The sequence below is a fragment of the Orrella sp. 11846 genome (assembly GCF_048820935.1).
Classification (GTDB): Bacteria; Pseudomonadota; Gammaproteobacteria; order Burkholderiales; family Burkholderiaceae_B; genus Algicoccus.
On record NZ_JBMERD010000003.1, the window covers coordinates 1 to 115,343 of the forward strand.

Here is a 115,343-nt window from a genome sequence, read left to right on the forward strand (position 1 = left end):
ACAAAAGGCCCGCAATGCGAGCCTGGTGTTTGTGATTTGTTGTGGTTAATGAGTAGATTTAGAAGTTTCTTACTTGAACTGAATCTGAATTCCCAGTCGTTCATAACCTCCTTGCGGGTAGGTGGCGCGTTGACTGCGGATTTCTGAACAGACTTCAATCGCTTGCGTGCGTTCCAGCAACACTTGTACAAACGTTCTGAGCTCTAGACGAGCCAGAGGTGCGCCCGGACAAACGTGAATCCCTAAACCATAGAGTAAGTTCAAAGAGGGATCTCGGTCGATCTTGAATTCATCGGGTTGAGGAAATACTTCAGGATCTCGATTGGCGGCCTGCCATGATAGTGTGATGCGATCCCCAGGATTCATTTCATAGCCACCTAGAGTGACCGTTTCTGCAGGTGTGCGCTTACCTGCAAGAAGTGGTGCTTCTATACGCAGCATCTCGTCAACGGCGGCGTCAATATCCATCGCTCCGGTACGTAATGCCGTCTGGATGTCCTGACGGTTTGCGAGAAAATAAAAGATGATCCCAATACAGGCCGCAATGGTTTGTAACTCACCTACTGTCCAGTTTCGGAGAATACTGATGACAGCTTTATCCGAAATAGGTTGGCCATCGACGGTTTCTTGCAATAAACGAGCTGTGAGGTTGTTTTGTATATCTTGGGTCGGTTGCTGACGAATTTGATTCAATAGATTCTGAATTTCGTCTTCAAACTCTTGTGCAATACGTGCGTTTTGTTGAGGATCCGCAGCTAGTGCGGCTTCATTTTTACGATTAATCCAATCTTTGATCCAGGCTTGAATTTCTGTAGGCCACCCTAGAAAGGCACACTGCATTTGTAAGGCCCAAGGATGAGCCAGATCTTCCATAATTTCGACTGAAGATTTCTTGGCTAAGGCATCAATAAGCGTTTCAGAGATATCGCGACAAACGGGCTCAAATGAAGCCATGATGGATGGCGTGAAGTAACGATCAATGATTTCACGATAAGCCGTGTGCTCGGGTGGATCCATACTGTTTGGGACCGAGACGTGACGGGAGACACGACTACTGTAGGTTGTATGATTCAACAGAATATCTGTGACATCTTGATGACGAAAGACGCTGTAGCCTAAATGGTCGCTGTGAGCGACAGGACATTGCGCACGCATGGCGTCATAAGTTTCGACGGGATTTTCTAATGCTTGACGGGAACGTGGGTTCCAGTTGTTTTTGAGTGACATAGACTACAACCCTGTGAACAATCAGTGTCATTCAAGGTAGCATGCGATCACGAAATTGTGGGGTTTTCCCTATCCGATGGAGTGTATTTGCTTGATATAAAACAAAGAGCTTTGAGCGGATTGGGTCGAGTTAGGGCGAACTGCGTGAGATTTGAAAGTAATCGCTCACTAAAAAGGCAAGCAGCTTGACGATGCTTGCCTTGCTATTCAGCCTGAAACTGAGTGTTCCGAGTGGTTCAACCTGTGTATGGTTTGTGTTAACTACTATGCGTTTAAGGTGCTCTATTGTCGACCAATGCCACAATGCCCCGGATCAGACGATACAAAACCCAAATTAAAGCGGCAGCTAATGTGACCCAACCGATCAATACAAAAATAAAGATGTAACTTAGCACAACCCAGAGAAGACCCCAGAAGAATGTACTCAACATCCAATCAAAGTGCGCGGCATAAATTGTGCCGGCGGCATCACTGCGTTTAATGTAGATAAGGATGATGGCAGCAATCGGTGCGAACGCCAAGAGTCCCGATGTAATAAAACCTAAGCCAAGCAGAATATAAGCAATCCAGCAAAACGTTTTGAGTTTGTTGTTTGCATCAGCCGCTAAGGCTGTATTGTTGAATGTCTCAGGGCTACGCGGATTGTTGTTGTCAAATTGGTCGCTCATCATGGATTCCTTACTGAGATACAAAACTCAAAGACCTTAATTAACATGAATTGCTTCGAGTTGTTTGTATCTGTTACAAAATGACAAGGTAGTTTAGTCTACTCGGAGCAGGCTGTGCTGCGCGACGCATTGAGTAGCATCAATTTTTGAAAGCGATGCGGTGTGGTGAGAGATGAGTCCGACACACTTTGCCGGACTCTATTTTATCAGGAAAGGTGTTTGCTCAAGATTTTTGTCAGCTCGAACATGGAGACCTGATCTTTTTCAAATAAAGGCTTGAGCTTGTCGTCGGCATTGATGTTGCGACGATTTGAAGGGTCTTGTAGATCGTGTTTTTTAATGTATTCCCAGATTTTTTTGGTGGCTTCAGTGCGTGGTAAAGGATCTTTTCCGATGACGGCGCCCAAGATTTCGCTGGGTGTCAACGGCTTCATGAATGCGGCATTGGGTTTGCGGGTTTTAGGCTCAGTTGCCATTGTTTGCTTCCTTAAAAGGTTTGAGTGAGAGTCGATCTGTGCGTGAAACGCTGCTTCAAAACACGTGTGACTAGATATTTGGGTATCGAATTATGCCAGTACAATTCGGATTGCGGCGCACAAACCAGATAAAAGTGACTAACTGGCGACTTACGTGTTGCTGGCGAAGAGTCACAATGATGCGTTATTGATATGTCTAATCAGTCTGAAACATGCCGTATGTTGTGATTTGTTCGCGATGCTTAGGTATTGCGCAGCGTGTTGTGCGAATGCGGGTTAAGCTTTCGGCCAAGCGCAGACTCTAGGTGGGTGCTGCGAGTACTGATATTTATTCAAGGAGTACTTTGGTTTATGACGAACCCGACAACGTTGACCATGATTCGTCCAGATGATTGGCATCTTCACTTACGAGATGGAGAAGGTTTAAAAGCGGTTGTCAAAGACACCGCCCGTCAGTTTTCCAGAGCCATTGTGATGCCGAACTTGGCCCAACCCGTGACCACCGTCTCCATGGCACTCGCCTACCGTGATCGGATTCTGCAAGCGTTGCAGATGGATGGCAAGTCAGTGGTCGAATTCACGCCTTTGATGACACTGTATCTGACGGATAATACGACCGCTCAGGATGTTCGTGATGCCGTGAACTGTGAGCATGTGTATGCGTTTAAGCTGTATCCAGCCGGTGCAACGACCAACTCAGACAGTGGCGTGACCGATTTGTTCGGACGCTGTGCCCCAGCACTTGAGGCAATGGAAAAACTGGGTATGCCCTTGTTGGTACATGGCGAAGTGACAGATCCCGATGTGGATGTATTCGATCGCGAGGCTGTTTTTATTGATCGCGTGATGTTGAAGTTGCGTCAGCAGTTCCCAGAACTGAAAGTGGTGTTTGAACACCTGACCACTAAAAACGGAGTGGATTATGTACGCGAGGCACCGGGTCCTATTGCAGGTACTCTGACACCACAACATTTGCTATATAACCGCAACGCTATATTTCAAGGGGGGTTGCAGCCCCACTGGTTTTGTTTGCCTGTTCTGAAGCGTGAAGTTCATCGTCAAGCGCTCCTAGATGCAGCTACAAGCGATAGTCCGCGATTTTTCTTGGGCACGGACAGTGCGCCTCACGCCCAGCATCTGAAAGAAGCCAGTTGCGGATGTGCTGGTTGTTACAGTGCGTTGCATGCCTTAGAACTGTACGCAACAGCCTTTGAGCAAGCCGGACGCTTAGATCGACTGGAGGCTTTTGCGTCGTTGCGAGGCCCAGCGTTTTATGGTTTGCCGGTGAACACCACTAAAGTGACACTGACGCGTTCAAGTTATACCGTGCCGCAGACGGTTCCTTTTGGGGATGACAGTCTGATCCCGTTAGCGGCGGGCACGACGTTGAACTGGACGTTTTCTGAAGGCTAGTGGAGCAATATCATTGATAGAGCTAGATGGGCTTGTAGCTAAGCCCTGTCTAACCCTGTCAATCTGTTTGATCCTACTCGACGTCCTGCCTAGACTCTAAAAGCTCCCAGCGTGCATACAAGGCATCCAGTGCTGCTTGCGACTCTTCAATGTCTTTTTGAAGTTTGGGTAAAGCTTGTGGATCCCCCTGGTAAAGGCTGGGGTCAGCAAGTTGCTCGACAAGCTTTGCATGACTTTCTTCTTGAGCTTGAATTTGTTCGGGTAGTTCGGCGAGCTCTTTGACTTCCCAGGGTGCAAGGCGAGATGGGCGACGGGTGGTGTCTCGTGCGGCACTTGTAGAAGCCTCGTTTTTAGATGCTTTGGTGCTTGCTTTGTCTTCTTGCGACTCAGTTGCACTAACGACAGGTTCTGCGGCTGGCTTTTGTTCTAGCCAGTCGGTATAACCACCCACATAGGTTTTCCAGTGCGCATCGCCTTCGTAGGCAATGGTTTGAGTCACTACGTTGTCAAGAAAGACTCGATCGTGACTAACCAGTAGCACAGTTGCTGGGAATTCTTGCAGCAAGCTTTCTAAAAGCTCTAGCGTTTCAATATCCAAATCGTTGGTAGGCTCATCCAGAACGAGGATGTTGGCGGGCTGTGCAAATAAACGCGCCAGTAATAGTCGGGCTCGCTCGCCACCTGACAAGGTTCGTACCGGAGATTGTGTCCTGGCAGGTTCAAACAAAAAGTCACCTAGATAGCCGATCACATGCTTTTTCTGCTGCCCGATTTCGATCCATTGGTTACCAGGGCTGATGGCGTCCATGAGGGTGTCGTCTTCATTTAAATCGGCACGCATCTGATCAAAGTAAGCAATCTCAAGGTTTGTGCCGTGGCGCACTGTCCCGGAATCCGGTTTGAGTTGCCCAAGGATGAGTTGCAAGAGCGTCGTTTTACCTGCACCGTTGGGCCCGATTAGGCCGATTTTGTCACCCCGGATGATAGTGGCTGAGAAGTCTTTGATAATAGGGCGACCATCAAAGGCTAAATTGACATCTTCGAGTTCGGCCACAAGTTTGCCGGATTTTCTGGCTTGCTCCAGCGTAAAACGGACTTGCCCTTGGTGCTCTCGGCGCTGTGCGCGTTCACGACGCAATTGTTCTAAACGTCGTACGCGACCTTCATTTCGGGTGCGGCGTGCTTCAATCCCTTTGCGGATCCAAACTTCCTCTTGCGCTAAGAGCTTGTCAAAACGCTGGTTTTCTAATGCTTCCGCATGAAGCCATTCTTGCTTGTGGGTTTGCCATTGGCTAAAACTGCCGGGAAATGAATGTAAGAGCCCACGATCAAGCTCCACAATGCGGGTGGTGACTTGATCTAGAAAGGCTCGGTCGTGCGTAATGATGATGACACTATGGCGCCAGTTCTTCAGAATATTTTCGAGCCAAGCAATACCGTCTAGATCAAGGTGGTTAGTCGGCTCGTCTAACAACAATAAGCCGGGTTCTTGAATTAAAGCACCTGCCAGTGCAACGCGTTTGCGCATACCACCTGAAAGGGTGTCGCAAGGAGCTTGTGGGTCTAAGCCTAAACGGTGTGCCCATTGATTGGCAGCGGTTTCAATTTCCCAGGATTCACGTGCAATGCCACGTTGTGCGAATTGAACCAGACTCTCAAACACAGTCTCACCGGGCAGCTCTGGTTCTTGTTCGACAGTTGCCACAAAGAGACCATCGGTGACATGAATTTTTCCACCATCGGGCTGTAAGCGACCGTCCAAGAGTTTGAGTAAGGATGATTTTCCTGCGCCATTTCGACCAATCAATCCGATTCGCTCACCTTCTTCGATGATGAGGTTTGCCTGATCAAGTAAAGGGTGATGTCCAAATGAAAGGTGAATATCTTGCAGAGAAATAATGGTGGCCATGCTGTTTTGTCATTCAAAGTAAGGTGGCGGTCTTAAAAAAACCGAAAATCTCAGTGGCTCATTGTTGACCCACAAACCACCATTGTCGCAGTAACTGTCTCTCTTTGCAGGGAATGATCGTTAAAACGGCAGGTTTGTGCGCTTAGGCTTACAATATGCCCCGCGAGGCAGGTCGGGCAATCGCGTAACATTTCGATGTTCCGAGGAAGGTCCGGACTCCATAGAGCACAGTAGCGGCTAACAGCCGTCCGGCGACGCTCTGTCTAACAGAGAAGAGCTGAGGAATAGGGCCACAGAGACGAGTCTGTTGCGAGGGTGCCTCTTCGGATGCACACCGTCATGGTTTGACCATGGTGTCGGTCTTTACGAAGATCAGCGTAGCAGGGTGAAACGCGGTAACCTCTACTGGGAGCAACACCAAATAGGCATGTGTTCGTTTGCCTGGCAAACGTCAAGGGCGGCTCGTCCGAGCATGCGGGTAGGTGGCTAGAGCGGCACAGCAATGTGCCGTCGAGAGGAATGATTGCCGACAGCGTTGCTGTCTACAGAATCCGGCCTACAGACTTGTTTCGCATTCTTTTGCTCTTGACTGCGCCTCAATTTCCCTTTTTGACTTCCCCTTTTCTTTGACTTTGAAGTGGTCTGTCTATTCTGTTTGGACGGGTTATGCCTGCACAACGGCTTGATCGTTTCGATGTTTGATATGTCAAAGTCGATTTCTGGCTGAAATCGAAAGTCTGTCAAAGACTCACGGCGTGTCAAGAATGTCCGATTTAAGAACACACATTCAGAGTGTCCCGCAATCTACTGATTTATAAGTTATTTTGTATCCTAGCTAGTGTAAAACTCGCTTCTAAGTCATTGTCTTTATTGAATAAAACAGCATTTTCCACTTGACCGCACTATCCAAGTTGCCTTAGAGTGGAGAAAAGTGTCAGATTGTGTCTTTTTGTGGAGAAGATGTGTTCCAAGGAAGTAGTGCGCTCACGCTAGATGCCAAAGGTCGGATTAATTTTCCGGCAAAGCATCGTGACGTCTTGCAAGACAAGGCGGGGGCACGCTTGACTCTGACACGTCATCCCGATGGTTGTTTGCTGGTGTACCCGCGTCCTCAATGGGAAATTAAGCGGAAACAAATTGCTGAATTTCCCATGAGTGCACGTGCGTTACAGCGCTTAATGTTGGGAAATGCGCAGGATGTTGAGATTGACGGCGCAGGTCGTGTGTTGATTGCGCCGGAGTTACGTCAGGCTGCGGGTTTGACACGAGAAGTGATGTTGCTGGGAATGGGGGAACACTTTGAGCTTTGGGATGCCGCTGAACTGGCAAGACGCGAAGCTCAGGACCTGGAAGCAGGTTTGTCGGCTGTTCTTGATCAGTTTTCATTTTAAGGCGCGGCACAACTATGCATAAGACCGTGCTTTTAAATGAGTGTGTTGAGGCGTTGGCACCAGAGGCACAGCAACCTGTTCAAGGCGTGTTTGTCGATGGCACGTTTGGTCGTGGTGGTCACAGCCGAGCATTGTTGGCGAGATTGTCTGAGACCGCAAAGCTCGTTGTGATTGACCGTGATCCGCAAGCCATTGAAGCTGCGCAGGCACTTGCACAGTCAGACCCACGAGTAATGTGCATTCATGGTCGCTTTGGGGATCTTGAGACACTGTTGCCAGCGCACGGCATTGAACAGGTGCATGGTTTTTTGCTGGACTTAGGGGTTTCATCACCCCAATTGGACCAGGCTGAGCGTGGGTTTTCTTTTATGCGGGATGGTCCGCTCGATATGCGCATGGATTCGTCCAAAGGTGAAACCGCAGCGCAATGGCTTGCCGAGGCGAGTCAACAGGAAATGCAGGAGGTTTTTAAAGATTATGGCGAAGAACGGTTTGCTGTTCAGGTTGCAAAAGCGATTATTGCGCGCCGCGGGCAACGGCCCATCGAACGTACGCTCGAGCTTGCCGATCTTGTCGCCAGCGCAGTCCGTACACGTGAGAAGGGGCTGCATCCGGCGACGCGGACATTTCAAGCTATACGGATTTACATCAATCGGGAGCTCGAAGAGCTTGATCGCGCCCTCGAGGCAGCGATAAAGGTTTTAGCGCCCGAAGGAGTGCTGGCTGTGATCAGTTTTCATTCGCTGGAAGACCGTAAGGTTAAGCAGTTTATGCAACGAGCTAAACGACCCGATCAGGCGTTTGCTGGTTTGCCCCTGCGCGCCAGCGAGTTGCCTCAGCCATTGCTGACCGATGTTAAACGGATTTTGCCTCATGCTGAGGAAGTCAAAGTCAATCCGCGCTCCCGTTCAGCGGTACTGCGTATTGCAAAAAGGACTCAGACAGATTGGGTGGATTCACCATTTTGGGGGATTCGCTAATGGGTCGTGCGATTTTTGTGATGGGAATGCTGTTAATGCTGTCCGCGATTTCACTGGTCACTGCGCGGTATCAGTCTCGGCATCTCTATATTCAAAATGAGCAGTTGGACTCACAGGCTAGTGCGCTGGATGTGCAATGGCGTCAGTATCAATTGGAGCGCGCGGAACTGTCTCGTAATGCCCGAGTCGATCAGATTGCTCGAGAAACTTTGCGCATGGTACCAATTGTGCCCTCCAAGACACTCTATCTGACTTTGTCAGCAGAGTCGGCAGCGACGCAACAGTCGGGAGGTGTGCAATGAAACGACACGCCTTCTTTGAAAGCCCTGTGACACGCATTCCCTTGCAGCTTTGGCGAGGGCGATTGGTTTTTGCGGTCATTATGGTGGGCTTTTTGATCTTGCTGGGGCGTGCCGTTTATTTGCAAGGTTTTAATCAAGATTTTTTACAGCAGCAAGGTGGCAAGCGTTATGAGCGCACACTGACGTTGCAGCCTACACGCGGAAAAATTCTGGATCGCCAGGGCGTAGTGATGGCGGCGAGTATTCCGGTCAAAGGCATTACGGCAAACCCAAGATTGGCTGCAAATATTGATGAGACAAATTTAAAGAAGCTGGCCGATCTTTTGGAGATGTCTCCCAAAGATCTGTCTGAGCGTTTGTCGCATGATCGCAGTTTTTTATATTTGCGCCGTCAAGTGCCTTTAGATCGAGCACAAGAAATTGCCGATTTGCGATTGCCGGGGATTTACCAGGAGAATGAAACCAAACGGTTTTATCCTGAGGGGGAGCCCATGGCGCATATTGTGGGTTTCACCGATTTGGATGAGCGCGGGCAAGAAGGTATTGAACTTGCGTTTGAGGAATATCTGTCGGGGACACCAGGTAGTCGTCAAGTTCTACGTGATCGGCTAGGTCGAATTGTCGAAGATGTGCGTGATGTCCATCTGGCCACAGACGGCCATGATTTGCAGCTGTCCATCGATACTCGTATTCAGTACCAAGTGCAAAGAGCCTTGGTGAAAGCAGTTAAAGAAAACAAGGCCACAAGTGCCTCAGCAGTTGTGGTGGATGTGCAAACGGGTGAGCTACTGGCACTTGCGAACTATCCGACCTTTGATCCGAATGATCGATCAACATTTCAGGCTTCTCGGATGCGGAATCGTTTGCTCTCAGATACGTTTGAGCCTGGATCGATTCTGAAGCCCTTTACGGTGTCATTGGCGCTCGAGTACGGACGCATTACACCAACCACACGAATTAATACAGAGAATGGTCAATACCGCTATCGAGGTAATACGATCCGTGATGTGAGCCGTAATGCCTTCTTAGATCCTAAGGGTGTGCTCACGAAATCAAGCAACATTGGCATGATTAAAATCTCTGAAACGTTAAGTGCCCAAGAGATGTGGACACGTTTTACAGAGTTGGGTTTTGGGCAACCGCCTGCCATTGGCATGTCGGGTGCGGCTCCAGGCCGTTTGCGCCCTTGGGAGCGCTGGCGCCCCATTGAAAAAGCAACCATGGCATACGGCTATGGATTGTCGACGTCCTTGCTGCAAATTGCGCATGCGTATACGGTTTTTGCGCGTGATGGGGATATGGTGAACCTGACGTTAGTGAAACGTCAAAATCAGCCAACAACAAGACCCGTGATTTCACCTGAAATGGCGCGACTTGTTCGTGACATGCTGGAGTCTGCAGCAGGGCCTGATGGTGCCAAGCTTGCCAGTGTTCAAGGATACCGAATTGCTGGTAAGAGCGGTACCGCCAGAAAAATTGTGAATGGCCAATATAGCCAGTCTCAGTATCGAAGCTCGTTTGTCGGCTTTGCCCCGGCGTCCAATCCGCGAGTTGTGGTGGCTGTGACCGTTGATGAGCCTACCGCGGGCCACTACTATGGTGGCCGTGTGGCTGCCCCTGTATTTGCTGAAATCACAGGACGCACATTGCGTTTACTTGGTGTGGAGCCTGATGCGCCTTTTGAGTCCGAAGTGGTGGCTCAGGGGGATGCATCATGACCCTGTCACGTTTAGAGCTACAGACTTTAATTGAGCGTTTGCGCCAACAAGTGCCCGCAGGTTCTGCCTTGTGCCTAGATTCCAGAGAGATTCAGGCGGGTGACGTGTTTGTGGCTTGCCCAGGACTTACGGTCGATGGTCGTGATTATATCGCGCACGCTGTGGCGCGTGGCGCAGCTGCTGTGATTCATGAAGAGGGTTTAACGCCCGAACAAGCTGATGTGCTTGATGTCGTGGCTGCTTATTCCGTTCAAGGACTTCAGTCAGTCTTAGGCGCATTGGCTGATGCTTGGTGGGATCATCCTTCGTCTGCTTTGAATGTGATTGCAATCACAGGCACCAATGGTAAAACCACCACGGCTTGGTGGATTGCCTCGGCATTGCGGTTGCTAGGGCATCCTTGCGGGTTGATTGGGACGTTGGGACTATTTGGTGCGCATGGAGAGCGTTTGTCACAAGCGTCACTGACCACGCCCAATGTGATTGAAATGCATCGCGTTTTAGCTCGCATGCGAGATGAAGGCGCCACGCATGTGGCATTAGAAGCCTCTTCGATTGGACTGGATCAAGGCCGGCTTGATCAGATCCGCATTCACACAGCGGTATTGACCAATCTCACGCGCGATCATCTCGATTATCACGGTGATATGCAGCAGTACTGGCAAGCAAAAGCTCGTTTGTTTAAGCGTGAAGAACTGAGCCACACGGTGATCAATGCGGATGATCAGACAGCACAGTCGTTTAAGGCGCTGACCTCAGCGGCCGTGAGTTTGTACGGTTTATCAGAGACATCTGATCGAGAGCTGGCGTGGCGTGCACAAGCAGTGCAGGCACAAGATCAGGGTTTGCAGTTTCAGATATGTACCCCTTCGAACTGCTCAGAACTGATTGAAACCACGTTTGCAGGTCTCTATAACGTCAGTAACTATCTGGCTGTGGCTGCGACTTTGGCTGGATTAGGTGTGCCCACAGCCGAAGTTTTATCAGTGTTGAGTGATTTGCCTGCCGTGCCCGGTCGTATGGAGCCGGTGATTTGGGATGAGTTCAGTGCGTCTGATCGCCCGCGAGTCTTTGTTGATTATGCCCATACGCCTGATGCGTTGGAACGGGTGTTGAATGCGGCGCGTGACATGGCACAAATGCGCGGTGGCCAGGTCTGGTGCGTGGTCGGTTGTGGTGGCCAGCGAGATCAAGGTAAGCGGGTGCTGATGGGTCAGGTGCTGGATCAGCATGCTGATCGTTTTGTGGTGACGAGTGACAATCCACGTAACGAAGATCCACAGGCGATTTTGAATGACATTTGGGCCGGAATTACGCAAACTGACAATGGTTGGCAAGAAATTGACCGCGAATTGGCGATTTTGAATGCGATTTGGGCGGTAAAGTCTGAAGATGTCGTGGTCATCGCTGGTAAAGGCCACGAAACCTGGCAAGAAAGTCAGGGGGAACGTCGTTATTTTGAAGATAAGCAGTGGGTGCGTTTGGCTCTGTTGTTCTATCGTCAGACTGCAGGCGAGGTTCCAGCCGTTACGTTAGATTCTCGCGAGATTCGTGAGGGTGGATTTTTTGTGGCCGTGGCAGGTACTCGCACAGATGGCCATGCTCATTTGGCGTCGGTTGCTCAGCAAGGTGGTGTCGCGGCTTTGGTGTCGCGTGCCGATTTGTCGATTGTGTTACCCCAGATTGTGGTGGATGACACCGTACACGCATTGCAATGTTTAGCACAAGCGTGGCGGACTCGTTTTGAGTTGCCTGTCATTGCAGTGACTGGCAGTAACGGTAAAACCACCACCAAAGAAATGTTGACGCAGATTCTGAGCCATTGGGCGGGCGAGCAAGCCGTCTTATCCACACAAGGCAATCTGAATAATGAATTGGGTGTGCCTTTAACCTTGTTGCGCTTGCGATCTAATCACCAGGTCGCAGTGGTTGAGTTGGGCATGAATCATCCAGGTGAAATCGCACAGCTGGCTGCCATGGCACAGCCCACAGTCGGTTTAGTACTCAATGCACAAAGAGAACACCAAGAGTTTATGTTGACGGTGGATGCCGTCGCTCAAGAAAACGCGCAAGTGTTCCAGGCGCTTGATCATAATGCAACGGCTGTGTTCCAAGATCAGCCTCCGTACACCGCGTTGTGGCAGGAACTCGCTGCACACGTCAAACAGCGCTGGAGCTTTGGGCTCGATGCGCAGGCCGATGTCTATGCAACAGATATCGAAATGGTGTCCACAGGATCACAGTTTGTGTTGTGCACAGCTTCAGGGCAATGGCCAGTGAACTTGCCAGTTCCTGGGCAGCACAATATCTACAACAGCTTAGCAAGCGCGGCTTGTGCGTTTGCAGTGGGTGTCACACCTGAAATCGTGGTGAATGCTTTGTCGTCATTTCAGGCTGCACAAGGTCGTTTGCAATTGCATCGTCTTCCAAACGAAAGGGTGTTGATTGATGACACCTATAACGCCAATCCAGACTCGGTGCGGGCAGCGATTGATGTGTTGAGCCAGCAGGGACGCCCCCAAGTTTTGATATTGGGTGATATGGGTGAGGTTGGCGAAGAAGGGCCTGCCATGCATCAAGAAATTGGTTTGTATGCCCGTGAACGTGGCTTAGACGCGGTTTGGACGGTTGGTGCTGCGAGCGCACTGGCATCTGAAGCGTTTGGTCAGGGTGGTCAGCATTTTGAAGGACATGAGCCAGTGAATGCCAGCATGAAACAGTTAGGATTGGCCAGTTTTTTAGTGAAAGGCTCACGGTTTATGCGTATGGAATGCATCGTGAATAATTATTTGACAGACGCTACAGCGGTTGTGTCTCAACAAGAAATGCAACAAGAAATGCAACAAGAAACGCAACCAAAACAAGGAGATCATCATGCTGGTTGAGCTCTTTGCCTGGCTGGCAGAACATCATCACCGAGGTTTTGCGGTCTTTGAATACATCACGTTGCGGGCTTTGTTGGCGAGTGCCACGGCGTTGCTGATTGGCTTGGCGTTGGGTCCCTTTGTGATTCGTCGCTTGGCGCAGTTGAAGATCGGACAGGCTGTACGTCAATATGGCCCACAAACGCATCTCCAAAAAACCGGCACGCCAACTATGGGCGGCGTACTGATTTTGATTGGGATTGGGATCAGCACTTTGTTGTGGGCAGACTTGAGTAATCGGTTTGTTTGGATTGTTTTACTCGTGACATTGGGATTTGGCTGGATAGGCTGGCGTGATGATTACCGTAAAGTGGTATACCGCGATCCGGAAGGTATGCCTGCACGTTGGAAGTTTTTCTGGCAAGCCTTGATTGGCTTGGTGGCTGCCGTTTATCTGGCGTTTGCGATTTCAGCACCAGCCAATGCAGATCTCTGGCCGTTGTTCCGTGACTGGGTGAGTAGTGGCTTCACCATGCCGTTACCCACACGCACTGACTTGATTGTGCCGTTTTTCAAATCAATCAGTTATCCGCTGGGTGTGTTTGGTTTTGTGGCACTTACTTGGTTTGTCATTGTGGGGACGAGTAATGCGGTCAACCTGACAGACGGATTGGATGGTTTGGCCATTATGCCCACTGTGATGGTGGGTGCGGCGCTCGGTATTTTTGCGTATGTGGTTGGACGCGTGGACTACTCGAAATATTTGCTGTTCCCCTATATCCCGGGAGCCGGTGAATTACTGGTGCTGTGTGCTGCACTGGCGGGTGCTGGTCTGGCCTTTCTCTGGTTTAACGCGTACCCCGCACAGGTTTTTATGGGCGATGTCGGTGCGTTGGCTTTGGGTGGCATGTTAGGGACGATTGCCGTCATCGTACGTCAAGAAATTGTGCTCTTCATTATGGGTGGAGTGTTTGTGGTGGAAACCCTGTCGGTCATGATCCAAGTGAGTTATTTCAAATACACCAAACGTCGGTATGGCGAAGGTCGAAGGATTTTGCGCATGGCGCCATTGCACCACCATTTTGAAGTCGGTGGTTGGAAAGAAACACAAGTGGTTGTTCGGTTCTGGATCATCAGCATCATGCTGGTGCTCGTGGGTCTGGCTTCATTAAAGATACGTTAACTGGAAAGGATGTTTGAATCGTGAGTGAGCGTCGGATTGCGCTTCTGATTGGGTTGGGACAGACGGGTGCTGCTAGTGCCCGCTGGCTTGTGCGCCAAAATTATTGGGTGCGCTTGCTAGATACGCGTTCCTCGCCTACAGGCTTGTCCGAGCTTCTGGAAGAGTTGGGCGCAGCCGTTCAGACTGTTCACTTGGGCGATCAGCCCGTGCCAGACACCTTGTTTGAAGGCGTGGATGTGGTCGTGCCTAGCCCCGGGATGTCGATTGTGAGTGCACCGATGGTCGAGTGGCTCGCGCGTGCGAAACAAGCAGGTGCCGAAGTTGCTGGTGAAGTTGAATTGTTTGCACAAGCTTTACAAGGCTTGGCGCAAGCACAGAACTACCACCCCAAACTGATTGGCGTCACAGGGACCAATGGCAAAACGACGGTAACCGCCTTGACGCGTCAGATGATTGCACAGTCAGGACAAACCGTGTGCGCAGCTGGCAATATCAGCCCTTCGGTGCTCGAAGCTTTGATGCATGCACTAGATACAAATAGTTTGCCAAATTATTGGGTCCTGGAACTCTCGAGTTTTCAGATGATGACGATCCGCTCATTGAAGCTAGAGGCCGGCGTTGTCCTTAATATCAGTCCAGACCATTTGGATTGGCATGGTGGATTACCAGGGTATGTCGAGGCAAAGTCGCGTTTGCTCAGCATGTCGGCCCAAAAGATTATTAATCGCGAGGACCCAGAGGTGGTCCCGATGGTGGCGAGTCTAGACGCCACCGACGTATGCAGTTTTGGGGCAGATGAGCCTGTGCTGTCGGGTGATCTGGGTTTAATGGCTGATCAAGGGTTGGTATGGCTTGCAGCTAGCGAAGATGATGCCCAGTTCGGGGCAGATGAGCCAGTTCGCCGTCGTGGCAAAGTCGTTGAAGCGACCTCGCGCCAGCCGGGACGTTTGCAACGATTGATGCCAGCTCAAGCTTTGCAGTTGGTTGGTCAGCACAATGTCATGAATGTTTTAGCAGCTGCTTTGCTCGCGCAGGCTGTGGGGATTGACCGTTCGCCGGTCTTACATGCGGCAGGTGCGTACGCTGGTGAGCCGCATCGTATGCAGTTTGTGCGCACGATTCAGGGTGTCGATTTTATTGATGACAGCAAAGGCACCAATGTGGGTGCCACTGTGGCGGGTCTCGAAGGGTTGACGCAATCTGCTGTGTTGATTGCGGGTGGCGTGACCAAGGGGCAAGATTTTACGGCTCTGGCACAGGTGGTGGCGGACAAGGCGATACCAGTTGTTTTAATTGGTCAGGATGTGCAGCAACTGCAGGATGCGTTGCATCAAAAGAATGTTCAAACCATGCATGCTTCGTCCATGCAGGATGCGGTAGAAAAAGCGTTTAGTTGGGCACAAGCCGGACAGGCTGTGGTGCTTTCGCCAGCCTGCTCAAGCTTTGATATGTTTAGAGATTACGTACATCGAGCCATGGTGTATGTCGATGCGGTGCAAGAGTTCGCGTTGGATCAAGGGGAGGTCGCATGACAGACAGTGTGCGTTATCCCCGTAGTGTGAACGAAGTGACTCCTGGTCGCACAGCAATTCGCAATTTTGATAAGCCGCTGCTGTTTGTGGTGGTGACTCTGGCTGCATTTGGCATGCTCATGGTGTATTCCGCATCGATTGCCTTGGCTGATGGGCCCAATTTTGGTGGGGTGGGTCAGTACTATTTTGTGGGTCGCCATCTTATGTACATGGGTGTTGGCATTTTGTTGGCATTGCTTGTGTGGTTGACACCACTTGAGGTGATGCAACGAATGACCATTCCCTTATTCATTCTGACGACCATTTTGTTGGTGCTGGTTTTTATGCCCGTCATTGGTCGGGAAGTGAAGGGCGCTAATCGATGGCTGAGCCTGGGTGTGATTAATTTTCAGCCTTCTGAGCTCGCCAAACTGGCGGTCGTCATGTACGCCGCAGATTATGCCGTGCGCAAAAAAGACAAAATGAAAAGCTTTGTGCACGGTTTCTTGCCGATTGCGATTTCAGTCGGAGCCGTCGGTTTGCTTGTGCTGCTTGAGCCAGATCTGGGTGCTCTGACGGTGTTGATGGCCATTACCGTGGGTGTTTTGTTTTTAGGTGGCATTAATGGCTGGTTGTTTAGTGGCCTTATGCTGCTGTTGCCGAGCTTGTTTTTCTTGGCCGTCTGGCTGGCACCCTGGCGTCGTGCACGTCTGTTTGCTTATATGGATCCGTGGGATCCAAGCAATATGTATGGCAGTGCTTATCAATTGTCGCATTCGCTGATTGCGGTTGGACGCGGTGAATGGTTAGGTGTGGGGCTAGGTTCGAGTATTGAGAAACTCCATTACCTGCCAGAGGCGCACACGGATTTTATTATTTCAGTGATTGGTGAAGAACTCGGGTTTGTCGGCATCGCGCTTGTGGTGATTTTGTTTGCTTTGATGATTCAGCGCATGTTTGAAATTGGCCGTCAGGCGATTTCGATGGACCGTCTTTATAGTGGTCTGGTCGCACAAGGCGTGGGCATTTGGTTTGGCGTACAAATCTTTATCAACGTCGGTGTTTGCCTGGGTCTTCTACCCACCAAAGGCTTAACCATGCCGCTAATTAGTTACGGTGGATCCGGTCTGGTGATGAATCTCATTGCCATTGCGTTAGTCATGCGTGTGGATTATGAAACACGCGTGTTGATGCGAGGAGGTCGCGTATGAGTCAGTCGCATACACCTCGCATCTGGATCATGGCTGGTGGCACCGGTGGACATATCGTGCCAGGGCTGGCGGTTGCGCAAATTTTGAAAGAAGAGGGCAGCCAAGTGAGCTGGCTGGGTAATCCACAGCGCATGGAAGGTCAGCTGGTTGCACCCACTGGTATTCCCATGATTGCCGTCCAGTTTGCAGCGGTTCGTGGCAAAGGTTTGTGGCGCAAGCTTGTCACGCCTTTTGCACTTGCGGCTTGGACTTTGCGTGTCTGGATTCGTATGCTGCGCCAACGACCTGATGTGGTTCTGGGTATGGGTGGTTATGTGTCTGTGCCAGGTGGTTTAGCCGCTTGGCTGGCTCGAGTGCCCATAGTACTCCATGAACAAAATGCGGTGGCGGGCATGAGCAATCGACTCTTAGCACGTCTAGCCGCAACGGTATTAAGTGGTTTTCCGGATACGTTAAAAAATGCCACTTGGGTGGGCAATCCAGTGCGTCAGTCGATGCTTGAGCTACCAGCACCTGCGCGGCGTTATGGACAACGGACTGGCCCCTTGCGTGTGTTGGTGGTTGGTGGCAGTTTGGGTGCGGCTGCACTGAACACTGTGGTGCCGCAAGCGATCGCACAACTAAACCCAGAGAATCGTCCGATTGTGACGCATCAGTCCGGTGCATCGCATCTGGATGTGCTTAAAGCTAATTATGAAGCGGTCGGTGTCCAAGCAGAATGCGTGGCGTTTATTGATGACATGGCGCAAGCGATGGGAGAGGCCGATCTGATGATTTGCCGAGCGGGTGCCATGACGGTTGCCGAAGTGGCTGCTGCAGGTGTGGCTGCACTTTTTGTGCCGTTCCCTTTTGCGGTGGATGATCATCAGACCGCCAATGCACAGCATCTTGTGGATCATGAAGGGGCTTTGTTGCGAGATCAGAAGCAGCTGACACCCGAATGGTTGGCGCAATGGTTGAGTGAACAGACCCGAGACAATCTGACGAATATGGCACAACAGGCGCAACAACTCGCCAAACCAGAGGCTGGCAAAGAGATTGCTCAGCAATGTTTAAAACTCTGGCGGAGAAAACAATGAAACATCGGATTCAACTTATTCATTTTGTCGGAATCGGTGGCTCTGGTATGAGTGGTATCGCCGAGGTTCTGTTGAATCTGGGCTATCAGGTCTCGGGCTCTGACTTGCAGTCCAATGCGACGACACAACGCTTGGCCGACATGGGTGCCAAGGTGTTTCAAGGGCATGATGCGAGCCAAGTTGAAGGTGCACATGTGGTGGTGACATCGACTGCAGTTGCTGGCAGCAACCCTGAGGTGTTGGCTGCACGACGTCTTGGTATTCCAGTGGTGCCGCGCGTGGTGATGTTGGCCGAACTGATGCGTTTGAAACGTGGCATTGCCGTGGCGGGAACGCATGGCAAAACCACCACAACTAGCTTGGTGGCGAGCGTCTTAGCTGCTGGAGAACTGGATCCTACCTTTGTGATTGGTGGGCGCTTGAATTCCGCAGGCGCCAATGCAGGCCTAGGGCAAGGCGACTATTTGGTGGCTGAAGCCGATGAATCGGATGCGTCGTTTTTGAAGTTGTCGCCAGTGATGGCCATCGTGACGAACATCGATGCCGATCATATGGAGACCTATGGGCATGATGTGGCACGCCTTAAACAAGCGTTTGTAGAGTTTGTTCAATGTCTGCCTTTTTATGGAAGCGCATTTGTTTGCGTCGATGATGCCAATGTGCGTGAAATCATTCCTTTTGTGTCACGCCCCTTAGTGACTTACGGTTTAAGTGAGCAGGCGCAAATACGAGCGACGAATGTACGCGCTGAAGTGACGCATATGTGTTTTACGGTCGAACGTTTACTGCACGGTGTGGCGTATAAGCCGCTCGAGGTTTGTTTGAATCTGCCTGGTGAGCACAACGTACAAAATGCGTTGGCTGCCATCGCGGTGGCCACGGAATTGGGTGTGAATGACGAGCAGATTGTCAGTGCCCTGAAATCATTTGGTGGTGTGGGCCGCCGTTTTACGGTTCATGAGCCTTTGCCATGCCCACAAGGTGGAACATTGACGGTGGTGGATGACTATGGGCATCACCCGGTTGAGTTGAAAGCAACGATTGATGCCGCTCGGGGTGCCTGGCCAAATCAGCGTATCGTGCTCGTGTTTCAACCACATCGATATACTCGCACACGAGATTGTTTTGAGGATTTTGTGCGTGTGATGGGGATGGCCGATGCTGTGATTCTGACCGAAGTGTTTGCAGCGGGTGAGCCACCACTGGTTGCGGCTGATGGTCGTGCTTTGGCACGAGGTTTGCGTGTGGCAGGTCGAGTCGAGCCCGTGTTTGTGGAGGCGCTTGAAGAGTTGCCCGAGGCGATTGCCACAATGGCCAAAGATCAGGATGTGTTTTTAGTGATGGGGGCTGGCTCAATTAGCCGGTTGCCAGCCATGCTCAAGGAGGCGTTTCAATGAAGAGCTTGGGTAAAGTTGGTGTGCTTTATGGCGGTACCTCTGCCGAGCGTGAGGTCTCCTTGATGTCGGGTCAAGGTGTCTATGAAGCTTTGACTTCGCTGGGTGTGGATGCGCATCTGTTTGATACAGGTCGACAGTCCTTATCGGATTTGATTGCACAGCAGTTTGATCGGGTGTTCATTGCGCTGCATGGTCGTCATGGTGAAGATGGTTCGATTCAGGGTGCATTGGAGTTGATGGGGATTCCCTATACCGGCAGTGGTCATCAAGCCAGTAGCGTCGCCATGGACAAAATCATGACAAAACGCTTATGGGTGCAGACAGGTCTGCGTACACCCGGATTTCGGGTGATTCGTAATCGGGATGATCTGCAAGGACTGACGCCACAACTGGGCCTGCCGTTGATTCTCAAAGCCCCCAATGAAGGTTCGACATTGGGTTTGTATCGTGTTGAACGCGAGGAAGATCTTGAGGCAGCTTACGACGAAGCGCTTCAGTTTGATTCTGTCTTGTTAGCAGAGCAATTCATTCAGGGTCGGGAATTGACAGTGGCTGTGTTGGGCGGTGGTTCAGATGTGCAGGTTTTACCAGTGATTGAAATTGTGGCGCCGGATGCGAACTATGACTACGAACATAAGTATTTTTCCGATGAAACTGAATACTTGTGTCCTGCGCCGCTGGAGGCTGCATGTACCGAAGCGGTTCAGTTGCTCGCAAAGCAGGCGTATCTCGATGTGGGATGCAGTGGTTGGGGACGAGTGGACATCATGCTGGATTCAGACAACCAGCCTTGGCTCTTAGAGGTCAATACCTCACCAGGTATGACGTCTCACTCACTGGTGCCGATGGCAGCCAAAGCCGTCGGGATTTCGTATGCGCAGTTATGTTTAAGTTTGCTTCAGAATGCATCGTGCAAGATCGGTACGAGTGGTTCGGTTGCAGACGTTTCAGATGCTCAGGAGTGATGCGTGTGGAAAGAAGCGCGTTTGATCAATGCCTTAGCCAACATTTTAATGGTGGGGGTTGTCCTTGCCTGTCTGGCTGTGGTGGTCTTATGGGTCGCGCGGCTGCCTGCATTCAGTATTACGCGCATCGAGTTGGAACCGACCACAGACAATGCGTTGGCGCAGGTCTCACCGGAAGTGGTGCGAAGTGTGATGTCGGGTCGACTCGAGGGCAATTTTTTTACGCTCGACCTCGAAGAGGCTCGTTCGGTGTTCGAGTCGGCATCTTGGGTGCGGCAGGCTGGCGTGCGTCGGATTTGGCCCGACACTTTGAGAGTGTCGATCGAGGAACAGGTACCGCTCGCGCTTTGGAACGAAAACGAACTGATCAATACGTGGGGGGAAGTTTTTACGGCCAACCGCGCAGTGATCGAAGACGAGGACGATTTGCCCAAATTCTTTGGACCCGATGGAACCGAATCGCTGGTGATTCAGCGTTACGCGGAGCTCGATCAGTGGTTAGAGAAAATCGGACTGAAAGTACGGACCTTAAGTCTGTCGGGGCGTTACGCCTTACAGGCCGGTCTGTCCAATGGGATGACGTTAGAAATGGGTCGAGACCCTGGTGCCGAAGCACCCGATCCACAGGTTGGGGTACCCGGCTCAATCCCGTTTGGAGAGCGGATTCAGCGGTTTGTGGCCGCGTGGCCACAGGCCGAAGAACAGTTGAAGGGACGTACGATTACGCACGTCGATTTGCGGTATCCGAATGGATTCGCACTGAGCCTGGCCGAGTTGCCAGAATCGATCAATTCAAAAAAGAAACGTTAATGCCATGACTCGTGACGTTAAAGACCTGATTGTTGCGCTCGACATTGGAACCAGTAAGGTGGTTGCGGTCGTTGCTGAAGTGCAGTCAGAGGGACGATTTGAAGTGTTGGGCCTCGGACAGCATGAGTCACGCGGGATGCGTAAAGGTGTGGTTGTCAATATTGAAAGCACCGTGAGCGCCATTCAGCGTGCCCTTGAAGAAGCCGAATTAATGGCCGATTGCAAGATCCGTGAGGTGTATACCGGGATTGCCGGCAACCATATCCGCAGTTTTAACTCGAGCGGTATGGTCGCCGTCAAAGACAAGGAAGTCACGCCTGCGGACGTCGCACGGGCGATTGAAACGGCCAAGGCCGTGAATATTCCGACGGATCAACAGGTGCTGCATGTGTTGACCCAGGAATTTATCGTGGATGGACAAGAAAACATCCGTGAGCCAATCGGGATGAGCGCATTGCGCCTCGAAGTCAAAGTGCACATTGTGACTGGTGCTGTGAGCGCAGCCCAGAACATCGTGAAGTGCGTGCGTCGTTGCGGACTGGAGGTTCAGGATCTGATTTTGCAGCCATTGGCTTCGAGCTTGGCTTGCTTAACAGATGATGAGCGTGAACTCGGTGTTGTGCTGATTGATATCGGTGGTGGAACGACTGATGTGGCCATCCATACAGGGGGTGCCATCCGTCATACGGAGGTGTTGCCAATCGCCGGTGATCAGATCACTGGTGACATTGCCTCGATGCTGCGCACACCGACGCCGGATGCGGAAGATATTAAGTTGCGCTATGGCGTGGCCAAAGAGTCTTTGGCGAGTCCAGATGAAATGGTGGAGGTGCCAGGCCTGGGCGATCGTGGTCCACGCCCTGTGAGTCGTCAGACATTGGGTGCTGTGATTGAGCCCCGGGTTGAAGAGTTATTTAGTCTGGTTCAGCAAATTGTGCGTGAGTCGGGCTACGAAGAATTGATTGCGTCGGGCATCGTGTTGACCGGTGGGACAGCCTCAATGCCGGGCATTGTGGAGCTTGCTGAAGATGTGTTTGGCAAGCCTGTGCGGGTGTCAGTTCCAGAGTACGAAGGTAGTTTGGCTGATGTCATGCACAACACCCGATTTGCAACCGTGATGGGACTTTTGGGTGAAGCTCGTATGCAGAGGCTGCGTGGTCGCAAGGTTTCGGAGCAAAGAGGTAGTTTTAAAAGCATTCTCGCGAGAATGAAAGAGTGGTTCATGTACTGAAAATCAGTCCGATCAGTACGTGGCATGACATTGTTGATTTGCGCAAATTGAGTAGATCAGCAAAAGGTAGGAAGGGGACTGTTTTATATAAATCGACTTGAGGGAGTCAGTTATGAAGTTTGAAATGTTAGATACAGCAAAAGGCGGAACCATCATCAAGGTGGTGGGTGTAGGTGGTGCAGGTGGCAATGCCATTGGACACATGATTCGACATGGCGTGCAGGGAGTGGATTTCATCTCTGCGAACACCGATGCGCAGGCCTTGTCATCTTCACAAGCCCCTGTGCAAATTCGATTGGGTCGTTCAGGCCTAGGTGCTGGTTCAAAACCTGAGCAAGGCCGTTCAGCTGCTGAGACAGCACGTGAAGAGATCCGTGCTGCATTGGAAGGTGCACATATGGTCTTTATCACCGCAGGTATGGGTGGTGGAACCGGAACGGGTGCAAGTCCGATCGTGGCCGAAGTGGCTAAAGAACTGGGTATTCTGACCGTGGGTGTGGTGACCAAGCCGTTTGAGTTTGAAGGTCAACGTCGCATGAAACTGTCAGAAGATGGCATCGATGAGTTGTCTAAGCACGTGCATTCTTTGATCGTGGTGCTCAATGAAAATCTCTACGATCTGATGGACGAAGATGCTACACAAGAAGACTGCTTTAAAGCGGCTGACGATGTGTTGTACAACGCCTGCGCAGGGATTGCAGAAATCATTAACGTGGAAGGTAACATCAACGTTGACTTTGAAGACGTTAAAACTATCATGGGTGAGCAGGGCAAAGCCATGATGGGCACTGCTCAAGCGAGCGGTGAAAATCGTGCCATTGAAGCCGCTGAACAAGCGATTTCTTGCCCATTGCTTGAAGGCATTGATCTACAAGGTGCACGTGGCGTGTTGGTGAACATCACGGCAAGCCCTGGTTTGAAGATGCGTGAAACCAAAGCCATCATGGATCACATTCGTGGGTTTGCAGCACCCGATGCAACCGTGATTTTTGGGACGGCTTATGATGAAAGCATGGGTGATGAGTTGCGCGTGACCGTGGTTGCAACTGGTTTGGGTCAGAGCAAACCAAAGCTGGTAGTTTCAACTGAAACAGAACCTGTGGCCAGAACCGGAACCGACAATGAGCCTTACAGCTTTGGAAATCCAGAGTCCAACGTGCCATCCGTCTTGCGTAAGCGTGGCGATGGTTCAGCGGCGGCTCATGTGCGTGTTTTAGAAAACTCGGGTGTCGATCGGTATGACATTCCAGCTTTCTTGCGTCGTCAGGCGGATTGAACGTTTTAACGTTTGAGTTGTCCTAAACGGAATCAAGCCAGTGATCCCTCGGCTGGCTTGGTTCGATCTCGCACGACTATTTAATGTCGTGGATGAGATTGGTTGGTTCGAGGAACTGTGTTAGATCAAAGTTAGTTATAAAAATAAAGGTGTAATGCATTTAAACGCGTTACAATCCCAAAATTCACATATTTCTAGGTTGTTGCGTATGTTTTGGCAACGAACAATTAAAAACATCGTCCGCACGACGGGTATTGGCTTGCATTCAGGGCGCCGTGTCGAATTGACATTGCGTCCGGCTGCCGCAAACACAGGTATTGTGTTTCATCGCGTGGATCAGGAGCCCGTGGTGAACTTGCCGGCCACAGCCGATGCGGTGCATGACACTCGTTTGGCCTCAGTGCTGCAGGTGGGGCAGACGCGTGTTTCGACCGTTGAGCACTTGATGTCGGCCCTAGCAGGATTGGGGATTGATAATCTGCACATTGATTTGACTGCAGAAGAAGTGCCGATCATGGACGGTAGTGCGGCAACCTTTGTATATCTGTTGCGCTCAGCGGGTTTGGAAGAGCTGGATGCACCGAAACAGTTTTTGCGCGTTCTAAAGCCTGTTGAGGTTCGTGAAGGCGAAGGAGCGCAAGAGAAATGGGCACGTCTTGAGCCCTATGATGGGTTTTCTGTTGGGTTTGCGATTGATTTCTCACATCCGGCCATCGATGCCACTTGCGATTACGCAGAAGTGGACTTTGCACATGACTCCTATAGTAAAGACATTGCCCGTGCCCGAACCTTTGGGTTTGTGAATGAGGTCGAGACTTTACGCTCCATGGGCTTGGCTCGAGGCGGCAGTCTAGAAAACGCGATTGTTCTGGATGAGTACCGTGTACTCAATCAAGACGGTTTGCGTTATGACGATGAATTCGTCAAACACAAGATTCTGGACGCGATTGGCGATTTGTATTTGATCGGAAAACCTTTACTAGCGCGCTATCGTGCGTTGAAATCAGGTCATGCGATTAACAATCAATTGGCACGTAAGCTACTTGAGCAGCAAGATTGCTGGGAGCTTGTGACATTTGATTCTGTTGAAAAAGCACCTGTGGCCTATCGAAACGAGTGGCAGCTGATCTGACGTAAAGCGAACGATGGTTATTACTATTTTTGAGTACTGCTTCGTAAACATCAGCTCATAGTCGTTAGTAAAAATTAAAATATCTCATCGCCCGGCTTAGTCCGGGCGATGTCTTTTGATGAGTGCTTGGATCGCATCACTTAGACGACCCGGCTCTAATTGCGTCTGTAACGCCTCAAAATGGCTCAGATCATCAGCATCTAAGGGTCGAGCTTGTCGCTCCATCGTTTCTTGATGGGCAAACTTGGGTTCGGTACCCATGCGAATTTCAATTTTTTTGATGTTCCAACCACCTCGCAGCATGGCTTGACAGAGCGTTGAGGTCATCTGGCGCAGTTTGGCCGCGGGCGCTGCGTGATAGATCAAGAGTGTTAGCGTATTGTCTTCATAAGCTGTGACAGCGACTTGTTGGGCTAGTGTGGCTGGTAAGCATTTTTTGAGATGCTTTTCTAGGGCCAGCAGACGATGCGCAGCCATGATCAGATCGGAAGATTGTTCGTTGGCAGTAAGCCATTGCATGGGATGGCGATCTGGTTGTGAAAAACGGTTCATGACGGAGCAGATAGTTTGTAGTGGATTGAGTCGATGTGATGTGGATTAAATTCGCCGCCTACAACAGCATAGATTTTAAAAATTAAGCTAAAATTTTCTTTGTTTAGTTTTGGGTTTGATTAAAACTGAATGAAATTAAATCAATCCCGATTCATGTCAGTTGTTTGTAGAGTAGGAACGTCATTGGATGCATTTAATATAAGCCACTTCAGTGTAGCAGTTAGACATTTTTTTCAGATCTGCATGAGAAGCCTGTTTGGCTTCAGCTTAGGACTGTGTGCGATAAACATGAGTGTGGCTGCGCCCGTCTCTATTCAATTAAAAGCAGATGCCCATCTGGCAGCGGCTGTGGGGATGTTCAATCAGCCACATCCAGAGATTATTCGATTGAATCCAGGTTGTGGCGCGCAATGTATAGGGCCTGAGCGGTTATTTATGTGGCCGGTTCAAGGTGAATATCGGATCAGTTCTAAATTTGGAAAGCGCCATCACCCATTGCGCAAAAAGGTTGCTTGGCATCGAGGGGTGGATATTGCTGCGCCCAAAGGCACACCAATTCTGAGTCCTTCACAGGGAGAGGTTCGATTTGCAGGCTGGAAAAAAGGCTATGGCAGAACCGTTGATATTGATCACGGTCAGGGTTGGATGAGTCGTTACGCTCATGCCAGTCACATCTTAGTTCGCAAGGGAGAACAGGTGTCACCCGGTCAATTGATTGCCAAAGTGGGGCAGTCAGGGGCAGCAACAGGGGATCATTTGCATTTTGAGATCTGGAAAAATGGTCAACCGTTGAATCCGATGTCATTTTATCCTGATGCAGCGGCCTTACCTGATCGTCGGTTCTAGTCTGTTGCGTTACACTGTAGCGTTAAATGGCGTTTTAAACATCTCGCCCGGATCAGAACAGAATGATATCTCTTCTTAAAAAAATCGTAGGAAGCCGAAACGATCGGTTACTAAAACAGTTTGGAAAACAACTCAAGCAGATTAATGCGCTTGAGCCCTCAATGCAGGCACTGACGGATGAAGAATTACAAGCCCGTTCAGCGCAGTTGCGTGAACGCTCCAAAGAGGGTGAGTCGCTTGATGCGCTCATGCCAGAAGCGTTTGCGCTTGTGCGTGAAGCCAGTGTGCGCGTGTTGGGTATGCGGCATTTTGATGTGCAGATGATTGGCGGTATGGTCTTGCACTCAGGTCGCATTGCGGAAATGCGTACAGGTGAAGGTAAAACGTTGATGGCGACATTACCGGTTTACTTGAATGCACTCCCAGGGCGTGGTGTTCACGTTGTCACCGTGAACGATTACTTGGCCACGCGTGATGCGACATGGATGGGGCAGCTTTATAACTTTCTCGGCATGAGTGTTGGGATTGTGGTGCCACAGCAAGACAATGAAGAAAAGCGTGCCGCCTATCAAGCCGACATCACATACGGAACGAATAATGAATTCGGCTTTGATTATCTTCGTGACAACATGGAGTATCAAACAGATGGTCGTCGTCAGCGCAAATTGGTGTATGCCATTGTGGACGAGGTCGACTCCATCCTAATTGATGAGGCTCGTACGCCGCTCATTATCTCAGGACAAGCCGAAGACAACACGCCAATTTACTTGGCGATGAACGAAGTGCCTCCTCATTTGGTGCAAATGTCGGGCGAGCCCAAACCGCATGAGCCTGAACCCGAAGGCGACTTTTGGGTGGATGAGAAAAGCTTGCAAGTGCACTTGTCGGAAGCAGGGCATGAAAATGCCGAGCGCCTTCTGGCACAAAAAGGTTTACTGCCCGAAGGTGAATCACTGTATGACCCACGTCATATCAGCTTGTTGCATCACTTGATGGTGGCTTTGCGCGCACACAACCTGTTTAAGCGCGATCAGCACTATGTGATTCAGAATAACGAAATTGTGATCGTGGATGAGTTCACAGGGCGCCTGATGAGCGGTCGTCGCTGGTCTGATGGTTTGCATCAGGCGGTGGAAGCGAAAGAAGGTGTTGAGATCCAACTGGAAAACCAGACGCTGGCCTCGATCACGTTCCAGAACTATTTCCGTATGTACGAAAAACTGTCTGGCATGACTGGAACAGCGGATACGGAAGCATATGAGTTCCAACAGATTTATGGTTTGGAAACCGTCATTATTCCGACCAACAAGCCCATGATCAGAAAAGATCTGCATGATCAGATTTATAAGACCGATCAAGAGAAGTACGCCGCGATTGTGCGTGACATTCGTGCTTGTCAGGAAAAACAACAGCCAGTTCTCGTCGGAACCACCAGTGTGGAAAGCTCTGAACTGCTCTCGAATGCACTGAAAGCAGAAGGACTTCAACATGCTGTTTTGAACGCCAAGCAACACGCGTTTGAAGCGGAAATCGTGGCTCAGGCTGGTAAGCCTGGTGCGATTACGATTGCGACCAACATGGCTGGACGAGGCACTGACATTGTGCTAGGCGGCAACGTGCAAAAGCAAGTTGAAATGCTTGAGAAGGATGCGTCGCTCAGTGATGAAGAGCGTGCTGCGCGTATTCAGAAACTTCACGATGAGTGGGATGGCTTACACAAGCAAGTTCTGGATTCTGGCGGACTGCATATTATCGGAACCGAGCGCCATGAATCTCGCCGAATCGATAACCAGCTGCGAGGTCGTGCTGGACGTCAGGGTGACCCAGGTTCTTCGCGATTCTATCTCTCGCTCGAAGACCCCTTGATGCGTATTTTTGCGGGTGACCGAGTACGTGCCATCATGGAGCGACTTAAGCTCCCAGAAGGTGAGCCAATTGAAGCCGGGATGGTGAACCGTTCGATCGAATCCGCACAACGTAAGGTCGAAGGCCGAAACTTCGATATTCGTAAGCAATTGCTGGACTACGACAACGTGGCCAACGATCAACGTGGTGTGATTTATGCACAACGTAATCAGGTTCTAGAAGCCGATCACATTGAAGAACGTGTTGTCGAGCTGCGTGAAGGTGCTTTGACAGATCTGGTGCATGAATACGTACCACCCGGTTCCATTGATGAGCAATGGGATCTGGATGGTCTGCAAGCCGTTCTGGAGTCAGACTGGCAGCTTCAAGTGAACTTCGATGCGTTAAAGACCGCAAAGACCATTGAAGAAGAGGAAGTGTTAGAGCTTGTGCTCGAGGCGGGCAAGGCGGCTTATGACTCTAAAGTCGAGCAGGTGGGTGAAGAAACCTGGCGTCCGTTTGAGCGTTCCGTCTTTTTGCAGGTTGTGGACACGCAGTGGCGTGAACATCTGGCTGCGCTGGATCATTTGCGTCAAGGTATTCATTTGCGTGGTTATGCACAAAAGGATCCTAAGCAAGAGTACAAGCGTGAAGCGATTGAGTTGTTCTCGTTTATGTTGCAACGTATTCGCGATGACGTCACAAAACTGTTGCTGACAGTTCGTGTTCAAAGTCCCGAAGCCGTTCAGGAAGCTGAACGTGAAAACGAAAAGCCCCACACTCAGAATGTGCAGTTCTCTCATGCAAGTTTTGATGAAGCGTTGGGTGATCAGCCGCTTCAACCGGATACGCAAGAAGGTGCGGATTTACTGGCCGATGCGCAAGCGGGTAAGGTCAAGATCAGTCGTAATGCAGCCTGCCCATGTGGTAGTGGTAAGAAATACAAGCATTGCCACGGGAAACTGGCTTAATCGATTGATTTGATTAAGTAAGACCTAAAAAGAATCGCCGCAGAGGGTTATCCTTTCTGCGGCGATTCTTTTGTCTGTTTTATCTTTTTTAGCAGGTTCTATTTGAATGACGATCGAACTTGCCAAACTCCATCCCGTAAGTTTGGTTGGTTAAACAGTATGGAGAGTATCGATGGCAAGGGCACTTTGTATCTTATTTGATCCCTGCACGCATAAATGACTGAACAAACTGTCTTTGGAACAACAGGAAACCGATCAAGAGCGGTGCAGCAGTTAACAGAGTGGCGGCTGTGATGATGGACCAGTCAATTCCCTGATCGCTTGATGAGAAAACTTGCAGACCGACGGTTAAGGGGCGTGATTCGACTGAATTACTGACCACCAAAGGCCACAAGAAGTTATTCCAGTGGTGACTGATAGAAACCAGCGCAAATGCTAGATAGGTTGGCTTAGCCAGTGGAATAAACACGTGTCTTAGGATTTGTAAGGTGGATGCACCTTCCATCTGTGCAGCTTCTACTAATTCACCGGGAATCGTTTTAAAGGTCTGACGCAACAGAAAAATCGCAAAAGCTGACGCAAAATAAGGCAAACCAATCCCAAAGAGCGTATCCACAAAGCCCAAAGAGGAAACAGTCTGGTAGTTACGCACAATGAGGATCTCAGGCATCACCATCAATTGCACAAGCACTAGAGAAAACAGAATGTTGCGCCCAGCAAACTCGTACCGTGCAAACGCATAGGCCGCTAACGTACACAGAACAAGTTGCAGTCCCAGAATAATTGCGACCAGCAAAATGGTGTTCAAGTAATAGATGGGAAATGGTGCGGCATTCCAAGCGGCATAAAAGTTTTCTAGTGTCAGCGGGGCATCCAACACAAAACGTGTAGAGAATTCGCCCGGATGAAAAGCGGCCCAGAGCGCGTACAGCAAGGGCAGAATCCAAATCAATGCCAAGAGCCAGGCTGCGATCGTTTCTAGCAGGCTGCGTTGATCTAGGCGGATGTGACGGGTTGTTTTTGCAGAGGAGTGGTTCATGACTGTAATTACCGGTAATGGGTGCGTTTGTCGAGCAAGAAGAATTGCAACAAGCCGACAACGGCCAAAATGCAAAGTAAAACGACAGTTAAGGCCGAGGCATAGCCGCTGTCCCAGTATTTAAATCCAACCTCGTAGAGATAAAAGAGCAACAGTGAAGATGCGTTGTTGGGTCCACCGTTGGTCATGACAAAGATGTGATCAACCATTCGAAATGCATTGATCAATGCATTGACCAGCACAAAGACGGTGGTTGGCATCAGTAAAGGCCACTGAATGCGTCTGAAGAAATACCATTTGCTAGCGCCTTCAATTTGAGCGGCTTCGCGATAGCTGGGGCTCAGTGTTTGTAAGGCTGCCAGATAAAAGATCATAAAGAACCCAGCTTCTTTCCAGATGGCCACAATCGTGATCGACATCAATGCCAAGCTTGGGTCACCCAAAAAGTTCTGGCTGGAAAACCCCAGCGCCTGAAGAACTTGGTTGATCAGACCGTAATCAGGTGTATAGAAAAAGATCCAGATGTTGGCAACCGCAATCATGGGCATCACGGTTGGCAGGAAATAAGACATGCGCAAAAAAGAACGGCCTGTGATTTTGTCATTGATCCAGATTGCCATGGCAATTGAAATCGCCATCGAAGCCGGAATCGTAATCACCGCAAACCAAAAGTTGTTGACTAAAGATTTCCAGAAAATCGGATCTTCAATCATCACTTGATAGTTTTCTAGGCCGACAAAGACCGCTGGCCGAGACCCTTTTGGGGTCGACATAAAGCTGTCTATCAAGCTGGCAATCGCAGGGAAGTGCGTAAAACCAACGAGTAAGACAAAGGCCGGCAAAAGCAGCAAATAAGCTTGGATCTGTTTGTTTGTGACGTTCATGCGCATAGACGGGCACCAAACCAGATGGCCGGTGCCCGTGGGTCAGAGTCGTTTAACGGTAACTGCGAAGAATGCGGTTGGCTTCGCCTTGCGCATCTTTGAGCGCTTGCTCAGCAGTTTTGGTGCCAGTCAAACCTGCTTGAATGGCGTCGTTGAGCACTTTGGTGACGCGCTGGTTTTCATGTGTGGAGAACTCCGCCACTGCGTATTCCAACTGATCACGTGCAACCAATGCCGCTGGGAAGTCTGCCGCATATTTTTTCAGCACATCCGTTTCATAGGCAGCTGGTGAGACTGCAGCGTAACCCGTATCCATACTCCACTGCGCGGCTCTTTCTGGCTGAGTTAGCCATTTGGCAAACTCGAAAGCACCTTGCTGTTCCGCTTCAGTGGCGTCTTTAAAGATATAAAAGTTACCACCACCAGTGGGTGAGCCTGGACGGATATTGGCAGGAATCATACCCACACCAAAATCAAACGGTGCGTTGTTACGGATGTTCGTCAGGTTTCCTGTGGTTGTCCAGATAATGGCAGCCTTGCCTTCCATAAAGTCTTTAGGTGTGGTGCCCCACTGAACGACACCAGGAGGATGAATTTTTAAGGTCTGAGACAGATCCATCCAGTATTGCAGGGCTTCAATCACTTTGACATTGTCAAACGTGACTTCATTACCGTCGCTATTGGCGAGCAATACATCATTAGGTGTGGTGAAACACTGGAATAACCAGTATGGGAAGCCGCTCGAGGGCACTTGGATACCCCACTGGGTGACGTTGCCGTTGGCATCGCGTTGTGTCAGTTTTTCACCCATGCTGACGAGCTCAGCCCAATTTGCAGGGGCTTTGTCTGGATCAAGCCCAGCCTTTTTGAATGCTTCTTTATTCCAGTACATCACGACAGTTGAGCGCTGGAAAGGCACGCCCCAGGTTTTACCTTCAACTTGGCCGTTGGCCATAAAGGATGGGAAAAAACCGTTTAGCCACTGTTTGTCGGCATCTGATTTGATGAAACCATCAATTGGCATCACCGCATCTTCATCGATGAGTGTGAAGGTGTCGGTCGATAATAGAATTGCGGAGGTGGGCGGTTTGCCTGCTTTATGCGCAGTCAATGCTTTGACCAGCGTTTCTTGGTAAGTGCCGGCGTAGACGGGTGTGATTTTGTAGTCTGGGTTCTCTTTGTTAAACCCTTCCGCAAAACCGTCAATGGTCTTTGTGATGGGGCCACCAACGGCGACGGGGAAATAAAAGGTCACTTCCGTTTGTGCAAGTGCAGGTGAGGACAGACAAATGCCTCCCATTGCAATCGAAAGTGCGCTAACCAGTTTTTTCATTACTTGTCTCCTTAAGCGTTTAAAGACGTATGCCATTGGCGTCGAACCAGTGTTGATCCGAAGATTGCCAACCAAGATTGAGCGCTGAGTTCACTTGCAGGGGTGATTTCCCTGGTGCGCGAACGGTGAGCGCTTGATCACCGATCTGTGTATGTAAGAGCAAATCGGCTCCGATAAATTCGGTGTTTTGCACAGTACAAGCGGTCTGACCTTCCAGATGAATATCTTCAGGTCGGATGCCTAAGTGTTTTGCGTTGGGAGGGCCGTCGACCACAACATCAGAACCTGCGATCCGACCGTTTTCGATGGACAGCACATTCATTTTGCTGCTACCGATAAATTGCGCAGCAAATAATGAGGCAGGTTGTTGATAAATTGTGGCGGGCGTGGCTTTTTGTTCAATCCGACCGTCTTTCAGTAGAACAACTTGATCGGCCATGGTCATGGCCTCGGTCTGATCGTGCGTGACATAGACGACGGATAGGCCGAGATTTTGTTGAATTGCACGCAACTCCTCGCGCATGGTTTGCCTTAGTTTGGCATCCAAGTTCGAGAGAGGTTCGTCCATTAAACATAGCCGTGCATTGGCAACAAGTGCTCTAGCCAGTGCGACACGTTGTTGCTGACCGCCCGACAGTTGCCCTGGCTTACGGTCACGTAAATGCGATAGGCCTAACATGTCCAGATTGCGTTTAAGTCTGGTTTCGATTTCAGCTGCGGGTGTTTTGCGAATACGCAAACCAAATGCCACATTTTCTGCGACAGACAGATGCGGAAACAGTGCGTAGTTCTGAAAAACCATGGAGACACCGCGCCCGGATGATGGCGTGTGTGTTACGTCTTCTTCAAAAATATCGATACGACCTTCTGAGGGCGTCTCAAGCCCTGCAATTAACCTTAATGTCGTTGTCTTGCCGCATCCTGAAGGTCCCAAGAGGACCGAGAAGTCGCCTTCTTCTAATGTCAGATCCATCGGATGTAATCCGATTGTTTGACCCCAGACTTTTGTAACTTTTGTGAACCTAACCGCAGTATTTGAAGATTCTTGGCTCATTTTTCAAGAAGACCTCTTGTTTGGTTAAACAACGCGTTTAGGCTAAAGAGTTTCGGTGGAGCGTTGTATACGAATTGCATTTTTGAAATTGTCGTTTGTATTGTTGTTTGTGCGTTTTTGTGAATATTAGACTAAATCACCGTCTCTTGCAGGCAAGTGCCTAGGGTGCGGGAGGTCGCTGGCATTTGGCAACACTAAAAATTTACGAGTTGCCACTGCTGTTCCTCTGTTTTTCTCTTTCTTTTTCTAAGCAGAAAGTTTAAGTAGCTGCTCACGTATAACGTCGGGAATCGAGGTGGGCCGACCTGTTTCGGGTGATGCGCAAACAATCACAAATTCACCTCGTGCAGCAGCTGTTACATCGGAATCTTGTGTAAACACCCCAAGATCCCAGGTGATGCTGGAGTTCCCCATGCGCGCAATTCTGACGCCAACATCGATATAGCCTGGAAAAGCCACCTCTCTAAAATACCGACAGCTGGACGCGACAACAAGTGTACGAACTTGCTCAGTGACGGTTCGTCGTAACTGGTGGTGTGTTAAGAAGCCTTCTACAGCAGTGTCAAAAAATGAGTAGTAACTGGCATTATTGACGTGTCCATTGGTGTCGTTATCAGCGTAACGTAATGTAATACGCTCAAAGTAGGGATATAAATCGCGCCCTGGTGCGACGTTGTCTTGAGTGCTCATGGTGTGTTTGTATTCCTTGGTTCTGAATGTGGTTCGCCTAAAACCAAATGGACTGGCTGATGATCAGATGCTTGTGTTTGTGTGTCTACGCGGATTGACTGTACCCGTGAACGCAGAGATTGGCTAATAAAGAAAAAATCACAGCACACAGGCTCAGGTCCGTAGGTGTGATCGTACAAATGAAATGTCGGATCGTGCGGCTGATCTGGATGGCATAAGGGCCATGCATCAAACCATGGGTTGATACAGTTCTGCTGAATGATTTGTTGATATTCGGCGCTCTCGGCTGTGAAGTTGAAATCACCGCAAAGAAAGGCGTCCAGTGTTTCTGGTTTGGCTTGATAGGGTGTTTGCGCCCTGCCTTCAGGCGTCGGGTGTGTCGCACGCAAACTAGCTGTGTCATGGCATTCAAAGAGTGCTTTGGCTTGCGCAAGTCGTTGTGGTTGGCTGTAGTATTCCAAATGCGTGGTCATGATACGCAAAGGGCCCCATGGGGCTTGTACGGTGCAGGTCAAACACATGCGCTCCATGCCGGGCAGGGGGCTGTTGGTATCCACGGGAGACGGCAAATTGATGCGCTGGGTGCGTAAAATGGGCAAACGACTGGCAATCAGATTGCCAAACTGTTGGCGTGTTACTTGTCCACTTGGTTGCTCATCAATGGCTGCGCCAAATGCGATGTGGTAGTTAGGTAGCAATGATTGAAAGAGAGCGACCTGATCTGCTGGGGTGTCTTCAGTTAACCCCGGAAAATTTACAGAAATCTCTTGGAGGCACAGAATATCAAAGTCGCAAAGTGCGTATGCCCCGTCGATAATTCGTTGTGCATCAATTTTTCCATCGATGCCTTTGCACCACTGGACATTCCAAGTGACAATGTTGAGCGATTTCATTGTGTTGTAACCTCGTCAGGTTTTATTTGGATTGATTGCGATGCTGTAGCAGCGTTTGTGCCATTTCAACAAATCCATCACCTGAGTATTGTGAGCAGATGAATTTGGGTGGTGTGGCAATTCGGTGCAACTGATCGCGTACGTTGGCAACACCTACAGAAATCGGAAAGAATCCAAACATCGGCGCATCATTGGCTGAATCTCCAATAAAAAGCGCAGTCTCATCTATGCGATCGACTAGCTCGGGCCAATATTGCTCGAGTAAGGTTTTTGTCATGCTGAGCTTGTCGTAGTCACCAAACCAGCCGTTCACATGAATTGAGCTCACTTTGGCTTGTGCGCCGACCTCTTCAAAGAGGTTCACAATGCGGTCAATATCGGCTTCGCCCAAAGGTTCCACGTCTTCGCAGAAATCCACGGCCAGATCGGCAATTCGATAAGGTTGGTCACTGGCCAATGCGCAGCCGGGCACTTCGCGAAGAATGGTTTGCGCCAGTTGATCGAGCTTGCGTCGATTATCTTGTTGGGTTTGTGGGTCTGTCCAGAAATGCTGGTGCATGCGACGTTGTGCACGGTCGTAGCGCATAAAAAATGCACCGTTTTCTCCGACAATAGCTGAGACTGGCCACATTCTGGCAATGTGGTCACACCAACCTGCTGGACGACCGGTAATCGGGATGACCTCAATGCCGGCCTGCTGGAGTGACTCCATCGCCGCATAAGCACGTGCAGTCAGCGCCCCATGCGTGGTCACTGTGTCGTCAATATCGCAGAGAACCAGTTGAATCTGTGCGGCTTTTTCTGGCGCTAGAGAAGACAGGGACTGCATAGATGGATCTCCTTAGTACATCATAGTGTGGTCGAATTGAGGATTGGCCTGCGTGATGCAATGGTGAAATGAAACGGAAGTGTTCTATTCTGCCATTGGATGGTCTCAGAGATGGGTAAGCACCTCGTGTCCGTGCAGAATAGAATGCGATAAGCCCAGTGCAGGCATCAGAACCAGTTGTCCGTAAGCGCTTGCAAGCTTTAAATGTTGTGCTTGGGTCGTTTCGCAAATAGTGGATTCAGCCATCGCAGCGAGTGCACACCGTCCAAGCATCCAGCCACCAGCCACAAACCCTGTGAGCATCAAAAGTGGTACTGAGGTGAAATACACCGCTGAACGGTCTGCTTCTTGGCGAGATAGGATGAAGTCTAGACAGCTTTGTAGCGTGTCTGTCGCTTGCTGTAGTTGGAGTCCTAATGTTTGCAGCATCGACTGTTGAGAATCCGCAAGGGCCTTACACACGGTAAGCATGTCTGCTAATAAGCCCTGCATTGCTTGACCTTGGTCGCGCAGCAATTTGCGACTCACAAAATCATTGGCCTGAATCGCCGTGGTACCTTCGTAAATCGGGGTGATGCGGGCATCTCGCCACAGTTGGCCAATCCCAGTTTCTTCGATGTAGCCCATGCCGCCATGAACTTGCATGGCCATGGAAGTGATCTCAACCGCTTGCTCGGTGCACCAACCTTTAACAACGGGAATTAGTAGGTCTGCGCGCACTTGGGCGCGTTGAGCCGCTTGCGCATCTGCTTGAGTGCTTAGATCAAGTTCAGTGGCGGCTTCTAGTGCGAGTGCACGCATGGCTTGCACGGTGCTTTCCATCGTCAGCAATAGTCGTCTGACATCGGGGTGATCTTCGATCATGCCCTGACCACCTGTCTTTAATAGAGTGGAACCTTGGCGTCGGGTGTGTGCGTATTCGCGTGCGAGCTGAAATGCCCGTTGTGACACGGCAACACCTTGTAATCCGACCTGCAGTCTGGCGTGATTCATCATGGTGAACATGTAGAACAAACCTTGATTAGCTTGCCCCACTAGATAGCCGATTGCGCCTTCGTTGTCTCCAAAGGTCATCACCGCGGTTGGACTGCCGTGAATACCGACTTTGTGCTCCAAGGCGGTACAGACCACATCATTACGCACCGTTTGCCCCTCGGTGGTTTCGATCTGTTTGGGAACCAGAAATAAGGAGATTCCTTTGATGCCTGCTGGGGCGTCAGGCAAACGTGCTAGCACCAAGTGAACGATGTTGTCGGTTAGATCGTGATCGCCATACGTAATGAAGATTTTGGTGCCAAAGAGTCGGTAATGATCGTCTTCAGGCACGGCGCGGGTGGTGATTGCAGCCAAATCAGAACCTGCTTGAGGTTCAGTCAGATTCATGGTGCCAGTCCACTCGCCACTCACGAGGCGTTTCAAATAACGGGCTTGTAAATCCGCACTCGCATGGCCTTGTACGGCATGAATCGCTCCTGAGGTGAGCATAGGACACAACGCGAAAGACAGGCTGGCACTGTGCCACATTTCATTGACATTCATGGACAGAGATTGCGGCAAACCTTGGCCACCCGTTTCGGGTGAGCAGTCTAAACCGTTCCAGCCACCTTTGATGAATTTCTGATACGCCTCTCGATAGCCGGGTGAAGTTTGCACCTGATCGGCTTGTAATGAGGCTGGTTGGCGATCACTGGCAGGATTTAGTGGCGCAATGACTTCATTGGCAAAACGCGCAGCTTCTTCGAGGATGGCGTGCGCAAGATCGGCTGTGATTCCTTCAAACTGCGGCAATGATCGGAGTCTAGATAAGCCAGTGACATGCGCTTGCAAAAAACGCATGTCTTCAATAGGGGCGTCATAAAGCAAAGTCATGCCGTCTGCGTCCTTCTGTGAAGAATAGGCGGAAAATTAAATCAGAAAGAGCGTAGCCAAACCCAGAAAGATAAAAAATCCCAAAGAGTCCGTCGCAAAAGTCAGTAACACGGATGAACCAATGGCCGGGTCCTTACCGAATCGGGAACGGATCATGGGGACAAGGACGCCCACGAGCGCACCAACCAGCATATTACCGATGAGCGCAGCCATCATCACCAAAGCAATTGGTACCGAATCTGAAATACCCCAGGCAAATAAGCCAGCCACAAAGCTCCCTAGTAATGCCACCATAAACGTCACAGTGATTTCTCGCTTGATGAGCAACCAAGCATTTGCACTGGTGACCCGACCGACGGCCAGTGCACGAATGATGATAGTCATTGTCTGGTTACCAGAGTTGCCACCAATCCCAGCCACAATCGACATCAAGAACGCCAGAACCACAATGTGACTCACAGTGTCTTCAAATCGAGACGCCACATAAGCGGCAATACCGGCTGTACAGAGGTTTAGCAGCAGCCAAGGTGAACGGTTGCGTAAAGCGCGGGCAAAGGGCGCAAAAATGTCCTCTTCTTGCATACCGGCACGAGACAAAGCCTGCTCATCATTGTCTTCTCGAATCACGTCCACCACGTCGTCAATTGTGACGCGCCCGACCAGACGGCCACGGTCATCCACCACGGGTGCTGACACCAAGTCATAACGCTCAAAAGCTGAAGCGGCTTCAGCGTCATCGTCATGTGGGTTAAGTGTCAGATAAGCGGTGCTCATGACGTTGTGAACTGATTCATCGGGATCGTTCACGAGGAGTGCAGTGAGCGGCAAAACGCCAAGCAGGCGATCGACACGATCCACCACAAAGATTTGGTCTGTGTGATCGGGCAGCTCAGTGAGCCTTCTGAGGTAGCGCAGTACGACCTCCAGACGAACATCATCGCGCACACGGACCATTTCAAAGTCCATGATGCCCCCCACACTGTCTTCTGGGTAGCCCATGGCTTCAATGAGTTGTGCGCGTTCTTTAAGGGTGAGGCCTTTTTGAACTTCGGCGATGACGTCAGGTGGTAAGTTGGCCACCAAGTCCGCAATCTCGTCGGCGTCCATGTTCTCAGTGGCGGCTACGAGATCGGCGCGATCCATGCTGTCGATCAGAGATTGTCTAACCCAATCAGCCACTTCCAGCAACACATCGGCGTCGAACTCAGAGCGCACTAAGTTCCAAATTAATTGACGCTCTTCTTTGGGAAGTGATTCCAGAATAAACGCAATGTCAGCTGGGTGTAAGTCGTTAACCAGTGTGCGCAACGCGTCTTCGTGTTGTTTTTGCAGCAAGTTGACTTGCACTTTATCGCTTGCATCAGATTCTGAGTCGTGACTAGAAATGTTTTCAACAACGGCATGGCGACGTAATTGTTCTTGTACGCGGGCCAGCGCGAGCTGAGCGTCTTCAGTATCCAGTCGGCGTGCGGTGCTTTGAGTGCGATCTGTGTCAGTCATGCTTTTATTTGCCTGATTGTGTGCCGGGTCAATCCCCTCTGGACTGACGGCGATAGATTGTCGGATGCGAGAGAGTCAAGCATATTTTAATCGTCGTGAGTCTTATTAGCCAGTTACGAATCAGCCTGTGTCGATCGAATAAGGCTCTCCCGAGCGAAATCGGTTTGTGCTGCTCACCATATCACGCCAGACACTTTATATCAGCACGTTATGAGTTGTTCAATCGATTAACGTGGTCATCAGGCATTATTATCGAGCCAAAACCACGATTGTTAGAGCATCAGGTTCATGGGAGAGAAGGTTGGAGAGAAGTCCGCATGATTATTCATCGCTGGTTGCGATGCTGGATGAAGCCTTTACCAAATACGCACAACGAGTCGCCTGTATACATTTAGGGCATGCTGTGACGTATGAAGCACTCAGTCAGCAGGCTTTTGACTGGGCTTTCTGGTTGCAATCGCTCAATTTGCCCAAAGGCTCTCGGGTGGCAATTATGTTGCCCAATGTTGCTGCAAGCTTGGCCACAGTTGTAGGCACTTTGCGAGCAGGGCATGTGGTGGTGAATGTGAATCCACTGTATACCGCCCATGAATTATCGGGATTGTTGCGAGACAGCCAGCCCTCTGTGATCGTGGTGTTTGAAACGTTTGCGCACACGTTACAAAAGGTTCAGAGTGATTTGATGCCCGCGCATCAGATTGTCGTTCGTGTCGGTGACCTCTTGCCGCAACCCAAAGCGTGGATGACGAATTTTGTGGTGAAGACGATTCAACGCAAAGTGCCTGCCTGGAAACTGCCACAAGCCCAGATGTTGATGCATGTTCTGAAGCAGGGACGCGCTTTGAATCAGAAAGCAGGTGGTGTGCTAAAGCCTTTGCAAGTAAGTCCACAAGATATGGTGTTTTTACAGTACACCGGTGCGACAACGGGCGAACCCAAAGGCGTCATGTTGTCACATGCCAATATTGTGGCCAATGTGTTACAGATTCACGAAGTGTCTACGCCCGCACTGGGTCATTTACGAAATCGACCGTTGTCAATGCTCACCGCACTGCCGCTTTATCATATTTTTGCGATGACTATCTGTGGGTTGTACGCTTTGTTTTCAGGGATGACGATAACCCTTGTGATCAATGCACGCGATCTGCATCAGGTAGTGTCCGTCTGGAAACAATCACCTCCTGCCATCGTGCCGGGGGTAAATACCTTGTTCAATGCGTTGCTGCATAACCCACAGTTTCGTGAGTTGGATTTCTCGAGTTTGCGCTTAACATTTGGTGGTGGCATGGCCGTTCAGGTGAGTGTGGCACAAGCTTGGCAAGCTTTGACGGGTTTGACCATTGTTCAAGGCTATGGCATGTCGGAGACTTCACCGGTCATTTCAGCGGTACCGATGGACACCACGCATTTCTTTGAAACCGTGGGATTGCCGTTGATCTGGACGGATATCCAGGTTTTAGATGAGCATCACAAACCCGTTGTGCAGGGGAAAGTTGGTGAGGTGGCGGTTCGTGGGCCTCAAGTCATGCTCGGCTATTGGCAAGATCCGGCCCAAACCCAAGCATGTATGACCGACGACGGTTATTTTTTGACGGGTGATATGGGGTTGATCAATGAGGTCGGTCACCTCGTTTTAGTGGATCGCAAAAAAGATATGGTGGTGACATCGGGCTTTAATGTGTATCCAGCTGAAATTGATCGCGTGTTTTCTGCGCACCCCGAGGTACTTGAGTGCGCAGCTGTGGGCTTTCCAGATGCGGTTTGTGGGGAAGTGGTCTGGTTGTTTGTGGTGCCGCGTTCAGAAAACTTACAAGAAGCCGGGTTGCGTCAATGGGCAACTGAGCATTTAACGCCGTATAAATGCCCACGGGCATTTGTGTTTGTGAAATCATTGCCTAAAAACACAGTGGGTAAAACATTGCGCAGAGCGTTGCGAGCGCAGTATGAGTCGGGTGAGCTTGAGCAGACTGCGCGCGGCTAAATGTCGCGTGATTATTCGATTTTTAAGGTGTCAACTGCATGTGCTGTCGATAGAAAGCAATTAGCTGATCGTGAAGCGTAGGACCGGAAGCGACCACACGACCTGCTTTAGGCCAATTGTCTTCGGGTAATAACGGGTCAGACACCAAGGCACCGGCTTCTCTGGCAATGACTGTGCCAGCAACTACATCCCAGCTTTCGAGCTTTTCTTCGACGTATCCATCAACGCGCGCACAAGCTAACCAAGCAAGGTCTAGCGCAGCAGCCCCGAACCGGCGAATACCGCGGGAGGATTGTGCAAGATCATGAATAATGCGCAGATAAGCTTCAAGATCTTCGGGGCGTCTGACCTGAATGCCTGCCGCAATCAATGCGTGATCCAGGCTCTGTACATTGGATTGTTGAATGGGTTGCCCGTTGAGGAAAGCGCCTTCACCGCGAATGGCCGTAAACATCTCTTCGCGCGTTGGATCATAGACCACACCAAGGATTGGGGTGTCCTCAGTTAGGATGTTTCCGCTGGCGTCTGTGCTGCCTGCGTGGGCCATTAAGCCGATTGAAACCGCAAAATAACCCAGTCCATGAAGGTAGTTTGTGGTGCCATCTAAGGGATCAATATGCCAAGTTGCGTGTTTTCCTGACACAGCGCCGGACTCCTCGGCGATAATAGCCATATTCGGCGTGCCCTGTCTAAGTGTTTCAATGATGACTTTTTCGGACTGTCGATCGGCTTGTGAGACGAGATCGTTGCGTCCCTTAAAGTCGATGATCAGAGAATCAGGTTGTTTTTGAAAATCACGTAAGACAGCAGCGCCTGCTCTAGCAGCTTGCGTGGCGAGGTTCAGACAATCGGTCAAAGATGGCATGAGTTGTTGAAATCCTTTCAGTCACACTGGGTCGTTTTATAGCTCAGTTGTAGCACGCAAGGCGAGTGCGCGCCAGAATCTGTGAATACAGAAATGTTTGTTGAGTCGAATGTTTTTGAAGGAGCAGACGTTTGAAGTTTATAAATTGTGCCAATTCCGTCAGAATAAGGGATTGGACGTCTACGGGTTCCGAATGCAAATGAATCTTGACACACTTGATTGGCTTGAAAGCCGCCCATCCAGACATCTGTTTGATGCCGGAGATGGTTACCATCTCGTCATCGAACCCCATGCGCCGGGAATGTATCGGCTGCGGATCGGTCAAGCTGAGGCAGTCCAGGATGATATGCCAGCTAGACCTAGAGCGCGTGCGCTTGCAGAGATGTTGCTGGCGCGACCCGAGGCCGTTGGTGAAGCAGAGCTGAGCCTTGATGAGGAAACGCAAGGTTGGCTGATTCGTCAGGGGCAAACTGGACTGCTGGTGCGTAAAGCACCGTTTTCTGTGACGTTAGTGCAGCTTGATGACGATGATCGGGTGTTGCCGGTGAGTCAAGCTGTCTTAGATAACGTTGTTTCAGACGATGAGCATTGGTCATTTCAGATCGGTTTGAGCGATGACGAAATGGTCTGTGGTCTGGGACAAGCTCACGACGATGTCGATCGACGTGGTGAGTATATCGATTCTTCGAAACCTGAACATCGAGCCTTACCGCTGGCATGGAGCCCGCAAGGTTGGGGTGTTTATGTGAACACCCTAGGCCGCGTTGAGCATGATGTCGCAAGTACTGTTGAAAACCAATATCGGGTGCGAGCGCAACAAAGCGTTTTTGATATTTTTCTTTTTGTGGCAGAGCCCATTGATATCTTGAATCAGTACACCGCGTTAACCGGTCGAGCCGGTCAACCGTTGCTGTGGGCGATGGGCATCTGGCTGCGTCAACCACGTGAATGTTCAACCAGTGAGCTTTTGACCACCGTGCAGGCATTGCGTGACGCAGGTGTTTGTCTGGATGCTGTCATGATGCGTGAGCCCATGGCTTGGCGTTTTTCTGATAGCCGCTTGGCGCTGGAGTGGGATTTGACACGATTTGAAGATCCCAAAGCCACACTGGAGACTTTTGCTGAAGCGAATGTTCAGCTTTGCCTGCCAACGATTCCAGCGGTGCAAGCTGGTTCGATGACGCAGACTGAAAAGTTAGTCTTTGCTGAGCTGGAAGATCGGGGTTGGCTATTGGCCGATGACGATACAGCTGATGTTTGGATCACACCAGAACACCCTGTGATGAACAATCAAGATTGTGCTTGGTTGGATCTGACGAATCGTGATGTGTATCAGCTTTGGGTGGAGCGCCACCGTCAGTTAGCCGAAGAAGGGTTAGGCGCCGTGAGCTGTCAGGCAGCGATCCCAATCCCGGAAGATGTGACTGCGCGAGGCGGTGAAACGGGTGATTTGTTGCGGGCTGTGTATCCGATTTTGGCAAGAACGTCTCTGTATGATGCGTGTGCAGGTGACAAGGTGCCACCTGAAGGGGTTGTGTTGACCAGTGATCTGGTACAGGCCGCGCAACGCTATCCCTGGCAATCGCCAATCCCTGTCGAGCAAAGCTGGGAAGGGATGCGTCAGTCGATTCAGTTGGCGCTGACTGTGGGCTCGAGCGGTGTGCCACTTCAGATGCTTGCGTTGGGTCATGAGGATCAAGATCCCGAAACACTGGACACAGAACTGTTCTTAAGATGGCTGGCGATGGCCGTATTCTCTGGGAATTTCCAGTTTGAAAGCGCCGCACTCTTATTATCAGAACGTTGGACACCTGAGGAGCGAAAAATCTTGCATCACTGGATGCAATGGCGTTATCGCTTGGTGCCGTACGTATTAGGTGCGATTGAAGACGCGACACGAACCGGATTGCCAGTTCAGCGCTCGATGGCATTAAGTTTCCCACAAGACGCACAAGCCCATGTTTGGGATACTCAATATATGTTGGGGCCCGCCTTGTTGGTGGCACCGACCATGCAGCCAGGTACGACAACTGAGATCTATCTGCCTGAAGGCGATGAATGGTGGGATTTGTCAACAGGTTGGCGCTATGAAGGTGGCCAAACACTCAGTATGGAAATCGACCTAGATAGCATTGCGGTCTTTGGTCGCGAAGGGCACATGCTTTGCCTGGGGCTGAATGTGAATCACACCGGTGAATTTAACTCAGCACGCCTGTTGGAAGAGGTCTGGATGTTTGGGATGCCCGTTCATAACCCGGTTGTGATGCGCAATAAGATTCGCGTGATGCAGATGCAGGGCTCTAGCTACATTAAAGGGCTTGAAGGATTGAAGATTTTGCCGTCTGAGGGGCTGGAGGTGAAGAGGCGTGGTGCGGAGGTGCGTATTTCACCGGCACGTTAAAGGCGATCGGAGCCTTAGTCAATTAAAGCATCAGAGTAAAAAATCGGGTATGTTCGCAGTGAACATGCCCGATTTTTTATAGAAAAAATCTGATGAAATTGCTGTGCTTTAAACGATCGGTGCGCGAGGTGTGGTCAAAGCCTGAGGCATCATAATCTTATCGAGCTTTTCTTTATCGATCAGTTTTTTCTCAAGCACGATGTCGTAAACCCGCTTGCCGGTTTCTAACGCTTCTTTGGCAACCTGAGTGGCGTGACGGTAGCCAATGTAAGGGCTCAGAGCCGTGACCAGAACAATTGAACGATCCATTTGAGATTGCAGTTGTTCGTGGTTAGGTGTAATGCCGTCCACACAGTTCACCTCAAGGGTGTGCATGGCGTTACACAAGTGTGCAATGCTCTGAAATAAAGCGTGCGCGATGATGGGCTCGAACGCGTTGAGCTGCAATTGACCGCCTTCTGCCGCCATAGACACGGTCATGTCCAAACCAATCACTTCAAAAGCGACTTGGTTAACGACTTCTGGAATTACCGGGTTGACTTTGCCGGGCATGATGCTGGAACCGGCTTGTTTGGCCGGTAGGTTGATATCGCCGATTCCAGCACGTGGACCACTCGAGAGTAAGCGTAAATCGTTACTAATTTTAGAGAGCTTGAGTGCAATATGTTTGAGCACACCCGAGAGATGGATAAAAGACCCCATATCCTGAGTGGCTTCAATCAGGTCACGTGAGGTACACACCGGTAAACCAGTGATGCGGGCCAGATGGCTGCAGACTGATTTTGCGTAGTTGGGGTGTGTGTTAATTCCAGTTCCGATGGCCGTCGCGCCCATATTGATTTCGCTGATCAATGGCAATGCTGCGCGAAGTCGAGTGATCAGGTTGTCCATGCTCACGGCATAGGTCTTAAATTCCTGCCCCAGTGTCATAGGGACCGCATCTTGAAGCTGAGTGCGACCAATTTTAAGAATGTCTTTGAACTCAACGGCCTTGCGATCGAATGAGGCGCTGAGTGATGTCAGAGCCAACAATAGACGCTCGCAGCCCCGATAGAGAGCAAGTTTAATGGCGGTTGGGTAGACGTCATTGGTCGATTGGCTCATGTTGACGTGTTCATTGGGGTGCAAGTGCTCGTACTCGCCCCGTTCGTATCCCATGAGTTCAAGTGCACGGTTAGCAATGACCTCATTGGCGTTCATGTTGGTTGAGGTCCCCGCACCGCCTTGAATCAGATCCACCGTAAAGTGGTCATGCAAATTGCCTTGGATGATTTCTTCACAAGCCTGAATGATGACATTTGCACGTTTTGCATCGAGCATTTCCAAGTCTTGGTTTGCTCGCGCGCACGCTGCTTTAATCTCTGCCAACGCATTGACCAAATCCGGAACCTGACCAATTGTCTGTCCGGTGATTGGAAAGTTTTGCATCGCACGTAAAGTGTGCACACCGTAGTACGCCTGCTTAGGCACTGGAAGATCCCCTAGCAGATCGTGTTCGATACGGAATTCAGTTGTTTGATCGTTGTCCATTTCGGCTCCATGATGCATGTTCTTTATTCTTCCCCCTCATGAGTCAGCCGCAAGCTGCAGTGAGTTGCTGAACTTGTGTGTGGTCGGATGCGAGGTTGCTCAATCGACTTGATCAAAACAATCAGGGCTTTTTTGCACAGCCATATTGTCCGGACAAAACATGTCCAGAATGATCAAGGTGATTTTGAGCGGAACTATCATACCGTACCAACGAACCATTTATGGTGGGTGAGACGGTTTTTTATTCGATTTTGTGTGTTTTTTTTGCTTTAGATTTGTTCAGATCGGTGAAATGCCTTCATTCGCATCCGTCCAGCTTAAAACCAGTCGGGCAAATTGTTCATAACGTGAGACCGGATAAAAATGACCTGCACGATCGAACCAATATGACTCCGCATGAGGAATATGGCGCTGCAATGTTTTTTGCAGCGCGTCTGGCACTAAAAGATCGTCGCGTGCGCCCATGATTAATGTGGGGCATTTGATTTTTCCGAGATCATCCAGTCGATCAAACGCCAGTAACGCTTCGATGCGTTCATGCACAATGCGTATGCGTTCCTCAGACCATTCTCTAGAGGGCATGGTCATCAGTTCCGGATGCTGCTCTAACCATTCGGTTGGAAACGCCAGAAATGGACTTAGTCGAGCATAAAGCCCAGGTTGTGTCAGTAAAAGCTCTTTGCGCAAGCCAAATAGGCTTTTCATATAGTTGTTTTGATGTCCCCAAGTGGCACTAAGCACCAATGAACGGACACGCTCTGGATTTTGTAGGGCGAGTGTCATGGCAATGCAGCCACCGGTCGAGTGCCCCACGATATGCGCGCTGGGTAAATCGATTTCATCCAGAATGGTGATGCAGTCTTGCGCCAGTTGTTCAATGCTTAACGGATCATTGCCGCGCGCAGAGGCACCGATCCCACGCTGATCAAACGTGATGCATCGTTGGCTTCGCATTTGTGCCGTTGATGCTTGCCAGAAGCAGGCGGTCCCTGCTAGGCCGCTGATAAACAACACGGGGTGACCTTTACCGACTTGTTGACCAAACAAGTGAGCACCATCCGGTAGTTTGATATCGAAGTTTTTGACAAAATCATTCATAGCATAAAGGGCAGGCTTGGCTCGCAGGGCGTCGAGTCAACGTTAGGTGTCTATCAATCAAAAGTGTGAGTCCTGTTGTTACAAAGACACCATAACTAGAAAGCTGTCTTGCGTCACGTTGTTTTACCGGACTTCTTATGCGTGTTTACCTGTAGACAAGAAGGGTTTTCGTCTAAGGGGTGCACGGGCACAAGAAGGGCACTATGTCAGTTTTGGGATGCATATGGCTCTGAATCAGATATGCGGCAGAAACAAAAAACAAGTGCTCAGAAAGCAAAAAAGGCCAATCTGATTTGATTGACCTTTATGCAGTTTTGGTGGGTCGGCCGGGACTCGAACCCGGGACCAACGGATTAAAAGTCCGCTGCTCTACCGACTGAGCTACCGACCCGCTCAAGCATTCAATTATTACCTTAAATTTTTTCGGTGTCAAGGCTTTGTTGCAGAAAAAACAAATTTATTTAAATGAATCCGCTGCAACAAAAAACTGAAATCGCATTGTAAGGCCAAAATGAATTTTGTGCAGATGATTTGGTTTTCTAAAAAAGAACTTTTGGAACGAGTGCTGTAATGCAGAATTCAAGCAAAATTGCTAAAAAATACTTGATATTGATAATGAGAATCTATATCATTCTCGGTTGTGTTTTTTGTAATTATCAATCAACTGAGTTATCGAATCATCATGGGTGTTTCTAGAAGTACGGTCTGCAATACGTTTCAATTGACCGCGTTGTCGATGGTTTTAGGATCGGCAAACGTGGTGGCTCAAGGAGTTCATTCAACATCTTTAACTGCTGAGGCAGTGCAAACACCAGCCGCAACTCAACTCAAAGCAATTACAGTGATTGGAGATCCAGAAACGACCCAATTGCCGTGGGTTACAAAAACCACAAAGCAGATGTTGGATGCTTTGCTGGTCAACAATCTCAATGAGTTTGGTTCGCGAGTTGAGCCAGGTGTGAACTTTAATAACACCGCAAAAAGTATCAATATCAGAGGATTGCAAGGGACGCGCGTTGTGACGCGAATCGATGGTGTTCGGCAATCTTATCTGGAAGATGTCAGAAGCATAAGAGGTGGGATTCGTGGCGGATCTGATGCGTTTGACTTTGGTGCGTTGCATGCTGTGGATGTGATTCGCGGGAATGACTCTGCCGCTGTAGGGTCTGGTGCCTTAGGCGGTGTGCTGAATGTCCATAGCTTGCGCCCTGATGATGTGATTAATCCTGCCAATGATTTTGGCGTGATGGTCAGAACTGGCTATCAATCTCGTGATAACAGCTGGATGCTCAATGGGGCGGTTGCTGCCAAAACAACCTTCGGGTTGCGCTGGTTATTTCAAGCTGGCGTAAAGCAGGGACATGAAATTAAGAATCAAGCAACAATCGGTGGTTACGGGGCTAAACGGAATCAGACAAATCCTAAGAGCTACACCCAGCAGAATTATCTGGTCAAGCTCGAACAACATTTTGAGGATGGGCACGTCATTGATTTATCGGCGAATTACTTTGATCGACGTGATGATCTTTCAAACCTAGGTCAGGATGTTCTGATGTTTGCCCCGGGCCAAAGCTATGTGAATGAAGATCTGAAGCGACAAAGTTTGGCGCTAGGCTATACGTGGCATAAAACCACACAAGATGCATGGCTAGATACATTTAAAGCGAAGGCTTATTGGCAAAGTGTTGACTTGTGGAGTGCTTCCACGGCTTTAAGAACACGAATGCCTAAAGGCGATTACTACCGAAGAAACTCAATCCAAGAAACCACGTTAGGTCTTGATATGGCGATGACCAAAACCATACAGGGTCCGGTTACACAGCGTTGGGAGTTCGGTGGTGAATTTTACGGTTCGACTTTAAAACAGCACCTGAAGGGTCGCGATTCTTGCCCAGCCAAATTTGCGCCAGACTCCATTTGTGCTTATTTCAATAGCAATCAGTCTGACATGCCAAAGACTGAAGGGAAACACTTAGGCGTTTGGTTGCAAAATGAAATTGGGTTCTTTGATGATTCATTGATGTTGACACCGGCGATTCGTTTTGATGAGTATCGCTACACACCGAGTATTGGTGGATCGTATTTGGCTGATAATCCATCCGCAATATCCCTACCATCAAGAAGTGCGCAGGCCTGGTCGCCAAAAGTGAATCTGAGCTGGACACCGATTCAGAATCTCACCCTGTATGCGCAGTATGCCACTGGTTTTAACGCACCGACAGTTACACAGCTCTACAGTCGTTACGGCTCTCCAACCCTTTATTTGTTTACTGGTAATCCGAATCTAAAAGCAGAAAGAAGTCATGGTTGGGAGTTTGGGGTCAAAACGGGTGATGAGCATGCGCAAGGTGCTTTGACCTGGTTTGACACGAGTTACAGCCAATTCATTGATCAAGTCGCATTGCCGAAGGTAGCTCTGTACCCAATGGGTGTGACGAGTTTTGATAATTTGAGCGATGTTCGTATTTACGGTCTTGAAGCGAAAGCACATTGGGCGTTTAGTCGCGGGTGGCGCCTCGATGGTTCGATGGCTTGGACTGTGGGTAAGGATCGTGCCACAAATAGATATCTGAACTCAGTTGCGCCGCTCAGACTGATTGTGGGTTTGTCGTATGACAGTGAGCAATGGGGCGTTCGAGGCCAGTTCACTGCCACGATGGCAAGAACCAAGGTGGCTTATCCTGAAGCAACGTTGACGCATAAATATCCTGATTTCAAAGCGCCTGGCTATGGCTTGGTGGATGTGACAGCGTACTGGAAGCCGTCTGCAATCAAAGGTCTTACCGTTCAAGCCGGCTTGTTTAACGTGTTTGACAAAACATATTGGAATGCGTTGGATGTGCCTCGCGCAGGGTCAGCGCCAATCGCCCGAGGTGTGGACTATTACACGCAACCAGGCCGAAATTTCGCAGTGAATCTGACTTACAAATACTAATTCCCCTTCATGCGAGTCATCAAATAATCAAGGATTCGACCCTGTGCTCATCATCTTTTTGAATTAATACAGGGTCGATGTTTTTGTTGTTTTTGAGGGAATTTTGTAATGTGTTGATTTAAATCAAAATAAAAGGATTTCAAATCGCTTTTGTGTGAAGAACTTATTTAAGTTTTAGTTAGTAACTGATTTTAGGTTTGCGAATCGTAATGAGAATATGTATCATTTGCGTTCCTGCATTAAAACAAACCAACTTATTCACACGGCGGATATGGATACTTCTGATATAGCAGTTCGGGGCGCGCTTGGAGTCATCGCGCTCTCAGCAGCATTGGGGACTCACAGCGTCATGGCGCAATCAGCGCAAAACACTACGACTCAACATGAGGGTGCGCAAAGTTCGGAAACACAACAGTTCGACACAATTACGGTGACGGGTGAAGTTTCAGTCGAACAAACCCCTTGGGTCACCGAAACAACGCGTAGGGAGCTAGATGCACTACAAGTGACAGATTTAAATGAATTGGGTGCGCGAATTGATCCTGGTGTGAACTACAACACCACGAGCAAGAGCGTTAATATCCGCGGTCTTGAAGGTACCCGCGTTGTGACGCGTATTGATGGTATCCGTCAGCCGTATATTACTGAAATCCGTGGTGACGTGAAAGGCGGTGCCAATGCATTTGATTTTGCGTCGCTCAGTGCTGTTGATGTTGTTCGTGGAACTGATTCTACGGCTGTGGGTTCTGGTGCGTTGGGTGGTGTGCTCGATGTGCGCACCCTGCGTCCGTACGATTTGATTAATCCTGAGCGCGGATATGGCGTGATTGGTAAAACAGGCTATTACTCGGTTGATAACAGCTGGACGTTGAATGGTGCAGTTGCTGCGGAAACTGATTTTGGTTTGCGCTGGTTGTTTCAAGCAGGCGTACGTTCAGGCGATGCCATGCAGAACGCCGGAAAGGTGGGCGGCTATGGAACAAAGCGCTCAGAGGTTAATCCCAGTAATTACACTCAACAAAGCTATTTACTCAGAGCAGAGCAAAGTTTTGATGGCGGACATGAATTGGGTTTGAGTGCCTCTTACTTTGATCGCTCAGAAGATGAGAATCAGTTGAATCAGAGTCCAACGACATATACGCCTGGACGCAATATGTTGGATTCCAAACTCAAGCGTCAAAGCGTTGCGCTGGATTATGGTTGGGTGAGTCCAAGAGAAGGGATGTTGATTGACGCGTTCAATGCGAAAATCTGGTGGCAGAAAGTTGAGTCATCTGAGACTCAGGATGCGTGGCGACTGACGACGCCAATTGGTGATTTTTATCGCCAAAATAAGGTCGAAGAGTCAATGTATGGTCTGAGCTTTGATATGAACAAAGCGTTTCGTGGACCAGTGAGTCAATTCTGGGAGTTTGGGCTTGAGTATTACGGTACAGAACTCAAGCAACAGCAGATAGGGCGAGATTCATGCCCAGCGAACTCTCCTCCTTTTTCAACATGCGGTTTCTTCCATAATAATCAGGCCGACTTGCCGACCGTAGATGGTAAGAATTTAGGTGTTTGGTTGCAAAATACGGTTGGGTTCTTTGATGATCGTTTGACGATTACACCAGCCATTCGTTTTGATGATTACAGCTATTCACCCAAAACGAATGCGAATTTCAATAGTAATCCAGTCTTTACATCACTGTCTTCAAGAAGTGGCCAGGCTTGGTCGCCGAAAGTCTTAGTGTCGTGGAAGGCAACTCAGGATCTGACGCTGTATGGTCAGTACTCCAAAGGCTTTAATGCACCGACGCCCACGCAGTTATACAGCCAATTTGGTGCGCCCGGTTTGTATCTACGAAATGGTAACCCTGACCTGAAAGATGAACGTAGTCATGGTTGGGAGTTTGGTGCGAAATATGCAGCCAAAACTTACAGTGCCTCGATCACATGGTTTGATACCTCTTATAGTAATTTTATCGAAGAGGCCGCATCGACTTGGGATCCACGCTATCCATTGGGCGTCTTTAGCTATGAAAACAGAGCGGATGTCAGAATTTACGGTATCGAAGCACGTGGAGATTGGACATTTAGTCCAGGATGGAATGTCTATGGTTCATTGGCCTGGACAGAAGGTAAAGATCGTCACCTGAATCAGTACCTGAATAGTGTCGCACCATTGCGCGGTATTTTAGGTCTGTCTTATGAGGCAGAGCAGTGGGGTGCCCGAGCACAAATGACCATGGCTGCAGCACGTACCAAAGTGCAAGATCCGACCACAAACTTTAAGGCACCTGGCTATGGGATCGTTGATTTGACCGCCTATTGGAAACCTGCGGCGGTCAAAGGTCTGACGCTCCAGGCTGGTCTCTTCAACGTCTTTAATAAAACCTACTGGAATGCGCTTGATGTTCCTGACACGGTCAGCGCCCGACCAACTAGTGTGTCATCCGTTGATTACTATACGCAACCCGGTCGCAATTTCTCTCTCTCCCTTACCTATCAATACTGATTGGAGCTAGTCACGATATGTTGAACGAAATTAAAATTCCTCAGGGGTCTGAAGACACCCAAAAGATTTATGAAGCTGAGCGCGCTAAAGTGTGCGCCAAATATGAAGCACTTGATGAAGAGGCTCGTAAGAATCGCGCCCGTCAGATTGCACAATTGTTGGGTATTTCTGAAGCGCAGTGGGTTGCAACTAGCTGCGGACCGATCCAGAGCATCCGTCTGGAAGGAACCGGGCAATCCTTGTTCGATGAAATCGGTTCCTTGGGCCGTGTGATGGCATTGACACGCAACGAAAGCTGCGTGCATGAGCGTCATGGACGTTACGAAGATATTCGTACCGGTGGTCATGTGGGTCTGGTGCTTGGGCCCGATATTGACCTGCGAATCTTCTTCCAAGTCTGGTCTGATGTCTGGGCTGTGAAAGAAAACGATCGATATAGCCTGCAGTTTTTTGATCGCGAAGGCACTGCCAGCCACAAGATCTATTGCACAGCTGAAACAGATATGGACGCCTATCGCGCTCTGGTTCAAAAGCATGCTGCTGCACCACAATGGCCACAGATTACACCGATACCAAAAGAAACACCGGGCGACACAGTGGATGATGTGGAAATGTTCCGCGATTCATGGCGTGCAATGAATGACACGCATGATTTCTTCCCATTGATGCGGACTTTTAATGTCAGCCGTTTGGGTGCGTTGAACGCTGCTGGTCCAGAGCTTGCGCAATCTGTTGATATCGCATCTGTGGATCACATGTTGCGTACGGCTTCAGAACAAAAAATGCCCATTATGTGCTTTGTTGGTAACCGCGGCATGATTCAAATTCATACAGGTCCAGTTGAGCGCATTGTGGAACGTGGCCCTTGGTTGAATGTGCTGGATCCAAACTTTAACATGCACCTTGACGTTAGCCGTATTGACCAAGTCTGGGTCGTGAGCAAGCCAACACCTGAAGGTCCAGTCACATCACTGGAAGCCTATGATGCAGATGGTGAAATGATCGTCCAATACTTCGGTCAACGAAAAGAAGGTACGCCTGAGCGTGCTGAATGGCGTGATTTGATGGAATCCTACTGCAAGGAGCCCATCGCATCATGAGATTTGGCTTGAATACAGGCCGTAAGCTGGCGGCGTTAGCCGCCAGCTTAATCAGTTTCTGCGCGTTGGCCGACGCCGATCAGAAACTGGATTCAACACGTCTGGTGACCCTAGGTGGCCCTGTAACCGAGATTGTGTATGCCTTGGGTCAAGAGGGTCGACTGGTTGGGACAGACTTGTCGAGTGTGTATCCAGTGCAAGCTCAGGAGTTACCGAGCGTCGGTTATTATCGTCGTCTGCCGCCCGAAGGTGTGGCTTCATTAAATCCGACACTCGTCATTGCTTCAGAAAACGCAGGTCCACCGCAAGTCTTGGAGCAACTCAAAACACTGGGCATTCCTGTCGTGATGGTGTCAGATAAACCGTCGCTGGATTCGATGCGTCAGCGTGTCAAAGACGTTGCTAAAGTGCTTGATGTTCAAGAAAAAGGTGATGAAATTATTGATGCGGTGTTTACGGAAATGGACAAGGTCAGTCACAAGCCTGAGAAACCAGTAACAGGTATGACCGTGGTGCTCAGAGGCGGTACATTACTTGGTGCGGGTGGTGATACGGCTGCGAACCTTGTGTTGGAATCTGCTGGTGTCAGTAATGTACTCAGTGATGTGCAAAGCTTCAGACCGCTGTCAGCTGAGATCGTGTCCGCATTGGCGCCTGAAATGATCGTGGTTACCACCAGCACGGTGGATGCGATGGGCGGTTTGGATGCTGTGAAAAAAAGCCCAGTGCTGTCGATGACGCCTGCTGTCAAAAATGACAAAGTTGTTGTGTTAGATGACTTGCTTGCGCAGGCATTTGGCTTACGATTGCCACAGGCGATTAAGACAGTTCGCGATGGAGCATTTGGTGCAGACCAATAAAGAAACTCGCGTCCTTACAACAAATCATCGGGTCTCCTATCGGGGTCCGATGATTTTGTTGATCGTTTTGTTGTTGGCCGCTGCATTATTAGCCTCTGCGAATGGCGCCTATCAGATTGCACCCAAACAATTGTTTGGATGGTTAATCGGTGTTGATTCGCTTGATGACGTGTCACGAAACGTATGGATCAATATTCGATTACCTAGGATTGTTCTGGGTATCGTGGCGGGTGCCGCTTTAGGTGTGGCCGGTTGCGTTATGCAGGCCTTGTTCAGAAACCCCTTGGCTGAACCCGGGCTGGTTGGTTTGTCCGCAGGTGCGAGTTTCGGGGCGGTCATGGCGATTGTGCTGACCGCCGGTGGCCTACTCCTGACAGCCAGCTTTGCGTTTGTAGGCAGTTTATTAGCGACATTTTTAGCGTATTTTTTGGGACGATTGTCCCGTTCAAATGCAGGTCTCTTATTGGCTGGTATTGCGATTAACACCATCGTGTTTAGTTTGATGGGGCTTCTCATCATCAATGCCAATGATGCGCAATTACGAGATTTGACGTTTTGGAATATGGGCAGTCTTGCCAATGCCGACTGGCGAATGATTGTTGTCTTACTGCCTTGGACCGTGCTCATGAGTGTCATTTTGATGACGCGTTGGAAGGTTTTAAATGCTTTGTTGCTGGGTGAGCGTGAGGCATTTCATTTAGGCTATTCACTCAATAAGTTGCGTTGGCAGCTGATTACGCTGGTGGCCTTGACGGTGGGGCCGATTGTTGCAGTGACCGGTGGTATTGGTTTTGTGGGTTTGGTTGTGCCTCATTTGATGCGCTTATGGAAAGGTTCTGACCACCGATGGGTGTTGCCTGCTTCGGTTGTTGCCGGTGCATTGGCATTGACCTTGGGTGATTGGCTCTCAAGAGTGTTGATGGCGCCATCAGAACTCCCAATTGGTTTAGTCACAAGCTTAGTGGGTGGACCGTTCTTTATCTGGTTGCTGGTACGGGGTAAGCGATGACACAAATTGCATTAAATGCGACTTCGCTTCAGGTGCAGCGCGGTAAGCGCACAGTGATTGATGATGTCAGTTTTGAATTGACTGTTGGGGAAGTGCTTGGAGTTCTAGGGCCCAATGGTGCAGGAAAATCATCGCTTTTAGGTGCTTGCTGCGCGGAACTACCGATTGGTCGTGGAAATGTCGCTTTGGCTGGTCACTCAACGCAGACGATGAAAGCGCTGGCGCTTGCCCGTGCACGTGCTGTTTTGCCGCAATATGCGGGCATGACCTTTGATTTGCCTGTTCAGGATGTGGTGTCGATGGGCGCTTATCCGTTTGCAGAGTTGACACCACAATATGTGGAAGAATCGGTTGTCGAGGCAATCGAGCAGGCAGATTTGAGTCATAAGCTTCATGAACCTTACAGCGCGCTGTCAGGCGGTGAGCAACAGCGTGCACAGTTTGCACGAGTCTTGGTACAGACAAAGTCGATTGTTCAGAGTCAGGGTCATGCGTTTTTGTTTTTAGATGAACCAACAGCCAGTCTTGACCCGAAGCACCAGGTACTCCTGATGCGAGTGGTTCGACAATTGGCTCGAGAGCACCAGACTGGTGTCATGGTCGTTTTGCATGACTTAAATATGGCTGCGCAGTGGTGCGACCGTTTAATGCTGATGGCAAATGGACAAATTAAGGCGTTAGATGTACCTGAAAAAGTACTGACTGAACCATTGCTGGAAGAAGTTTATGGCTTACCGATGCTGGTGAGGCCTCATCCTAAAAATGCGCAGCAACTCATAGTTATGGTGGATGATTGAGCATGGCAAATCAGCGCCAATCTTGGTTTGTTCGGATGTTTCTCTTAGTGATTGTGATTGGTTTTCATGGTCTTGTGTTGGGCTGGTTGATGTTGCGACCCGTGGCGGTGACTCCTCGAGATATGGGTGAGTACACGGAAATGGTGTTGGACTTTTCATATGAAAGTTTGGACGATGTGCCGACTGACAATCCTGAACCTGAAGAGGAATCGACGTTAGAACCAGAGCCTGAGCCAGAGCCTGAGCCTGAACCAGAGCCAGAGCCAGAGCCAGAGCCAGAACCTGAGCCTGAGCCTGAGCCTGAGCCTGAGCCAGAGCCTGAGTCAGAGCCAGAGTCAGAGCCTGAGCCAGAGCCTGAGCCAGAGCCTGAGCCAGAGCCAGAGCCAGAGCCAGAGCCAGAGCCAGAGCCTGAGCCTGAGCCTGAGCCTGAGCCTGAGCCAAAACCTGAGCCAAAACCTGAGCCAAAACCTGAGCCAAAACCTGAGCCAAAACCTGAGCCCAAGCCAGAACCCAAGCCTGAATCCAAGCCACAGCCTAAACCGCAGCCTAAGCCACAGCCTAAGCCACCGCCTAAGGCAGTTCAAACGCCAGAGCAGCGCGAAGAAGAGCTTGAGAAAGCACCTCCAGTTCAGGTGTCCCAGCTGGCTTATGACGGTCGTCCACCGACTCCGGCGTATCCAGATCAAGCTCGTAGGCGAGGGCAAGAAGGATTGGTTATGGTTCGAGTGACGATTGATCGTCGTGGTCAAGTGGTGTCTGCGAAGGTTCAGAAATCTTCGAATGTGCCACAACTGGATCAGGCCGCTTTGAACGCCGCACGTCGTGCCAAGTTCAGACCCTATACACAAAACGGTGTTGCCATGAGGGCTTACGCCGATATCCCATTTAATTTTGTATTACGGAGGTGAGGTTCATGGAAGCCCATCCGGACGTTTGGTCCATCTTATGGCAGCATACCGACATCATCAGTAAATCTTTGCTACTGGTGTTGCTGGTGATGTCTTGCATGACCTGGTACCTGATTTTCTCGAAGAGCTTGTTGTTATTAAAGATTCGTCGACGGTCGAAAGAGTTTCTCACGACATTTTGGAACTCTGGTTCGCTTGAACAAGTTGAAAATGAACTCATCGTGCATGGGGTTCAGGATCCTTTCTCACATCTGACGATTCATGCGATCCATGCGCGTAACCATCACACGCAATATGGTGCGACACGACTAGAAGAGGTGGGTTCGACAGGTGAGTTTTTGACGCGCAGTATGCGTAAAGTCATTGATGAAGAGACCTCAGCGCTAGAAAACGGTCTGACTGTTTTAGCGACAATTGGAGCAACAGCACCGTTTGTGGGGTTGTTTGGTACGGTTTGGGGTGTGTATCACGCACTGATGACCATCGCTTCAGCGGATGGCGCAAGCTTTAATCAGTTGGCTGGGCCAGTGGGCGAGGCATTAATCATGACGGGCTTGGGCTTGGCAGTCGCAATTCCTGCTGTCTTGGCTTATAACGCATTGGTTCGTAGTAATCGGGTCTTGTTGGGTAAATTGGATGCGTTCGCTCATGAGCTCTTTGTGTTCTTAACTACGGGGCAAACGGCCGGTGTGACTGCTAAAGCACAGCAAATTGAATTGATTCTGAAAGGAAGGCATTGATATGGCATTCGGACAGTTTCAAGGGTCGGTACGTGGACGAGATCAGGCGATGTCTGAAATCAATATGGTGCCGTTAATCGATATTGTCTTGGTTTTATTGGTGCTGTTTATTTTGGCGGCACCCATGGCTGCTCAGTCTGTCTTGGTGAGTTTGCCAAAAACCCAGCCACTCGTGACTCAGGAGCCAGCTGAAACGCTCAATATTTCATTGCGCCAAGATGGTGTGTTGCTCAATGAAGAAGGTGAGACGCTCGATGAGCAGGCTTTGTTGGATTTTCTTGCGCAAGCGATGTTAAGTGATGAACCACCCGCGATTCGGATCTGGAGTGATGAGGATGCGCGTTACGCTTATCTGGCGGATGTGATCGTAAAAATACGTCAGGCTGGAGTCACCAAGATTTCGCTCATGACCAGAACGACCGCTCAAATGTGAGGCTGACTTGAAGTTGATAATCATGAGGATTTAGATCTTACAGGGTGTTCGGCGAAGTGATTTCGTTGTACCTTGCGCTTAACCGTTTGCGTGTCATGGGTTGCCCTGATAACAGTTACACATTTTTTCCCGTATATTTAGGCTCTCATGCTGCACTCGGTTCAGACCTTAATGTCGTGGTCGTACCAGATGTGAGCTTATGCTCATGCGTTACGAGCAGTTATGTGTAACTTGAAACGGAATCCCGAATTATGAAACTTCAGTTTAAAACCGCTGTTTGCGCAGCCGCGCTGACGTTGTCGCCGCTCTGGGCAATGGCGCAACAAGAACCCTTGAAAGTGGGCTTTATCGCAACGCTGTCAGGGCCTTCTGCGGCGCTTGGTCAAGATATGTACGATGGCTTTATGCTGGGCATCGAACAGGCTGGCGGCAAACTGGGTGGTCGTGAGGTTGAGGTTTTGCGTGAGGATGATCAACTCAAACCTGATGTCGCTGTGCAGACCGTGAATCGTTTTATTGAGCGTGACCAAGTGGATCTCGTGGGCGGTGTCACCTTTTCAAACGTCATGATGGCCATTGCGAAACCTTTGGTCGATAGTGACACCACGTTTATTGGTATGAATGCGGGTCCTGCCCCTTTGGCGGGTGATCGTTGCGCACCAAACTTTTATTTCGCTTCCTATCAAAACGATCAGCAAGCTGAAGGTGTGGGTAAATACGCCACTGACCAAGGCTACAAGAATGTCTATCTGATGGCCCCTAACTATCAGGCCGGTAAAGATGCAGTGGGTGGTTTTAAACGTTTCTTTAAAGGCAATATTGCAGGCGAAGTCTATACCGCTGTGAATCAGCCTGACTACTCCGCAGAAATCGCACAGCTACAAGCGGCTGCGCCGGATGCCGTGTATGTATTCTACCCAGGTGGTATGGGCATTAACTTCATTAAACAATTCCGTCAGGCTGGTTTGCTTGGACAAATTCCGCTGCTCTCAGTGTCTAGTTTTGACGGCTCCACATTGCCTGCTTTGAAAGAAACTGCACTGGGTGCGATTTCTGGATCGTTTTGGGGGCCTGATTTTGATAACAAGGCTAACCAAGAGTTTGTGCAGGCCTTTGAGAAAAAATACGACCGCATTCCTTCTCAATATGCTGCGCAAGCCTATGATGCGGCTCGTTTAGTGGATAGCGCACTGCAAAAAACTGCTGGCGACACCAAAGATAAAGAGGCTTTCAGAAAAGCATTGGCACAAGCTGATTTTGAGTCCGTTCGTGGCAACTTTACATTCAATAAGAATGGTTTCCCTATACTGGACATGTTCGTGTTTGAAGTGGCCAAAGATGCGCAAGGTCGCGTTTCACATAAAACACTGAGCTCTGCATTGCCTGGGCATCCGGATTCTTATGTAGGCACTTGCCCCCTGTAAAGAGCTAGCTTGTGACTTTTAATCTGTTTTTAAGCCAGGCACTCAATGGCTTGCAGTTTGGTGTGCTGTTGTTTTTGATGGCTGCGGGGCTGACACTCGTCTTTGGAATCATGAGCTTTGTGAACTTGGCTCATGGTTCCTTGTATATGTTTGGCGCTTACTTCGCAGCCACCTTGGCCACGCACACGGGCTCATTTGTCTTGGCACTGATTTTGTCGGTTCTACTGGTTTTTCTTTTGGGATTGGTGGTTGACTGGCTGGGACTGTACCGGTTGCATCGTCGTTCGCACTTGGAACAGGTGCTGGCGACTTTTGGGATCGTCTTGTTCTGTAATGAAATCGTGCGGGTGTTCTGGGGTGCCGCCCCGGTTTACATGGAAACGCCGGATAGCTTGTCTTCGGCCATCTCCTTAGGCGGATTCATGTATCCGTCATATCGCTTGCTGATTATCGGTGCTGGATTAGTTGTCGCTGTGGGGTTGTATTGGCTGATTGAGCGCACAAGAATCGGGATGCTGATTCGGGCTGGAGCCAGCAATCGCCAGATGGTTGCGGCGCTCGGCGTCAATATCAATTGGCTCAACCGTCTGATTTTTGCACTGGGTGCCGGTTTGGCTGCCTTGGCGGGTGCGTTGGTCGGACCCATTCTTTCGATCGAATCTGGCATGGGCGAACCAATTTTGATTTTGACGCTGGTGGTGATTGTCATTGGCGGGATTGGATCGATCCGTGGTGCTTTTTTAGGTGCACTCATCGTGGGCGTGGTGGACACGCTTGGCCGAATTTTGATTCCCGTCTGGTTGCGAGCCTCGTTTGACCCAGGTGTTGCGACTGCGGTGGGGCCCGCATTGGCTTCGATGTTGGTTTATATCCTGATGGCTGTGGTGCTTGCATTGCGCCCGCAGGGTTTGTTTCCGGTTAAAGCACGGGGGCAGTCATGATGCAACCCCGAGTTCAGCCCACAAAGTTGAATCTGCGCGCGCTGGTTTTTTGGATTGTCATTGGTTTTTTCTGCTTGGTGCCGGTGTATGCCTTGTGGATGGGTGAAACTTATCCGTTGACATACTTTGGGCGCATTCTGATCTTTGCGCTGTGTGCGCTGGGTTTGAACTTGATTCTCGGTTTCGGTGGCCTCGCTAGCCTTGGGCATGCGATGTATATCGGCTTGGGTGCCTATTCGGTTGGAATTCTGACTGAGTTTCAAGTATTCAGTGGCTGGTTGCATTTGTTAACGGCTGTCGTTTCGAGCTCTTTAGTTGCATTGATTGTGGGACTGATCGTGCTTAGGACGCATGGTATGGCGTTCATCATGATTACCCTAGCGTTTGCGCAATTGTTTTTTTATATTTTTGTGAGCCTTAGAAACTTTGGGGGCGATGATGGTTTAAGCCTGAGTCGAGTCAGTGAGTTTGGCTCGCTGACAGCACAGCCTTGGGCGGTTTATGGTTCGATTCTGCTTTGTGTGTTGTTTGTTTTGTGGTTAACGTCTCGTTTGGTTCAATCGCGTTTTGGGTTGGTTTTCAGGGCCACTCGCGAGCATCAAAGTCGCGTGGAATCATTGGGAATCTCGACCAAGCCTTATCGCCTTGTCGCATATGTGATCTCTGCGCAGATTTGTGCTGTCGGTGGGTTTTTTATGGCGAATCTGAACGGGTTTGTATCGCCTGCACTCATGAGTTGGATGGTGTCGGCTGAGCTATTGGTGATGGTTTTGCTGGGTGGTGCGGCCACTGTCTTTGGACCCTTAGTCGGTGCTGTGACACTGTTACTGGTCGAAGATGGATTGAAACTACTCACACCGCACTGGCCGCTGATTATTGGGCCGTTAATTGTGTTGATGGTATTGGGTTCAAGGCAAGGACTGTGGGGTGGTTTGACAAACTGGCAGCGGCGACGCCAAGACGCATCGTGTAAGAAAGCGCTCGGCAAGGAGGCTAAATCGTGAGTAGCCTCTTAGACACATCGGTTTTACGCGTTGAAAACTTACGCAAAAGCTTTGGGGCGATTCAAGTCACGGATTCTGTGTATTTCGATGTTCAGCCGGGTGAGATTCATGCATTGATTGGACCTAATGGTGCGGGTAAAACGACGCTCATTGGTCAGATTGCCGGTGAGATTCGTCCAGACTCTGGGCAGATTGGGTTTTCTGGGCAAGACATCACGACTTGGCCGGTCGCACGGCGTGCGCGTGCGGGAATGAGCCGTTCCTATCAGATTAGTTCAGCCATTACAGACTTTACGGTCCTTGAGAATGTGCTTTTGGCTGTGCAAGCGCGTCATGGACATAACTTCCATTTCTTTGCGCGAGCACTTGATCAGCAGGCGTTCGTCGATGAAGCTTATACCCATCTGGATAAGGTTGGTCTAACGGTGCATGCCAATACACCCGTGCAAGAGCTGGCGTATGGTCAACGTCGTTTGGTTGAGATTGCGACTGCCTTGGCTGCACAACCCAAGTTGTTATTGCTCGATGAGCCGATGGCGGGACTTGGGCCAGCCGAAACGCAGCAAATGATTCGCTTGTTTGATGGATTGCGCGAAGATTGCGCCATGTTGCTCGTGGAACACGACATGTCTGCGGTGTTTGCTTTGGCGGATCGGATTAGTGTGCTCGTCTATGGCCGTATTCTATTGACGGATGAGCCCGCGGTTGTGAAATCGGATCCGACGGTGATTCAGGCGTATTTGGGTGAAGAGGACATCGCGTGAAAGGGCAAACACCTTTATTAGACGTGCAATCCGTGCAAGCAGGTTACGGCGTGAGCCAAGTGCTGTTTGGTATTGATTTAAAGATTTATCCGGGGCAGTGTGTCAGCCTTCAAGGTCGTAACGGTATGGGTAAAACCACGACCATCCGAACGATTATGGGCGAGTTGCCGTGCCAGCAAGGCCAGATTGTGTATGCAGGACAACGCATTGATAAGCTAGACACATTTCGGATTGCGCGTTTAGGCATTGGCCTAGTGCCCGAAGGTCGTCAGATCTTTCCAAATCTGACGGTCTGGGAGAATCTCATTGCAACCGCGCGCAAGCCCACTCATGGTACGACGGGTTGGGATCAGACGCGAGTTTTGTCGCTTTTCCCTCGATTGGGAGAGCGCATGCGCAATTTTGGGAATCAATTGTCCGGTGGTGAGCAGCAAATGCTCGCAATTGGGCGCGCGTTGATGACCAACCCCAAACTACTCATACTGGATGAAGCTACGGAAGGTTTGGCACCTGTGATTCGAGAAGAGATCTGGAAAGCACTGGATGTATTGCGTGCGGATGGGCTCTCCATCCTAATCACCGACAAAAACCTGAAGCAACTTTTGGAGCGATGCGATCATCACTACATTGTTGAAAAAGGTGTGTGTGTTTGGCATGGGGGAACAGCAGATTTTGTGGCTGACCCATCATTGCGCCAACGCTATTTAGCCGCTTAAATATTGATTCCGAACAGAATTAAATTTCAGACAAGCGCAGTTTGTCCCGTACATTCACCGGTGCAGGGCCTTCAAAAGGCTCAGTATCGGGTTCAGACAGGTTTTGTGCTAGCCGCTCGACTTGTGAAATGTGTGGCAGCATGGTGCCAAAAAATAAGGTTTGACCTTGACGTTCAATCAGGATGGTCGGAAAATTTTCGACATCTTCGTCGTCGAGTAGGTCGGGAGTTTCTTCGATGTCAGCCCAGACAAACACCCATTCGGGATGTTGCGCGGCTAAAGCCGCTAAATCTAGACGATATTCTGTACAGGTATCACACCACGCTGCGCAATAACACACGATGAGTAATGAGTCGGGGTTATGATTTAAAGCGACTTTCAGTTGATCGTCTTGAGGTAGATAAAGCGCCATTTCAGCCAGCCAATTTAGGATTAACCTATCATAACGGTATTTTTATAATTTTAAGCATGAATACAACTAGAACTCACGTCTCCCAAGCGAACGGAACAGGCCAGATGCTACAGGATGTCGGTCAGGCTTTTTTGCGGGCGTTGCGATCACAAATCCACCCAAAAATGATTATGGCTTTATTCCTACCAGTGATTGTGACGCTGGTTTTGGGGATTGTCTTGTTCTGGTTGGCATGGACGCCTTTGACGACCTGGATGTCTGAGTATTTAACCAACTCAGCCGTTCCAGGTGTGGTGGATCCGGTGATCGGTGCGGCAGGCTTTTTAATGCTTAAAGCTTGGATGATTCCGATTGTCGCCGCAATTGTTTTGATGCCATTGGCGGGTATTGTGGGCTTGGCAGTCGCAGCCGTCTGGATTATGCCGATGGTATTGACATTTCTAGGGCGTAGGAACTATCCCGATGTGCAAGCTCGTGGCCGTCATGCATTGATTGTGAGCGTCTGGAATGCACTCTGGGTGTCGGTAATCTTCGTTTTAGGTTGGTTAATTACGTTGCCCTTGTGGTTGATTCCGCCACTCGGTGTAGTGTTGTCTATTTTTTGGTGGACATTTGCTTATTCGCGCATGATGCGTGTGGATGCCATGGCGGATCATGCGAGTCCCAAAGAACGTAAAACATTACTTCGTGACAAAAATGCTGGGTACTGGATGATTGGTCTTGCGTGTGCCCTAATCAATTTGTTGCCGCCAGCGTGGGTGTTTTTACCCGTTTTTTCAGGTTTGGTTTTTGCACACTATAGTTTTGAATCTCTGCGTCAGTTGCGATATCAACAATCCGCTGACACCCAAATGGATTCGGGTGAGATCATCATTGAGGAAGACAGAGTATGAGTCAGCACGACACACAAGCAGCCAGAATCGGTATGATTATTGTGGGCGATGAGATATTGTCCGGACGTCGACAAGACAAACACTTCTCAAAAATGATTGAGTTGTTGGGTGAACGCGGTTTGTCTTTGTCATGGGCACAAATTTTGCCTGATGATCGTGCGCAGTTGACAGCAGCTTTACGTCAGACATTTGCTAGTGGTGATATTGTGTTTTGTAGTGGTGGCATTGGCTCCACATCGGATGACCACACGCGCCAAGCAGCCGCTGCTGCCTTAGATGTCGATCTCGTGCTCCATCCCCAAGCGCGTGAAGAAATTTCTCTGCGTTGCGCGGAAATGGCTGAGCAAGGACAAGGCTCTGCTGATATGTCGACCCCAGAAAATCAGCGTCGTTTACAAATGGGCATGTATCCGGTGGGTGCAGGCATTGTGCCAAACCCCTATAACCGAATTCCCGGATTTTTTATTCACAACCACACTTTTGTACCCGGATTCCCTGTAATGGCCTGGCCCATGATCGCTTGGACCTTAGATCAGCGTTATCCGCACCTGCATCGGCAAGATCCGCAACAGGAACTGTCGTTTATTGCATACAACATTCCGGAGTCTCGGATTGCCCCAGTGCTCGATGAAGTGGAGGTGCGCTGGGAAGCTGTACGGTCGTTTAGTTTGCCTTCTGTCGGTAGCGGCACTCGAGCGGCACATATCGAACTGGGTGTAAAAGGCTCTCACGAAGATGTGAGAGAGGCTATTGAGTTTTTGCGCGAGCAAGCCTTGATGTTGGGCGCAACGCTTGAACCTACGATTAGTCGCTCGTCGATGCGTATCGAATAAGTTGTCGGTTTTAGTTCCTTTGTAATGGCGATAGGCGGTGAAGGTCGTAGGCGTGCTATTGTCGCAAGCAGGTCGTGATGTTGCAGTGCAATGCAATATGACGGTTTGAATGCTTTCATGAACGGAAATTGATCAGTCTTATGAGTGATGCGCCACACAAAGAGCTTCAGCACGGCATGGCCATTCAGGTACTTGAGCGTGCGACACGCATTCTGGATGTGCTCGCGCAAAGTCATGAAGCAGTTGCACTTAAAGAAATAGCCCACCAAACGCAATTACATCCGTCAACAGCCCATCGAATCTTGTCAGATTTAGCTGCAGCTCACTATGTAGAGCGGGGCGATAATGGTGTTTATCAGCTCGGAATGCGATTGCTTGAGCTCGGTGCGCTTGTGAAAGCCAGACTGAATGTGCGTGAGGCGGCGGCATCTGCGTTGCAATCTTTGCATCGCAAGACAGGGCAGACGATTAACTTGGCCATTCGCCAGGGGGATGAGATTGTTTATGTAGAGCGCGCCTGGAATGAACAATCGGGCATGCAGGTGGTTCGTGCTGTCGGAGGGCGTGCGCCTCTACATCTGACCTCGACGGGCAAATTATTTCTGTCCACGATGGATGCAAGACAGTTACAAGCGTATGCCATGCGCACAGAGCTAATAGGACAAACAGCGAATAGTTTAACGACGCTAGAAGCGTTAGAAGGTGATTTGTCGTTTGTACGCCACCATGGTTATGCCCGTGATAACGAAGAGCTTGAGCTGGGTGTGCGCTGTATTGCGGCAGGCATTCATGAAGATTCTGGACGTTTGGTGGCTGGGTTGTCGATCTCTGCACCTGTTGAGCGCTTGCGAGAATGTTGGGTGGATTGGTTAAAAACCACGGCGCAGGAAATTTCGAGTGCATTGGGCTATGGGCGCAAAACAAAGCGAACACTATGATTGGCGGGGATTCGTAAGAAATGATGTGACCATTTGATTTAAAAGGTTTTGTTGCGATGCAAAAAAATGTTGACAAGAGGAATTATTTTGCGTTAAAGTCTGGATTGTGCAATGCAACAAATCATTTAGGAGAACATTATGGCCAAATTGCCAAAAGAAGTGATCGACACACAAAAAGCTAGCTTGGACGCATTTAGCGCAGTTCAAGGTGCCCTGTTTACCGGTTTCGAAAAACTGGTTGATCTGAATCTGAAAGTGACCAAAGCTGCTCTGGACGAAATGTGCCAGAAAGCACAAGAGTCCGTTCAAGTTAAAGATGCACAAGAAGCCATCGCTATGAGCAGTGGTCTGGTGCAACCAACTGCAGAAAAAGCAGTTGCTTACAGCAAACACGTCTATGACATCGTGTCTGGTGTGCAAGCTGAATTGGCCAAATTGACAGAAGGTCAGTTGAGCCAAGGTCAAAAACAATTGAACGAAAGCATTGAGCAAATGATGGGCAATGCGCCTGCTGGCTCAGAAAGCATGATGGCTGTGCTGAAGTCCATGACTACACAGACCAATGCCGCTTACGAAAACCTGACCAAAGCTGCGAAGCAAGCTGCTGAAGCTGCTGAGAAAAACATTCAAGCCGCAACAAGCGCTACGCTTAAAGCTGCTTCTGATGTGGCCGCTGCAGGTGCAACAACTGCGAAGAAGTAATCTATCAATAACTGAGGTCGCCTCAGTTGCTTGAGATTTAATTCGCAACAAAAAACCGCCAGTCATTAAGATTTGGCGGTTTTTTGTTGTCTGGGTTTTGTTGTCTTTTTGCGAGCGTATTGATGTCAACGTGTCGCTCTGATCAGCTTTCTGTGAGTTGCTCGTGTGCTTGAATGGCTTTGACGCACTCAGAGATTAAAGCTGGACCCCGATAAATCATGCCGGTGTAAATCTGTACCGCATTGGCACCGGCCTGTATTTTCTCGATGGCATCTTGATCTGACAGAATGCCGCCAACGCCAATAATCGGAAAGTCTTTGTCCAGTCTTTTTCTGAATTGCTCAATCACCCAGAGAGACTGTTGATGCAAAGGTGCACCAGACAATCCGCCCGATTCCTGTCCATGGGGTAAAGCTGAAACGGTTGTGCGGTCAATCGTTGTGTTAGTGGCAATAAGTCCATCAATGCCATGCTTGGTGAGGCGTTCAGCGATGACATCAATCTGGCTCTCAACCAAATCTGGGGCGACTTTCAAGACGATTGGAACCCGTCGCTCATAGGTTTGGGCCAGTGTTTCTCGTTCAGCACTGAGAGCTGCTAGTAAATCATCGAGTCCTTGAGCAGATTGCAGATCACGTAGGTTCTCTGTGTTGGGTGATGAAATATTGATCGTGACATAGTCAGCGTGTGGGTACACACCCCGAAGCCCTTTCAGATAGTCTTCTGTCGCGTTCTCCATGGGTGTGACGGCATTTTTACCGATATTTAAACCCAAGATGCCACCCGATTGACGAAATTGACTCCGTTGCACATTTTGTAGAAATACATCTAAACCGGCATTATTAAAACCCATGCGGTTGATGATAGCCTCGGCCTGTGGAAGGCGAAAAATTCGAGGCTTAGGGTTGCCTTCCTGAGGTAAAGGTGTGACGGTGCCGACTTCGACAAATCCAAACCCTAGATGGCCAAGTGCATCAATATGGGCACCGTTTTTATCCATGCCTGCGGCTAAACCTACAGGGTTTCTGAGTGTCAGACCCATCAGCTGAATAGGTGCGCTAGGCGCATTACCGATCAGGCGGCGAGTCCAGCGGCTATCGTACGCGCGCTGAATCTGTCGCAACGATGCTTCGTGCGCAACTTCAGGATCCATCGAAAAGAGCGCAGCTCGAGCAAGGCTATATGCGTTAAATAAAGGGTTCATCATTCATCGTCCCGTGTGTAGGGTAACCAGTGACCGTTGTGTAGGTACTGCGCTGCGGTAAAACGTGATTTATAAGACATTTTAGGGCTTTGACGAATCCAATAACCTAAGTACAGATACGGCAGACCCAGCTGTCGACATTGTTCAATTTGCCAAAGGATATTGTAAGTCCCAAAGCTGCCTTTGATCTGTGGATCAAAGAATGTATAGACCGATGACAACCCATCCGACAAAATGTCCACAATTGAGACCATATAGAGACGGTTGGTCTCAGCGTCTCGAAACTCAATGAGCCGACTGTCAACGTGGCTAGTGAGCAGAAATTCGCGATACTGTGAGTCGTCTTCTTTATCCATGACCCCATCGGTATGTCGAGCTTTTTGGTATTCATGGTAGAGCTTGCTATGTTCCGCGGACCAGTGCAAAGCATGTGAAGAAATTTTCAAAGACGGATGGTGTCGGCGCCAAACCTTGCGTTGAGTGCGGTTGGCAACAAATGATTCACTATCCAGACGAATTGGAATACAGGCCTGACAAAAGTCACAATGCGGTCGGTACGTATAGTGTCCGCTGCGCCGAAATCCTTGTCGAACCAGTTCCGAATAGGTTTGCGACCGAATCAAACGGTTCGGCATCACGACTTGTGAGCGCGCCATTTGATCAGGCAAATAACTGCATGCGTAGGGGGCTGTGACATAAAATTGTATGGTCGACAGCGATGCGGCAGAAGATGGTTTCATGGGTTTAGATCGTACAACAAACGACAGGCAACGTGCTGAATGGTTACGTAATGCGGACCTACCTACATAAACCCAAAAACTGAACGAGCTATGGGAATACTGTCTCGTCTCTGTGTAGCGCACCCTCTGCATCGAGCCAGCCCGAGGCCCAAGGGAGTTCGGGTGCTCGTTGAGCTTTCTGGATGTGGGTGATGAAATCAGATCGGTCGATTTCGATTGCACCCAGTGATGCAAGGTGGGGTGAATGCACCTGACAGTCGATCATGTGCACATTGTGTTGCCTTAGGAAACTCACAAGGTAGGCAAGTGCAATTTTTGACGCGTTGGTCTCAAAACTAAACATCGACTCCCCAAAAAACATCCGACCCAAACTCACCCCATAAAGGCCACCGACCAATTGGTTGCCTGTCAATGGATCTTGCTTCCAAAGTTCGATGCTATGCGCTTGGCCTTTGTGGTGCCAGCTTGTGTACGTGTTGAGCAAATTTTGTGTGATCCAGGTCTCTTGCTGTCCTTCGGGTGTGCGTAGTGCACAGGCCGTCATCACGGCTTGAAAGGCTGTGTCCACTTTGACGATGTAGCTTGGCGCATCGCTGGATTTTTGTTGAGTTTCAATTTGACGCAAACGTTTGCGCAACGAGCGTGAAATACGCAATTGATCCGTTAAAAGCACCATTCTGGGATTGGGACTCCACCAGAACACGGCGTTTTCTTCGTCAGACGGCCCCCATGGGAAAATCCCTTTTCGGTAAGCCTCTTCAAGTCGAGCAACACTCAGATCACGACCCCAAGCGACAAAGCCATTGGGCTCTGTTAAGGCGGTGTGAGCACCGGGTAACGGGTCTTGTGCGTCGACGTAACGGTTAAATACCATCGGTTTAAAGGTTTAACAACAGTCAATACGGCTGGTTTGCGTCGATGCTGTAGTAGTGCGTTGTGAAACTGTTGTTTTTATGGTCTTCGATAAAGTGCCTAATCGTGGTGGATACAGAGCGAAAGGACAAGTTGTCCCAAGGAATCTCATCAAGATCAAAGTATCGCGCATCGAGGCTTTCTGGGCCGGGTGCGACGTGATCGTTTTCTGCCGTGGCTAAAAAGTACACATGGACTTGATTGGCGTGGGGTACATCAATGACGGTGTAAAGCTCTCCGAGACCAACGCGAACACCAGCTTCTTCCCAGGTTTCGCGCAAACCACCTTGTGCCGTGGTTTCGTTAAGTTCCATAAAACCAGCGGGGAGCGTCCAGGTTCTGGCACGAGGTTCAATGGCTCGCAAGCACAACAGAATCTTGTTGTTCCAGACAGGGACGGTGCCCACGACCAATCTCGGATTCTGGTAATGGACAGCACCACAAGACTCACATACATCCCTTACGCGGTTGTCATCGGGTGGGATGAGTTGTGTGATCGGCGTTGCACACTGGCTGCAGTAGCGGCTGGTGCGTGGGGCTGGAAAGTAAAAATCGGCGGTTTTATTCTTCATAGTGCTCACATTCTAATTGAAGCTGCAGATTGTGTATCCAAACCATCATCTAGATGATTGCCATTAAACGTTTATGAAACGTTTTACAGTGGCTCGGGTAGCCGTGGTTCACGGATAAACCCTAGTACAGATTCAATGTCGGTTTGCCCGTCTAATAAGGTGACCCCCGCATCTGGCGCCAAAAGGAAGGGTGCATCTGACGTCAGCTTGATTGGTGTCGTCTGGCCACCTTGCGAATGCGTCTGCCACCAGTCGAGTAAAGAGTCTCCTGTTGGTGTCTGAATACAGGCGATCACAGCTTCCAGATCCTGATCGTTTACACAACTAGGTCCGAGGTTGGTTTGTGCATATAAATGACCTTGCTGATCGATCCACCAGTGCGAAACCTGATCAATTGTCTGTCCGGTGTGTGCAGTCAATTGCATGGGTTGACCCGTCAACGACAGAATCAGCGGGGCGCGTGCTAGTCGAACAAAAACACGCTGAGGCCCATTCTGAAAATACCATTCGCCGCGTTCTGTGCACAGATAGTTGCGATCAATGAAGGCCAGAATCTGCTCGTTTTGAATGGATTCCCCAGATGACAAGGGCTCCCAGTTTCCGTCGGGATGGAGTCGCCATTGACCACGTGGATTCAAAGAAAGCCAGCCATAAACCGCCGGAACATTAGGCCAACGCTCCATGCTGGCACGTACGAGATCATCCATGCATGGTCTCCCGACTCGGCAACGGTGTACGTCGGGTCACAAAGAATACGAGACTCAAAATCTGTGTAATAAAGAGCAGACCAAACGTCGACCACATGGCGTTGTCACTCTCAAAACCGAGCCACACAAAGCCATCCATCACAAGCCCCATACCCCACTGAACAGCAAAAGCACCACTAAACATGACCAAGTTATAGGTCGTTAAAACTCGACCCGCCAGTTCACGTGGAAATAAAAGTGCTGTTTGTGTTTGCATCAGAATGACGGCAGGAATCCCCGGTGTGAGCAATAACCATAGCCACCAAGCTGAGGGTGAACGCCACAGCAAAATCAGCAGCATGCAAAACAAGAACCAGTAAAAGCCGAATAAGGATTGGCGTGCCAAGTTAAAGTTGCGTTTTTCTAAAAAAGGACTCGCAAAACTCATGAGTAAATACGAAGCCATGAGTGCGAGGTTAAAAAAGAAGAGGGCTAGTCCAGCATCATCGACCGATAAACCGAGTCGGTCGGTCATCCAGGGTCCTACCCAGAGCGTTTGTAATGCAGAAAAGCCACCCGCAAAGAAAATCGTGGTTGGGATCACGCGCACAAGAAGAGGGTGTGTCAGAAGCGACAGTAGTTTGATGGGCTGTGCGGAGGTAGCGTTTGAGCCTTTGGCGGCAATTTGACGATCTGTTTCGGGTACAAAAGTAAAAATGGCCAACGCAGCAATCACCAGCAAGCCGGACGTCATCAGAAAAATATCTCGCCATCCAAATGCTTGCGCTAACCACAAAGCGGGTTCAGTTGCACTCAAAGAACCTGTGGTGCCACCGAGTAGCATCCACATCGCGAGCTGAGCTTGTTTTTCTGGGGCATAACAGCGTCGGAAAAATGAGTAGGGTGCCATGAGGCAGGATGACACGCCTAGTCCAATAAAGATGCGACCGATTGACAGCATCGCGAGGGAATCACTGAATCCCATAATTAAAGAGCCCAGTGCCGCGATCAACAGAAGCACTGTTTCAGTGCGACGAGCGCCAAAACGGTCTAGCCATTTACCTAGTTGCCATTGAACAGAAGCAAAAGCCAGAAAAAATGAGGAGGTTAGCCAGCCCAATGCGCCTGCACTTAAATGCAGATCGTCCGCAAGTAAGGGTGCAATGGTGGCATTTACCGAGCGTAATGCGTACGACAGGAAATAGCCTACGATGAAGCTCAGGAAAAGTGGAACAGAAAACCGCTCTGGTTGCCAGGTGGTTTGTTCGCCGTGCTCAGATTTGGACATGACGCTGCAAGTTGCTGATCATAAGGTTTTTGACAATAGCACAGAGTCAGTGCTTTGAGCAGGGCAGTGGATTGGTTGCGTTGCGATTTGCCGTCTTGTCATGCTGCAAATATGTTTGAGCGAATTGCTTGCGCAACCTCGTTCATTCATGTGCGAGTCAAGCAAACTTATCAGTTTTTGACTTGTTAGCGGCTTTAGCCGCTCTCAATGACTTTTTGCTAAGAGGGGCGTTTTGCTCACAAGTCTTCATGAAATGAATATAGCTGGAAGATACTCTAGCATTTGTTTTATAAAAATCTTTTGTCTGTATTTCGCGGTCAAGACTAGATGCATTTAATTCTTATAAGGGATTGATTTGACTGTTTATTAGTTACACGTTTTCGTCTAAGAATTGATTGAATGGTGTGTAATATTTTAGTAAAATTATGCGAATGAATCAGCCAGAGAAAGAGGATCATGCTTGTTGGTATCAAACTTCACGCCAACCCAACGCCTGAGCAAAAGAAAGTGCTTAGCCAATGGATGGGTTGCGCACGTTTGATCTGGAATGCAAAAGTGGATGAAGAGCTATATCATCGCACTTTTGCGAACAAGTATTATCCAATAGGGACTTACGCCCCGATTGATAAAAAGGCAGCTCACTTCAAGTCGAAAGAGCTCACGCCTTGGCTCTATGACTGCCCTAGCCAAATCATTCGAAATAGTGCAACCAATTGGTGCAATACTTATTTCAATTTTATGAAAGGCTTGTGCGGTAGACCCAAAAGAAAGCCAAAATCAGACAGGGGGAGCATTCATCTCACAAGAGAACTATTCCGTTTTGAACATTGCTCCGACGGGAATATTCGTCTTTTCATTGGCTCAAAAACCAATAATATTGGTTACCTATCATTCAAAAAGCATGCCAATTTCAACACCCCTAAATCCATCTACATCCGTAAAGAAAGAGGACGTTACAGCATTTCCTTTTGCTATGAGGATGGCTTTGATGCGGTTGGTTTAAAAACCAATCAGCAGCATTTGGATTACCTACGTGATGAATCAGACGAGTATTTAGAGCAAAACACCATCGGCATTGACCGAGGTGTTGCGATTCCTGTCCAAGCCGGCGAAAAGTCGTTTGATTTCAGCGAAGGGCAAAAGAAAAACTTAAGCGAGTCTGAACGATATATAAAGCGACTACAGCGTAGGCTTTCTAGGCAAACGAAAGGCTCGAACCACAGAAACGAAACGAAGTCTAAGCTCTCAAAGTCTCATGCGAAGAAAGCCAATATCCGCAATGACTTTGCGCATCAAACGAGCAGAGCCATCGTCGATGGAAAAGAAACAGTGATTGTGCTAGAGGACTTAAAAACTTCTAATATGACTCGCAGACCAGCCCCTAAGCAAAACGAAGCCGGTCAATATCTGCCGAATCATGCCAGTCAAAAAGCAGGCTTAAATCAGGCGATCTTAAACGTCGGCTGGCATCAAATAGAAGTCTGCATTAGCTACAAAGCACACAAAGAAGGTAAAGCAGTTTTTAAAGTTGCTCCCCACAGCACCAGTCAGGAGTGCGCCCAGTGTGGCTACACTCACCCAGACAACCGCAAAACTCAATCAAAGTTTCAATGCGGTCAATGTGAACATGCTGACAATGCCGATCAAAACGCATCGATGGTGATTAAGAAAAGAGCAATCAGGTTAATTAAGGACACTGGAACGGTGTTGTCAGAGAAAGGGGTTCTAATGCCGCTCTCTGATACTGGGCGTGGAGGAAAGCGTCAGACTAACAAAGCGAAAAGCAATGTTAGCCGCATCCAAAGAAGCGTCAAAAAAGAAAAAATAGCAGCCTAGCTGTTGTTTTGGAAGCTCGCTGCTTTAGCGGCGAGTAGTTCACATCGACTAGATTTGATTTTGAATTGGTTGACTAGTAAAATCTGCCCAACACGGCCTGCCCCTCTGCGTTGAAAAACGTGCGGGTGGGTTTTTTTTTAGAGGCTACACGTTTTAGAGAACAACCGATCAGGCACGCAATTCCTAGCTCTTTAAATTGAGCGTGAAGCAAGTGTCTGCTGCTATTTGTTTGGAGGCGCAAGCCGGAATCGAACCGACGTACACGGATTTGCAGTCCGCTGCATAACCACTCTGCCATTGCGCCGACATGATTGCAAAACCATTTATGAATGGAACTGCAATTGTGGTGAAAGATCTTGATGGCGATCAACAATAAATTGTGAGCCAGGATCACATTTCGCCGCTAAATCCGGGCGAAAAGACGATTGTAGCGTGAATCTACCTATGAATCAAGCATTAAATCGTGATGAGAGACACACCACCTGATTGTTTGCATTTGGATGGTGTGTCCTTGATTGGCTTAACCCAGCAAGCGTAGCCCCAAGGGGTGGTCACTCCTGATTTCAAGTTTTTTAGCTGCATCAAGTAAAGCGCTTTGCAGCATTTCTTCAACCACGGGATGGTAGTAAGGCACTTCTAACAAACTGGCGACAGTTTCACGTCGTTCGATACTCATGGCGAGCGTATGCGCTAAATGTTCGGCACGCACACCAATCATGGTGGCACCTAGAACTTGACCATTGTTTTAATTGGCGTAAATATGCAGTAATCCGGCCGTTTCACCAAAAACACGGCTACGACCGTTACCTTGCGCTTGCGCTTGTCCCACAACGATGTCATCAGACTTGAGTTGTGCGAAGTTTTGGCCAACAGAAATCAAATCAGGATCCGTAAACGCGATACCAATCGGTGTTTTACGTTGAAAGGCCAGTGGAGCTTGTGCAGGGTCTGCGGCCATTCTGGCGGCGTTAAAGCCTGCAATTTGGCCTTCATCGCCTGCTTCATGCATGAGTGGAACATCGTTGTTGACATCGCCTGCAATAAAGATGGGCAACTGGCCAACTTGCATCGTGTGACGATTAAAGACTGGTATACCTCTGGCATCGAGCTCAATGCCAGCTTGTTCCAGATTCAAGGTGTCAACGTTAGGACGTCGACCTAATGCTGCCAGTAATAAATCGACTTTGGCTTGCCGCCCATCGGATGCTTGCATCAAAATGCCGTCTTCTTCAAGACTGAGTTTGGGCTCGGTTTGTAGCCAAATCGCAAATTCTTGGCTAAAGCGCTCAATGGCGCGATTGGCGACTTCAGGGTCTTGCATGCCACCGATAGTGCTAGCGATATCGGCTCCTGTGACTTGGATGCCTAAGCGAGACATCGCCAAACCCATTTCAAGCCCAATCGCTCCTAAACCTAAAATACCGAGAGATTCAGGAAGCTGCTTGAGTTCAAACAGTTCATCGGTTGTAATGACGCGTGAACGTACACTGTCCAACCATTTGGGGACGATGGATGTTGAGCCGTTGGCAATCACGATTGCTTTTGTGTCAATCTCGACAGTGCCACCATCGTTCAACTCCACTAAAACTTTGGTGGACGATAAAAGCTGGGCACGTCCCATAATGAGATGTTCCCCTGCACTTTGACGAATTCTGGATGCGGTTGGATTGGCGAATCCATCACGTTGCTGGCGCAAAAATTGCCAAGTTTGGTCGCGATCTAATGTCAGATTGGAGGCGCCATGCCCACCGATTGCGTCAACGGTGGTTGCCGCTTGCCATTGTGCGCCAGCATGTAAAGCCACTTTGGACGGCATGCAACCCACGCGCGCACAAACAGTCCCCAATGGGCCGTGATCAACCAGAAGATAGTTGCGCTTGGCTTTGCGGACTTCACGCATGGCGTAGGAACCTGCGGTGCCGGCTCCGATAATGACGACATCGGTTTGAAGTGTTTGTGACATGGCGCGCTCCTTTGTCAGGCAGGGGTCGTCTAGACCGAATGCGTCAGCGCCTGCCTATGACATTGATTGAATAATGTTATATAGCTTTCGAACATTATAGAAATTTATGTATTGTTGGCTGCAATACCCTCAAATGCCATGGGGACGCTTGATAGATGGCGTGTTTGTTTTGGTGGGGATTAGCCTTTAAGCCATTTCAGATAAGCAGTGCGTGTCGCAGGTGACACCGAGTCGAGTACTTTCTGGTGACTAACCTGGTGGCGCATCATAAGGCGTGCATTGGCCACGTTACGGGATTTGCAATACCAGTGGCAGCTGTGTTGAAAGAGGTAAAGCTCTGCGGACAGATGAAACGCCCGATCTTTGCTCGACCACTGATTGTCATTGTCGACGACGGTTTTGAAGCCAGCTGCATGTATAGCGAGCAACGCCCGAAAGTCTCGGGTCAGTGCCGGTAGAAAGCGTTCGGCGTATGGAATACAAAAGGCTGTTGCCGGAAATGCAGCGTTTTGTTCGGGCTCTTGCCGGAAACTATTGGCCAGTGCTTGTACTTGGCTGGAAATGGCACGTTCAGTTTGTTCGTAAGTTTCCAGAATTTGTATTTGACGCGTTTCGCTTTCGTCGGCAATGGCACGAGCATAACCTTGTGTGAGCGATTCCATGTGTTTTTCAATCTGAAAGGCGGACAGATGCTTGGCCAGAATCATGACGTGCATGCGCTGGTAGCGAACTCTCAGAGAATGAAAGATCACAAGGACCATCAATAACAACAATAAGGTATCCATGCTTTGTGAAATTCTCACAGAAAAGAAGACGTATCATCGACCATCGTCGATGATACAGTCGGTAATTAAAAATAATCGAAGTTCGACCGTACTCTGAGTGGTTCCGCTTAGCGGCATAGTTTAGGACCGTATTGTAGCGTTCACACCAGTACCCGCGCAGGCTAGGTATTCCGTTGCCCGCTGCTCAATACAGGTTTATAGACATCGTTTCATTTATAGGACAGTGATAGCAATATATAAGATCTAGTGATGAATTGGCATCAAATATACAATGATTCTCATGGTTACTGAATCGCTGTAAATCGACTGCGGTTCTCAGTCAGGAGAAAATAATGCTCAGAAAAACAGATCGTTATGCCTGAGGTTTGATGTGGCGTGATGTGACGTAATTATCTGGCTGAATAACCACCGTCGACATGTAAAACAGTGGCCGTGATGCCGCTAGCCAGATCAGAAAACAAAAATGCAGCTGAATTGGCAATCTCTTCGGGCGTATTTAAACGCCCCATTGGAATGCGCGCGAGCCACTGATCATAAACATCGGGCGCTTCTTCTTTCAGTTTGTCGAGGATGGGAGTGGCGGTATAGCCTGGTGCTACAGCGTTTACACGCACACCTTGCTTGGCCCATTCAACGCCGAGAAGTTCTGCCAGATGAGCGACTGCCGCTTTAGTCGCGCCATAAGCTGCGTGTGTTTCGGGTGAAACGACGCCAAATGCTGCAATCGATGCGGTGATTAAGACCACGCCTTCACCGCGTTCAAGCATGCGTCGACCAAACGCCTGCGCCGTCCAGAATACACCATTCAAGTTGATGTCGACTGTTTGACGCCAGAGTGAGGCGGGATAATCCACGGCTGAAGATGTGGGGGCAATACCGGCATTGGCCATAACGCCGTAGACGGGCCAACCTTCTTTCTCGAGCTGTTCAGCAACTTCGTTGACTTGGACCTCATCGGTGACGTCTAGATTTATAAAACGAACCTCAGCGCCCGTTTGCTTGCTAATTTCAGTTGCAGCCGCTTCACCGGCCACATGATCTACATCGGTAATGATGACACGAGAACCTGCTTGCCCAAGTGCAGTAGCAGTTGCCCGGCCGATGCCACCCGCACCCCCAGTAATCAGAAAAACGCGTTTTTGATCTAGTCCTTGCATATTGAATCTCCTGTGGTCACTCTAACAATTTAAAAAATCATATAGCATGTGTTTACCATACTATTTGATGTGCAATTAATCAAAAAAGTCGACAATTACTTAGACTGTCCTGAATATAGGATGATGGTCTTTGGTGCGATTTTGAATGAGTTTGCGATGCAACATCTGGATGACTTGGCGTACTTTGCATTGGTAGCTAAGCATGGCGGTTTCGCGCCAGCAGAACGAGCGACTGAAATTCCTAAATCGAAACTGAGTCGGCGCGTCGCTGATTTAGAGGCTCGATTGGGTGTGCGCTTGGCTCAGCGTAGTACCCGTCGTTTTTCGCTGACACCGGTAGGTGAGCAAATCCGTCAGCATGCACATGCGATGTTGGCAGAGGCCGAAGCGGTTCGAGCACTGGCGCATGAGCAAACCCATGAGCCGCGGGGATTTGTTCGGATCGCGTGCGCACCGGCGTTGCTTTATGCGGTCGTTGGCAAACTACTCAATCAATTTGTGAAAGAGTATCCCCAAGTTCAGTTGCAGATTGAAGCGACCAACCGAAACGTGGATGTCTGGCAAGACGGTGTGGATCTTGTGTTGCGGGTTCGGTCACCTGATGCGGTACTTACGCAAGATGAGATCGTCCGTCAACTCGCCCCCAGTGAACACGTGCTGGTAGCAGCACCTGAGTTGCTGGTAGATTTTCCGATGTTATCGACACCGGATGATTTGAACGTCTTGCCGACACTGGGTTTGGGTAACTCTCCTGAGACACGTGTTTGGTGTTTACGACATACCGATGGCAGACAGATCGATTTCCCGCATGAACCGCGATTGGTTGCCGACGATATGAATGTGCTATTTCATGCAGCGTTAGACGCCGTGGGTTGTGCGGTGTTGCCACGGTTGATGTTGCACGATGTACTTGCCCGTGGTCGTTTGAAGATGGTTTTACCTGACTGGGCACCACCGCCTGGCGTGATTCAGATTGCGTATGCGAGCCGTAGTGGTCAACGGGCCGCGGTACGCAAGCTCATCGATAGCCTAGCGGATGGATTTGCTCAGGCGTTGACGTGGCAACACGACTTTGATATTTGTATCAAGAACTGTCCCCACAGTTTTAAGCGCCATTGCCAAACATGACAGACAACATGGAAATCGAGCCGCCCGTGATGTCTGCGTTATGGAAACTAATGATGTCTTCGGTTGTGCTTGCGCCCAGTATGTAGAGCAGTGGCAGATAATGCTCTGGGGTCGGAACCGATAACATGGCGTCTTGACCCAGCGCGGGATAGTTGATTAGATGATCGTGCTCTCGACGCTCAATCAGAGTGGTGATGTTATTTTGAAAACGTTGTGCCCAATCGTAGGGTTGGGCGGTCGCGTCTTTCCACTGATAGGCCTGTAAGTTGTGAATGATGTTGCCGCTACCAATTATTAAAACCCCTTCATCGCGTAGTGTTTGCAGTTGTTGCCCAAGCTCATAGTGAAACGCCGGCGGCTGGGTGCGGTCGATGCTTAATTGCACAACAGGAATGTTTGCATCAGGAAACATGTGACGCAGAATAGACCAAGTGCCATGATCTAAACCCCAGTCATGATCGGCGTGAATAGGCAGGGGGTTTAATAACGTTTGTATTCTGACTGATAGTTCAGGATCACCGGGTGCGGGATACTGAACATTCAAGAGTGCCTGTGGAAAGCCGTAAAAATCATGAATGGTGCGAGGCGCTTGCATGGCCGTGACGGCGGTTCCAGCGGTGTACCAGTGCGCAGAGATCGCCAAAATGGCATGAGGCTGTGGTCGTTGTTTACCGAGCTCAACCCAAGTCTGTGACCACGGTTTGTTAGTGATGGCATTCATGGGGTTGCCGTGACCCAGAAATAGAACGGGCATGCGCGGATTCATCAGAATTCCTTCCCTTGGTTGTGGTGCTTCATACTTAGCCCCTAAAGTTAATCAGGCGAGGTTCGCAACCCGATGTAGACCGTGCTTTATGGTCAAAGTTCAGGTGATATCGTGGTTGCGAATGTATCTTGAAGAGATTGTTCGTGTTAAAATAATTGTCAGACAGATTATTTCCAATCAAGATCAATCAAAGAGAAAGCGCAATCGGATGCTTAAATCTTGCTTGTGCTTAACGGGGTGGGGGAATTAACTCTCCACGGATGCGTTGCTTTAACCAAGTGAACATGGCACTAATATCACCTTGTCGTCCAACTGCTTGTGGGGTTGGCAGAGCTTGAAAGGGTGAGCCACGCTCAGCCACCGCAAAAGAAAAGTTGTAATTTGGCTCTAGCCCCATGCGCAAATCGGTGATGACGAGTCGCCCTTGTTGGGTTTCATGCAATTTGTAAAAACCGTGACTAAAACGTCGAATGCGTTGTGCGCCATCGATCTGGGCTATTGCTGATTCATATTCTGCGCCACGATTAAATTCTTCAAATGCCATAGGTTCTGACTGATCACGCAGACCATAAAAGCCTTCGTAATAGTGTTTTTCATCCATGGCAACAACGCGCCAGAGCAACATGGAGAGTGGTGCGGGCGTCACTAAAATTCGATCAGGTTTGACTCCTTGCTGAGCGAGGCTTTTTAGCGCATGACGTTCAACGTATGTCTGTAAGCCAAGACCGATGAATAACACTGCAACGCCTACGGATAGTCCCACGAGATTGGCTGTTTGTCCCTTGGGGTCGCCTCGGCGCATTAAAACGATGATTAGGCCGATCAGCCATGGCAGGGTGACGGCTGGGTCAATGATAAAAACGCTGTTCAATGCGAAGGGATAATCAGTAAAAGGCAATCCAAGTTGAGTGCCGTATACCGTAAATAAATCTAACAAGGGGTGTGTGACGAGCGCAAGCCATAAGGCCAGCCACCACCAGCCTTGCTGAGCTTGTTCTCTATGGATTCTGGCCACTAACCAAGCAAATGGAATAGAAAATAGCGTCAGCCAAAATAAGGCGTGGCTTTCTGCACGGTGCAGCACCATGTTCAGGATGGGATCGCCGTGAGACAAAAAGACATCCAGATCAGGCAATGTACCTGCAATGCCACCCCAGACGGCTGCTTTCCAGACAGCTGTACGCCGCTGCATGACTGCCACGGTGACTGAAGCACCTAGTACGATTTGGGTTAGAGAATCCATTGTGATGCGCTATTTCCGTTGTGTTCAGAAGATTGGTGCGCCATGGTGGTTTATTTTAGCTCTATGGCAATTTCTGAGAGATTTGATTTCTGTATCGAACTGAGTTTGTGCCGACTAATGGATTGTAGAGTCAAAAGTTGGAACTCAGGAAAGTGGATTGATTGGCACGCTTATTGTCTTTAATTGTTCTGTTTGCGTAGCGACTTCATCTGGGGTACAGGCTATGCGAACCGGCACACAGTAGATTTTTTCTAACGATTCGAGTGTGTGCTGTAATGTTTGTTTTGCACAGCTGCTGTCACACCTAAAAATGATGCTATGACAATGCGCATTAAAACTTTCTCGATGCGCGCTTAGCCATTGTGTCGTTTTGCTGTGTCCGATCACGTTGGTTGACTCAACAGCGCACGGCAACTGTTCGTAGATCAGCACAAAATCTTTTTTTGCAGTCATGAACGCTTCTATTTCAGATAACCAGCGATTGATTTGCGTACAAGGCTGTGGGATCTCGTATTCATGCGCTGCAGCTAAGCTTGAAATATCCAGGACCCCAGTGAGTCTGGGTAGTACAACGGCGTTTTCTAACATGGCAATTGCGCCAACGATCAGTGCTTGAATGCCCTGCGGTGATCGGTCTAGTACGACCCCTAATTCAACTTGACGTGCGATGCGTTCAATCGTTTCGTCTGAAACATTCGGATCGCCAAGGCGAATATTGTCTGCCAGCGTACCGGTTAGTACCGCTGCTTCCTGTGGCGCATAAGCGATATTTGCGGACAGATCGGCGTAACGTAGACATGGTAGTGGTACCTCGCCCAGTAAAATGCGACCTTTTTTGGATCATCAAATCGCATGAGAAAACTGAGTAATGTGCTTTTTCCGCTGCCACTTGGTCCCGCAATCTGTACTTTTTCACCTGACAGAATTCGCGCGTTTATTGTTTTGTGGGCATGAGTGATTTCAATTTGCTGTAGTGATAGATCATAATTTTTGGGCTGCATCGCCTCTTTGTGATTGGGTTCCGGTAATGTCGGTGCATTCGTGATCTGTCGATAGTCATGCATGATCCCGCGCAGATCATTCAATCCCAGTGCTGCAAAAACCAGATCTCCCAAAGGTGCGCCGGCTCGGATCGTTAAAATCAATAGTGCCAATATCGTGGTTGAGGACTCTTGCGTTGTATAGGATATCCAAAGTGCGACTCCACCCAATGGAAAAACACTAATCAGCGTCGATATGAAGGTGGCGCTTGCGGCAGCCAGATTAGTGGTTTTTGATGTGCTTTCTTGCTTAAACCAAGCCTGATCAAGGCGTTCAAGTGCACGTTTAGATCCTGCGGCCGTCCGTAGTAATTCCATGTGGTTGATCAGTTCCATAGTCGCTTGTGCTTCGTTTTGGTCAACGGCGTGGCGCCCTGTATTGAGGTTGCCCCAAAGCCAGCACTTCGAGGTTTTTCTCGTCCACGGGCACCAACAGCTCAGTGCCGCCATGGCGCGCAATCTCAAACAGGACACGGCCGGGCTGGACCAGATCGCCGGGCTCTACATTGCGGGTAAGCACCGTGCCAGCCACTTGCGCGCGAATCACGGTTTTAGCCAGTTGGGCCTCGGCACTGGCAACGCGGACGCGCGCGGCGGCTTCGTCGGCGCGGCCTTCCTCCAGCGAATACACAGCCAATCGCGCGCGCTCTGCCGCGGTGCGTGCCGCGATCTCAGCCTGCAGTGCCTGCTCCATTTCCTCGTGCGCGATGGCCCGCTGCTTAGACAGCACCCGACGGCGCTCGACTTCACGACTGGCTTGAGCAAGCCGTGCCTGCGCTTCACGCAAGGCAGCTTGCGCCTGTGGTCGCGTCGATTCGTGCAGCGCCGTCAATGCTGAGCTTGCTTCCCGCAACATGGCCTCAAGGTCATCGGCGCGCAATACCGCAAGGATGTCGCCTGACTGCACCATGTCTCCTTCACGCACACGCCGCTCGACCACCACGCCGGTCACAGAGCTGCCGATCTGTGCCCGTGACACTGTTGCCACACGGCCAGTTGCGACTACCGCTTGTACCAAGGGACGCTCGACAATTTCATAGCTTGCCAGGATGGGCCCACGTATTTTTTGGACTGAGAGCCATACTAAGACACAGGCCACAAGCAAGCTGACGATCACAGGCCAAAACAATCTACGCGACATCAGCGAATCCCCGGCATGGTTGACATACCGTGACTATGCTTCAACCAGATGGTCAGCATGCAGGTCATACTTTTTGATAAATTTTTGCTCCTTGCAAGATGAACTCCGCCGACTTGGCCGCCATGCCTTGCTCGATCGCAGCGGCCTCGTCCAGGCCGTGCTCGCTGGCGTAGTCGCGCACGTCCTGCGAGATCTTCATGCTGCAGAACTTGGGCCCGCACATGGAGCAAAAATGCGCCACCTTCATCGAGTCCTTGGGCAGGGTCTCATCGTGGAAGGCGCGCGCCGTGTCCGGATCCAAACCAAGGTTGAATTGATCTTCCCAACGGAATTCGAAGCGCGCCTTGGACAGGGCGTTGTCGCGAATCGCGGCGCCGGGATGGCCCTTGGCCAGGTCGGCGGCGTGCGCGGCGATCTTGTAGGTGATGATGCCGTCCTTGACATCCTGCTTGTTGGGCAGGCCAAGATGTTCCTTGGGAGTCACGTAGCACAGCATGGCCGTGCCGTACCAGCCGATCAGCGCCGCGCCAATGCCCGAGGTGATGTGGTCGTAGCCCGGCGCAATGTCGGTGGTCAGCGGCCCCAAGGTGTAGAACGGCGCTTCGTCGCAGTGCTTGAGCTGCATCTCCATGTTCTCGCGGATCAGGTGCATGGGCACGTGGCCGGGGCCTTCGATCATCACCTGTACGTCATGCTTCCAGGCCACCTGGGTCAACTCGCCCAGTGTGCGCAGCTCGGCGAACTGGGCTTCGTCGTTGGCGTCGTAGCCCGAGCCCGGGCGCAGGCCGTCACCGAGCGAAAAGCTGACGTCGTAAGCCTTCATGATCTCGCAGATGTCCTCGAAGTGCTCGTACAGAAAGCTTTCCTTGTGGTGCGCCAAACACCATTTGGCCATGATGGAGCCGCCGCGCGAAACGATGCCAGTCATGCGGCTGGCGGTCATGGGAACGAAGGGCAGGCGCACGCCGGCGTGGATGGTGAAATAGTCCACGCCCTGCTCGGCCTGCTCGATCAAGGTGTCGCGGAAGATTTCCCAACTCAAATCTTCGGCAACGCCTCCAACCTTTTCCAGCGCTTGGTAGATGGGCACCGTGCCAATGGGCACCGGCGCGTTGCGGATGATCCATTCGCGCGTCTCGTGGATGTTCTTGCCCGTGGATAGGTCCATCACGGTGTCGCCGCCCCAGCGAATGGCCCAAGTCATTTTTTCGACCTCTTCGCTGATGTCCGAACGGATCGCCGAATTGCCGATATTGGCGTTGACCTTGACCAGGAAGTTGCGGCCGATGGCCATGGGCTCGACTTCCGGGTGGTTGATGTTGGCAGGGATGATGGCGCGTCCGCGTGCCACCTCGTCGCGCACGAACTCGGGCGTCACGGCCTGTGGAATGGCTGCGCCGAAGGACTGGCCGGGGTGCTGGCGCGTGAGGCGCTCGACCAGCCGCGCGCCCTCCGGCCCCGCGCTGCGCAGGCTTTCGATGTACTGCTCGCGGCGCATGTTTTCGCGGATCGCAACGAACTCCATTTCGGGGGTGACGATGCCTTTGCGCGCGTAGTGCATCTGCGTCACGTTCGCGCCGGCACGCGCACGGCGCGCCGGCCGGGTGCGCGCAAACCGCAGCGCGTCCAGTTCGGTGTCGGACTGCCGTGCGCGGCCGTACTGGCTGCTCAGATCGGCCAGCTCCTCGGTGTCGCCGCGCTCCAGGATCCAGGGCAGGCGCGGTGCGTCCAGAAGACCCTTGCGGATGTCGATCGTCGCGTCGGGGTCGGTGTAGGGGCCGCTGGTGTCGTAGACCGTCAGCGGCGGGTTGGTCTCGCCGCCGAACAGGGTCGGTGTGTCATCCTGATGGATTTCACGGAACGGCACGCGGATGTCAGGGCGTGAACCTGTGACGTAGACCTTGTGCGAGCAGGGCAGCGAGGCAATGGCCGCCTGGTCGACGGCGGCGGCGCCGTGGATAACTGTCCTCATCAACGGCATTGATCACACCTTGATGTAATTCATCTCAGAAAAGCAAACAACAAAATGCTATAAAACAGAACTCAGCCTGTTATCGTTGATCTGGGATACACTCAAAAGCGGACATTTCTACTTGGGAGAAAACCGGACATTTCTATTTGGCCTTGACACCAGCTTGCGAGGCAGTTTGCGTATTGCGATATCTGATGGAGCGATCGATCTTCGACTATCGGAGTTTCTAGCACGCTGCCGGGCAGAAGAGCCGGACGTCGAGATTCGATTGTGTGAAGTTCCTTTGTCGGAACAATTGCGTGGGTTGCGGTCAGGAGATTTTGCGATTGGTTTCGCGCATACAGCGGAGGTCGGAGAGGGTATTGTGGCTGAACCAATTTGGAGAGATCCGCTGATGGTCGCTGTGCCCGCCAGACACGAATTACTGATCCACAAACAAATCCCATTCCAGGAAATAGGAAATCATCTAGTTGATTTATGTGACCCCCTGGTGTTTGCCAAATCAAGGCCAATTGTCGTAATCTTCATGGTGGACGCCCTCCTGAGCAATTGTGATAGATAACACCCTCACTGTAAGGCACTTTGATGCCGTAGCCTTAGGTAGGGGCGTCCATACCATTGCTTACGTAGCACCGGGCGTACCGTCATCACAATTCTCGATGCTTCTCGCGCGGCAACGTGCAGAGGAGCCAGACATCTCCCTCACGTTTTTCGAGGTTGCAAGCGACGTCCTTCTTGATGGGCTTCTTGCGGATCGCTACGACGTTGGGTTGACGCTTCAAGGGCATAGCGACCCGACCCTCAAAACGCAGCTCTTGTGGAAGGAGAACATGGCTGTCGCCATGTCGCCACAGTTCTATTTATCCGGCCAGGCAATGCTGACCATTGCCGACCTCCAAGGCTATCTCGTCTATCGCTGGCAGGCAGAGGCCTGTTCCCTGCTGGCTGAAAGGCTAACCTCCCTCCTGCCGGCAGACGAGAAGAGCATCGAGCAGGTAACCTCTTTCGAGATGATGGCGCTATGGGTTGCAGCCGGCTATGGTATCGGGGTATCCGCGCAATCACGCATCGAGCGCGCTCATGGATGGGGGATTGCCATGCGACCGCTGAGCGATGGCCCCTATCGGATTGGAACGTACCTACAGCGACCTTACAGGAAAACCAACCCAGTTGCCGAGCGCTTTGAACGTAGAGCGCTACAAATTGCCGGAGCAGGCTCAAGGTGATTGTATCCGTATGACCGGGAATTTCATTCCGGTCATACGCCGAAATGTGGTGACTAGACCTCCTCAAGCACCACTGCGCTATTCATAAGCCTATGGACGCGCTGCCGTACATCCTCGGGAATGGTCGGCGGGACAACGGCCCCGGGCACATCGGCTTGGTGTTGGTAGTCGCCCATGATGATCCGGATGACCGCAGGCACGTTGGTTGGCGTCACTGCATCAATGGCTGCGCGATCACCCAGATCAGGATCCGGCTGGGTCAGCAGCCGGTATAGGCCCCAAGGATCCGCGTGTGGACACTGTTTCATGAGCGCTTGGGCCAGCTTATGCTTGAGCGGCACAAGTTGCCAATCGGGAACCCGCTGCCCCCGGTTGCCCAGACTGATAGCCAGCAGCTTGCCGGCTTTCAGCTCGCGGTTGATCTGGTCTTTGGACTTCCCGGCCAGTTTGCCGAACAGCGGGACCGGCAGATTGTTCGGCGACTCATGGATGGTGAGTATTTCCTCTCGCTCGCGCTGGATGGCGGACACTTCTGGCTCCGGGGCATGCACCGGAGCCGGCGGCACCTGCGACAGCCGCTGGAACGTGATTCCGCCGCTGTTCGGCGTCACAACGATGGGCGTGGCTACCACGGGCGGCACACCAGGGACAGCAGGCTCGGCCATCATGGGGACCGAGCCCACCACTTCCTTCACTTCTACCATCGCCGGCACCCCGTCGATACGAATGGTCAGGTGAGCGCTCGCGGCTTCCACTTCGACCTGTTCAAGCAGGTCGAGGCGGTCGGCCCAGTCCTGCATCATGCGACGTCGTGGCTCCACGTACTTGGCGTGGTTGTAGGCCGAGCTGACCCTGTTGGGATCGGAGTGCGAAAGCTGTGCGTCCACCCAAATCTTCGGGTATCCGATCTCGTTGAGTGCGGTCGAAATGGTGCCGCGGATGCCGTGGCCGGTCAGGCGCCCCTCGTAGCCCATGAACTGCAAGGCCTTGTTGAGGGTGTTCTCGCTGATGCGCTTCTTGAGTTCGCTGCGGTGCGCCAGCAGGTACTTCTGTGCTGGCCGCATCACACCCAGCAGGTAGTGCACGACTTCGAGGGCCTGCACAGACAGGGGCACGATGTAGGGCGGGTACGTCCTGGGGGCGCTTGCCGGCCTTGCGCATCTCGTCCTGAAGCTGTTTGACGATCTGCGGCGGAATAATCCATATGCCGCGGTCGAGGTCGAATTGCTCAGGCTCAGCCAGCCGCAGCTCGCCCGTGCGCACCCCCGTCAGGAACAGCAGCCGGACGCCAAGCTGAGTTTGGTAGCCGCGGGGGTTGTAGCGCCGCAGCTTCTGAAGGAACTCGGGTAGCTCGGGCAAGTGGAGATAGGGGTTATGGGCCACTGGAGGCTTGGGTTCGGCCACCACGTCCAGGTCCGCGGCCGGGTTGATTTCCAGTCCCTCGGCGACAACCAGAGCATAGCGGAACATCTGGTTGAACCAGGTGCGAACCTTCTCGGCGGTGGTGAAAGCCTTGCGTTTCTCGATCGCCGCCAGCACGCCCAGGAGTTGGGGTCGGCGGATGTCGTAGATCGACATCTTTCCCAGGGTGGGCAGCACGTCCTTGTTGAAGATGCGCAGGATCTGCGAAAGCGTGCTTTGACGGCCTTCCTTGAGTTCCTTGCGGCGATGCTCGACCCAGGCATCGAAGACGTTCTTGAAGGTGTATTCCCCTGCCAGCTTGGCGGCGTGTCGCCGCTGGTCGTGTTCGATTTGGGGATCAATGCCCTTGGCGAGTAGAACCTGGGCCTTGTCCCGCTCGGCGCGGGCCTCGCGCAGGCTGAGGGCGGGATAGCTGCCCAGGGACATGTGCTTTTGCTTGCCCAGCCAGCAGTAACGGAAGATCCATGACTTGCCGCCTGCGGCAGAGACCATCAGGCTCAGGCAATCGTTGTCGTAGAGGGTGTAGCGTTTGCCGGCGGTCTTGGCCTGCCGGACGATCAGATCAGAGAGTGCCATTTCGAGGCTCCTAAGTGATGACTTAGGCCCTATGCTCGTCATGGTTCCCGCTCAGCTCCAGCAACTATCCGGAAGCCGCCTCACCCGTATTCCTGTGCCCAGATTGGCGCCTAAAAAAGGCTGGCTGTGGGTGGATTTCCGTGGCGCTCGCTGGAATGAAAAAAGGGGCCGAAGCCCCTCTTTTCAACGACTTACAGACGTCGGTGGAAGTCTGTAGATCATAACTTGGAGCGGGAAACGAGTCTCGAACTCGCGACCTCAACCTTGGCAAGGTTGCGCTCTACCAACTGAGCTATTCCCGCGTAACACTCGACAGTATAACCTATTTTCTAGATTTGTTACAAGCTTTATTTTTGTGGCCGCCGTTTTCGCAACACAACCAAAAAAAGAGTAACATCAACTGCGAAGAACGTAACTTTAACACAAAATTATTTCTAATGTCCAATTCGACAGAAAATTTGCCGCAAATTCACAACAAGCCCCTGCGTCACTCGGTTTCTATCCCAAATACCTTTGCCCTTAAAAGCCTGGCTTGCAATGCGCTTCTGATTGAAGAACGTGCTGATTTTGCACTGATTTCTGAGTATGCGCAGCAGCTGTCACCAGTCTATATTGTGGGCGGTGGGTCGAATTTGATCTTGCCGAACCAGCTCGGCGGTTTGGTGGTCTTGATGCGTCAACAAGATGTGCATTATTTGGGTGAGCAAGCTGCACATCACTACATCGATGTAGTCGCTGGTGAGGTATGGCACGATTGGGTGCTCTATGCTGAACAACAAGGTTGGCCGGGTTTAGAGAACTTGGCTTTGATTCCGGGGACGGTTGGTGCCGCTCCCGTTCAGAATATTGGCGCTTATGGTCTGGAAGTGGCTCAATTTATTGACAGTGTTGAAATCTGGGATATTGAGCAAGCTGTATTTCGGCGTTTGACCAGAGATGAATGCCAGTTTTCCTACCGAGATAGTGTGTTTAAAACGCCTCAAGGACAACAGTGGGTGATTGCATCTGTGCGTTTTGCGCTACCTGTGGATTGGCAACCCTGTTTGAATTACCCGGAATTACGTCGCGAGGTTTTGAGTTCACAGGGTGAAGAGACGCAGGTGCGTTCGAAGGATATTCTTCAAGCAGTGATTGATATTCGCCGTCGCAAGTTGCCTGATCCGTCTCAAATACCGAATGCGGGTAGTTTTTTTAAGAATCCAATTGTGAGTGCTGCGCAATATGAAAGTTTGCTCAGCAGCAACCCACAACTTGTGGCGTATGAGCAGCCTTCCGGAGAGTACAAATTAGCGGCTGGCTGGCTCATCGATCAATGTGGCTGGAAGGGGCGTGCGCTTGGAACTGTGCGTGTTCATCAAAACCAGGCTTTGGTCTTAACCAATACGGGCCATGCAAGTGCTTCTGATGTTGTGGCGATTGCACAAAAGATTCGTGCAGATGTTCAGGCCCGTTTTGGGGTGACGTTGGAGCAAGAACCCGTCAACTGGGCCTGAGAGCTGAATTTAGGACAAACCTAACACGTCCTGCATGGTGTAAAAGCCGGTGGTCTTGTCACCCAGAAAGCGTGCGGCACGCAAACTGCCTTGTGCGTAAGTCGCACGGCTACTGGATTTGTGAGTGATTTCAATACGTTCACCAGTACCGCAAAAGAAGGCTGTGTGATCTCCCACGATGTCACCACCGCGCACCACAGAAAACCCGATGGTGCCGTCTTCGCGTTCACCGGTATGACCTTCTCTAGCCCAAGTTGCGATGTCATTCAATGGCTTGCCCCAAGCGTTAGCAATCACTTCACCCATACCCAAGGCGGTTCCGGATGGTGCATCCACTTTGTGCTTGTGGTGTGCTTCAAAGATTTCTACATCGTAGCCACTGTCTAAAATTCTGGCGGCCACATCCAACAATTTAAAGAGTACGTTTACACCCACACTCATGTTGGGTGCAAAGACAATACCGATTGATTTTGCGGCGTCTTGAATTCGCTGCTTACCCGCTTCATCAAAACCTGTGGTGCCGATAATCATGTTGACTTTATGGGTCAGGCAAGCATCCAGATGGTTTAAAGTGCCTTCAGGACGAGTGAAGTCAATGAGGCAATCGGCTGCAGATAGATTGTCCAAATTGTCTGTCAGGATGACACCTGTTTGGATACCCAGAAAAGCACCAGCATCCTGACCTAAGGCTGGATTGCCTGCGTGTTCAAGGGCTGCAGCCAATGTGAAATGTTCGGGTTGTGCAAGTGTGGCTTCAATCAGTGCGCGGCCCATACGGCCGCTGGCACCGACAATAGCAAGTTTGATCATTCTTTCATTCTCTTTTGTCATTCGAGGGGCATCGGTTTTTGGTCAGGTACACCGGGTATGGCAAAGGGTTCACTAGACGGTGTGTTTGTGAGAACTTCACTGCCTAACGAAACACCCGGAACGATTTCAATTTCACCATCGGGTGCTTCTACACGCTCTTGATCCAATTCGACTTGAGCTTGTTCGGCTTGAGATTTCCAGACTTGTTCTTTGGCAATCTGGAAGGGCTCCATGGTTGGTTGAGGATCGCCTTCCCATGATGAAAGTAAATCGCCATCAAAGAAGACGCTAAAACGTCTGACCTCAGTTTTCCGGTTTGGATACTCATAGAAGTAGGGGTATTCCCAGCGATTGCTATGTAGAACGCTCGTTAACATGGGCGTACCCAGCGCGTAGCGGACTTGTTCGCGAGTCATTCCCTGAAAGAGCATTCCGACTTGCTGATCAGTGATCCAGTTGCCTTGTTGAGTGCCTGTCCGGTAAGGGAAACCCCATCGGTCAGAAGAACATCCTGCCGTCAGAACGGCGCAGCCCAGAACTAGGCCAGTCAGAATTCGTGTCAGGGGAGTGCGTTGACGAGACCTCACGAGTCACCTCTGTATTGTGATTTGCGTAAAACCGTTATCATAGGGCAAAAGGACACTGAACCAAATTAACTTGGAGAGAACGTGAACAATGAGAACGCACAGAGCGATCTGAAAACCGTCGGTTTGAAGGCCACGTACCCTCGGCTTAAAATTCTTGACGTGTTTCGGCGCTCCGAACAACGGCACTTAAGTGCTGAGGATGTCTATCGTCTTTTGATGAACGATAATGTGGAAATTGGTCTGGCAACGGTCTATCGGGTGCTCACTCAGTTTGAGCAAGCTGGCATTCTGACACGCAGTCAATTTGACGGCATCAAAGCAGTTTTTGAGCTCAATGATGGCGAACACCATGATCATCTGATTTGCACCAATTGTGGATTGGTTGAAGAGTTTTCTGATCCCGTGATTGAAACTCAACAGTATCAAATTGCCGAGGATCACGGTTTTGAGCTGGAAAGCCATGCCATGGTTTTATATGGCACATGCCCCGCTTGTCAGGAGCGACAAAAGCAGAAGTAAAAGTATGTGTCTAGCTTGCACGATTTACTTCGTGCAAGCTAGATGGACTTTAATTAAAGCGCGAAAGCATCTCTAACGCATGGTCACGCGTCGTTTGTGTGATTTCAACGCCACCTAATAGGCGCGCCAAGGCTTCGACACGCGCTTGCGTTGTCAGTAGGGCGTTGACTTCAGAGTACACGCCCTGATCGTCTTTTTGTTTGCTCACCATAAAGTAGTGATGCGCGCAACTGGCGACTTGCGGTAGGTGGGTCACGCACAGAACTTGTGCCTCTTGGCCGAGTTGGCGTAAAAGTTCACCGATTTTTTCTGCCACCGCGCCACTGACACCTACGTCAATTTCATCAAAAATCATGGTGCCAACCGCATTGGCTTGGCTCGCTAGAACCGAAAGTGCCAGACTAATTCGAGACAATTCACCCCCTGAAGCGACTTTGTTCATAGGTGCAGGGGTGGCTTTGTCGTGACCTGCGACTTTCAGTTGAATCCGGTCTGCGCCATACGCACCCGGTGTGGTGGGCTCAATTTCAATTAAAAACCGACCTTCGGGCATGCCAAGCTCACGAATCATCCGAGTCACTGATGTTTGCAAGGTTTTAGCGGCTTTTTGACGGCCTGCGGTGAGTTGGGTCGCCTGTGTGGTGTACGCCTTTTGTGCGTCGTCTAAGCGTGCTTCTAGTTGATCCAGATCTTGTGATTGCGCGAGTTCGTCAAGTGCCTGTTGATACGTTAGAAGTTGCTCTGGGAGCATTTCGGGCTCGCAACGATGTCTTCTGGCTGCATCAAACAGAGCGCGCATACGGCTTTCAGTTTGCGCCAGAAATTCCGGATCCAGGTCGAGTGCATCCAGATAACGCGAAAGGTCTGAGCGAGCTTCGCGCAAGCTAATACTGGCAGAATCCAGTGAGTTGACTAACTCCGAGAGGCTTGCGTCATGGCGCACCAAGTTCGACAGTTGCCCTAAAGCTTGATCGACGAGTTTTTGAGCACCGCTCTGTTCATCTTCGATGAGTTGGAGAGCCAGTTGCGCACCATCGAGTAAGGCCTGTCCATTGGAAAGACGAGCTTGTGCATCACTGATTTGTTGCCATTCGCCCGTTTGAATGGACAGCTGCTGTAAATCCTCGATTTGTTGCGTGAGGTTCTTTCTTTTTTCTTCGTTTTGGCTCTGATCTTGCATGGCGCGCTCGAGTAAACGTTGCGCTGCCTGCCACTGCTGCCAATGGGTGGAAACCTCGTCACGCAATCCGATCAGGTTCGCGAACTCATCAATCATGTCACGTTGATTGTCTGGTTGCAGGAGTCGTTGATGCGCGTGTTGACCATGGATGTCGACAAGGCGTTCGCCAAGTTCACGCAGTTGACTGATGGTCGTGGGGGTGCCGTTGATGTAGGCCCGACTTTTACCTTGTTCATCGAGCACCCGACGTAAAACTAAAACCTCGTCACCTTCTAGATCCAGACTGCTTAACCAGTCATTAATCTCGGGTGAGCTGTCAAATACCGCGGTGACTTGGGCTTTAGATGCACCAGGTCGAATTACACTGGTACTTGCGCGTGCACCAAGGATGAGACTGAGAGCATCGACCAGAATGGATTTACCGGCACCCGTTTCACCTGTCAGAACTGACAAGCCCGTCTCAAAGGACAGCGTGAGTTCCCGGACTATCACAAAGTCTTGTATGGACAGTTCACGCAGCATGATCTTATTCCTCTTCGTTGCCAGTGGCTGGCAGTCGATTCCAATCGAGTTTTTTGCGCAATGTGGTAAAGAAACTGTAGCCGTGCGGATGAATAAATTTCACTTCACTTTCGGCGCGTTGCACCTGGATTTGGTCACCTAATTGCAAGTCAGACCAGGTTTGCATGTCGAAGTGCACACTGGCTCCCGTGTCGGTGCGACTCATGGCGAGTACAGTGAGCGTCACCTGGCTAGTATCAGGCAGCACAATAGGTCGATTGGAGAGCGTTTGTGGCGCAACGGGTACGAGTAGGAGCGCGCGAATAGACGGATGGAGAATCGGCCCCATGGCGGACAGTGCGTAGGCCGTGGAGCCAGTTGGACTGGAGACGATCAGACCGTCGGCTCGAACGGTAAACATGAAGTGGTTATCCACATCAGCCTGAACTTCAATCATGCCGCCACGCCCAGCACGGTTTAGAACGACATCATTTAAAGCCGTGGCTTGATATAGGCACTGTCCATCCCGAATGATCTTGCCTTCTAGCAGGAGTCTGGATTCGATTTCGTATTGTCCGCTTAGTAAATTATGGATGGCGGTACTCGTATGTTGAAGTGGAATGTCGGTGATAAAGCCCAAGCGTCCATGGTTAATTCCCGCAACGGGTACACCGCTTGGTGCAAGGTTTCGGGCCGCGGCTAGCATCGTGCCATCACCACCCAGCACAATCGCCAGATCGGCGCGCAATCCGATTTCTTCGTAACTGGCAACTGGATAAGCCGTTAAATCTGTGTTTTTAGCGGTTTCACGCTCAATCAAGATCGTGCGTCCAGCCGCTTCGATTTGCTGTGCCAGCGCATGCAAATGCGCAGCCAGCTTTGAGTCTTGATATCGTCCGATCAGCGCAACAGTACGAATTTCCATACGAACCTTGTGGTAACAATGAGTCTCTAGCGTGATTATAGAGAGTAGAGCGGTACAATCTGAAGTGATATGGATGATCGTGCACATACGCTACTAAAAGCGCTCATTGAAAAATACATCGCTGAAGGCCAGCCGGTGGGCTCGCGTGCGCTCTCAAAAGTCTTTGATTTGTCAGCCGCCACGATTCGTAATGTCATGGCGGATCTGGAAAGCGCAGGGTTGATCGCCAGTCCACACACCTCGGCCGGACGGATTCCAACGCCTCGTGGCTATCGTTTGTTTGTCGATAGCATGCTGGCGTCGCAGCCTTTCGAATGGAGCCCTACGGAGGCGCTTTCTGAAAGCTTGCCTTCGACCGATCCGGCACAAGCAGTGGCTGCAGCCGCTTCCTTATTGTCGAATATGACGCAGTTCGCCGGTGTCGTATTAGCACCACGGCGCTCACAAGTGTTTCAACAAATTGAGTTTATAAGCCTGTCACCACGTCGCATTCTGTTGGTTATTGTGACCCCCGATGGTGATGTGCAAAACCGGATTCTGTTGATGTCTCGCGACTATTCTGGTGCTGAGCTCACGCAGGCGAGTAATTTCTTTAATCACCACTTTAGCGGCATGGAGTTTGCACAGGTGCGAGACTCCATGCAGCAAGAGTTACGTCAGTTGCGTGAAGACTTATCACGCTTGATGCTCGCCGCTGTCGAGGCAGGTTCTCAAGAGCCTGATGATGCGCAGTCGGTGGTCATTTCGGGTGAGCGTCGTTTGCTGGATGTGAGTGATTTGTCTTCTGATTTGGAACGTTTGCGTCGCACGTTCTCTGTGTTTGAGCAAAAGACCGAATTGCTTCGATTACTCGATGCCAGTCGTTTGGCACAGGGCGTCAAAATCTATATCGGTGGTGAATCGAGTTTGGTGCCTTCTGAGGACTTATCGGTTGTCACCGCACCTTATGGGGTCAACGGTCAGATTGTCGGTACGCTCGGGGTCATCGGCCCAACCCGTATGGCTTATGAGCGCGTGATTCCCATTGTTGATATTACGTCTCGTTTGCTCTCCAATGCACTTAGTCAGCATTCAATCGCACGTTAAATAGGATCGATGTACGCATTCATGTTGAGTGGCGTGTCGTATCCGTCTAGAGGTTGGTTGTGTCAGAAATTTTTCATCAAGAACCCGCTTCGGGAGCCTGTTATACCGTAGAAGCTGCGCCGATTGGTGTGCTCGTTGTTAATTTGGGGACGCCAGATCAGCCGACCGCCTCGGCGATCCGACGTTATTTGCGAGAGTTTTTACTCGACCCCCGAGTCGTTGAAATTCCAAAGCTTCTCTGGTGGCCTATTTTGAATGGCCCTGTCCTTACATTTCGACCTGGCAAACTCGTTGATCGCTATGCGGGTATCTGGTTAGAAGAGGGTTCACCTTTGTTGGTGCACACCTGTCGGCAAGCACAAGGCGCAGCACAACGTTTGCGTGAAAAAGGGTATTCGGTCGTGGTGGAAGTCGGGATGCGCTATGGCAATCCCAGTCTTGAACACGCGTGGAAGAAGTTGTTAGATCAAGGCTGTGAGCGAATTTTTACCGTCATGTTGTATCCCCAATATGCAGCCAGCACCACGGCGACTGCTGTGGATGCGATTACGCGCCTAGCCAGTCGTGAGCGCAATCAGCCCGAGATGCGTTTTATTAAGCAGTTTGCAGATTTTGAGCCGTATATTGAGGCGATGGCACAAAAGGTTGAGACCAGCTGGGTGCAAGATGGTCGTCCTGAGTGTTTGGTCATGAGCTTTCATGGACTGCCTAAACGCAGTGTGGAGTTGGGTGATCCCTATGAAAAAGATTGTTATGTCACTGCGCACGCTTTAGCTAAACGTCTTGGATTAGCCCAAGAAAACTATCGCGTCACGTTCCAAAGCCGTTTTGGTCCGAGTCAATGGCTAGAGCCCTATACCGAGCCGACTTTAATTGAAATGGCCAAGTCAGGTGTATCGTCTGTCGATGTGATCTGTCCTGGGTTTTTGGCGGACTGTCTTGAAACTGTGGAAGAAATTGCGATCGAATGTCGTGATGCTTTTCTGAACGCTGGGGGCAAGCAGTTCCGCTTTATCCCTTGTTTGAATGATGATCCACTCTGGGTTGAAGGTCTCACAGCGTTGATTCAGCAGCATATTCAGGGCTGGCCGGGTGTTCCTATCCCAACTGAGTGTGCCTAAAAAGAAAACTGAAAAATCATTTTGCCTAGACGCTTGAAATACCAAAACCCATCCCCATATTGTTGAATATCGACTATTTTTCTGGAGAATACGCGAATGACTTCGCAACATGATGCCAACTCACCACAGGATCCCAATGTCCCACAGGATGCGTTTGATCAAAATGATCAGGTGCAGGATGCAGATGGTTTGCTGCAAGACGAAGACGTTGTTTTGTCAGATCAAATTCAGGAGTTAGAGGCGCAACTGGCCGAAGCGAAAGACATGGCTTTGCGTGCGCACGCTGAATCAGAAAACATTCGTCGTCGTTCGCAAGAAGAAGTAGCTAAAACACGTAAGTTTGCCATTGAATCTTTTGCTGAGAGCTTAGTGCCGGTGCGTGACAGCCTTGAGGCTGCATTGGCGCAAAAAGAACAGACCCTAGAGTCTTTGGTTGAAGGTGTTGAAACAACACTCAAACAATTGAATGGGGCTTTTGAGCGCCATCACTTAAAAGAAATCGCCCCCGAAGTGGGTGACCGTTTTGATCCGCATCTGCATCAAGCGATTGCCAGTGTGCCTGCAGAACAGCCTTCAAACACTGTCGTGACCGTATTGCAAAAGGGCTATCTCATCACCGATCGGGTCCTCAGACCTGCTTTGGTGACGGTTGCCAGCTAAAGTTTTTTGCGGATTTGGAAGAACAGGGCTTGAAATCTGAAAAATCATCCCCATCTGCTAGTTATCTGAATTTAACGAATTGAAATCACATACGTGACGGAGTCTCGAATGAGTAAAATTATTGGAATTGACCTGGGAACCACCAACAGTTGCGTCTCAATTGTTGATGGCGATCAGACAAGAATTATTGAAAACGCGGAAGGTGCGCGTACAACACCTTCGATCGTGGCCTATCAGGACGATGGTGAGATTTTGGTGGGTGCACCGGCTAAACGCCAGGCAGTAACTAACCCTAAAAATACTTTGTACGCAGTCAAGCGTTTGATCGGTCGTCGTTTTAACGAAAAAGCCGTTCAGAAAGACATCGAGTTGATGCCTTATGCCATCGTTGAAGCAGAAAACGGTGACGCATGGGTTGAGGCTCAAGGCAAGAAAATGGCGCCTGCACAGGTGTCTGCAGACGTTTTGCGTAAAATGAAAAAAACGGCTGAAGACTATCTGGGTGAGCCAGTCACTGAAGCAGTGATTACAGTGCCTGCTTACTTTAACGACAGTCAGCGTCAGGCCACCAAAGATGCAGGTCGTATCGCTGGTTTGGATGTGAAGCGCATCATCAACGAACCGACGGCTGCTGCTTTGGCTTTTGGGATGGACAAGTCCGAGAAGGGCGATCGCAAGATTGTGGTCTATGACTTGGGTGGTGGTACGTTTGACGTGTCCATCATCGAAATCGCAGACGTTGACGGCGAGAAGCAGTTTGAAGTGCTGTCGACCAACGGTGATACGTTCCTCGGTGGTGAAGACTTTGACCAGCGCATCATTGACTACGTGATTGACGAGTTCAAGAAAGAGCAAGGTGTGGATCTGTCGAAAGACGTGCTGGCTCTGCAGCGCTTGAAAGAAGCCGCAGAAAAAGCCAAGATCGAACTGTCTTCAACTCAGCAGACCGAATTGAACCTGCCCTATATTACGGCCGATGCATCAGGTCCAAAGCACTTGAACCTGAAAATCACACGCGCCAAGTTGGAATCATTGGTTGAGGATTTGATTGATCGCACTATTGAGCCTTGCCGTATTGCCATCAAAGACGCCGGTATCAAAGCCAGCGAAATTGATGACGTGATTCTGGTCGGTGGTATGACGCGTATGCCGATGGTTCAAGAGAAAGTCAAAGCGTTCTTTGGTAAAGAGCCACGTAAAGACGTGAACCCAGATGAAGCGGTAGCCGCAGGTGCTGCCATTCAAGGTTCGGTGCTTTCGGGTGACCGTAAAGACGTGTTGTTGTTGGACGTGACACCTTTGTCGCTCGGTATTGAAACACTGGGTGGCGTGATGACGAAGATGATCACTAAAAACACCACGATCCCAACACGTTACGCACAGACGTTCTCAACGGCCGATGACAATCAGCCAGCTGTGACCATTAAAGTGTTCCAAGGTGAACGTGAAATTGCATCTGGTAACAAGCTGCTGGGTGAGTTCAACTTGGAAGGTATCGCACCGGCACCGCGTGGTACACCACAGATTGAAGTGACGTTTGACATTGATGCGAACGGAATTGTGCACGTCTCTGCCAAAGATAAAGCCACTGGCAAAGAGAACAAGATCACAATTCAGGCAAACTCGGGTCTGACTGAAGCAGAAATCGAGCGCATGGTGAAGGATGCCGAAGCGAACCAGGCAGAAGACCATCGCTTGGCAGAACTGGCTCAGAGTCGTAACACAGCCGATGCGCTGGTGCACAGCACACAGAAGTCATTGACTGAATACGGCGATAAGCTGGAAGCTGCAGAGAAAGAAGCGATTGAAGCTGCCATCACAGAGCTTGAGCAAGCGCTTAAGGATAATGCCGACAAAGAAGAGTTGGATGGTAAAACTGAGAAGCTCGCAACCGCTGCTCAGAAACTCGGCGAAAAGATGTATGCCGATATGCAACAGCAGGAAGGTCAAGCGCAAGGTGATGCGGGCCAAGCTGCACAGGATGACGATGTTGTGGATGCTGACTTTACCGAAGTCAAGCGTGACGACAAGTAATTCCTGAATTGTTAAGTTGTGCGAGCCCGGAGCTTTCTAAGGAAGGATCCGGGCGTTGCTTTTTAATCCATCTGAAAGACCGTCATGTCAAATCGAGATTTTTACGAAGTGCTGGGTGTGAGCCAGCAAGCCTCCGATAACGAAATCAAAAGAGCTTACCGCAAGCAAGCTATGCGCTGGCATCCTGATCGAAATCAGGACAACCCCAAGGCTGAAGAAGAGTTTAAAGCGGTTCAAAAAGCTTATGAGGTGTTGTCAGACCCGCAGACGCGCGCCGCTTACGACCGGTATGGGCACGCTGGTGTTGAGGGTGGCCCAGGCGGTATGGGCGGTGGTGCGGATTTCTCAGGTGCGTTTGGCGACATTTTCAGTGAGATCTTTGGTGGCGGACGCCGTGGCGCTTCTCAAGCCTACCGTGGTGCCGATTTAAAGTATTCGCTAGATATTACGCTGGAGCAGGCTGCCGCAGGTCTCAAAACCGAAATACGTGTGCCGAGTTGGGATGATTGTGAAACTTGTGACGGTTCTGGCGTAAAGCCCGGCACTTCACCAGTTACGTGTAGCACATGTCATGGCGCAGGTGCCGTGCGCATGCAGCAAGGTTTTTTCAGTGTCCAGCAGACTTGTCCAACTTGTCACGGCAGTGGCCAAGAGATCAAAGAGCCTTGTACCGCGTGCCATGGGGCAGGACAGATTCGACGCCAGAAAACGCTGGAGGTGAATATTCCAGCTGGGATTGATTCCGGTATGCGAATCCGTTCCAGTGGCAACGGTGAGCCGGGTGTGCGTGGTGGGCAGCCGGGCGATTTGTTTGTGGAAGTGAATATCAAACCTCATGATATTTTCCAGCGCGATGGCGATGACTTGCATTGTGAGGTTACGGTGCCATTCACAACAGCTGCATTAGGTGGCGATATTCAAGTCCCAACCTTGTCAGGTAAAGCTGAGATTACGATTCCGGATGGCACGCAGTCTGGTAAGACATTCAGATTGCGCAGTAAAGGTATCAAAGGCGTGCGTTCAGGCTTTCCTGGTGATTTGTACTGCCATATTCAGGTTGAAACCCCTGTGCGTCTGACCGAGAAACAAAAAGAAATCTTGCGTGAGTTTGAGAAGTCGCTGGGCGAAGGCGGCGAGCGTCATACGCCTCAAAGCAAATCTTGGACTGATCGTGTCAAGGAGTTTTTTAGCTAATCATCTTTAGATGGCCCTATCTCACCCGCTTAGGTAGGCTAAACGAGCGAGACAGATTAAGCGGACAGAGTGCACAGGATTGTGATTGTGTGACCTGTCCGTTTTTTATACCTAGGACTTGTGCTTAAGACTTAAATTTAAGCCTTAAGCAATTCCAGTGGAAAATGATTTGTCATTGACAAAGGCACATTGGCATCAAAGACTTGGCTTTGAATGCCGTCAATCCCAAACGAGGTCAGTCGTTCTGTATGCATGGCTAAATAACGATTGAGCGCATCTTCGTTTGCAAACGCATACCAGCCGCCAGCGCGCTTTGTCTGGGCGTTTTCTGTCCAGACCTTCCACAACAAACCATCTTCCGTTGCAATGCTTTCGGCAAGCGCCTGAAAGGCCTCAGTCATGTCTTGTCCGAAAGGGCCTTGGGTCGGAAAATCAATTTGCAATAGCTTAGTTGTCATCATAAGGCTCCTATTTATGACCCTGATCCCTCTTTGTGAGAGAGATCAGGGTAACCGAGTCAAAAAGTGAACGACTTGGGGTTAGGGTGTCGTGCTTTTGGTTTGTGATTTTGCAAAATCACCGGCAAAGGCTTGTACCAAATCTTCAGCTTTGAGGTATTGACGTAATGCGTCATTGACTTCATCGAGCGTCAAGGTTTGAAGACGGTCGTCAAACGCTTGTGCAAATGCAAATGTACGATTTGTCTCAAGGTAGCTCTGCCAGATTGAGGCTAGCGTCGCGTCACGTGTGCGTGACAGTGCACGTAAATTCAGCAAACCCACTTTACCGGTTTCAAGCTCTTCCTCAGTGAAGCCTTCACGTTGCGCACGTTCCAGTTCTTCGTTGAGTGCGACACGCAATTTGGCCAGATTTTCGGGCGCATAAATGGCATAGAGTGACCAAACAGCGCTTGGTTCGAAGGCCGATGCGCGTACAGCGCTGCCCACACCGTAGGACAAACCTTCGATGTCGCGGATTCGTGTCCAAAGACGCGAGCTGTGGGATTGACCCAGCAAGAAGTTAGCCATCACGAGGGCAGGGTAATGTGGGTCTGTGTCCTGCAAGGCAATGGGCAGACGAGCCAGATAAAACGCATTGGCTTTGTCGGGTGTTTCCAAAATAAATTGATGCGGTTTAACAGCCTCATATGGGTCTGAAAGTCGTGTGTATTTCGGTGCACGTTTCCAGTCTGAGAGCTGTGTTTGTAGGACGTTTTCAACCACTTCGGGCTCGAATTCACCAACCACTGAAACGGAAATCTCACCATTACCATAAAACTGTGTATGGAAGTCTACGAGATCATCCCGCGAGACTTGCTGAATACGATCTAACGATTCCTCGAAGGTCGGTGCATAACGCAGATCATCTTTGGGCCATGGGTTTTCATAGCGATCCAAAGCATTCTGAGCAATGGCTTCAGGTTCTGACATGGACTTCTGGATGTATGTCACGAGACGTTTTGATACTTCGTCGAATTGATCTTGTTCAAAGGAGGGGGTTTTGAGCATTTCGACTGCCAGCTCCAAAGCCTCTTTGAGCGTATCTTTGCGACTTGAAATTTGCATTTCAACCGTGGTGCCGCGACCACTCACAGCGATTTGTGAATCTAGTTTGTCCAGATGATCGGAGATGGCCTGGCGAGACAATTGCTGAGTGCCATACGCTAAAGTTTCTGCGGTTAAAACAGAGACTGCGGCTTTACCTTTCAAGGTCTCAGCATCACCGAATTGCACTGAAATGAGTGCGGTGACCCGGTCACCCCGTGTTGGCTTAGGAAGCAAGGCGAGCTTGATCGTGCCGCTAGGCAGGTTCAAGAGCTTGCGCTGGGTTTGTGCATCCAAGTTGGCCGTTGATGTATCGAATGCCTGACTAATGGCATCCATGCTCTCGGACTCGTAGTCTTTCAGGAGAGCCGATAAGTCTTGGGGCTCAAAAGCAGGTGCTCGTACAGGTTTGTCAGTTGGGATATATAAACCCTCTGTGCGATTGGACGGCACAAAATACTTTTCTGCGGCAGACTGTACTTGTTCGAGTGAAACGGCTTTGACCGCATCACGTTGTTGAAAGAACAAGCGCCAATCACCTTTGGCAATGTATTCGGTCAGACGCACGCCCACGCGAGAAATATCGCTATAAAGCTGATTCCAACCGTTGAGCCATTGTTGTTTTGCGCGATCCAGATCTTCCTGTGTGAAAGGCTTTTGTGAAATATCGGCAACGACTGTGTTGAGGATGTTAAGCACCTTCTCAGGCTCTTGGTCATCAGGCAACATAGCACCAAATAGGGCCACGTGAGGATCTTTGTTGTTGGATGCTGATCCGAACACATCGGTTGCCAGACCTGTTGGCACGAGTGCTTTGTAAAGGGGGCCTGAAGGCGTGTCTGCCAGAATATTGGTCGCCATGACAACGGCTGCGAAGTCTGGGTGCGCACCTTGAGGAATGTGATAGATTGTGGCCACTAAAGGTGTGCCGCCTGTGCGTCTGAGGGTGACACGGCGCTCACCATCCTGAACCGGTTCAATCGTGTATTCCCTAGGCAAAACACGATCAGGGCGGGCGATCGGTGAAAATGCATCGGCAATGACGTCTAACGTTTGCTGGACATCGAATTTACCGGCCACGACTAACACGGCATTGTCGGGTTGGTAGTACATACGGTAAAAATCGCGCAATTGTTCGATGTCGACGTTTTCAACATCTGAGCGTGCACCAATGACGGCATTGCCGTAGTTATGCCATTGGTATGCCGCGGATGTCATTTTTTGTAACAACATGGACGAGGGACTGTTTTCGCTTTGTTCCATCTCGTTACGCACAACCGTCATTTCTGAGTCGAGATCTTCACGCAAAATCATGGCATTGACCATGACGTCCGCTTGCCAGCGGATGTACCAGTCTAAAGTCTCGGGATTGGCTGTAAAGCTTGCAAAATAGTTGGTGCGATCATCCCAAGTTGTGCCATTGGCTTGCAGGCCGCGCTTAGAAAACTCACCGAGTGCATTTTTAAGGGTGGGTGTTCCTTTGAAAAGCATGTGCTCAAGCAAATGTGCCATCCCGGTCTGACCATAGTTCTCGTGACGAGCACCGACCAGATACGTCATGTTGACAGTGACGGATGCATTGGTGTCGTCTGGTGCGAGTAGGACGGTTAAACCATTGTTTTTAAGCTTGTATTCGGTGATACCTTCGTAGTGACGTATTTCTTCCACATCAGGCGGTAAGGTCAATGCCTGAGCAGTAAAAGGATTGAGTAACAGTGCGATCAAGCAAAGGCTGATCAGCCACCACGACGTTTGACGCGCAGTTTGGTCTTGCATGGAGTTTTCCCAAAGAGAAGACAGAATGAGTCAACTATGACCCGAATGCTGGAGAAGGGTTCCTTAGCTAGTTCGGATCATCGTGTATGTTGTAGTTTAAAACAGGATTGCAACATGTTTATTTTGACAGAAAACGCATGGCGTCTTCTAGTCCGGAAACGGTGACTGGATACATTCGGTCCTGGACAATGTTGCGAATAAGGGCAGTTGATTGCCGATATTGCCAAGAAGCTTGCGGTTCAGGGTTAAGCCAAACAGATTTAGGCCAATTACTGGTAATTCGTTTAAGCCACTCTGCACCCGGTTCTTTGTTGTAGTGCTCGACTGAACCACCGGGTTGCAGAATTTCATAGGGACTCATGGCAGCATCACCCACGAGAATCACGCGCCAATCTGCGTTGAACTTGCGCAGAATGTCCCAGGTATCAAAGCGCTCCATATGGCGGCGACGATTTGATTTCCAAAGGTTTTCATAGGGGCAGTTGTGGAAGTAATACACTTCCAAGTTCCGAAATTCGCTACTCGCTGCAGAAAACAGTTCTTCAACGCGTGCGATGTGATCGTCCATGCTGCCACCGACATCAAGCAGCATCAGAACTTTCACGCTGTTGTGGCGTTCGGGCACCATCTGCAAGTCAAGGTAACCAGCGTTTCTGGCCGTTTTGCGAATGGTGTCATCCAGATCGAGCTCGAGTTGCGCCCCTTCTCGCGCAAAACGTCGTAAACGGCGTAGAGCCACTTTAAAGTTTCGGGTGCCTAGTTCGAGTTGATCGTCGTAATCACGAAACTGGCGCTCATCCCACACTTTAATCGCTGTGCGATTACCAGCAGAGGTGCCACCAATCCGAATGCCTTCCGGGTGGTAGCCGCTGTTACCGAAGGGTGAAGTGCCACCAGTTCCGATCCAGCGATTGCCACCTTCGTGTCGCTCTTTTTGTTCTTCGAGTCGTTCCTGAAGCATTTCCATGAGCCGATCCCAGCCGTGTTTTTCAATTTCGGCTTTTTGCTCATCGGTCAGGCGACGTTCAATTTCTTTGACTAACCAGTCCAGCGGAATTTGTTTGCTGGGTAGTTTGGCTTGCATGGCGCGGTAATAAGTCGCAAAGGCACGATCGTAACGATCGTAGAGTGTCTCGTCTTTGACTAGAATGAGTCGCGACAAGTAGTAGAAATCTTCCAGCGTAGGCGCCATGAGTGGCTGCTGGAGTGCTTCCAGAAGCGCGAGGTACTCTTTGACGCTGACCGCGAGCTTTTGAGAACGAAGGTGGTAAAAAAAATCAACGAGCATGGCGATTGAGTAAATCCGTCAGATGAGCTTTAATTTCAGGCCATTCGCCTGCAGTGACGCTATACATGACTGTGTCACGAATTGTGCCATCACGTCGCATTGCGTGGCCCCGTAAAATACCATCGCGTTTTGCCCCTAAACGTTCAATGGCACGCTGAGACGCAAAGTTAAAGTTATCGGTGCGCCACCCAACGACACGGGCCCCAAGTGTTTCAAAAGCGTGTGTCATTAGCAATCGTTTGCACGTGGTGTTGACGTGACTACGTTGCCAGCGTTTGGCGTACCAGGTATAGCCAATTTCCAAGCGGGCGACCGACGTCAGAATGTCGTGATAACGGGTTGATCCGATCACGTCCCCACTGTCTATGTCCACGACGGCAAATGGCAGCATGTGGCCGTTCTGATAACCGGCCAGGGCTTGTTCAATATATGCGCGGGTTTGCTCGGGCTCTGGCACTGATGTGATGCGCAATTGCCAGAGCGCTCCGTCCTGTGCGGCTTGTCGAAGCCCTTGCTCATGCGCCAAACTCAAAGGTTCTAAGCGAATGCGGGCATCACTTAAAGTGCACGGTTTGATGAGTTGCGTGAACATGATGGCGAATCACCGACGTGTGGTGTGACGAGTCACTGCAGCCAATCGCTCAAGTAAATGCATGTCCTGTTCGTTTTTCAGGAGCGCACCAGCCAGAATTGGGACTGATGTGGCGTTGTGAGCCTGCATTTCTTCGGCACTGACATCTTCAGCAATGAGTAAGCGCAGCCAATCCAGAAACTCGGAAGTCGATGGCTTTTTCTTCAATCCTGGTGTCTCACGCAACGCAAAAAATGCATCCAGAGCGGCGTTGAGTACTGAGCCATGCAGGTTTGGATAGTGAACGGCCACAATTTCTTGCAAAGTTTCCCGGTCTGGGAAACGGATGTAATGGAAGAAGCAGCGACGCAGGAATGCATCGGGCAAATCTTTTTCGTTATTCGATGTGATGATTACAAGAGGTCTGTGATTGGCACGAATGGTCTGACGGGTTTCATACACATGAAACTCCATCTGATCGAGTTCGCGCAATAAATCGTTGGGAAACTCAATGTCGGCTTTATCAATTTCGTCAATCAGTAAGACAACCGGGGACTCGTGTGTGAACGCCTGCCAGAGAACGCCTTGCACAATGTAGTTGTTGATGTCTTTAACGCGCTCATCGCCAAGCTGAGAGTCACGCAGCCGTGAGACAGCGTCGTACTCGTAGAGACCTTGGTGGGCTTTTGTCGTCGATTTGATATGCCACTGCAGGAGTGGGCGACCGAGTGCGGCGGCAACCTCTTCGGCGAGCATGGTTTTACCCGTGCCGGGTTCGCCTTTGATGAGGAGCGGGCGTTGCAGTGACAGTGCGGCGTTGACAGCTAGTTTCAGGTCATCGGTGGCGACATAGCGCTCAGAACCCTCAAAACGCGTTTGTGATTGCGGTGTGCTCGATTCGGTCATAAGTTCATGTTCCTCAAGAAATTTCAATGCATTACTGAAGAATGCTGCCAGAGATGAATAGCTTCATCGTACATCGTGGCGGACGTATCAGATCGTTCCAGCGCGACGCAGAATTAAATCTAGATACGTGTCGTTATCCAGCGGTTTGTTTAAACGCTGCGCTTCCCAGACGACCTCGCCCAGACATTCCATAATTTGATGAACGGCTTCATGTTCATCAAAGCGGCTTGCCAGCTTGTGGTGCGCTTGTCGAATGCCTGGTGGGTGATCGATTGAGATTTGTTCAGCAATCGCTAAATGCATCGACAAATGTAAAAACGGGTTGGTGCGACCTTCTTCAACAGAGTACTCGCGGGTGAGCGCTTCTGGATCTTCAAGGTCTTCGTGATATTCCGGATGCATGGCGACAAGATCAGCAGCCATCACTTCAATGGGCGTCAGAATCTGTCCAGAAGTGCGTTTTTTCCAGGCATCAATAAAGAAGGTGCGAACTTGGTCTCGACTGGGATCAAACATGTTGAATAATTTTTTGTAGTAAACCACGCACTTGCGCGGCAGGGTGATGTTCAGCATCATAGTGCTTTGTGCGCCTAAAAGGCACTTAAACATTTAGATTCGGGAGAGTATTCATGAAGGCAGATTCGAAAATTAAGCACCAGACGGCGTTTTTATGGCTAAGAAAAGGGTTGATAGCTGTGTGTATGTTGTTCAGTATGCAAATGGTTTACGCACAAATTGATGGTCATGGGCCAGATGCTTGGCGTGTTGTGGATCTGGAACCTGGTGAGTCACTTGATGTGCGCATGGGGCCGGGGATGGAGTATCCCGTGACAGGTCAGATTGCAGGTGATGCACGTGGTTTGCGTCAAGTGACTTGCGTGCCGCTCTATACGCTCGAGATTTATCAGCGCTTAAGTGCACAGGAGCGCTTTGCCCTAGGACAGCGTTGGTGCTTGATGCAAACTGGTGATTTTGGGGTGTCTGGTTGGGTCCCTCAGGCTTTTATTGCTGAAGACAGCCAATAAACTTTTTGGCGGTATGATGAGGAAGACATTAAAAATATCGTAGTGAGCGTAGGAGACAAAATGAAAACCAGAAAATTGGATGTGATTGCGGATGGATTGACGTACCTAGAAGGGCCCCGTTGGCATGATGGTGCGTTATGGTTTGTCGATTTTTACACCTATGGTGTGTATCGTGTCGATGCAGAAGGTCAGGCTAGAAAAATCGTGCATATTGAGCAGCAACCATCCGGATTAGGTTGGTTGCCAGATGGGCAGATGCTGATTGTGTCGATGAAAGATCGAAAGGTTTTACGTTTGCAAGCCGATGGTGAGCTGGTCGAGCATGCCGATATTGGTAATTTGTGTGGTGGCCATGCAAACGATATGGTGGTTGCACCCAACGGCAATGCTTACATCGGTAACTTTGGCTTTGATCTGATGGGTGGTGCACCTTATGAGCCTGCGGATTTGATTTTGGTGCGCCCTGACGGCACATCACAAACAGTGGCCACTGATCTTGGTTTCCCCAATGGCATGGTCATCACACCCGATGAAAAAACATTGATAGTGAATGAGCTTTTTGGTAACCGTATCTCGCAATTCGAGATTTTGGATGACGGTACATTAGGCCCGCGTCGGGATTTTGCGGATTTTGGTCAGCTGGGTGATGAGCCTGATCTTGGCAAACGACTTGAAGCCGCCAAGATTATTCCAGATGGTCTGGCGCTTGATGCTGAAGGTGCGGTCTGGTTTGCGGACACAATCAATCAACGGGCTGTGCGTATGGCTGAGGGTGGTGAGATTCTCGAAGTCGTCGATACTGCCCCAGAAGGCGTGTTTGCCGTTGCGTTAGGGGGTGATGATGGCCGCACTCTGTTCTTATGTGTAGCACCAGATTGGGATGAAGGGGCGCGCAAAGTCGCTACAGAAGCGAGGATGCTGGCAACCCGTGTCGACGTACCTCATGCGGGGACACCTTAAATTGGGTTTGATGGTGGTTGGGTGAGTTTTTAAACAAACTTATCAGGAAGTTATTAGCGTATTCCCTGATGTTTTAATTTATTAAACTCGTGCATAATTTGTCTCATGCAGGTGAGGAGACAAGCTGCAGGGAAGACTGGCAGGAGTGGTCAAATCCCAATCGATCACAATAAGAATCGAAAAGCAAAACGGCTGACAGATGTCAGCCGTTTTGCTTTTTAAAACTTCAAGCATTTACATTTATATAAGCGCCGTGTATCTAAAGGCAACGCCAATAAGCAAATTGTCACTGAATATAACAGTGACGCAAAGACTTTGGATCTTACGCAAGGCTCTAAATAGATCGTATTAGTCCGCAGAAAGCGGTGTGCGCAAACGTACTAGCAAAGCACCACCGCCACCATGATGAATGTCCGGTGTGACGTAACCCATCACTTCGTGCATTTGTTGTAGCCAGTGGCGAACGTGTAGTTTGAGAATAGATTGGCCTGTGCGTGAGCCATAGCCTTGTCCGTGTACGACACGAATACGACGTAGATCCATGTCATAGCATTGACGCACGAACTCATAAAGTCGTGTTCGAGCTTCATCAACGGTGTAGCCATGGAGGTCGAGGCTGGCCTTGACCAGTTGGGGTTCGCGTCGCAATCGAACGAGTGCGTGGTGGGATAATCCCGATGCTCGATACTCGGTGTCATCGTTTAGATGGGCGAGATCTTCCATAAAGGCATCTGAAAGCGCAACACCAACTTTAGGTGGATGGTTTTCTGCGGCGGTCTGTCGAACGTGTGCGGTGCGCGCAGGTAACCCCCTCGGTGGATGATGCACGCGAGAGGGTGTTTGCAGCGGAATGACATCCTTCATTGCGATTTGCAATAGCTCGGTGTCTTCCTGACTCAGACCTTTGGCCACCACACACGAGTCGTCAAACTGGCTTAGTTTGACTGATCATCCAGCCAGCGTTGTGCATCCAGTGCCGCCATACAACCGGTGCCTGCGCTAGTAATGGCTTGACGGTAGATGTTGTCTTGGACGTCACCTGCCGCAAATACACCTTCAACGGATGTCATGGTAGCCAGACCTTTCAAGCCGCTGCGGGTGATGATGTAACCATCTTCCATGTTCAACTGACCTTGGAAGATTTCTGTGTTGGGGTTGTGTCCAATGGCAATAAATACACCGTGTACAGCCAGTTCAATGGGATCTTCACCTTTGTTGCTGCGCAAACGCACGCCGGTCACACCGGAGTCGTCACCCAGTACTTCATCGAGCTCACGGTGTAAAGCCAACTTGATGTTGCCGTTTTGGACTTTCTCATGCAGTTTGTCGATCATGATGGGTTCGGCACGGAATTCATCGCGGCGATGCACGACGGTCACACTCTTACAAATGTTGGACAAGTAGAGCGCTTCTTCGATTGCAGTGTTACCACCACCCACCACGACGACATCTTGATCTTTGTAGAAAAAGCCGTCACATGTGGCACAACCTGAGACTCCGCGTCCCATAAAGGCTTCTTCAGAAGGCAGACCGAGATATTTTGCAGAGGCTCCGGTCGAGATAATGAGCGCATCACACGTATACTCTTTGTCATCGTCGCCGTAAAGACGGAATGGACGACTGGAAAGATCGACTTTATGGATGTGATCGAAGACAATGTTTGTTTCAAACCGTTCGGCATGTGCCTGAAAACGTTGCATTAATTCTGGGCCTTCGACACCATTTGGATCGGCTGGCCAGTTATCAACATCGGTTGTCGTCATCAATTGACCGCCCTGCGCCATGCCTGTGATGACGGTGGGCTTGAGGTTTGCGCGTGCAGCATAGATTGCGGCGCTGTATCCTGCGGGACCTGACCCCAGGATCAAAACTTTAGAGTGGTTTGTTTCAGACATTTTATAATCCTTGAATATTTGCAGTCCTATTATAATGACCCGTATGTCAAAAACGAATGCAGCTATGTCTAAACCCGTGAGATCGTCGCGCGGCTCACGTAACGTGCGCAATGGTCCGTCGCCTTTGCAACAGAAAATTCTCGGTGTATTCCGCGAAGCTCGGTGGGTGATGTTTGCGCTGCTCGCGCTTTGGTTGACGATCGTGCTTGTGACTTGGAATCCTGCGGATCCGGGTTGGTCGCATGCGACTGGTCAAACGATTCTGAGTAATCGTGGTGGATTGCTGGGTGCTTATGTCGCAGACATCCTATTGTATTTGTTCGGCTATTCAGCTTGGCTGTTTGTTGTGTTGCTCATTCATCGGGTGGTGATGGGCTTTCGGCGATTGTTTCGTCCAGGTCATGGCGAAGAGGGCTCAGAGCTTGAACGGGTGCGTTGGGAGCACGGCATCGGTTTTGTGTTGCTGATGGCGGGTTCGCTTGGTTTAGAAGCGCTGCGATTGGGGTCTTATGGAACGGATTTACCAAGCCGCACCGAGGTGTTAAGTGGTGCAGGTGGTGTTCTGGGCCACGTATGGGCGCAATGGCTCTCTCATCTCATCGGATTTACGGGCAGTACGTTATTGCTCCTTTTCTTGATTGTGTACGGCCTTAGTTTATTTTTTGGTTTTTCTTGGGGAATGATTTCGGAGTGGATAGGTCATCGCCTTGAAAAAATCGTACGAGGTGTACGCAACTGGTACGGTGCACGTCAAGATCGCCGTGCCGGTGAAGTGGCGAAAACGCAAAGACGTGAGCAAGTACAGGCAAAACACGAGAAGATTGTGCATGAGCAACCGGTGCGGATTGAACCTGCGGTGGCTACGATTGCCCGTTCCGAGCGAGTTATTCAAGAAAAACAGCCCACGCTGTTTCATGATGGACAGGCTGGCAATTTGCCAGAGATCGCTTTATTGGATCCTGCCAGTGAAGTGGTGGAAACAGTTTCACCTGAAACGATTGAATTTACCTCGCGGTTGATTGAGAAAAAACTATCCGACTTTGGGGTTCAGGTGACTGTGGTGTCTGCGCAAGCGGGGCCTGTGATTACACGTTATGAGATTGAACCCGCGACGGGTGTGAAAGGCTCACAAATTGTGAATCTTGCCAAGGATTTGGCGCGTGCACTGAGTTTGGTGACGATCCGTGTCGTCGAAACCATCCCGGGCAAAAACCTGATGGGGTTGGAGCTCCCCAATGCAAAACGACAAATTGTGCGTTTGTCTGAAATCGTCGGTTCAAAAACTTACCACGACAGTCGTTCACTCTTGACGGTGGCGCTTGGCAAAGATATTGCAGGCCATCCGGTGGTTGCTGATCTCGCAAAAATGCCGCATTTGCTGGTGGCAGGAACAACAGGCTCCGGAAAGTCTGTCGGTATCAACGCGATGATTTTGTCACTTTTGTACAAAGCGAAACCGTCTGATACTCGCTTAATTTTAATTGATCCAAAAATGCTGGAAATGAGTGTTTATGAAGGCATTCCGCATTTGTTAGCGCCGGTTGTGACGGATATGAAGCAAGCTGCCAATGCTTTAAACTGGTGTGTGGCAGAAATGGAAAAGCGCTACCGTTTGATGAGCAAATTGGGGGTGCGTAACCTAGCGGGTTTTAACGCTCGAATTCGTGATGCGGCTAAAAAAGACGAAACCATTCCGAATCCATTTTCTTTGACACCGGATGCACCGGAACCCTTAAAAGAGCTTCCGCATATTGTCGTTGTCATCGATGAGCTGGCTGATTTGATGATGGTCGTCGGTAAGAAAATTGAAGAGCTGATCGCAAGACTGGCACAAAAAGCCCGTGCTGCGGGTATTCACCTGATTTTGGCCACGCAACGCCCCAGTGTGGATGTGATTACCGGTTTGATTAAAGCTAATATTCCGACCCGCATTGCGTTTCAAGTGTCTTCCAAGGTGGACTCCAGAACGATTCTGGATCAAATGGGTGCGGAGTCTTTGCTGGGCCTAGGTGATATGTTGTACATGCCACCCGGTACGGCGTTTCCGAATCGCGTGCATGGTGCGTTTGTGTCTGATGATGAAGTGCACCGTGTGGTGGAAGAAATCAAACAAGACACTGAGCCTGATTATGTCGACGGTTTGTTGGAAGGCGCGATTGAAGGCGAGACTGGCGATGGGGTGGGCAGTGTCACGGGCTTCACAGACAGTGAGTCGGACCCTTTGTATGATCAGGCTGTTGCGATCATTCTTGAGCATCGCCGTGCCTCGATTTCATTGGTGCAGCGACATTTGAGAATTGGTTACAACCGTGCAGCTCGGTTGCTTGAGCAGATGGAAGCGTCCGGTCTGGTATCCGCCATGCAATCCAACGGGGTGCGAGAAATTCTCGCACCAACGCCACCCAAGGATGAGTAAGCAATAAACAAGACAGGAGTAGCAAACACATGGCCTTGAAGAATGAAAGCGTCCAAGCAATGACAAAGAGCGGTTTGGGCCGTAAGAGCAGGGGATTCAAGCTCAGTGGACTCAAGCGTTATGTGGCGATGCTGTGTCTGCTCATAGGCGTATCGGCTAATGCCATGGCCAATAGTGCGGCTGAAATGTTTGAGCAGTTCGTGCAAACATTTAGCGCAGCAACGGGCGTTTTTGAGCAATCGGTTCTAGATGACAAAGGGCAAGCATCGCAAATGCAATCCGGTGAGTTTTCATTTCAACGACCTGGTAAGTTTCGCTGGAGTGTTTTAAAGCCTCATGAACAATTGATCATTTCGGATGGGCGCGTCATTCAGCAATACGATCCTGATTTAAGACAAACCACGATTCGTCAGGTTGATGCTGCTATGGGCAGTAGCCCTGCTGCTTTACTGTTTGGTGAGAAACCATTGCAGGATGCGTTTCAGCTGTCCTCATTGCCCGATGAAGGGGGCATGATCTGGTTGCGTGCAACCCCGTTTAAAGCCGATGCAGGACTGAATCGGGTTGATATTGGGATGAAAGAAGGAATCCCTGCGCAGCTATTGATCCAAGATGGATTTGGGCAAACAACGCGCATTGAATTGTCTCGGATACGCGCGCAGTCTGAATTTCCGGCTGAAACATTTGTGTTTAAGTCGCCTGTCGGCACTGATGTGATTGAGATGCCGTGATGGTAGACCTATTTACGACTGAGCCCAATAAGCCCTTAGCTGAGTTGCTTAGACCTAAAACGCTGGATGAGGTGGTTGGCCAGACGCACTTACTTGGGCCGGGTAAGCCATTACGGTTAGCCTTTGAATCGGGTAAACCGCATTCCATGATCTTTTGGGGACCACCTGGCGTAGGGAAGACGACTCTGGCGCGTTTGATGGCGAGTGGTTTTGAGAGCGAGTTTATCGCTTTGTCAGCGGTGTTTTCTGGGGTGAAAGATATTCGTGCTGCCATGGAGCAAGCACAACAAAATCTCTCACGGCAGAAACCTACGATCTTGTTTGTCGATGAGATTCATCGGTTTAACAAAGCGCAGCAAGATGCGTTGTTACCGTATGTTGAAAGTGGGCTTGTGACGTTTATTGGTGCAACCACTGAGAATCCCTCGTTTGAGGTGAACTCCGCGCTCTTGTCTAGATCGCAAGTGTATGTTCTGAAATCTTTGGAGCCCGAACAATTAAAGCAGTTGTTGCAACGTGCGCAGTCTGTCGCTTTGTCTGGTTTAGCGTTTGATGAGGTCGCGACAGAGACTGTGATTGGTTATGCCGATGGCGATGCACGGCGCTTTTTGAATCTTCTGGAACAATGTCAGACCGCCGCTGGGGTTGCGGGTGTGACGCAGATTGATGGCCCTTTTATTGAAAACGCGTTGATGCTCAATAGCCGACGTTTTGATAAGGGTGGGGATAGCTTTTACGATCAGATTTCGGCTTTGCATAAGTCGGTCCGTGGCTCGCATCCCGATGCGGCGTTGTATTGGCTGACACGCATGCTTGATGGTGGCGCAGATGCTCGTTATTTGTCACGAAGAATTGTTCGTATGGCTTGGGAAGACATTGGTTTAGCAGACCCTAGGGCGCTGCAAATTGCCAATGATGCGGCCACGACTTATGAACGACTCGGTAGCCCTGAAGGTGAATTGGCTTTAGCGCAGGCGGTCATTTATTTGTCGATTGCGGCTAAAAGCAATGCAGGCTACAACGCATACAATCAGGCTCGAGCGTTTGTGAAAAAAGACAAAAGTCGTGAAGTCCCTGTGCATTTGCGCAATGCACCAACCCGATTGATGAAGGAGTTGGGTCACGGGCATGCGTATCGATACGCGCATGATGAACCCAATGCTTATGCCGCAGGTGAAACCTATTTGCCGGATGGTCTTAGTGAGCCTGAGTGGTATCAGCCTGTCCCACGTGGACTGGAAATTAAAATCGCAGACAAGCTTGCTTATTTGCGCGAACTCGATCAGGCCGCAAAACAAGATAAATCGTAGTGATTGGTTGTGTTCGTTTTTTTCAACGCCATCACGTAATATTGAATCTAATTTCATCTGATCGATTCTTTGTTTGTGAGGCAAGTACGTGGAAACGATTTCGTCGGAAGGCCCGACATTACGACAATTAGAACTGTTTCTGACGCTGGTCGGCAGTGAGCGAATTGCCAGTGCAGGTGCTCGACTCGGTTTGACGCCATCAGCAACTAGTCATGCACTACGTGCCTTGGAGTCCGCCTTAGGGACACAAGTGATTGATCGCAATGCACCAGGGATTGAGCTGACGTATACCGGCGAGGCTATTTTGCCGCATGTGCGTGATGTT

At 50.2% G+C, this 115,343-nt stretch carries 99 protein-coding genes, 3 tRNA genes, 1 other RNA gene and 3 pseudogenes (1 of these 106 running past the window's edge); 56 read left to right on the forward strand and 50 right to left on the reverse strand.

Annotated features, from left to right (window positions below; all coding sequences use genetic code 11):
- Positions 1-69: 69 nt before the first annotated feature.
- The 3 genes from ACOI06_RS03010 to ACOI06_RS03020 all read right to left on the reverse strand — a co-directional run bounded on the left by ACOI06_RS03010 (position 70) and on the right by ACOI06_RS03020 (position 2,371).
- Positions 70-1,227 carry a cytochrome P450 gene (locus tag ACOI06_RS03010; RefSeq protein ID WP_420661026.1) on the reverse strand — a complete coding sequence of 386 codons (1,158 nt, stop codon included), beginning with the start codon at positions 1,225-1,227 and terminating at the stop codon, positions 70-72.
- A gap of 272 nt (positions 1,228-1,499) precedes the next feature.
- Complete coding sequence (locus ACOI06_RS03015) at positions 1,500-1,895, reverse strand: DUF4870 family protein (protein WP_420661027.1); 396 nt, start codon at positions 1,893-1,895, stop codon at positions 1,500-1,502.
- 206 nt (positions 1,896-2,101) lie between these two features.
- Positions 2,102-2,371, reverse strand: coding sequence for an SWIB/MDM2 domain-containing protein (locus ACOI06_RS03020; RefSeq protein ID WP_420661028.1), 270 nt, complete (start codon positions 2,369-2,371; stop codon positions 2,102-2,104).
- A 351-nt stretch (positions 2,372-2,722) separates the two neighbouring features.
- Between ACOI06_RS03020 and pyrC the strand changes: the two genes are divergently transcribed.
- On the forward strand, positions 2,723-3,784 hold the full coding sequence (pyrC, locus tag ACOI06_RS03025; RefSeq protein ID WP_420661029.1) for a dihydroorotase: 1,062 nt from the start codon (positions 2,723-2,725) through the stop codon (positions 3,782-3,784).
- A 73-nt stretch (positions 3,785-3,857) separates the two neighbouring features.
- On the opposite strand, the gene ACOI06_RS03030 is transcribed toward pyrC, so the two are convergent.
- Positions 3,858-5,693 carry an ATP-binding cassette domain-containing protein gene (locus ACOI06_RS03030; RefSeq protein ID WP_420661030.1) on the reverse strand — a complete coding sequence of 612 codons (1,836 nt, stop codon included), beginning with the start codon at positions 5,691-5,693 and terminating at the stop codon, positions 3,858-3,860.
- A gap of 164 nt (positions 5,694-5,857) precedes the next feature.
- Between ACOI06_RS03030 and rnpB the strand changes: the two genes are divergently transcribed.
- The 16 genes from rnpB (at position 5,858) to lpxC (ending at position 24,743) form a co-directional block, all read left to right on the forward strand.
- Positions 5,858-6,268: RNase P RNA component class A (rnpB, locus tag ACOI06_RS03035), an RNA gene on the forward strand.
- A gap of 387 nt (positions 6,269-6,655) precedes the next feature.
- Positions 6,656-7,084: a division/cell wall cluster transcriptional repressor MraZ gene (gene mraZ, locus ACOI06_RS03040; RefSeq protein ID WP_420661031.1), complete on the forward strand. Its 429-nt coding sequence runs from the start codon at positions 6,656-6,658 to the stop codon at positions 7,082-7,084.
- Between the two features lie 14 nt (positions 7,085-7,098).
- Positions 7,099-8,064 (forward strand): 16S rRNA (cytosine(1402)-N(4))-methyltransferase RsmH, encoded by a 966-nt coding sequence (gene rsmH, locus ACOI06_RS03045; protein WP_420661032.1) that lies wholly within the window; start codon positions 7,099-7,101, stop codon positions 8,062-8,064.
- Positions 8,064-8,366 carry a cell division protein FtsL gene (gene ftsL / locus ACOI06_RS03050; protein WP_420661034.1) on the forward strand — a complete coding sequence of 101 codons (303 nt, stop codon included), beginning with the start codon at positions 8,064-8,066 and terminating at the stop codon, positions 8,364-8,366. The genes rsmH and ftsL overlap by 1 nt, the downstream gene beginning before the upstream one ends.
- Positions 8,363-10,084, forward strand: coding sequence for a peptidoglycan D,D-transpeptidase FtsI family protein (locus ACOI06_RS03055; RefSeq protein ID WP_420661035.1), 1,722 nt, complete (start codon positions 8,363-8,365; stop codon positions 10,082-10,084). The genes ftsL and ACOI06_RS03055 overlap by 4 nt, the downstream gene beginning before the upstream one ends.
- Complete coding sequence (gene murF / locus ACOI06_RS03060; RefSeq protein ID WP_420661036.1) at positions 10,081-12,969, forward strand: bifunctional UDP-N-acetylmuramoyl-L-alanyl-D-glutamate--2,6-diaminopimelate ligase MurE/UDP-N-acetylmuramoyl-tripeptide--D-alanyl-D-alanine ligase MurF; 2,889 nt, start codon at positions 10,081-10,083, stop codon at positions 12,967-12,969. The genes ACOI06_RS03055 and murF overlap by 4 nt, the downstream gene beginning before the upstream one ends.
- Positions 12,959-14,131, forward strand: coding sequence for a phospho-N-acetylmuramoyl-pentapeptide-transferase (mraY, locus tag ACOI06_RS03065; RefSeq protein ID WP_420661037.1), 1,173 nt, complete (start codon positions 12,959-12,961; stop codon positions 14,129-14,131). The genes murF and mraY overlap by 11 nt, the downstream gene beginning before the upstream one ends.
- A gap of 20 nt (positions 14,132-14,151) precedes the next feature.
- Positions 14,152-15,663: a UDP-N-acetylmuramoyl-L-alanine--D-glutamate ligase gene (gene murD, locus ACOI06_RS03070; protein WP_420661038.1), complete on the forward strand. Its 1,512-nt coding sequence runs from the start codon at positions 14,152-14,154 to the stop codon at positions 15,661-15,663.
- A complete protein-coding gene (ftsW, locus tag ACOI06_RS03075) occupies positions 15,660-16,853 on the forward strand; it encodes a putative lipid II flippase FtsW (protein ID WP_420661039.1) in 1,194 nt (397 codons plus the stop codon). Before murD ends, ftsW begins: the two co-directional genes overlap by 4 nt.
- Positions 16,850-17,932 carry an undecaprenyldiphospho-muramoylpentapeptide beta-N-acetylglucosaminyltransferase gene (gene murG / locus ACOI06_RS03080; RefSeq protein WP_420661040.1) on the forward strand — a complete coding sequence of 361 codons (1,083 nt, stop codon included), beginning with the start codon at positions 16,850-16,852 and terminating at the stop codon, positions 17,930-17,932. Before ftsW ends, murG begins: the two co-directional genes overlap by 4 nt.
- Positions 17,929-19,329 (forward strand): UDP-N-acetylmuramate--L-alanine ligase, encoded by a 1,401-nt coding sequence (murC, locus tag ACOI06_RS03085; RefSeq protein WP_420661041.1) that lies wholly within the window; start codon positions 17,929-17,931, stop codon positions 19,327-19,329. The genes murG and murC overlap by 4 nt, the downstream gene beginning before the upstream one ends.
- Positions 19,326-20,294 carry a D-alanine--D-alanine ligase gene (locus tag ACOI06_RS03090; protein ID WP_420661042.1) on the forward strand — a complete coding sequence of 323 codons (969 nt, stop codon included), beginning with the start codon at positions 19,326-19,328 and terminating at the stop codon, positions 20,292-20,294. Before murC ends, ACOI06_RS03090 begins: the two co-directional genes overlap by 4 nt.
- 3 nt (positions 20,295-20,297) lie before the next feature.
- Positions 20,298-21,104, forward strand: coding sequence for a cell division protein FtsQ/DivIB (locus ACOI06_RS03095; protein WP_420661043.1), 807 nt, complete (start codon positions 20,298-20,300; stop codon positions 21,102-21,104).
- 4 nt (positions 21,105-21,108) lie between these two features.
- Positions 21,109-22,335 carry a cell division protein FtsA gene (gene ftsA / locus ACOI06_RS03100; RefSeq protein ID WP_420661044.1) on the forward strand — a complete coding sequence of 409 codons (1,227 nt, stop codon included), beginning with the start codon at positions 21,109-21,111 and terminating at the stop codon, positions 22,333-22,335.
- A 112-nt stretch (positions 22,336-22,447) separates the two neighbouring features.
- Complete coding sequence (ftsZ, locus tag ACOI06_RS03105) at positions 22,448-23,611, forward strand: cell division protein FtsZ (RefSeq protein WP_420661046.1); 1,164 nt, start codon at positions 22,448-22,450, stop codon at positions 23,609-23,611.
- Positions 23,612-23,819: 208 nt separating this feature from the next.
- Positions 23,820-24,743, forward strand: coding sequence for a UDP-3-O-acyl-N-acetylglucosamine deacetylase (gene lpxC / locus ACOI06_RS03110; RefSeq protein WP_420661047.1), 924 nt, complete (start codon positions 23,820-23,822; stop codon positions 24,741-24,743).
- A gap of 96 nt (positions 24,744-24,839) precedes the next feature.
- Here the strand turns inward: lpxC and ACOI06_RS03115 are convergent, their stop codons facing one another.
- The gene (locus ACOI06_RS03115; RefSeq protein ID WP_420661048.1) at positions 24,840-25,295 is read right to left on the reverse strand and encodes a DciA family protein; all 456 of its coding nucleotides are present in this window, start codon (positions 25,293-25,295) and stop codon (positions 24,840-24,842) included.
- Between the two features lie 288 nt (positions 25,296-25,583).
- Here ACOI06_RS03115 and ACOI06_RS03120 point away from each other — a divergent pair, with 288 nt between their 5' ends.
- Together ACOI06_RS03120 and secA are read left to right on the forward strand one after the other, a co-directional pair.
- Positions 25,584-26,141 carry a M23 family metallopeptidase gene (locus ACOI06_RS03120; RefSeq protein WP_420661049.1) on the forward strand — a complete coding sequence of 186 codons (558 nt, stop codon included), beginning with the start codon at positions 25,584-25,586 and terminating at the stop codon, positions 26,139-26,141.
- Positions 26,142-26,203: 62 nt separating this feature from the next.
- Positions 26,204-28,957, forward strand: a complete 2,754-nt coding sequence (gene secA, locus ACOI06_RS03125) for a preprotein translocase subunit SecA (RefSeq protein ID WP_420661050.1) — start codon at positions 26,204-26,206, stop codon at positions 28,955-28,957.
- A gap of 193 nt (positions 28,958-29,150) precedes the next feature.
- Here secA and ACOI06_RS03130 read toward each other — a convergent pair whose 3' ends face one another.
- The 9 genes from ACOI06_RS03130 to mgtE form a co-directional block, all read right to left on the reverse strand.
- The gene (locus tag ACOI06_RS03130; protein ID WP_420661051.1) at positions 29,151-29,996 is read right to left on the reverse strand and encodes a carbohydrate ABC transporter permease; all 846 of its coding nucleotides are present in this window, start codon (positions 29,994-29,996) and stop codon (positions 29,151-29,153) included.
- Positions 29,997-30,004: 8 nt separating this feature from the next.
- Positions 30,005-30,880 carry a carbohydrate ABC transporter permease gene (locus ACOI06_RS03135; RefSeq protein ID WP_420661258.1) on the reverse strand — a complete coding sequence of 292 codons (876 nt, stop codon included), beginning with the start codon at positions 30,878-30,880 and terminating at the stop codon, positions 30,005-30,007.
- Between the two features lie 52 nt (positions 30,881-30,932).
- On the reverse strand, positions 30,933-32,180 hold the full coding sequence (locus ACOI06_RS03140; protein ID WP_420661259.1) for an ABC transporter substrate-binding protein: 1,248 nt from the start codon (positions 32,178-32,180) through the stop codon (positions 30,933-30,935).
- Between the two features lie 52 nt (positions 32,181-32,232).
- The gene (locus ACOI06_RS03145) at positions 32,233-33,267 is read right to left on the reverse strand and encodes an ABC transporter ATP-binding protein (protein WP_420661052.1); all 1,035 of its coding nucleotides are present in this window, start codon (positions 33,265-33,267) and stop codon (positions 32,233-32,235) included.
- A 246-nt stretch (positions 33,268-33,513) separates the two neighbouring features.
- On the reverse strand, positions 33,514-33,957 hold the full coding sequence (locus tag ACOI06_RS03150) for an acyl-CoA thioesterase (RefSeq protein ID WP_420661053.1): 444 nt from the start codon (positions 33,955-33,957) through the stop codon (positions 33,514-33,516).
- Complete coding sequence (locus tag ACOI06_RS03155; RefSeq protein ID WP_420661054.1) at positions 33,954-34,850, reverse strand: endonuclease/exonuclease/phosphatase family protein; 897 nt, start codon at positions 34,848-34,850, stop codon at positions 33,954-33,956. Before ACOI06_RS03155 ends, ACOI06_RS03150 begins: the two co-directional genes overlap by 4 nt.
- A 22-nt stretch (positions 34,851-34,872) precedes the next feature.
- On the reverse strand, positions 34,873-35,679 hold the full coding sequence (locus ACOI06_RS03160; RefSeq protein ID WP_420661055.1) for an HAD-IIB family hydrolase: 807 nt from the start codon (positions 35,677-35,679) through the stop codon (positions 34,873-34,875).
- A gap of 105 nt (positions 35,680-35,784) precedes the next feature.
- Positions 35,785-37,548, reverse strand: a complete 1,764-nt coding sequence (locus tag ACOI06_RS03165; RefSeq protein ID WP_420661057.1) for an acyl-CoA dehydrogenase — start codon at positions 37,546-37,548, stop codon at positions 35,785-35,787.
- 36 nt (positions 37,549-37,584) lie between these two features.
- On the reverse strand, positions 37,585-39,048 hold the full coding sequence (gene mgtE / locus ACOI06_RS03170) for a magnesium transporter (RefSeq protein WP_420661058.1): 1,464 nt from the start codon (positions 39,046-39,048) through the stop codon (positions 37,585-37,587).
- Positions 39,049-39,349: 301 nt separating this feature from the next.
- On the opposite strand from mgtE, the gene ACOI06_RS03175 reads away from it, so the two are divergent.
- Positions 39,350-41,029, forward strand: coding sequence for an AMP-binding protein (locus ACOI06_RS03175; protein WP_420661059.1), 1,680 nt, complete (start codon positions 39,350-39,352; stop codon positions 41,027-41,029).
- A 22-nt stretch (positions 41,030-41,051) separates the two neighbouring features.
- Here the strand turns inward: ACOI06_RS03175 and ACOI06_RS03180 are convergent, their stop codons facing one another.
- On the reverse strand, positions 41,052-41,894 hold the full coding sequence (locus ACOI06_RS03180) for an inositol monophosphatase family protein (RefSeq protein ID WP_420661060.1): 843 nt from the start codon (positions 41,892-41,894) through the stop codon (positions 41,052-41,054).
- Positions 41,895-42,087: 193 nt separating this feature from the next.
- On the opposite strand from ACOI06_RS03180, the gene ACOI06_RS03185 reads away from it, so the two are divergent.
- On the forward strand, positions 42,088-44,295 hold the full coding sequence (locus ACOI06_RS03185; protein WP_420661061.1) for a TIM-barrel domain-containing protein: 2,208 nt from the start codon (positions 42,088-42,090) through the stop codon (positions 44,293-44,295).
- A 108-nt stretch (positions 44,296-44,403) separates the two neighbouring features.
- On the opposite strand, the gene ACOI06_RS03190 is transcribed toward ACOI06_RS03185, so the two are convergent.
- The 3 genes from ACOI06_RS03190 to ACOI06_RS03200 form a co-directional block, all read right to left on the reverse strand.
- The gene (locus ACOI06_RS03190) at positions 44,404-45,825 is read right to left on the reverse strand and encodes an aspartate ammonia-lyase (protein ID WP_420661062.1); all 1,422 of its coding nucleotides are present in this window, start codon (positions 45,823-45,825) and stop codon (positions 44,404-44,406) included.
- Between the two features lie 279 nt (positions 45,826-46,104).
- The gene (locus ACOI06_RS03195) at positions 46,105-46,923 is read right to left on the reverse strand and encodes an alpha/beta fold hydrolase (RefSeq protein WP_420661063.1); all 819 of its coding nucleotides are present in this window, start codon (positions 46,921-46,923) and stop codon (positions 46,105-46,107) included.
- A 315-nt stretch (positions 46,924-47,238) separates the two neighbouring features.
- Positions 47,239-47,314: transfer RNA gene (locus tag ACOI06_RS03200), tRNA-Lys, on the reverse strand.
- 291 nt (positions 47,315-47,605) lie between these two features.
- On the opposite strand from ACOI06_RS03200, the gene ACOI06_RS03205 reads away from it, so the two are divergent.
- From ACOI06_RS03205 to ACOI06_RS03270, 14 genes are all read left to right on the forward strand, one after another.
- Positions 47,606-49,858, forward strand: a complete 2,253-nt coding sequence (locus ACOI06_RS03205) for a TonB-dependent hemoglobin/transferrin/lactoferrin family receptor (protein ID WP_420661064.1) — start codon at positions 47,606-47,608, stop codon at positions 49,856-49,858.
- Between the two features lie 271 nt (positions 49,859-50,129).
- A complete protein-coding gene (locus ACOI06_RS03210) occupies positions 50,130-52,355 on the forward strand; it encodes a TonB-dependent hemoglobin/transferrin/lactoferrin family receptor (RefSeq protein ID WP_420661065.1) in 2,226 nt (741 codons plus the stop codon).
- Between the two features lie 17 nt (positions 52,356-52,372).
- On the forward strand, positions 52,373-53,455 hold the full coding sequence (locus ACOI06_RS03215; protein ID WP_420661066.1) for a hemin-degrading factor: 1,083 nt from the start codon (positions 52,373-52,375) through the stop codon (positions 53,453-53,455).
- The gene (locus tag ACOI06_RS03220) at positions 53,452-54,315 is read left to right on the forward strand and encodes a heme/hemin ABC transporter substrate-binding protein (protein WP_420661067.1); all 864 of its coding nucleotides are present in this window, start codon (positions 53,452-53,454) and stop codon (positions 54,313-54,315) included. The genes ACOI06_RS03215 and ACOI06_RS03220 overlap by 4 nt, the downstream gene beginning before the upstream one ends.
- A gap of 49 nt (positions 54,316-54,364) precedes the next feature.
- Entirely contained in the window at positions 54,365-55,324 is a 960-nt protein-coding gene (locus ACOI06_RS03225) for a FecCD family ABC transporter permease (protein WP_420661260.1), read from the forward strand.
- A complete protein-coding gene (locus tag ACOI06_RS03230) occupies positions 55,321-56,121 on the forward strand; it encodes a heme ABC transporter ATP-binding protein (RefSeq protein WP_420661069.1) in 801 nt (266 codons plus the stop codon). The genes ACOI06_RS03225 and ACOI06_RS03230 overlap by 4 nt, the downstream gene beginning before the upstream one ends.
- A gap of 2 nt (positions 56,122-56,123) precedes the next feature.
- A complete protein-coding gene (locus tag ACOI06_RS03235; RefSeq protein WP_420661070.1) occupies positions 56,124-57,029 on the forward strand; it encodes an energy transducer TonB in 906 nt (301 codons plus the stop codon).
- A 5-nt stretch (positions 57,030-57,034) separates the two neighbouring features.
- Positions 57,035-57,769: a MotA/TolQ/ExbB proton channel family protein gene (locus tag ACOI06_RS03240; RefSeq protein WP_420661071.1), complete on the forward strand. Its 735-nt coding sequence runs from the start codon at positions 57,035-57,037 to the stop codon at positions 57,767-57,769.
- Between the two features lies 1 nt (position 57,770).
- Positions 57,771-58,202 (forward strand): ExbD/TolR family protein, encoded by a 432-nt coding sequence (locus ACOI06_RS03245; protein ID WP_420661072.1) that lies wholly within the window; start codon positions 57,771-57,773, stop codon positions 58,200-58,202.
- Between the two features lie 251 nt (positions 58,203-58,453).
- Positions 58,454-59,626, forward strand: a complete 1,173-nt coding sequence (locus tag ACOI06_RS03250) for an ABC transporter substrate-binding protein (protein ID WP_420661073.1) — start codon at positions 58,454-58,456, stop codon at positions 59,624-59,626.
- An 11-nt stretch (positions 59,627-59,637) separates the two neighbouring features.
- Entirely contained in the window at positions 59,638-60,567 is a 930-nt protein-coding gene (locus ACOI06_RS03255; protein ID WP_420661074.1) for a branched-chain amino acid ABC transporter permease, read from the forward strand.
- Positions 60,564-61,571, forward strand: coding sequence for a branched-chain amino acid ABC transporter permease (locus ACOI06_RS03260; protein ID WP_420661075.1), 1,008 nt, complete (start codon positions 60,564-60,566; stop codon positions 61,569-61,571). Before ACOI06_RS03255 ends, ACOI06_RS03260 begins: the two co-directional genes overlap by 4 nt.
- On the forward strand, positions 61,568-62,335 hold the full coding sequence (locus ACOI06_RS03265; protein WP_420661076.1) for an ABC transporter ATP-binding protein: 768 nt from the start codon (positions 61,568-61,570) through the stop codon (positions 62,333-62,335). The genes ACOI06_RS03260 and ACOI06_RS03265 overlap by 4 nt, the downstream gene beginning before the upstream one ends.
- Positions 62,332-63,051, forward strand: a complete 720-nt coding sequence (locus tag ACOI06_RS03270; RefSeq protein WP_420661077.1) for an ABC transporter ATP-binding protein — start codon at positions 62,332-62,334, stop codon at positions 63,049-63,051. The genes ACOI06_RS03265 and ACOI06_RS03270 overlap by 4 nt, the downstream gene beginning before the upstream one ends.
- A 19-nt stretch (positions 63,052-63,070) precedes the next feature.
- On the opposite strand, the gene ACOI06_RS03275 is transcribed toward ACOI06_RS03270, so the two are convergent.
- Positions 63,071-63,463, reverse strand: coding sequence for a thioredoxin family protein (locus tag ACOI06_RS03275; protein WP_420661078.1), 393 nt, complete (start codon positions 63,461-63,463; stop codon positions 63,071-63,073).
- 56 nt (positions 63,464-63,519) lie between these two features.
- Here ACOI06_RS03275 and ACOI06_RS03280 point away from each other — a divergent pair, with 56 nt between their 5' ends.
- The 4 genes from ACOI06_RS03280 (at position 63,520) to ACOI06_RS03295 (ending at position 66,829) form a co-directional block, all read left to right on the forward strand.
- Positions 63,520-64,356, forward strand: coding sequence for an EI24 domain-containing protein (locus ACOI06_RS03280; protein WP_420661079.1), 837 nt, complete (start codon positions 63,520-63,522; stop codon positions 64,354-64,356).
- Positions 64,353-65,189 carry a competence/damage-inducible protein A gene (locus ACOI06_RS03285; protein WP_420661080.1) on the forward strand — a complete coding sequence of 279 codons (837 nt, stop codon included), beginning with the start codon at positions 64,353-64,355 and terminating at the stop codon, positions 65,187-65,189. Before ACOI06_RS03280 ends, ACOI06_RS03285 begins: the two co-directional genes overlap by 4 nt.
- Positions 65,190-65,329: 140 nt before the next feature.
- Positions 65,330-66,127 (forward strand): IclR family transcriptional regulator, encoded by a 798-nt coding sequence (locus ACOI06_RS03290; protein ID WP_420661081.1) that lies wholly within the window; start codon positions 65,330-65,332, stop codon positions 66,125-66,127.
- Positions 66,128-66,265: 138 nt separating this feature from the next.
- Entirely contained in the window at positions 66,266-66,829 is a 564-nt protein-coding gene (locus tag ACOI06_RS03295; RefSeq protein ID WP_420661082.1) for a phasin family protein, read from the forward strand.
- 142 nt (positions 66,830-66,971) lie between these two features.
- Here the strand turns inward: ACOI06_RS03295 and ACOI06_RS03300 are convergent, their stop codons facing one another.
- From ACOI06_RS03300 to ACOI06_RS03325, 6 genes are all read right to left on the reverse strand, one after another.
- Positions 66,972-68,033: a quinone-dependent dihydroorotate dehydrogenase gene (locus ACOI06_RS03300; RefSeq protein WP_420661261.1), complete on the reverse strand. Its 1,062-nt coding sequence runs from the start codon at positions 68,031-68,033 to the stop codon at positions 66,972-66,974.
- The gene (locus ACOI06_RS03305; protein ID WP_420661083.1) at positions 68,033-68,773 is read right to left on the reverse strand and encodes an arginyltransferase; all 741 of its coding nucleotides are present in this window, start codon (positions 68,771-68,773) and stop codon (positions 68,033-68,035) included. Before ACOI06_RS03305 ends, ACOI06_RS03300 begins: the two co-directional genes overlap by 1 nt.
- 88 nt (positions 68,774-68,861) lie before the next feature.
- Complete coding sequence (aat, locus tag ACOI06_RS03310) at positions 68,862-69,647, reverse strand: leucyl/phenylalanyl-tRNA--protein transferase (protein WP_420661084.1); 786 nt, start codon at positions 69,645-69,647, stop codon at positions 68,862-68,864.
- Between the two features lie 22 nt (positions 69,648-69,669).
- Positions 69,670-70,257 (reverse strand): NUDIX hydrolase, encoded by a 588-nt coding sequence (locus ACOI06_RS03315; RefSeq protein WP_420661085.1) that lies wholly within the window; start codon positions 70,255-70,257, stop codon positions 69,670-69,672.
- Between the two features lie 83 nt (positions 70,258-70,340).
- The gene (locus ACOI06_RS03320) at positions 70,341-70,964 is read right to left on the reverse strand and encodes a DUF2946 family protein (RefSeq protein ID WP_420661086.1); all 624 of its coding nucleotides are present in this window, start codon (positions 70,962-70,964) and stop codon (positions 70,341-70,343) included.
- Entirely contained in the window at positions 70,957-72,231 is a 1,275-nt protein-coding gene (locus ACOI06_RS03325) for an MFS transporter (RefSeq protein WP_420661088.1), read from the reverse strand. The genes ACOI06_RS03320 and ACOI06_RS03325 overlap by 8 nt, the downstream gene beginning before the upstream one ends.
- Positions 72,232-72,687: 456 nt before the next feature.
- Between ACOI06_RS03325 and ACOI06_RS03330 the strand changes: the two genes are divergently transcribed.
- Positions 72,688-74,067, forward strand: coding sequence for an RNA-guided endonuclease InsQ/TnpB family protein (locus tag ACOI06_RS03330; RefSeq protein WP_420661089.1), 1,380 nt, complete (start codon positions 72,688-72,690; stop codon positions 74,065-74,067).
- 230 nt (positions 74,068-74,297) lie between these two features.
- Here the strand turns inward: ACOI06_RS03330 and ACOI06_RS03335 are convergent.
- From ACOI06_RS03335 to ACOI06_RS03355, 5 genes and pseudogenes are all read right to left on the reverse strand, one after another.
- Positions 74,298-74,371, reverse strand: a tRNA-Cys gene (locus tag ACOI06_RS03335).
- 216 nt (positions 74,372-74,587) lie between these two features.
- Positions 74,588-74,797 (reverse strand): annotated as a pseudogene (locus ACOI06_RS03340) (dihydrolipoamide dehydrogenase); the annotation flags it as partial.
- A 15-nt stretch (positions 74,798-74,812) separates the two neighbouring features.
- Positions 74,813-76,030, reverse strand: a complete 1,218-nt coding sequence (locus ACOI06_RS03345) for a dihydrolipoyl dehydrogenase (protein WP_420661090.1) — start codon at positions 76,028-76,030, stop codon at positions 74,813-74,815.
- A gap of 179 nt (positions 76,031-76,209) precedes the next feature.
- A complete protein-coding gene (locus ACOI06_RS03350; protein WP_420661091.1) occupies positions 76,210-76,815 on the reverse strand; it encodes a hypothetical protein in 606 nt (201 codons plus the stop codon).
- A 389-nt stretch (positions 76,816-77,204) separates the two neighbouring features.
- Positions 77,205-77,972 carry an SDR family NAD(P)-dependent oxidoreductase gene (locus tag ACOI06_RS03355; protein ID WP_420661092.1) on the reverse strand — a complete coding sequence of 256 codons (768 nt, stop codon included), beginning with the start codon at positions 77,970-77,972 and terminating at the stop codon, positions 77,205-77,207.
- 120 nt (positions 77,973-78,092) lie between these two features.
- Between ACOI06_RS03355 and ACOI06_RS03360 the strand changes: the two genes are divergently transcribed.
- Positions 78,093-79,100 carry a LysR substrate-binding domain-containing protein gene (locus ACOI06_RS03360; protein ID WP_420661093.1) on the forward strand — a complete coding sequence of 336 codons (1,008 nt, stop codon included), beginning with the start codon at positions 78,093-78,095 and terminating at the stop codon, positions 79,098-79,100.
- On the opposite strand, the gene ygiD is transcribed toward ACOI06_RS03360, so the two are convergent.
- The 6 genes from ygiD to thiC all read right to left on the reverse strand — a co-directional run bounded on the left by ygiD (position 79,078) and on the right by thiC (position 85,271).
- Positions 79,078-79,866, reverse strand: a complete 789-nt coding sequence (gene ygiD / locus ACOI06_RS03365) for a 4,5-DOPA dioxygenase extradiol (protein WP_420661094.1) — start codon at positions 79,864-79,866, stop codon at positions 79,078-79,080. The genes ACOI06_RS03360 and ygiD overlap by 23 nt on opposite strands.
- Before the next feature lie 229 nt (positions 79,867-80,095).
- Positions 80,096-81,109 carry a metal-dependent hydrolase gene (locus ACOI06_RS03370; RefSeq protein ID WP_420661095.1) on the reverse strand — a complete coding sequence of 338 codons (1,014 nt, stop codon included), beginning with the start codon at positions 81,107-81,109 and terminating at the stop codon, positions 80,096-80,098.
- A gap of 144 nt (positions 81,110-81,253) precedes the next feature.
- A complete protein-coding gene (locus tag ACOI06_RS03375) occupies positions 81,254-81,697 on the reverse strand; it encodes a hypothetical protein (protein ID WP_420661096.1) in 444 nt (147 codons plus the stop codon).
- A 146-nt stretch (positions 81,698-81,843) separates the two neighbouring features.
- A complete protein-coding gene (locus ACOI06_RS03380; protein ID WP_420661097.1) occupies positions 81,844-82,467 on the reverse strand; it encodes an ATP-binding cassette domain-containing protein in 624 nt (207 codons plus the stop codon).
- Positions 82,468-82,507: 40 nt separating this feature from the next.
- Positions 82,508-83,290 carry an efflux RND transporter periplasmic adaptor subunit gene (locus ACOI06_RS03385; RefSeq protein ID WP_420661099.1) on the reverse strand — a complete coding sequence of 261 codons (783 nt, stop codon included), beginning with the start codon at positions 83,288-83,290 and terminating at the stop codon, positions 82,508-82,510.
- Positions 83,291-83,354: 64 nt separating this feature from the next.
- Complete coding sequence (gene thiC / locus ACOI06_RS03390) at positions 83,355-85,271, reverse strand: phosphomethylpyrimidine synthase ThiC (protein ID WP_420661100.1); 1,917 nt, start codon at positions 85,269-85,271, stop codon at positions 83,355-83,357.
- A 154-nt stretch (positions 85,272-85,425) separates the two neighbouring features.
- Here thiC and ACOI06_RS03395 point away from each other — a divergent pair.
- Both ACOI06_RS03395 and ACOI06_RS03400 read left to right on the forward strand, forming a co-directional pair.
- Positions 85,426-85,752 (forward strand): annotated as a pseudogene (locus tag ACOI06_RS03395) (LysR substrate-binding domain-containing protein); the annotation flags it as partial.
- A gap of 127 nt (positions 85,753-85,879) precedes the next feature.
- Positions 85,880-86,488, forward strand: a complete 609-nt coding sequence (locus tag ACOI06_RS03400; protein ID WP_420661262.1) for a LysR substrate-binding domain-containing protein — start codon at positions 85,880-85,882, stop codon at positions 86,486-86,488.
- A 53-nt stretch (positions 86,489-86,541) separates the two neighbouring features.
- Here ACOI06_RS03400 and ACOI06_RS03405 read toward each other — a convergent pair.
- Both ACOI06_RS03405 and ACOI06_RS03410 read right to left on the reverse strand, forming a co-directional pair.
- Positions 86,542-88,486, reverse strand: a pseudogene (locus tag ACOI06_RS03405) (tyrosine-type recombinase/integrase).
- 226 nt (positions 88,487-88,712) lie between these two features.
- Positions 88,713-88,788: transfer RNA gene (locus tag ACOI06_RS03410), tRNA-Gly, on the reverse strand.
- Between the two features lie 135 nt (positions 88,789-88,923).
- Between ACOI06_RS03410 and murB the strand changes: the two genes are divergently transcribed.
- Positions 88,924-89,979, forward strand: a complete 1,056-nt coding sequence (murB, locus tag ACOI06_RS03415; protein WP_420661101.1) for a UDP-N-acetylmuramate dehydrogenase — start codon at positions 88,924-88,926, stop codon at positions 89,977-89,979.
- A 9-nt stretch (positions 89,980-89,988) separates the two neighbouring features.
- On the opposite strand, the gene dapB is transcribed toward murB, so the two are convergent.
- Together dapB and ACOI06_RS03425 are read right to left on the reverse strand one after the other, a co-directional pair.
- Positions 89,989-90,789 (reverse strand): 4-hydroxy-tetrahydrodipicolinate reductase, encoded by an 801-nt coding sequence (gene dapB / locus ACOI06_RS03420; protein WP_420661102.1) that lies wholly within the window; start codon positions 90,787-90,789, stop codon positions 89,989-89,991.
- A gap of 17 nt (positions 90,790-90,806) precedes the next feature.
- The gene (locus tag ACOI06_RS03425; protein ID WP_420661103.1) at positions 90,807-91,376 is read right to left on the reverse strand and encodes an outer membrane protein assembly factor BamE; all 570 of its coding nucleotides are present in this window, start codon (positions 91,374-91,376) and stop codon (positions 90,807-90,809) included.
- 81 nt (positions 91,377-91,457) lie between these two features.
- Between ACOI06_RS03425 and fur the strand changes: the two genes are divergently transcribed.
- Complete coding sequence (gene fur / locus ACOI06_RS03430; protein ID WP_420661104.1) at positions 91,458-91,895, forward strand: ferric iron uptake transcriptional regulator; 438 nt, start codon at positions 91,458-91,460, stop codon at positions 91,893-91,895.
- Between the two features lie 49 nt (positions 91,896-91,944).
- Here fur and recN read toward each other — a convergent pair whose 3' ends face one another.
- Complete coding sequence (recN, locus tag ACOI06_RS03435; protein WP_420661105.1) at positions 91,945-93,597, reverse strand: DNA repair protein RecN; 1,653 nt, start codon at positions 93,595-93,597, stop codon at positions 91,945-91,947.
- A gap of 4 nt (positions 93,598-93,601) precedes the next feature.
- Positions 93,602-94,501, reverse strand: a complete 900-nt coding sequence (locus ACOI06_RS03440) for an NAD kinase (protein WP_420661106.1) — start codon at positions 94,499-94,501, stop codon at positions 93,602-93,604.
- A 69-nt stretch (positions 94,502-94,570) separates the two neighbouring features.
- On the opposite strand from ACOI06_RS03440, the gene hrcA reads away from it, so the two are divergent.
- The 5 genes from hrcA (at position 94,571) to dnaJ (ending at position 100,596) form a co-directional block, all read left to right on the forward strand.
- Positions 94,571-95,587 (forward strand): heat-inducible transcriptional repressor HrcA, encoded by a 1,017-nt coding sequence (gene hrcA / locus ACOI06_RS03445; RefSeq protein WP_420661107.1) that lies wholly within the window; start codon positions 94,571-94,573, stop codon positions 95,585-95,587.
- Between the two features lie 68 nt (positions 95,588-95,655).
- Positions 95,656-96,708: a ferrochelatase gene (hemH, locus tag ACOI06_RS03450; protein ID WP_420661263.1), complete on the forward strand. Its 1,053-nt coding sequence runs from the start codon at positions 95,656-95,658 to the stop codon at positions 96,706-96,708.
- Positions 96,709-96,804: 96 nt separating this feature from the next.
- Positions 96,805-97,368 carry a nucleotide exchange factor GrpE gene (grpE, locus tag ACOI06_RS03455; protein WP_420661108.1) on the forward strand — a complete coding sequence of 188 codons (564 nt, stop codon included), beginning with the start codon at positions 96,805-96,807 and terminating at the stop codon, positions 97,366-97,368.
- Positions 97,369-97,476: 108 nt separating this feature from the next.
- Positions 97,477-99,402, forward strand: a complete 1,926-nt coding sequence (dnaK, locus tag ACOI06_RS03460; RefSeq protein WP_420661109.1) for a molecular chaperone DnaK — start codon at positions 97,477-97,479, stop codon at positions 99,400-99,402.
- An 84-nt stretch (positions 99,403-99,486) separates the two neighbouring features.
- Positions 99,487-100,596 carry a molecular chaperone DnaJ gene (gene dnaJ, locus ACOI06_RS03465; protein ID WP_420661110.1) on the forward strand — a complete coding sequence of 370 codons (1,110 nt, stop codon included), beginning with the start codon at positions 99,487-99,489 and terminating at the stop codon, positions 100,594-100,596.
- 137 nt (positions 100,597-100,733) lie between these two features.
- On the opposite strand, the gene ACOI06_RS03470 is transcribed toward dnaJ, so the two are convergent.
- From ACOI06_RS03470 to ACOI06_RS03495, 6 genes are all read right to left on the reverse strand, one after another.
- Entirely contained in the window at positions 100,734-101,054 is a 321-nt protein-coding gene (locus ACOI06_RS03470) for a monooxygenase (RefSeq protein WP_420661111.1), read from the reverse strand.
- 81 nt (positions 101,055-101,135) lie between these two features.
- On the reverse strand, positions 101,136-103,916 hold the full coding sequence (locus ACOI06_RS03475) for a M16 family metallopeptidase (RefSeq protein ID WP_420661112.1): 2,781 nt from the start codon (positions 103,914-103,916) through the stop codon (positions 101,136-101,138).
- 118 nt (positions 103,917-104,034) lie between these two features.
- Positions 104,035-105,204, reverse strand: a complete 1,170-nt coding sequence (locus tag ACOI06_RS03480; RefSeq protein WP_420661113.1) for a vWA domain-containing protein — start codon at positions 105,202-105,204, stop codon at positions 104,035-104,037.
- A complete protein-coding gene (locus ACOI06_RS03485) occupies positions 105,194-105,796 on the reverse strand; it encodes a GNAT family N-acetyltransferase (RefSeq protein WP_420661114.1) in 603 nt (200 codons plus the stop codon). Before ACOI06_RS03485 ends, ACOI06_RS03480 begins: the two co-directional genes overlap by 11 nt.
- Before the next feature lie 9 nt (positions 105,797-105,805).
- Entirely contained in the window at positions 105,806-106,681 is an 876-nt protein-coding gene (locus tag ACOI06_RS03490) for an AAA family ATPase (RefSeq protein ID WP_420661115.1), read from the reverse strand.
- Between the two features lie 87 nt (positions 106,682-106,768).
- The gene (locus ACOI06_RS03495; protein WP_420661264.1) at positions 106,769-107,197 is read right to left on the reverse strand and encodes a DUF1841 family protein; all 429 of its coding nucleotides are present in this window, start codon (positions 107,195-107,197) and stop codon (positions 106,769-106,771) included.
- 113 nt (positions 107,198-107,310) lie between these two features.
- Here ACOI06_RS03495 and ACOI06_RS03500 point away from each other — a divergent pair, with 113 nt between their 5' ends.
- On the forward strand, positions 107,311-107,706 hold the full coding sequence (locus tag ACOI06_RS03500; protein WP_420661116.1) for a hypothetical protein: 396 nt from the start codon (positions 107,311-107,313) through the stop codon (positions 107,704-107,706).
- A 60-nt stretch (positions 107,707-107,766) separates the two neighbouring features.
- A complete protein-coding gene (locus tag ACOI06_RS03505; protein WP_420661117.1) occupies positions 107,767-108,666 on the forward strand; it encodes an SMP-30/gluconolactonase/LRE family protein in 900 nt (299 codons plus the stop codon).
- 348 nt (positions 108,667-109,014) lie between these two features.
- On the opposite strand, the gene ACOI06_RS03510 is transcribed toward ACOI06_RS03505, so the two are convergent.
- Together ACOI06_RS03510 and trxB are read right to left on the reverse strand one after the other, a co-directional pair.
- Entirely contained in the window at positions 109,015-109,578 is a 564-nt protein-coding gene (locus tag ACOI06_RS03510; protein WP_420661118.1) for a Smr/MutS family protein, read from the reverse strand.
- 23 nt (positions 109,579-109,601) lie between these two features.
- Positions 109,602-110,561, reverse strand: coding sequence for a thioredoxin-disulfide reductase (gene trxB, locus ACOI06_RS03515; protein ID WP_420661119.1), 960 nt, complete (start codon positions 110,559-110,561; stop codon positions 109,602-109,604).
- A gap of 64 nt (positions 110,562-110,625) precedes the next feature.
- Between trxB and ACOI06_RS03520 the strand changes: the two genes are divergently transcribed.
- The 4 genes from ACOI06_RS03520 to ACOI06_RS03535 form a co-directional block, all read left to right on the forward strand.
- Entirely contained in the window at positions 110,626-112,977 is a 2,352-nt protein-coding gene (locus ACOI06_RS03520; protein ID WP_420661120.1) for a DNA translocase FtsK, read from the forward strand.
- A gap of 29 nt (positions 112,978-113,006) precedes the next feature.
- Entirely contained in the window at positions 113,007-113,708 is a 702-nt protein-coding gene (gene lolA, locus ACOI06_RS03525) for an outer membrane lipoprotein chaperone LolA (protein ID WP_420661121.1), read from the forward strand.
- Complete coding sequence (locus tag ACOI06_RS03530; RefSeq protein WP_420661122.1) at positions 113,708-115,018, forward strand: replication-associated recombination protein A; 1,311 nt, start codon at positions 113,708-113,710, stop codon at positions 115,016-115,018. The genes lolA and ACOI06_RS03530 overlap by 1 nt, the downstream gene beginning before the upstream one ends.
- Positions 115,019-115,106: 88 nt before the next feature.
- A protein-coding gene (locus tag ACOI06_RS03535; protein WP_420661123.1) for a LysR family transcriptional regulator crosses the window boundary here: on the forward strand, positions 115,107-115,343 show its beginning. The gene runs 708 nt beyond the window's last position; the window shows 237 of its 945 coding nt (coding positions 1-237); it begins with the start codon at positions 115,107-115,109; its stop codon lies beyond the right edge, outside the window.

Bases quoted from the DNA above. Each gene is read 5' to 3' on its own strand.
- ACOI06_RS03010 (WP_420661026.1), bottom strand. From the start codon at position 1,227: ATGTCACTCAAAAACAACTGGAACCCACGTTCCCGTCAAGCATTAGAA.
- ACOI06_RS03015 (WP_420661027.1), bottom strand. From the start codon at position 1,895: ATGAGCGACCAATTTGACAACAACAATCCGCGTAGCCCTGAGACATTC.
- ACOI06_RS03020 (WP_420661028.1), bottom strand. From the start codon at position 2,371: ATGGCAACTGAGCCTAAAACCCGCAAACCCAATGCCGCATTCATGAAG.
- pyrC (WP_420661029.1), top strand. From the start codon at position 2,723: ATGACGAACCCGACAACGTTGACCATGATTCGTCCAGATGATTGGCAT.
- ACOI06_RS03030 (WP_420661030.1), bottom strand. From the start codon at position 5,693: ATGGCCACCATTATTTCTCTGCAAGATATTCACCTTTCATTTGGACAT.
- rsmH (WP_420661032.1), top strand. From the start codon at position 7,099: ATGCATAAGACCGTGCTTTTAAATGAGTGTGTTGAGGCGTTGGCACCA.
- ftsL (WP_420661034.1), top strand. From the start codon at position 8,064: ATGGGTCGTGCGATTTTTGTGATGGGAATGCTGTTAATGCTGTCCGCG.
- ACOI06_RS03055 (WP_420661035.1), top strand. From the start codon at position 8,363: ATGAAACGACACGCCTTCTTTGAAAGCCCTGTGACACGCATTCCCTTG.
- murF (WP_420661036.1), top strand. From the start codon at position 10,081: ATGACCCTGTCACGTTTAGAGCTACAGACTTTAATTGAGCGTTTGCGC.
- mraY (WP_420661037.1), top strand. From the start codon at position 12,959: ATGCTGGTTGAGCTCTTTGCCTGGCTGGCAGAACATCATCACCGAGGT.
- ftsW (WP_420661039.1), top strand. From the start codon at position 15,660: ATGACAGACAGTGTGCGTTATCCCCGTAGTGTGAACGAAGTGACTCCT.
- murG (WP_420661040.1), top strand. From the start codon at position 16,850: ATGAGTCAGTCGCATACACCTCGCATCTGGATCATGGCTGGTGGCACC.
- murC (WP_420661041.1), top strand. From the start codon at position 17,929: ATGAAACATCGGATTCAACTTATTCATTTTGTCGGAATCGGTGGCTCT.
- ACOI06_RS03090 (WP_420661042.1), top strand. From the start codon at position 19,326: ATGAAGAGCTTGGGTAAAGTTGGTGTGCTTTATGGCGGTACCTCTGCC.
- ftsA (WP_420661044.1), top strand. From the start codon at position 21,109: ATGACTCGTGACGTTAAAGACCTGATTGTTGCGCTCGACATTGGAACC.
- ftsZ (WP_420661046.1), top strand. From the start codon at position 22,448: ATGAAGTTTGAAATGTTAGATACAGCAAAAGGCGGAACCATCATCAAG.
- lpxC (WP_420661047.1), top strand. From the start codon at position 23,820: ATGTTTTGGCAACGAACAATTAAAAACATCGTCCGCACGACGGGTATT.
- ACOI06_RS03115 (WP_420661048.1), bottom strand. From the start codon at position 25,295: ATGAACCGTTTTTCACAACCAGATCGCCATCCCATGCAATGGCTTACT.
- ACOI06_RS03120 (WP_420661049.1), top strand. From the start codon at position 25,584: ATGAGTGTGGCTGCGCCCGTCTCTATTCAATTAAAAGCAGATGCCCAT.
- secA (WP_420661050.1), top strand. From the start codon at position 26,204: ATGATATCTCTTCTTAAAAAAATCGTAGGAAGCCGAAACGATCGGTTA.
- ACOI06_RS03130 (WP_420661051.1), bottom strand. From the start codon at position 29,996: ATGAACCACTCCTCTGCAAAAACAACCCGTCACATCCGCCTAGATCAA.
- ACOI06_RS03135 (WP_420661258.1), bottom strand. From the start codon at position 30,880: ATGAACGTCACAAACAAACAGATCCAAGCTTATTTGCTGCTTTTGCCG.
- ACOI06_RS03140 (WP_420661259.1), bottom strand. From the start codon at position 32,180: ATGGGAGGCATTTGTCTGTCCTCACCTGCACTTGCACAAACGGAAGTG.
- ACOI06_RS03145 (WP_420661052.1), bottom strand. From the start codon at position 33,267: ATGAGCCAAGAATCTTCAAATACTGCGGTTAGGTTCACAAAAGTTACA.
- ACOI06_RS03150 (WP_420661053.1), bottom strand. From the start codon at position 33,957: ATGAGCACTCAAGACAACGTCGCACCAGGGCGCGATTTATATCCCTAC.
- ACOI06_RS03155 (WP_420661054.1), bottom strand. From the start codon at position 34,850: ATGAAATCGCTCAACATTGTCACTTGGAATGTCCAGTGGTGCAAAGGC.
- ACOI06_RS03160 (WP_420661055.1), bottom strand. From the start codon at position 35,679: ATGCAGTCCCTGTCTTCTCTAGCGCCAGAAAAAGCCGCACAGATTCAA.
- ACOI06_RS03165 (WP_420661057.1), bottom strand. From the start codon at position 37,548: ATGACTTTGCTTTATGACGCCCCTATTGAAGACATGCGTTTTTTGCAA.
- mgtE (WP_420661058.1), bottom strand. From the start codon at position 39,048: ATGACTGACACAGATCGCACTCAAAGCACCGCACGCCGACTGGATACT.
- ACOI06_RS03180 (WP_420661060.1), bottom strand. From the start codon at position 41,894: ATGCCATCTTTGACCGATTGTCTGAACCTCGCCACGCAAGCTGCTAGA.
- ACOI06_RS03185 (WP_420661061.1), top strand. From the start codon at position 42,088: ATGCAAATGAATCTTGACACACTTGATTGGCTTGAAAGCCGCCCATCC.
- ACOI06_RS03190 (WP_420661062.1), bottom strand. From the start codon at position 45,825: ATGGACAACGATCAAACAACTGAATTCCGTATCGAACACGATCTGCTA.
- ACOI06_RS03195 (WP_420661063.1), bottom strand. From the start codon at position 46,923: ATGAATGATTTTGTCAAAAACTTCGATATCAAACTACCGGATGGTGCT.
- ACOI06_RS03205 (WP_420661064.1), top strand. From the start codon at position 47,606: ATGGGTGTTTCTAGAAGTACGGTCTGCAATACGTTTCAATTGACCGCG.
- ACOI06_RS03210 (WP_420661065.1), top strand. From the start codon at position 50,130: ATGGATACTTCTGATATAGCAGTTCGGGGCGCGCTTGGAGTCATCGCG.
- ACOI06_RS03215 (WP_420661066.1), top strand. From the start codon at position 52,373: ATGTTGAACGAAATTAAAATTCCTCAGGGGTCTGAAGACACCCAAAAG.
- ACOI06_RS03220 (WP_420661067.1), top strand. From the start codon at position 53,452: ATGAGATTTGGCTTGAATACAGGCCGTAAGCTGGCGGCGTTAGCCGCC.
- ACOI06_RS03225 (WP_420661260.1), top strand. From the start codon at position 54,365: ATGATTTTGTTGATCGTTTTGTTGTTGGCCGCTGCATTATTAGCCTCT.
- ACOI06_RS03230 (WP_420661069.1), top strand. From the start codon at position 55,321: ATGACACAAATTGCATTAAATGCGACTTCGCTTCAGGTGCAGCGCGGT.
- ACOI06_RS03235 (WP_420661070.1), top strand. From the start codon at position 56,124: ATGGCAAATCAGCGCCAATCTTGGTTTGTTCGGATGTTTCTCTTAGTG.
- ACOI06_RS03240 (WP_420661071.1), top strand. From the start codon at position 57,035: ATGGAAGCCCATCCGGACGTTTGGTCCATCTTATGGCAGCATACCGAC.
- ACOI06_RS03245 (WP_420661072.1), top strand. From the start codon at position 57,771: ATGGCATTCGGACAGTTTCAAGGGTCGGTACGTGGACGAGATCAGGCG.
- ACOI06_RS03250 (WP_420661073.1), top strand. From the start codon at position 58,454: ATGAAACTTCAGTTTAAAACCGCTGTTTGCGCAGCCGCGCTGACGTTG.
- ACOI06_RS03260 (WP_420661075.1), top strand. From the start codon at position 60,564: ATGATGCAACCCCGAGTTCAGCCCACAAAGTTGAATCTGCGCGCGCTG.
- ACOI06_RS03275 (WP_420661078.1), bottom strand. From the start codon at position 63,463: ATGGCGCTTTATCTACCTCAAGACGATCAACTGAAAGTCGCTTTAAAT.
- ACOI06_RS03280 (WP_420661079.1), top strand. From the start codon at position 63,520: ATGAATACAACTAGAACTCACGTCTCCCAAGCGAACGGAACAGGCCAG.
- ACOI06_RS03285 (WP_420661080.1), top strand. From the start codon at position 64,353: ATGAGTCAGCACGACACACAAGCAGCCAGAATCGGTATGATTATTGTG.
- ACOI06_RS03290 (WP_420661081.1), top strand. From the start codon at position 65,330: ATGAGTGATGCGCCACACAAAGAGCTTCAGCACGGCATGGCCATTCAG.
- ACOI06_RS03295 (WP_420661082.1), top strand. From the start codon at position 66,266: ATGGCCAAATTGCCAAAAGAAGTGATCGACACACAAAAAGCTAGCTTG.
- ACOI06_RS03300 (WP_420661261.1), bottom strand. From the start codon at position 68,033: ATGAACCCTTTATTTAACGCATATAGCCTTGCTCGAGCTGCGCTCTTT.
- ACOI06_RS03305 (WP_420661083.1), bottom strand. From the start codon at position 68,773: ATGAAACCATCTTCTGCCGCATCGCTGTCGACCATACAATTTTATGTC.
- aat (WP_420661084.1), bottom strand. From the start codon at position 69,647: ATGGTATTTAACCGTTACGTCGACGCACAAGACCCGTTACCCGGTGCT.
- ACOI06_RS03315 (WP_420661085.1), bottom strand. From the start codon at position 70,257: ATGAAGAATAAAACCGCCGATTTTTACTTTCCAGCCCCACGCACCAGC.
- ACOI06_RS03320 (WP_420661086.1), bottom strand. From the start codon at position 70,964: ATGGATGATCTCGTACGTGCCAGCATGGAGCGTTGGCCTAATGTTCCG.
- ACOI06_RS03325 (WP_420661088.1), bottom strand. From the start codon at position 72,231: ATGTCCAAATCTGAGCACGGCGAACAAACCACCTGGCAACCAGAGCGG.
- ACOI06_RS03330 (WP_420661089.1), top strand. From the start codon at position 72,688: ATGCTTGTTGGTATCAAACTTCACGCCAACCCAACGCCTGAGCAAAAG.
- ACOI06_RS03345 (WP_420661090.1), bottom strand. From the start codon at position 76,030: ATGTCACAAACACTTCAAACCGATGTCGTCATTATCGGAGCCGGCACC.
- ACOI06_RS03350 (WP_420661091.1), bottom strand. From the start codon at position 76,815: ATGGATACCTTATTGTTGTTATTGATGGTCCTTGTGATCTTTCATTCT.
- ACOI06_RS03355 (WP_420661092.1), bottom strand. From the start codon at position 77,972: ATGCAAGGACTAGATCAAAAACGCGTTTTTCTGATTACTGGGGGTGCG.
- ACOI06_RS03360 (WP_420661093.1), top strand. From the start codon at position 78,093: ATGATGGTCTTTGGTGCGATTTTGAATGAGTTTGCGATGCAACATCTG.
- ygiD (WP_420661094.1), bottom strand. From the start codon at position 79,866: ATGAATCCGCGCATGCCCGTTCTATTTCTGGGTCACGGCAACCCCATG.
- ACOI06_RS03370 (WP_420661095.1), bottom strand. From the start codon at position 81,109: ATGGATTCTCTAACCCAAATCGTACTAGGTGCTTCAGTCACCGTGGCA.
- ACOI06_RS03375 (WP_420661096.1), bottom strand. From the start codon at position 81,697: ATGTTAGAAAACGCCGTTGTACTACCCAGACTCACTGGGGTCCTGGAT.
- ACOI06_RS03380 (WP_420661097.1), bottom strand. From the start codon at position 82,467: ATGGAATTACTACGGACGGCCGCAGGATCTAAACGTGCACTTGAACGC.
- ACOI06_RS03385 (WP_420661099.1), bottom strand. From the start codon at position 83,290: ATGTCGCGTAGATTGTTTTGGCCTGTGATCGTCAGCTTGCTTGTGGCC.
- thiC (WP_420661100.1), bottom strand. From the start codon at position 85,271: ATGCCGTTGATGAGGACAGTTATCCACGGCGCCGCCGCCGTCGACCAG.
- murB (WP_420661101.1), top strand. From the start codon at position 88,924: ATGTCCAATTCGACAGAAAATTTGCCGCAAATTCACAACAAGCCCCTG.
- dapB (WP_420661102.1), bottom strand. From the start codon at position 90,789: ATGATCAAACTTGCTATTGTCGGTGCCAGCGGCCGTATGGGCCGCGCA.
- recN (WP_420661105.1), bottom strand. From the start codon at position 93,597: ATGCTGCGTGAACTGTCCATACAAGACTTTGTGATAGTCCGGGAACTC.
- ACOI06_RS03440 (WP_420661106.1), bottom strand. From the start codon at position 94,501: ATGGAAATTCGTACTGTTGCGCTGATCGGACGATATCAAGACTCAAAG.
- hrcA (WP_420661107.1), top strand. From the start codon at position 94,571: ATGGATGATCGTGCACATACGCTACTAAAAGCGCTCATTGAAAAATAC.
- grpE (WP_420661108.1), top strand. From the start codon at position 96,805: ATGACTTCGCAACATGATGCCAACTCACCACAGGATCCCAATGTCCCA.
- dnaK (WP_420661109.1), top strand. From the start codon at position 97,477: ATGAGTAAAATTATTGGAATTGACCTGGGAACCACCAACAGTTGCGTC.
- dnaJ (WP_420661110.1), top strand. From the start codon at position 99,487: ATGTCAAATCGAGATTTTTACGAAGTGCTGGGTGTGAGCCAGCAAGCC.
- ACOI06_RS03470 (WP_420661111.1), bottom strand. From the start codon at position 101,054: ATGACAACTAAGCTATTGCAAATTGATTTTCCGACCCAAGGCCCTTTC.
- ACOI06_RS03475 (WP_420661112.1), bottom strand. From the start codon at position 103,916: ATGCAAGACCAAACTGCGCGTCAAACGTCGTGGTGGCTGATCAGCCTT.
- ACOI06_RS03480 (WP_420661113.1), bottom strand. From the start codon at position 105,204: ATGCTCGTTGATTTTTTTTACCACCTTCGTTCTCAAAAGCTCGCGGTC.
- ACOI06_RS03485 (WP_420661114.1), bottom strand. From the start codon at position 105,796: ATGTTCACGCAACTCATCAAACCGTGCACTTTAAGTGATGCCCGCATT.
- ACOI06_RS03490 (WP_420661115.1), bottom strand. From the start codon at position 106,681: ATGACCGAATCGAGCACACCGCAATCACAAACGCGTTTTGAGGGTTCT.
- ACOI06_RS03495 (WP_420661264.1), bottom strand. From the start codon at position 107,197: ATGTTTGATCCCAGTCGAGACCAAGTTCGCACCTTCTTTATTGATGCC.
- ACOI06_RS03500 (WP_420661116.1), top strand. From the start codon at position 107,311: ATGAAGGCAGATTCGAAAATTAAGCACCAGACGGCGTTTTTATGGCTA.
- ACOI06_RS03505 (WP_420661117.1), top strand. From the start codon at position 107,767: ATGAAAACCAGAAAATTGGATGTGATTGCGGATGGATTGACGTACCTA.
- trxB (WP_420661119.1), bottom strand. From the start codon at position 110,561: ATGTCTGAAACAAACCACTCTAAAGTTTTGATCCTGGGGTCAGGTCCC.
- ACOI06_RS03520 (WP_420661120.1), top strand. From the start codon at position 110,626: ATGTCTAAACCCGTGAGATCGTCGCGCGGCTCACGTAACGTGCGCAAT.
- lolA (WP_420661121.1), top strand. From the start codon at position 113,007: ATGGCCTTGAAGAATGAAAGCGTCCAAGCAATGACAAAGAGCGGTTTG.
- ACOI06_RS03530 (WP_420661122.1), top strand. From the start codon at position 113,708: ATGGTAGACCTATTTACGACTGAGCCCAATAAGCCCTTAGCTGAGTTG.